The sequence below is a fragment of the Pseudomonas sp. BP8 genome (genome assembly GCF_017875955.1).
In the GTDB taxonomy this organism is placed as follows: domain Bacteria; phylum Pseudomonadota; class Gammaproteobacteria; order Pseudomonadales; family Pseudomonadaceae; genus Aquipseudomonas.
This window is the reverse complement of the sequence record NZ_JAGINK010000001.1, coordinates 4,634,387-4,747,244: the sequence shown is the minus strand read 5'-3', so window position 1 is coordinate 4,747,244 and position 112,858 is coordinate 4,634,387. Positions and strand designations below refer to the sequence as shown.

The window sequence follows — 112,858 nt, the reverse complement described above, 5'->3', positions numbered from 1 at the left end:
AGCCGAAACAGATGGTCGACTGGATGGTCTGTGACATCGTCGAGAAGCCTGCGCGGAGCGCTGCGTTGATCGAGACCTGGTTGGGCGAGGGCCTGTGCCGCGAAGCGGTGGTCAACCTCAAGCTCCCCATGAAGCAACGCTATGCCGAAGTGCGGCGTTTGCTCGAGCGTATCGAAGAGGGCTTCAAGGCGCGCAAGATCAAGGTGTCGATTGCCTGCAAGCAGCTCTACCACGACCGTGAAGAGGTCACCTGCCACCTGCGCCGGCTGGACCTGAAGCCACGCAACAACGGCTGATGATGAGCGGGGCTGCCAGGCAGCCCCGTACCGCTTAACGCGGGCCGAGCAACTTGCCGAGCATCTCTGGTCGCGGCGCGCCTTGCTGGCTTTGCAGGCGTCCTTGTTCGTCCAGGTAGAAGATGGCAGGTGTCGCTGCAAGGCCCAGCTCTTCCATCAGGGCCATGTTGCCGTCGAGCTTGTTCTGGACCTCTGCCGGGATCTTCTCCAGTGCCTTGAGGGTGCTGGCCTTGCCCGCTGTTTCATGTTGCTGCAGGGCTTTGGCCGGGTCCTTGGCCGCCAGCAATGTGGCTGATTTGCCCGGGCTGTCCTCGCGAATGATGCCGACCATGATGTGTCGCAATTGCACCTTGCCCGACTCGACCCAAGGCCGCGCCTGCTGCCAGAACAGGTTGCAATACGGGCAGTTGGGATCGCTGAACACATAGAGCGTGCGCGGTGCATCCGCCTTGCCGTCGGCAATCCACGCAGCCTTGTCCATTTTCGCCCAGACGGCCTTGCTCATGGGCGCGTAGACCAGTTTCTCCAGCGGCGCGGCGCTGAGGTCCTGACCCTCTTCGTCAAACAGGCTGCCAACCAGCACATGCTTGCCGTCGGCGGTCAGGTACAGGGCGATACCGTTGTTCTGGTATTCGGCGGCATAGCCGCGCAGGCCATTGGGGGCATCGAAGCTGCCCTTGATCACGGCGCCCTTGGCTTGCAGTTGCTGGATTGCCTTGGGCAATTCCTCGGCCTGCAGTACGGGGGCGGCGAGCAAGGCGAGGGTCAGCGGCAGGAGTGCATTCAAGCGCATTTCAGTTTCCTTGTACGGCGGAAGCGGGCGTGCTCGCCCGGTCGAAGGGTTCCAGGGCGTGGCGCAGGCTGGCGCGAGACAGCTCCCCCAGGTGGCTGCCGAGCAGACGTCCTTCGGCGTTGTAGAACAGGGTGGTGGGCAGTGCCATCGAGCCGACCCGCTGCGCCAGTTGGCCACCGCCGTCGAACAGCACGTGGGTCAGGCTCAGGCCGGTGGTGGCGAGAAAGGTGCTGACGTTCTCGGGGGTCTCGCCCTGATTGACGAACAGGAACGTGACGTGGGGATAGTCGTGCTGCGCTTGTTGCAGCACCGGCATCTCGCGCCGGCAGGGCGGGCACCAGGTCGCCCAGATGTTGATCACCAGCGGTTTGCCGCGATAATCGTGCAACGCCATGGGTGTTCCGGCGGCGGTGCGCAGGGTCAACTCAGGCAGCTCGGTGCCTTTGCTGTAGACATGGCTGCCGAGGTTGGCCAAGGTCCAGAACACGGCGCCACTGGCCAGTGCCCAACCCAATGGGCGGCGCAGGCCAGGCTGGCGCCAGCCTTGCCACAACGCGCCGAGCACGATGGCCAGCAAGCCGCCCCAGAGCAGGAAGCCGCCGTCGCGGATGTCGATGATCTGCAGCGGCTCCTCGCGGTACATCGGCCAGTAGGCCAGGACAAAGCCCAGGCGTGCACCAAGCAGCCCCAGCAGGAACAGGTTGAACAAGGCCGACTCCGGGCTCACGCCGCCGCGTCGGGCGACCCACCAGCCGACCACGCTGGCCACCCCCAGGGCAGCCAGCATCAGCAGGTGGTTGAGGGCCATGGTCAAAGGGCCGAGGGTTACGGTCAGCATCAGCCTTGGCTCCGGGTCTGTGTCCAGTGTTGCAGGAAAGTATCCGCATCGACCTCGCCGGTGATGCGCCGGGCGCGTCGCTCTTCACCCTCCGGGCCGACCCAGATCAGGCTGGGCGGGCCCGGCACTTGGTAGCGCTGCAGCAGTTCACGGCTGGCCGGCGAGTCAGCCGTGACGTCCAGGCGCAGCAGGTGCACATCGGCGAGGCTGGCTTGCACATCGGCGCGGGCGAACACCTGTTTTTCCATGACCTTGCACGATACGCACCAGTCGGCATAGTAGTCGACCAGTACCCATTGACCACGCGCCTTGGCCGTTTGCAGCTCGCGTTGCAGGTCTTCTGGGCGGTTGATCGTGGTGAACGCCTCCTCAGCATGGGTCGCGGCCGGTGCCTGGCTGGCGGTGAAGGGCTGCAAGGGTTGCCAGAGATTGCTGCCGCCCGCTGCGGCACCCACCAGCAGCAGGCCTCCCCACAGGGCAGCGAGCAGCGGCGCTGCGCGCAGGGCAGGCAGGCGCTGCAGGGCCGGCCAGGCGGCCCAGGCGAGGGCGATCAGCCAGCTGCCGCTCAGCGCCAGCAGCAGCGCCGCTGGCAGCAGGCCGCGCACGGTGTACAGGGCCATGGCCAGGAAGACGAAGCCGAACAGGCCCTTGACCAGGTTCATCCATGCGCCGGGGCGCGGCAGGTAGCGATTGCCCAGGGTGACCAGCAACAGCAGCGGTACGCCCATGCCCAGGCCGAGGCTGAACAGCACCAGCGCGCCGTGCAGTACATCACCGCTCTGCGCGATGTAGAGCAGGGCGCCCGCGAGCGGCGCGGTCATGCACGGGCCCATGAGCAGCCCGGACAGCGCGCCGAGCAGCGCAGCACCATACAGGTTGCCGCCGCGAGTGCCTTGCCCGGCGCGGTCGAGTCGATCACGCAGGGCGGCCGGCAATTGCAACTCGAAGGCCCCGAACATGGGCAGGGCGAGGAGGATGAACAACGCGGCCAGGCTGCCCAGCAGCCACGGTTGTTGCAGCCAGGCCTGGAGGCTGGCGCCGAGCAGCGCGGCGACCACGCCGAGTGCGGCGTACACCAGGGCCATGCTCAGCACGTAGACACCTGCCAGCAGCCAGCCGCGCCGGGCGCTGGCGCCGTTGCCCAGAACCAGGCCGGCGAGGATCGGCAGCATCGGCAGCGAGCAGGGGGTGAAGGCCAGCAACAGGCCGAGGCCGAAGAAGGCCAGCAGGCCCCAGGCCAGGTTGCCTTGCTGCAGGTCGCTGGCGAGGGCCTGATCACTGGCTTGTTCAGCGCCGACCACGGCGTCGCCGCCGAGCTCGAGGGTGGTGGTCTGCGGCGGGTAGCACAGGCCTGCATCGGCACAGCCTTGCCAGCCCAGGCGCAGTTGCCCGCTGGCGTTGGCCGGCAACAGCAACTCGAGCTCGCCGCGGTAGACGGCGCTGTCACCGAAGAATTCGTCGTGGTGGTTCAGCGCGGCCGGCAGGGTTGGCTGTTGCGCCGGCGTCAGGCCGTCGAACTTCAGCCGTTTCTGGTAGAGGTAGTAGCCGTCCTTGATTTGGAAGTGCACGCGCATTTCGCCTGACGGCAGGCGATCGTGGCTCAGCACGAAGGCCTCGCCGACGGGCAGGAAGTCAGGCTTGACCTCGAACGGGTTGGCCTGCAGCGGGCCGGCCAGGAAAAAGGTCAACAAGATCAGAAAAACGCGCATGTCTGGGCCTTGGCAATGCGGGAAAGTGGCCATGCTGGCCTTGACTGATTAACCGAGGGTTAACCCGGTCCTACACCGGCAGGACTGCACCGGCTTGCGTGGTACATAATCTTCACTTAATCACTGCATGTCGCAATGTTCACTCCCTAATGGAGACCCATCATGCACGTACTGCTCTGCGAGGACGACGACCTGATCGCCAGCGGCATCTGCGCCGGGCTTGCTGCCCAGGGCTTGACCGTTGACCGGGTCGCCAGCGCCTCGGCCGCCCGCGCGCTGCTGCAGGCCGCGCAGTTCGACGTGATGATCCTCGACCTTGGCCTGCCCGACGAAGATGGCCTGAAACTGCTGCGCCGCTTGCGCCAGCAAGGCGAAACCTTGCCGGTGCTGGTACTGACGGCGCGCGATGCGATTACCGACCGGGTGGCGGGGCTCGAGGCTGGCGCCGACGATTACCTGCTCAAGCCGTTCGACCTGCGCGAGCTGGCGGCCCGACTGCACACGCTGTTGCGGCGCATGGCCGGGCGTGCCGTCAACGTCATCGAGCACGGCCCTCTGCGCTACGATCCGAGCAGCTGCGAGGCGTTTCTGGCCGACCAGCCGGTAGACCTTTCCCGCCGCGAGCAGGCCTTGTTGCAAGCGCTGTTGCAGAACCCCGGGCGGGTGCTCTCCAGCGAACAGCTCAAGGATTGTGTCTACGGCTTCAGCGATGAAGTCGAGAGCAACGCGCTCAACGTGCACATCCACCACCTGCGGCGCAAACTCGGTAACAGCATTGTCGAGACCGTGCGCGGCTTGGGCTATCGCCTCGGCCCGGCCCAGGCGCCACAAGAGATCACCCCATGAGCCTGCGCGTGCGTCTGTCGCTGATTCTCGGCAGCGCCTTCATCGTCATCTGGGTGCTGGCGGCCGCCTGGATGCTGCGCGACCTGCGCCAGCAAATGATGTTTTCCCTCGATCAGCGCCTGGTCGCGTCGGCGCGCATGGTTGCCGGGCTGATCGACCAGTTGCCGCAACCGCTGGCAGCCAAGGGCGAAGAAGCGCATTTTTCCGCCGATCAACTCAGCGTGCCAGATGGCATGGCCTGCCAGGTCAGCTCGTTGCGCGGCGAGATCCTGGCCAGCAACCACAAGCATGACGGTGCCATGGATGACCAGCGCAGCGGGTTTGCTGACCAGACAATCGATGGCGCCAGCTGGCGCACCTTTACTTTCGATCACGGTGACGTGCGCATCACCACCGCAGACCGTCACATGGAGCGCGAGGCGCTCAACCAGTCGATCCTGCTGGCCGCCTCGGCCCCGGTGCTGATGGCCCTGCTCGGCAGCCTTGGTTTGTTGTGGATTGGCCTGGGCAAGGGCCTGGAGCCGCTCAACCGGATGCGTGACGCCTTGCGCAAGCGGCGCGCCGACAGCGTCGAGCCGTTGCAGGTGGCGGGCATGCCCAGCGAGCTGCAGCCTTTGCTCGAGACCCAGAACCAGCTGTTCCTGCGGATCGCCCAGACCCTCGAGCGCGAACGGCGCCTGACCGACGATGCGGCGCATGAATTGCGCAGCCCGTTGACGGCGATCAAGACCCACCTGCAGGTGGCACAGATGACCGACGGCGCCGTGCGTGAGCAGGCCCTGGTGCACGCCGAGCAGGGCACCGATCGCATGCACCGCACCCTTGAGCAGTTGCTGCTGCTGGCCCGGGTGGAAGGCAGCCTGTCGTTCGACGATGGCATCCAGTGCAGTGCCGAACAGGTCGCGCGCCAGGCGGTGCAGGATGCCGGCGGCGGCGATAACCGGCGGATTCTCGTGCGTTTGCCACAGGAAGCGGCTGAAATCTACTTGGGCTTGCCGGCGCCACTGGCAGTGGCAGCTTTGCGTAATCTGCTCGACAACGCCTTGCGTCATGGCGGTGATGCTGCGGTCGAATTGGAGCTGCAGATGGCCGATGGGCAGGTGGGGTTCATGGTGCGTGACCATGGGCCGGGGATCACTGAGGGCGACCTGCAGCATTTGACCGAGCGCTTCTGGCGTAATGGCCAGAGTGGCGGGTGTGGGTTGGGGTTGGCGATTGTTCAGGCGATTGTTCAGCGCTGCGCGGGGAGCTTGCGCTTTGACAGCCGCAGCGACGGCTTGCGGGTGTGGTTGCAGGTGCCGGCGCGGCTGGGTCGCTGAGGGTGTGGCGGGGCGTGCCCGGTCGGCTGGCAGGCACCGGCTTTGCCGGTGTTCGCGGGGCAAGCCCGCTCCTACAGGGATATGTGGCGCGCTTGCGGGCTTTGTTCTCTGCGCGAATTGCAACTGGCCATTCCCGGATCCGTGTAGGAGCGGGCTTGCCCCGCGAAGAGGCCGGGGCAGCCAACGCACAAATCCTGTGTAAGCGCTAAATCGCCGCCCCGCTGAAGCGTTTTCCAAGCGATGCCACCATATCGCTTGCGAGGGACTCCCCAGTGTCGACCGCTTCCAGCCTTGCCCAGATCCTGCCGGCCGCCGCGCCGCAACCCCTGTACCAATTTGCCGATTCGCCGCTGCTGGTGCGCCAGCAACAGCAGGAATCCAACGCCCGCAGTTACCCGCGGCGCATCCCGTTGGCGCTCAAGCGTGCCCGTGGCATCTATGTCGAGGATGTCGAAGGCCGTCAGTTCATCGACTGCCTGGCCGGCGCCGGCACGCTGGCCTTGGGGCATAACCACCCGGTGGTGGTCGAGGCGATCCAGCGGGTGCTGGCGGACGAACTGCCGCTGCACACCCTCGACCTGACCACACCGGTCAAGGACCGCTTCGTCCAGGACCTGTTCGCCATTCTGCCCGAAGGCCTGCGCCGCGAAGCGAAGGTGCAGTTCTGCGGACCCACCGGGACCGACGCTGTGGAGGCGGCGCTGAAACTGGTGCGCATCGCCACCGGGCGCAGCACGGTCCTGGCGTTCCACGGCGCCTACCATGGGATGTCCCAGGGGGCGTTGAGCCTGATGGGTAGCCACGGGCCGAAGCAGCCACTGGGCGCGCTGTTGGGCAATGGCGTGCAGTTCATGCCGTACCCCTACGACTACCGCTGCCCGTTCGGCCTGGGTGGCGAGGCGGGTGTGCGGGCCAACCTGCATTACCTGGAAAACCTCCTGCTCGATCCCGAAAGTGGCGTCCCCCTGCCGGCTGCGGTCATCCTCGAGGTGGTACAGGGCGAGGGTGGCGTGATCCCGGCCGATGTCGAGTGGCTACGCGGCGTGCGGCGGATCACCGAGCAGGCCGGGGTGGCGTTGATCGTCGACGAGATCCAGAGTGGTTTTGCCCGCACCGGCAAGATGTTTGCCTTTGAACACGCCGGTATCGTGCCCGACGTCGTCACCCTGTCCAAGGCCATCGGCGGCAGCCTGCCACTGGCGGTAGTGGTCTACCGGGACTGGCTGGACACGTGGAGCCCAGGCGCGCATGCCGGGACCTTCCGCGGCAACCAGATGGCCATGGCGGCAGGTTCGGCAGTCATCGATTACCTGGTCCAGCATCGCCTGGCCGAGCATGCCGAAGCGATGGGCAACCGGCTGCGCGGGCACCTGCTCGACCTGCAGCGCGATTATCCGCAGTTGGGCGATATCCGTGGGCGTGGCCTGATGCTCGGGGTCGAGTTGGTGGACCCACAGGCTGTGCGCGACGCACAAGACCATCCCGCGGCGAACCGCAGTCTGGCGCCGGTGGTGCAGCGTGAATGCCTCAAGCGTGGGCTGATTCTCGAACTGGGCGGCCGTCATGGCGCCGTGGTGCGCTTCTTGCCACCGTTGATCATCAGTGCCGAGCAGATCGACGAGGTCGCCCAGCGCTTTGCCGACGCGTTGCAGGCGGCGTTGGCGCATACCTGAGGGATCAGTTCAGGGCCGCAGCGCGGCCCTGGATGTGCGAAGGCTATTCGAAGCTGCGCCCCGCACGCCAATAGCCCATCAATGTCACGCTGTCCCGATCGAGCCCGCGCTCTTTGAGCAGATAGCGGCGGATTTCCATGACCGTGGCCGACTCCCCCGCGACCCACGCATAAAACTCGCTTGGGTCGCCACTGGCGCGTTCCCAGAGAATACTTTGCTCGATGTCGACGTCGTGCAGGTCCGGCTGTTTGCACACACGCATGCTCGGCAGTTGTGCCAGTTCGCGTACGGCATGGCGCATGGCGTGGCCGTGCTCGCAGCGCAGCAGGTCGCGCGGTAACCAGTGCACAGTGGTCGCTGCGCTGTGGAGCAGCTGCAGGCAGTCACTTTGCAGCGGCACCTCGACAAAGACTTCGGCGGGCAGCTCCGGTTGGCTCAGGGTGAGCCCTTCGAGAATTCCCGCGATTGCCGGCAGGGCCGTTTCGTCTCCGATCAACAGCACCTGTTTGACGCCCTGTGGTGGCTTCCATTCATAACCGCCAGGGTCACCGGCGTAATCCAGGTTGGGCGCGACCATCTGCAACCTGTCGCCAAGCCGGGCATGGGTCGCCCAGGCCGAGGCTGGGCCGTTGACCCCATGCAGGACAAAATCCACCGCCACTTCCCGCGCCTCGCGGTCCAGCTGGCGAATGGTGTATGTGCGCATGGGCGGGGTGTGCTCGGCGGGCAGGCCACGGCGTGCTTGCTGCCACTTGCCATCCTTGGGCAGGCTCGGCAGCTGGCCCGAGGGGCTGGGGAAAAACAGCTTGATCCGTTGGTCTGCGGCGAGGGTGTTCATGTGCCGAACATCCTCGCCGGTAAACACATAGCGGCGCAGTGATGGGCTCAACGGCTCGATGGCCTTGAGCTGGATATCGAAAATGCGATACGCACTGGCCGTGTTGCGGCGAATCAGGCTGGTCAGGAAGGAGGTCATTGGCGGTACCTCAGGCTAAAGAAGGTCCTGAAGAAACGACTGGGCAAGGCGGCGAATTACCGCGATGGACCGCGTGCGCCTTGGGGATATGGCCCTCGGTTCGCGCTTGAGCGACAATAGCTGCCCATCCGCGGAGTAGCCCATGACCGATTTCACCCCTGATGCCGTCCTCGATGCCACCGGCCTGAACTGTCCGGAGCCTGTGATGATGCTGCACCAGCACGTGCGCAAGCTGGCGGCCGGCGGCCTGCTGAAAGTCATCGCCACCGATCCGTCGACTCGCCGTGACATCCCCAAGTTCTGTGCTTTCCTTGGCCATGAACTGCTGGACCAACAGCAAGACGCTGGCACCTACCTGTACTGGATCCGCAAGAAGGCCGACTGAGCCGCGCTGGATCGCGCCCGACGTAGCGCCTACACTGCGCTCCCCTGAGAGGAGAGCGCCATGCTGATTGTTGCCGACGAGAATATCCCGCTGCTCGATGCCTTCTTTGCCGGATTTGGCGAGATCCGCCGCTACCCCGGCCGCAGCATCGATGCGCAGTGCGTCAAGGACGCCGACGTGCTGCTGGTGCGCTCGGTGACTCAAGTCGATCGGCAGTTGCTGCAGGGCAGTCGGGTGCGCTTCGTTGGCACCTGCACCATCGGCACCGACCACCTCGACCTGGACTACTTCGCCGAAGCGGGCATCCACTGGAGCAGTGCTCCGGGCTGCAATGCCCGCGGCGTGGTCGATTATGTACTGGGCAGCCTGCTGACCCTGGCCGAGCTGGATGGCGAGAACCTTGCCGAGCGGGTCTATGGAGTGGTCGGTGCCGGCCAAGTGGGTGAGCGTCTGGTGCGCGTGCTGCATGGCTTGGGCTGGAAGGTGCTGGTCTGTGATCCGCCGCGTCAGGCCGCTGAAGGCGGTGACTTTGTCAGCCTCGAGACGATCCTCGAACAGTGCGATGTGATCAGCTTGCACACGCCCCTGCAGCGCCAGGGCGAGCACGCCACCTGGCATCTGCTGGCTGGCGAGCAATTGGCAGGTCTGCGTCCGGGGGCCTGGCTGATCAACGCTAGCCGTGGTCCTGTGGTGGACAACCAGGCCCTGCGCGAATTGCTGTTGGCGCGTGAAGATGTGCATGCGGTACTGGATGTGTGGGAGGGCGAGCCTGCGGTTGACCTCGACCTGGCCGACCTGTGCACCTTGGCTACCCCGCACATCGCCGGCTACAGCCTCGACGGCAAGCAGCGTGGTACCGCGCAGATCTACCAGGCCTTCTGCCAATGGCGCGGTGAGGTGCAGCAGGTGCAACTGGCGGAGTTGCTGCCGGAGCCGGGCTTGGCTCAGCTTGAGTTGAATGCCGGCTGCGATCCGGCCTGGGCGCTGGCCACGGTATGTCGGGCGGTGTATGACCCACGCCGTGACGATGCAGACTTTCGGCGTAGCCTGAGTGCTGATCCGGTCGAGCAGCGTGCGACTTTCGACCTGCTGCGCAAGCATTATCCGCAGCGGCGGGAAATCGAGGGGCTGGCGGTGCGTGTGCGCGGTGACTCGGCGCAGTTGGTTCAGATGGTCAATGCATTGGGTTGTGAGTTGGTTTAGTGGTTGCTAGCCAGCACGAGGTTTGGGTCAGTAAAAGGTTCTTTACGGGATGATGGGTTGGGGCTTGTAGGTTGGGGGCTTATCCATTTGATGTGGTGGGTTTTCTGGCCCCTTCCGCCCTTACGGGGGGGCACTTTTTTTCTTGAAAAAGTAACCAAAAACCGCTTGCTCCATCATACGGCCCTTCGCTGCGCTACGGGTCCCCTCGCTCCGGTCTTGCTCCGGGAGGACCGCGCTGTACGGCCCATCCTGGGCCTCAGCGCTTTCCGGCCATCCATGGCCTCCACCTCCCTGCGCAAGACCTCCACTCGGCCTCCTGAAGTCGCTGGTAGATCAAGAGCAAGATCAAGATCAAAAGCCAGGGCAACGGCTGGCGAATCGCTGCGCTCTCGCTTTGTTTATTTACCAGCGGATTTGTGGGGTGGCTGGCAGGGCTGCGCCCTGCGATTTGCATTGGCAGTACCGGCCTCTTCGCGGGGCAAGCCCGCTCCTACAGGTATTGCGCAAATTTTGAATTCGGCGCTGTACCGGCCTTTCCGCGGGGCATGTCGGATCGCCGCACCGCCGCTGCTACAGGATTTGCATACCTGCCTGGCTCTACACCAATCAGGGCAACGGCAGGCGAATCGCTGCGCTCTCGCTTTGTTTATCTACCAGCGGATTTCTGGGGTGGCTGGCAGGGCTGCGCCCTGCGATTTGCGTTGCCAGTACCGGCCTCTTCGCGGGACAAGCCCGCTCCTACAGGGATTGCGCAAATTTTGAATTCGGCGCAAATCCTGTAGGAGCGGGCTTGTCCCGCGAAGAGGCCCGAATATCCACCACACCTGCCACTATCGAAGACAACGCCAGCCCAGACGCCACCCGTAACTTGGCGACTTCAGGAGGCCGAGTGGAGGTCTTGTGCAGGGAGGTGGAGGCCATGGATGGCCGGAAAGCGCTGAGGCCCAGGATGGGCCGTACAGCGCGGTCCTCCCGGAGCAAGACCGGAGCGAGGGAACCCGCAGCGCAGCGAAGGGCCGTATGATGGAGCAGGCGGTTTTTGGTTACTTTTTTCCAAGAAAAAAAGTGACCCGCCGTAAGGGCGGAAGGGGCCAGTGGCGCCACCCCATCAAATGGATAAGCCCACCATTTCTAAGCCAGCCAGCCAGCCAGCCAGCCAGCCAATCCAAGCCAAGCCAGCAGATCATCTCCCCCAACAATCCGTGAAGCCAATAAAAACCCGGCGCAAGCGCCGGGTTGAGTCAATTCGGTCAATCAGTCTTTTTTCGACCGATCGGCGCGGCTTTTTTCCAGTTCTTCGCACGCCTTCTTGATCATCTCATCGGTGATCGGCACCTCACGGCCCTGGCCATCGATGATCGAACCGCATTCAGCATTGTGCGCCGGGTTCGTGGTCTTGGGCGTTTCACTACGGTGTTGCAAGCTCATATCCTGTCTCCTCTTCAGGTTCAAGCCCAGGGTATCCCCTTGCCATGACTGGCCCATTACATCTGCACGGGCGTCATGACAAAGACAGTCCATCAGAAACGCCGGTAAAGCTCCAGTGGCGCTTTAGAACGTTAAGCTATAGCCACTGACGACAGCTTTCCATCAGCCATATCTGGTCTTTTCTGCGATCACGCCAACAAAGCCTGAGTTCCGCCAGCGCTGATGAATGGTAGGCTGCAGCCTCCCTCTGTGAAAATGATCCGAGTCATGCCCGAACCTGTTTCCCCTCGCCAGCGTCGCGCCTTGCGCCTGGGTTGGCACTTCCTGCGCCCCTACCGCAAACAGATGCTGCTGGCATTGCTCGCGCTGGTGCTCACGGCGGCGATTACCCTGTCGATGGGCCAAGGTATCCGTCTGTTGGTTGATCAAGGCTTCATGACCGGCTCGGCGCACCAGCTCAATCAAACCATCGGGCTGTTCATGCTGCTGGTGCTGGCACTGGCGGTGGGCACCTTCAGCCGCTTCTACCTGGTGTCGTGGATCGGAGAACGCTGTGTGGCCGATATCCGCCGGGCGGTGTTTGACCATCTGATTGGCCTGCACCCAGGCTTTTTCGAGGACAATCGCAGCTCCGAGATCCAGTCACGGCTCACTGCCGACACCACCTTGCTGCAGTCGGTGATCGGCTCGTCGTTGTCGATGTTCCTGCGTAACGCGCTGATGGTGATCGGCGGGGTGGTGCTGCTGTTCATCACCAACCCCAAGCTCACCAGTATCGTCGTCCTGGCGCTGCCGCTGGTGCTGGCGCCGATCCTGCTGTTTGGCCGCCGCGTGCGCAGCTTGTCCCGGCAAAGCCAGGACCGCGTGGCCGATGTCGGCAGCTATGTGGCCGAGACGCTTGGCCAGATCAAGACGGTGCAGGCCTACAATCACCAGCCGCTGGACCGCGAGCGCTTTGCCGAGACGGTCGAGGCCGCGTTCAGCATCGCTCGACAACGGATTGCCCAGCGAGCCTGGTTGATCACCCTGGTGATCGTGCTGGTGCTCGGGGCGGTGGGGGTGATGCTCTGGGTCGGGGGTATGGACGTGATCGCCGGGCGCATCTCCAGTGGTGAGTTGGCCGCTTTCGTCTTCTACAGCCTGATCGTCGGCAGCGCCTTTGGCACCCTCAGCGAAGTGATCGGCGAGTTGCAGCGCGCCGCCGGTGCGGCAGAGCGGGTGGCCGAACTGCTGGCGGCGCAGAGTTCGATCCTGCCGCCGGCTGAGCGTGTCGATCTGCCTGGGCTGCGCGCCAGTGGCCGTATCGAGTTGCGTGATGTGCGCTTTGCCTACCCATCGCGGCCCACGGTAGCGGCGCTGGATGGCTTGAGTCTGCTGGTTGAACCGGGCCAGACCCTGGCATTGGTGGGGCCGTCCGGGGCGGGCAAGTCGACCCTGTTCGACCTGCTGCTGCGGTTCTATGACCCGCAGCAGGGCAGCATTCTCCTCGATGGGCAGGCGCTCACTGCGCTGGATCCGGCCGTGTTACGCCGCCAGTTCGCGCTGGTCGCGCAAAATCCGGCGCTGTTCCGTGGCACGGTGGAGGCCAACATCCGCTACGGTCGCCCTGAGGCCAGCCTTGCCGAGGTCGAGGCGGCCGCTCGCGGTGCTCATGCGCATGCATTCATCGAGCAGTTGCCGCAGGGCTATCAGACGTTGTTGGGGGAGGGCGGTATTGGCCTTTCGGGCGGCCAACGGCAGCGTCTGGCGATTGCCCGGGCGTTGCTGGTGGATGCGCCGATCCTGCTCCTCGACGAGGCCACCAGCGCCCTCGATGCGCAGAGCGAGCACCTCATCCAGCAGGCCTTGCCGAGCCTCATGGCTGGCCGCACGACCGTGGTCATCGCCCACCGGCTGGCCACGGTTCAGCATGCTGATCGGATTGCCGTCATCGACAAAGGACGAATCGTCGCGGTGGGCAGTCATCGTCAGTTGATCGAGGAAAGCCCGTTGTATGCACGGCTTGCCGAGCTGCAGTTCACCTCGAACTGAAGGGCGTCCCGACATGCCCGTGTAACATTTCTGTAGCAATTGCCTGAGACTATCTGGCTCGGCTGTTACGTGTGCTTGATCTGGCTGCTATCGAACCGATGGCAGCTTTTTTTTGCCCCGCGAACGAGGACAAGGATGTCTGTCGCGGCGCTGTGGTACAGCGCCGTTTTCTTTCCCTCCTTGTTCCCGAGATCCGCGATGTTGCGTAAATCCCTCCGCGTGCAAATCCTTTCTCTGCTGGGTGGCAGCCTGGCGGCGATCCTGCTGATCGCGCTGGTGTGCTTCCAGTTCCTGTCTTCAAGCGTGCGTGGCTATGCCGAGCTGGTCGATGGCCCGCTGCGCGCCTCGCAGCTGATCGACGAGGCCAATCTGCAGTTCAAAGTGCAGGTGCAGGAGTGGAAGAACGTGCTGCTGCGCGGTCGTCAGCCTGCCGAACTGGACAAGTACTGGCAGCAGTTTCAGGCCCGTGAGCAGCAGGTGCAGCAATTGCTCGGGCAGTTGATCGAGGGCAGTGACGGCGAGCTCAGGGCTGCCCTGCAGCAACTGCGCGACAGTCACCGCCAGCTTGGCCAGGCGTATGTTCAAGGGCGCCAGGCGTTTGTTGCGGCGGGCGGCGATCCGCTGGCCGGTGACGTCGCCGTGAAGGGCGTCGATCGAGCGGCCAGCGAGCAGATGAGTGTGCTGGTCGAGCAGTTGCGCAGCACGGCCCACGCGCGCGCCGCCGAGATCAACCACACCGCGCAGCGTACCGTCTGGATTGGCCTGCTGGTGATGCTGGGCTCGGCGGTGTTGGTGGGCTTGTTGAGCCTGTGGCTGATCAACCGCAGCCTGATCGAACCGATCCGGCAACTGATCGAGTACGTGGCGCAGTTGAGCCAAGGGCGCTTTGCCGCGCGGGTCGATGCGCGTCGCGAGGATGAGCTGGGTCGCCTGGCGCGGGCGGCCAATACCCTGCGCGACTTTCTCGCCGAGACCATTGGCCGGCTCAAGGGCAATGCCGACGAACTGGAGGGTGCCAGCGGCCAGTTGCGTAGCCTGGCCGGGGACATGGCGCGGGGCACCCAGGATCAGTTTCAGCGCACTGATCAGGTGGCCACGGCCATGCACGAGATGTCGGCCACTGCCCAGGAGGTGGCGCGGCATGCCGCTGAAGCGGCGCGTGCAGCCGACGATGCCGATCACAGTGCCCAGGCAGGCGAGCAAGTGATGCAGGCGACCATCGCCACGATTGCCAACGTCAACCGCGAGATCGCCGGCACGGCCGCGGTGATCCGTGACCTTGAGCATGACAGCACGCGGATCGGCAAGGTCCTTGAAGTCATTCGTGGCATCGCCGAGCAGACCAACCTGCTGGCGCTCAATGCTGCCATTGAAGCCGCCCGCGCGGGTGAGGCGGGGCGAGGGTTTGCCGTGGTGGCCGATGAAGTGCGTAGCCTGGCCCAGCGCACCGCAGCGTCAATTGCCGAGATCCACCAGATCATCGAAGCGGTGCAATCCGGCGCGCTGGAGGCGGTCAAGGCCATCGAGAGTGGCCAGAGGCGCAGCGAGGAGGGCGGCGAGCAGGTGCAGCAGGCCGGGCAGATGCTGCAGCGGATTACCCTTGCCGTGGAGGCGATTCGCGACATGAACCGGCAGATCGCCACGGCAGCCGAGGAGCAGACCAGCGTTGCCGAAGATATCTCCCGCAACCTGATCGAGATCACCCGCATTGCCACGGCCAATCAGCAGGCGGTGGCGCATACCGAGCAGGCCGGGCAACGGTTGCATGGGTTGTCTGGGCAATTGGGTGAGGTCACCTCGCGGCTGTCCGCCTGATAGACCGCCGGGGCCGCTGCGCGGCCCATCGCGACGCAAGGCCGCTACCACAGAGGCCGCGAATCCCTTACGAAAAACATGATGGGGAAATCCGCCACTTGCCGGCAATTCAGGCCTCGGCTGTGGCGGATTGTCGCCATAACAACAGCCCCGCTTGGGGTGCGACCAAGCGTCCCACCTGTTAGACATTGGTCTAGCGCGAGCTGGCACGGACCCTGCTTAAGGGCCGGGCGGCGATCGTCTCTCGATCCATTGATACCCCAGGCAGCGGCTGACGGCAGAATCAGCCCCGCCACAACCATAATCCGGGCGTACAGAGGGGGAGCGGTCTGCCAGTCACTTCACCTCAATTGGATTGAACAATGAAAAAAATCCTGCTGACGCTTGCTTGCCTGAGCGTCATCGGCTGCTCCAAGCCTGCCGAACCGCAAAAGTCCGTCGATGTCCTGCTGATCGGCGGCGGCATCATGAGTGCGAGCCTGGGGACCTACCTCACCGAATTGCAACCCGAGTGGAAAGTCGACGTTTACGAGCGCATGGATCAGGTTGCCGAAGAAAGCTCCAACGCCTGGAACAACGCCGGCACCGGCCACTCGGCGTTCTGCGAGCTGAACTACACCAGCGAAGGCAAAGACGGCAACATCGACATCAGCAAGGCGGTTGGGGTCAACGAACAGTTCGAGATCTCCAAGCAGTTCTGGGCCTATCAGGTCGAGCAGGGCGTGCTCAGCAACCCGAAATCGTTCATCAACAACGTGCCGCACATGAGCTTTGTCTGGGGTGAGGACAACATTGCCTTCCTGCACAAGCGCGTCGCTGCCCTGCAGCACAGTTCGCTGTTCCGCGGCATGGAAATCTCCGAAGACCACGAGCAGATCCGCAAGTGGGTCCCGCTGGTGATGGAAGGCCGTTCGCCGGAGCAGAAGGTTGCCGCTACCCGCATGGCCATTGGTACCGACGTCAACTTTGGCGAGATTACCCGTCAGTTGTTCGCCTCGATGGCGCGCAACCCTAACGTCCAGATGCACCTGCGCCATGAAGTGCGCGACATCGTCCGCGCCGACGACGGTTCGTGGAATGTCGTGGTGGCAGACCTCGCCAACGGCGGCACGCAAACCAGCGTCAACGCCAAGTTCGTGTTCATCGGCGCCGGAGGTGGTGCGCTCAAGCTGCTGCAAAAATCCGGTATTCCGGAAGCTGAAGGCTATGCCGGCTTCCCGGTCGGTGGCCAGTTCCTGATGACTGACAACCCGGACATCGTCGCCCGCCACAAGGCCAAGCTGTACGGCAAGGCCTCGGTGGGCGCACCGCCGATGTCGGTGCCGCACCTCGACACCCGCGTGATCGATGGCAAGGAAGTACTGCTGTTCGGGCCGTTCGCGACCTTCTCCACCAAATACCTGAAAAATGGTTCGCTGCTGGACATGTTCGCTTCGCTGACCAGCCACAACATCAGCCCGATGCTGCATGCCGGGATCGACAACATCGACCTCAGCACTTACCTGATGGGTCAGTTGATGCTCAGCTTCGATGACCGCATGGCCAACCTGCGCGAGTACTTCCCGAACGCCAAGAACGAGGACTGGAAACTGCTCCAGGCCGGCCAGCGCGTACAGGTGATCAAGAAGGATCCGGAGCACGGTGGCATCTTGCAGTTCGGTACTGAAGTGGTTGCTTCCCAGGACGGCACCATCGCGGCGCTGCTGGGTGCATCCCCAGGCGCTTCGACCGCCGCGCCGATCATGCTGACGGTGCTGGAAAAGACCTTCAAGGACCGCGTCAAGAGCCCTGAGTGGCAGGCCAAGCTGAAAGAGATCGTGCCTACCTACGGGCAGAAGCTGAACAACAACCTGGAGCTGACCAACAAGACCCGCGAGTGGAGCAGTGCGCGCTTGCAGTTGCTGTTCGTGCCGGTACAGGCTGAGCAGGCGTTGGTGCAGGTGGGTGCTGGGGCGTAAGGCCCAGCCCTTTCAAGGTGTTTGCGTTACCTCCGGATTGATTATGGAGGCCAGTAATCTCGGGGGGGCGCTGCGCGCCCCTTTCGCGACACAAGGCCGCTCCCACAGGGTCGGACCGCGGCGCTTTGCAGGCGTACACAGTCCTGGTGGAAGCGGCACCCAATGCGGACACAACAAAAAGCCCGCGCAAGGCGGGCTTTTTGTGAGCAGGATGTGGTCGGAGAGACAGGATTCGAACCTGCGGCCTTCTCGTCCCGAACGAGACGCGCTACCTGGCTGCGCTACACTCCGATGAACAAAATCCTACTGCAAGCTATTTTCCGACGCAAGCCCTTGTTGTAAAAAGACTGTTTGCCAAAAAACAGCCCCAGATCAGAGCTCTTTCACGGTACGGATCTGGTCTTTATTGATGCGCGTACGCTTGCCATCGAGCTGCTCGAATTCGTAGAAGCCGGCGTCGTCGTCATAGGATGGGGTGTCCACCGCCTGGATCTCGCGGCCGTCATTCAGGGTGATGACGGTCGGCGAAGCACAGCCAGCGAGGGCGCCAAGGCCCAGTGCGAGCATAAAGGCGGGAAGGGTCCGTTGAATCATCATGTTTCTCCAGTTCAATGGTGCTTGATGACAGTAAGACGCGGGGCGTCCAAGCAAGTTCCTTGCACAGTGGAGCATAGCGCCAATGCCCTGCCATTGATCAAGCGCAACGCCTCGGCTCGTGGCGGCGGTGGCCTGTGATATAACAAGGGCCATCCCTTTCTTTCCCTGCGACGGACCCCCATGAAAGCCAAGGCAGATACTCCTTTCGTGCCGCTGAACATCGCCGTGCTCACGGTCAGCGATACCCGCACCTTTGAAACAGACACTTCAGGCCAATTGTTCGTCGACCGCCTGACGGGCGCCGGTCATTTGCTGGCGGAGCGCGTGCTGCTCAAGGACGATCTGTACAAGATTCGCGCTCAGGTTGCCACCTGGGTCGCCGATGACCAGGTGCAGGTCGTACTGGTTACTGGCGGCACCGGCTTCACCGGCCGTGACAGTACCCCCGAGGCGGTCGCCTGCCTGCTGGACAAACAGGTGGATGGCTTCGGTGAACTGTTCCGGCAGATCTCGGTGGCCGACATCGGCACCTCTACCGTACAGTCGCGTGCCCTCGCCGGGCTGGCCAATGGCACGCTGGTCTGCTGTCTGCCGGGCTCGACCAATGCCGTGCGCACCGGTTGGGACGGGATCCTTGCCGAACAACTCGATGCCCGCCATCGGCCGTGCAACTTCGTCGCTCACCTGAAGCAGGCGGCGGCCTGTGAAAGCCGTGGTTGAGGCGCTGCAGCCGCGCCCGCTGATGCCGGTGGAAGAGGCGCTCGAACGGCTATTGGCGCTGGCCGAGTCGGCGCCGATCCGCGCGACCGAAACCGTCGCCCTGGCCGATGCCGAAGGTCGCGTTCTGGCGCAGGACCTGGTGGCAGAGCTCGACCTGCCACCGTGGCCGAACAGTGCCATGGATGGCTATGCCTTGCGCCTCGCCGACGGGCATGGCGAACCGCTGCCAGTGAGCCAACGGATTTTTGCCGGCCATGCCCCGCAGCCCTTGCAGGCGGGCAGCTGTGCGCGAATTTTCACCGGCGCGCCGCTGCCCGAAGGCGCCGACTGCGTCGAAATGCAGGAAAACACCGAAGTACTGGACGATGGCCGGGTGCGCTTCCTCGAGCCGCTGCGGGCCCAGCAGAACGTTCGCCCGCAGGGTCAGGAAACCCGCATTGGCGAGCAGGTGATGAGTGCAGGCACGCGCCTCGGGCCGATTGAGCTGGGCCTGGCCGCCACCCTCGGGCATGCCCGACTTGAGGTGGTGCGCAAGGTGCGGGTAGCGGTGCTGTCTACCGGTGACGAACTGGTCGAGCCAGGCTTGCCATTAGGGCCTGGGCAGATCTACAACAGCAATCGTCGGCTGCTGGCGAGCTGGCTGCAGCGCCTGGGCTGTGAGGTGGTCGATGTGGGTATCATCGCCGATGACCTGCAGCAAACCCGCGACTGCCTGGCTGGTCTGGGCGATGTCGACCTGATTCTGTCTACCGGAGGCGTCTCGGTGGGCGAGGCTGACTACCTCGGCATCGCCCTGCGCGAAGCAGGTGAGCTGGCGCTGTGGAAGCTGGCGATCAAACCGGGCAAGCCCCTGACCTTCGGTCATTACCGCGGCGTGCCGGTGATCGGTCTGCCCGGCAACCCGGCCTCGACCTTGGTCACCTTTGGCCTGCTGACCCGGCCCTACTTGCTGCGTCGGCAAGGCGTGGCGAATGTCGCGCCGCTGCGCTTCAGCGTCCCGGCCGGCTTCGATTGGCCCAAGGCTGGTACGCGCCGTGAGTACCTGCGGGCGCGTCTCGAAGAGGGCCGGGCGCGCATCTACAAGAACCAGAGTTCTGGCGTGTTGCGCAGTGCCGCCTGGGCCGAAGGCCTGGTCGAGGTGCATGAAGGCAGCACTCCGCAACAAGGCGACAGCGTGTGGTTCATTCCTTTGAGCGAGCTACTTGGCTGAACGCCCGAACAGCACGCCCGGAGCAGGGCTGGTGCGCGGCGCTGCCTGGGTCAGGCGCATGTGCACGGTTTCCAGTTGCTGCGCGGCAACGCTCCAGTCATGCCGCTGACGAGCGAACTGGCGCCCGGTTTCGCCGAGCTGAGCCATGCGCCACGGCTGGTTGAGCAACTGGGTTATCTGCAGGGCGAGCTGGCCACTTTCATCGCTGCCCAAGTAATGCTCGCCATTGTTCAGCGCCAGCCCCGACACGCCCTTGCTGGTGGCAATTACCGGCAGGCCGGCGGCCATCGCCTCGAGAATTTTCACCTTGGAGCCGCCGCCATAGCGTAGCGGTGCGAAGAACAGCGCCGAGCGTCGCTGCAGTTCACGCAGGTCGGGGCGGTAGCCGATCCATTCGATGCGCGGGTCGTTCCAGTGCAGTTTCCAGCTTGCCGGCAGGGCATGCCCAGCGATCGCCAGGCGTACCGCCGGGTTGCTCATCCAGACCTGAGGCAGGATCTCTTCCAGCGCCCATTCGATAGCTTCAAGGTTTGCCCCGTATTCAAAGTTGCCGACAAACAGCAGGCGCTGGCTGTGCGGGGCGGCGCGCACGTCTTGGTAATAGTCGCAGTCGACGCCGTTGACCACGACGTTCACCGGCCTGCCGCTGATCTTGCCGATCACGTCGGCATCATGCGCGCTGACCGCCACGACCTCGCTGGGCTGGCTGAGTATCCGCTGCTCCCAGCGCCGGTAGCGCCAATGGTCAAAGGCATTGAGTGGCCTCAGCCAGAGCGGCAGGCGATCGTGGCAGGCGGCGCCAAGCTCCGACTCCAGGGTGTGTTCGCTGAGCATGAAGGGCAGGCCGCGGGCTTGCAGGGCTTTCTCGAAGGGCTGGAAGCTGTAGCTGTGCTCGATCTGAATGACGTCCCAGGGCTCATCCAGCAACTGCTCGAACTGGTGGCGCAGGCACGGTGCCAGGCCGTGAATGATCGCCCGCATGGGGTAGTCGATGATCGGTGAGGCCAGCAGGTTGAGCGGGCTGTGCAGTGCGCGCCTGGGTAGCACGATCAGGCGCTCGAGCAGCGGCTCGAGGGCTGCGCGGGCGGTGTCGCCGAGGGGAACCTTGGACTGCACCAGCAAGGTGATCCGGTGACCGTGCTGGGCCAGCTCGCGCAGCAGGTGATATTGCCGGGTCTTGCAGCCGCTGGTGGTGGGCCAGGGCAGGTACGGCAGTGTCCAAAGTATACGCATCTGCCCAATCCTCGCTGACGGCCGGGTAGTTGTCGAACGACTGACGAATCAATTGGTCAAATAAATGACTATTTTTTATGGCTAATCATGTTTGGCCAAATATTTGTCGATAATGCGCCTGGGCTGATCACCTTTCAACGGTAATCGGTTAATCGGTTCGATTTCTGCTGCAATTGCCGTCGGCGTGCAGCAATTTGTCGTTGGCCATGGTCGAGATTGAGATTGGAGTCTTTTACCGGAGGGGACGTGATGGGCGAGCGCAAGGCAATGTTGGTTCTGCATGGCAAGCAGGCCCTGAACGAGCAGGTCAGGGAAGCGGTAGTCGCGCTTCGCGAGCGCGGTTGGCAGTTGGATGTCCGTCTGACCTGGGAGGCGGGCGATGCCCAGCGCCTGGTCAGCGAGGCACTGCAGGCCGGCTACAGCCACATCGTCGCCGGTGGTGGCGATGGCACTCTGCGTGATATCGCCGAGGCCATGGGCTCGGTCCAGAGCGAAGCCAGCCTGGTACTGCTGCCCCTGGGCACGGCGAACGATTTCGCCAAGGCCGCCGGGGTGCCGTTGGAGCCGGCTGAGGCGCTGGCCTTGATCGACCAGCCCGCACGCGCGATCGACCTGGGCAAGGTCGGTGATCAGCTGTTCCTGAACATGGCCACGGGTGGCTTTGGCAGCCAGATCACCGCCAATACTTCGGAAGACCTGAAAAAGGTCATCGGTGCGGCGGCCTATCTGTTCACCGGTCTTTCGCGTTTCAGTGAATTGCAGGCGGCCTCGGTCGAGCTGCAGGGGCCGGATTTCCACTGGCAGGGCGACCTGCTGGCGCTGGGCATCGGCAACGGGCGCCAGGCCGGCGGTGGGCATGTGTTGTGTCCGGATGCGCTGGCCGATGATGGCCTGCTCGATATCGGTATCCTGCCGGCGCCACAAGAGATGGTCGGCGCGTTGCGTGACTTGCTCGGCGGCGAAGGCTTGTTCGTGCGGGCGCGTTTGCCCTGGGTGGAAATCAAGAGTTCGCAGGGGCTGGACATCAACCTCGATGGTGAGCCGCTGCAGGCTGACAGTCTGCGTTTTGAGGCGGTCCCGGCAGCACTGCGTCTGCATTTGCCGGCGGATTCGCCCCTGCTCAGTCGTCCAGGCTGATGATCTTTTCGCGCACCGCGAACAGTACCAGCCCGGCGACGTCGTAGATCTGCAAGCGTTTCATGACCTGCGAGCGGTGGGTTTCCACGGTCTTGATCGACAAGCCCAGGCCTGTGGCGATTTCCCGGGTGGACTTGCCGCGCACGATCAGGCGCAGGATCTCAAGCTGGCGTGCAGTGAGGTTATGCCGCTCGTTAACGGTCGGCGTGCCCTTGTTGGCCTGCTGCAGTGCCTGGTTGATCACGGTATGGGCGATCGCCGGGCTCAGGTAGCGCTCGTCGGCGCGCAGCGCGTCCAGGGCCTGCTCCAGTTCGGTAGCGGTGGTGTCCTTGAGCAGGTAGCCATGGGCACCGCTTTCAAGCGCGCGCATGATCAACGCCGGGTCGGTGTGCATCGACAGAATCAGCACCTTGCAGGTGTGACCACTGCCGCGCAGGTGGGTCAGTGCATCGAGGCCGCTGGTCGAGCGCATCGAGATGTCCAGCAGGACGATGTCTGGGGTCAGCCGTTGCACCAGTTCCAGCAGTTGGTCGCCGTCATCGGCTTCGCCAACCACCGTATAGCCATGGATGTCAGACACCAGCGCACGAACGCCTGCGCGGATAAGTGAATGGTCATCTACCAGCAATAATCTACAGGTCATGGGGCGGGGTGCGTCCTGGCGCGTTCATGGGTACGCGCTGGCCACGGAAACAGAGCCTCGATACGCGTGCCTTGGTCGGGTTGGCTGATCACGGACAAACGTCCTTGCAATGCCGCCGCCCGCTCATGCATGCCGGCCATGCCACGCTGGCCAGCCTCGGCTGGGCGGCTGACCGGTACGAATCCACGGCCGTCGTCCACGATCGATAAAGCCAGGCCTGCGGGCGTGCGTTGCAAATGAATGCGCAGGTTGCGCGCTTGGGCATGGCGAAGCATGTTGGTGACCGCTTCCTGGGTAATCCGAAAAGCAGCCATGCTGGTCGCCTCGCAGATGCCGTCCAGGCGCTGTTGGCACTCCAGGCTCCAGCGCACCTCGCTGTTGGCCAAGGTGCGCAGCAGATGCGCGCGCAGGCTGGCCTCCAGGCCCAGACTGGCCAGTTGCCGTGGATTGAGCAGAGCCGATACATCGCGCACATTGCTCAGGGTGTCGTCCAGCGTCGTGCGCAGGGTGGCGCAGTGCCCGTGCAGCTCGCCCGGCACCCGCCGTTGCAGCCAGTCGAGTTGCAGCTTGGCCGCCGTGAGCAGCTGCCCGATGTCATCGTGCAGCTCCCGGCTCAGGCGCTGGCGCTCGCTCTCCTGGACCTTGAGCATGCGGTCGGCCAGTTCGGCCGGGCGCAGGTTGATCGATTTTGCCCATAGCCGCAGATGCCAGCCGAGGCCGGCGGTGGCGGTCAGTTGCAGCAGGATCAGGCTGAGGGGCAGTGGCAGGTGTTGATAGTGCAGCACCAGGTTGGCGACCAGCGACAGTGTGCAGAGTAGTGCGGTGACCCAGCACAACACGGCAGTGCGCGAACAGCGGCGTCGGTAAATCTTCAAACGTGAAAGCATAAATAGGGAAGCCACTGGATGATTGCTGTTGGAGGCCGTGCACGTGCTTGTCCCGCGAGGCGCTGGCGTCCTGATTTTCAATTAACCGTCGAGCGCGTATTCAATTGATGGCTTTCAGCACTACCTGCCTGTGTTTGCGCGCATGGTATCACTTTGCATGTAATTGGTCGCGGCCCGTTAGTGTGGCAAACCTCCGGATTTACAGGGCGATAGCGCAACGGTGCTGGGTTGGTAGAGTGCTGTTGGCGGGTGCTGGCGATATGCCCGTACTGCAACTAAGCGTTAGCCGCTTTTGGATACATTGCGTAAAAACATCAGCAACTTTCAGCGGATTGCCGGCAAATTCGGTTACACGGCCTTACATCCGCTTACATAAGCTTAATAGAGAGCACGTAGCAGTGAATAACGCTGATCATTGGCGGCGGGTCGAGTGATCATTGTTTTGATCAGTCGCGATGGGATGGCTGCAGGCGTGGCATGGCGCACACGTTTGCGCGGGGGGTTGTTCAAGCACGTTTGTCAGTGCGTCAAGCAGTTGGGTTTGCTCGCTGGTGTCGAGGTTGAGGCGCCCGGTCTGAGGGTCGACCAGTTCCAGTTGCCAGGCCAGCAGATCAAGGCAGGCCTGTACGTGTGGCAATACGTCGGGCAACAGGTGCCCATGGCAGCAGACCGGGGCGAGCAGGTTACGCAGGGCGAACGTGTAATCAGCGACTTCAATCAGGCCCAAGCTGTCGGCACGCACGGCGAGGTTGGCCAGCGTGTCATCCAGGCAGCGGCAGGCATCAGCGTCGTTGACGATCAGGTGCAGGTGCTGCAGGCACTCATCGGCTGTGTTCAGCCAGACCTGCGCATTCAGCAGAAAGTCCTGCAGTACGCTGGGGGGCAGCGGAGTGCTGTCCATCATGGTCGTCCAGCAGGCTGGACAGCAGCAGTGAAGGGGCACACCGGGACAATCGCTAACAAAAGCCTGACTCCGTTCATGCAATGAGAATGGCGTCACATTAATGGCTAAAGGATATCGCGAACATCAGGTTGCGCCCGATTGCCATCTAGGGGAAACCCTGATAGGCGTGTGTCGGCTGCGGTGCGGGGGAGGAAGTGGCACGAGTTAATCATGATGGTAAAGTGATATCAATTGCCCGGCAGGCATTTTCCTCGCGGGGTCAAGCTGGGCCGAAGTCCGCCGATACAGGGCGGATGATCACATTTTTACCGACTCAAGCCTGGGGGCTTTGCAATGGCTGGCATTCTCGACACTGTAGACCAACGTACGCAACTGGTAGGTGAGAACCGGCTGGAAATTCTGATGTTCCGCCTGGCAGGTCGCCAGTTGTTCGCGATCAACGTGTTCAAGGTCCAGGAAGTCCTGCAACTGCCCAAACTGACCCTGATGCCGCAGCGCCATGCCTTCGTCTGTGGCGTGGTCAACTTGCGCGGCCAGACCCTGCCGGTGATAGATCTGTCCCAGGCAATCGGCATGCGCCCGCTGCAGCCAGGGCCAGACAGCACCATCATCGTCACCGAATACAACCGCTCGGTGCAGGCTTTCCTGGTGGGCGGTGTCGATCGGATCGTCAACATGAACTGGGAGGCGATCATGCCGCCGCCGACCAGCGCCGGGCGTCAGCACTACCTGACGGCGATTACCAAGGTCGAGGAGCAGTTGGTCGAGATCATCGACGTCGAGAAGGTGCTGGCAGAGATCGTGCCGTACAACGCCAAGGTTTCCGGCGACAAGCTGGCCGATCCGGTCCTGGCCCGTGCCCGTGGGCGCGAGGTGCTGCTGGTCGATGACTCCAGCGTGGCCCTGGCGCAGTTGCGTGACACCTTGTCCCAATTGGGGGTCAAGCTGCATGTGGCCAGTGATGGCCTGAAGGCCCTGCGCATGCTCAAGGCATGGGCTGATGCGGGCGAGGACCTCTGCGAGAAGTTGCTGATGATCTTCACCGATGCGGAAATGCCCGAGATGGACGGTTATCGGCTGACCACCGAGATTCGCGCTGATGCGCGCCTGCGCGGGCTTTACGTGGTGCTGCACACGTCGTTGTCGGGCAGTTTCAACGAATCGATGGTGAAGAAGGTCGGTTGCGACAATTTCCTTTCCAAGTTCCAGCCCGACCGCCTGGTGGATGTCGTGCGTCAACGTTTGCTGCTCGACCACGCACCGGTGTGATGACTGCACATGGCCTGCCGGGTATAAGCTAGGGGTTTTCGACTGGCAGCAGGCGGGCAGGGATGTTTTTAAGTGCGTTGTATCGGTATCCGGTGAAGTCGTGCCAGGCGCAGAGCCTGGAGGTTTGTACAGTCGACTCGCTGGGCTTGCGTGGGGATCGACGCTGGCTGGTGGTAGAGGCGTCGAATGGGCGCTTTCTCACCCAGCGCGCCTGGCCGCGCCTTACCCAGCTTCGGGCCAGCCTTGGTGAAACCGGGCAGTTGCTGCTGGAGACCCCAGGGCAGGCACCGCTGGAAGTGGCGGTGCCGGGTGCCGACGACGATCTGCGCGGCGTTACCATCTGGCGCGACACCCTGCGCGTGCCGGATGCCGGTGATGAGGCCGCGGCATGGCTCAGCGAGTTGCTTGGCAAGCCTGTACGGCTGGTGTATTGCCCTGAGCAACGGGCGCGTTACCTGCCCAGTGGCTACGGCGTGAACAGTGATCGGGCGGCGTTTCCGGACGGTTTTCCGTTATTGCTGATTGGTCAGGGTTCGCTGGACGAGCTCAATCGGCGGATCGGGCGGGACATGCAGATGCTGCGGTTTCGGCCCAACCTGGTGGTGCAGGGCGCTGAGCCGTTTGCCGAGGATGGCTGGAAGCGGATTCGCATTGGCGACCTGACGTTTCGGCTGCTCAAGCCAAGTGTACGCTGCATCCTGACGACACTTGACCCGCAGACCGGTGAGCGCAGTGCTGATCGGGAGCCTTTGGCTACCTTGAAGACCTTCCGCGAGCGTGAGGGGGATGTGCTGTTTGGGCAGAACCTGGCGGTGGATGGCAGTGGGGAGGTTGCGCTGGGGATGGGGGTTGAGGTGCTGGAATAGCGTTGGTAGGGCCGCCCGGTTCATAAAAAGGTTCTTCGTGGATTGTCGGGGACGTTGGGGCTTGTGGGTTGGGGGCTTATCCATTTGATGTGGTGGGTTTTCTGGCCCCTTCCGCCCTTACGGCGGGTCACTTTTTTTCTTGGAAAAAAGTAACCAAAAACCGCTTGCTCCATCATACGGCCCTTCGCTGCGCTACGGGTTCCCTCGCTCCGGTCTTGCTCCGGGAGGACCGCGCTGTACGGCCCATCCTGGGCCTCAGCGCTTTCCGGCCATCCATGGCCTCCACCTCCCTACGCAAGACCTGCGCTCGGCCTCCTGAAGTCGCTGGTAGATCAAAAGCAAGATCAAGATCAACAGCCAGGGCAACGGCTGGCGAATCGCTGCGCTCTCGCTTTGTTTACTTACCAGCGGATTTGTGGGGTGGCTGGCAGGGCTGCGCCCTGCGATTTGCATTGGCTGTACCGGCCTCTTCGCGGGACAAGTCCGCTCCTACAGGTACAGCGCCGAATTCAAAATCTGCGCCGACCCTGTAGGAGCGGGCTTGCCCCGCGAAGAGGCCCGAATATCCACCACACCTGCCACTATCGAAGACAACGCCAGCCCAGGCGCCACCCGTAACTTCGCGACGTCAGGAGGCCGAGTGGAGGTCTTGCGCAGGGAGGTGGAGGCCATGGATGGCCGGAAAGCGCTGAGGCCCAGGAGGGGCCGTACAGCGCGGTCCTCCCGGAGCAAGACCGGAGCGAGGGGGCCCGGAGCGCAGCGGAGGGCCGGATGCAGGAGCAGGCGGTTTTTGGGTACTTTTTTCCAAGACAAAAAGTGACCCGCCGTAAGGGCGGAAGGGGCCATAAGCGTCATCACATCAAATGGATAAGCCCACAATCCCTAAAGCCAACCCAACGGCTCACATGTCGTCAAAATACCGCTCATGCCAATCCACCAAAGGCTGCGGCGAGTTCAGCTTCTGCCCGTAGATCACCGAATACGACAGCACGTTCTGCACGTACTGGCGCGTCTCATCAAACGGAATCGACTCAACCCACACATCGAAACTCAGGTGCTTGGCGCCCTTGAGCCACTGCCGCACGCGCCCAGGCCCGGCGTTATACGCTGCCGAAGCCAACACCCGATTGCCGTTGAACTGCCCATGTACCTGGCTCAGGTACGCCGCACCCAGCTGGATGTTCTTGTCCGGATTGAGCACCTGCGCCGGTGAGGCCAATGGAATGCTGAATTTGCGCGCAGTCTCCTTGGCCGTCGCCGGCATCAACTGCATCAGGCCGCTGGCGCCGACCGGCGAGCGTGCATCTTCCATAAAAGCACTTTCTTGGCGGGTAATGGCAAACACCCAGCTCGAATGCAGCCCGCGCACCTTGGCCTCACGCACCAGGGTATCGCGGTGGGCCATGGGGAAGCGGATGTCCAGGTCATCCCAGTACTTCGCCTGGCTGATGGTACGAATCGCCGGGAAGTACCAGCGCAGGTCATAGGCCAGGCGCGCCTGGGCGACCATCTCGTCACGGTTGAAGTGGCGGCTGACGTGGTACCACTCACGCCGCCCCTCGACGATCTGCCCGCGTGCATGGAACTCCAGGGCACGGCGCACCCCTGGCGTGTTGCGGACCTTGTTCAGCAACTGCGGGCTGAGCAACAGCGGCTTGTTGTTCAGCTGGTACGGTGTCTGCGCCCGGTCGGCGGCCAGGAAGCCATAGAAGTCACGCTCGCGCGCCACGCCCTTGTACAGCAGCGGGATCTGCGGGTTGTTCGGCTGCGCCAGCTCGAGGCTGCGCGCTTGCCAGTAGCGCCAGCGGCTGCTGCTGGCGAGTTCCTCAGGCAAGCGTTTGGTCAGCGCGTAAGCGTCGTCCCAGCGGCCCAGGCGCAGCAGCAGGCGCAAGCGCCATTCAGTGACGGTATTGTCGCGCAGCTCGGGGTCGTAACGGGTCATCAGGTCGAGCGCGCGCGGGTCATAACGGCGTGCCAGGGTCAGGCCGATTTCGCGGGCGATGGCAACTTTTTCGTCGCGCGAGAAGTGCATGCGCTGGGCATAGTCGTCGAGCAGTGTCATCGCCTGCTCAGGGTTCTGCCGGGCCAGGCGACGCAGGCCAAGGCTGACCACATCGGACATCGCTTCGTTGACCGGGGTGAAGCGCGACGGCTGGTTGAGCTGTTCAGGCTTTTGCGCCACGTCGATCAGCAGTTTGCCCTGCGGGCCGAGGCTGGTCAGGCTCTGCACCAGGCTGTTGGCCAGGGCGTAGTTACGCGCCTGAGCGGCCAGCTTGGCCCGCTCCCAGCGCTTGGCTTCGGTCAGCTGGCCTTCAGCGGCCCACATGGCGAACAGCGCATCGCAGGCTGCGGGCTGCGACTTGCCGACGTTCCACAGCTTCTCGGCGCTGGCAAAGCCTTCGGCGCGCTTGCCGTGGCTCAGCAAGTACTGGCCGTTGAGGCAGTCCAGCTCGGTAAAGTTGAGCTTGGGGTCGTAATACTTGACGAAGGTGCTCCAGTCGCCGCGTTCGGCTTGCCAGCGCAACCAGCGCAGCTTCATCCAGTTGGCCTGGGGCAGGTCGCCGTGCTTGGCAAGGAAACCTTCGATTTCTTCGTTGCTGGCGTTTTTCAGGCGAGCCGTGAGCTCGTCGTACGCCAGGTAAGGGGTCAGCGGATAGTCACTGAGGGCCTGCGCGTAGCGCAGGTAGGGGCCCTTGTCGCCCTTGGCCAGGGCACGCTTGGCCTCGTCGTAGTACTGACGTTGCTGGCTGAGATCGAGGGCCTGTGCCGCACCTGCGGTGGCGACAGAGAGCAGCAGGCAGGAAGTAATCTGTAACAGGCGGCTGCGCATGATACGTCCGGGCAGTTAAACCATGGGAAAGTGACGGCGAGGCCAGCACTGTTGTAGGGGTTAGCTTAGCCGTTTGCCGGCTGTGGGTGAAAGCACTGCGGTTGTATCCCGCTGTTAAGTTTGACCGGATGTCGCAAAGCGTCGAGGCAGGCGTTGACTTGATGCCGGAAAGGGTCAAGTCAGGTAGAATACGCGCCCGGTTTTTGGAGATGAACATGACCCTGCTCAAATTAAGCGATGTGTCCCTCGCGTTCGGCGCCATGCCGCTGCTGGACAAGGTTTCCTGGCAGATCGCCCGAGGTGAGCGGGTGTGCATCATCGGCCGCAACGGCACTGGCAAGTCGAGCATGCTGCGCCTGATCAAGGGCGAGCAGAAGCCTGACGATGGTGCCATCTGGCGGGCCCCGGCGCTGAAGATCGGCGAATTGCCGCAGGAGTTGCCGGTGGCCGACGAACGCACCGTATTCGATGTGGTGGCGGCAGGTCTTGATGGTGTCGGCGAGCTTCTCGCGCAGTACCACCACCTCAGCCAGAACATCCACAACGACGAAGACCTGGACAAGCTGATGCACGTCCAGCACGAGCTTGAAGCCCGCGATGGCTGGCGTCTGCAGCAAGTGGTCGACAGCACCCTGAGCCGCCTGCAACTGCCGGCCGACAAGACCCTGGCCGAGCTTTCCGGTGGCTGGCGCCGTCGCGTCCTGCTGGCCCAGGCGCTGGTCTCCGAGCCAGATCTGCTGCTGCTCGACGAGCCGACCAACCACCTGGACATCGGCGCGATCGCCTGGCTGGAAGAAGCGCTCAACGGCTTCAACGGCGCCGTGCTGTTCATCACCCACGACCGGTCGTTCCTGCAGAACCTGGCCAACCGCATCCTGGAACTGGACCGCGGCGGCCTGATCGACTGGAATGGCGACTACGCCAGCTTCCTCGTGCACAAAGAGGCCGCATTGGCCGCAGAAGAGACTGCCAACGCGTTGTTCGACAAGCGCCTGGCTCAGGAAGAAGTGTGGATCCGCCAGGGCATCAAGGCCCGCCGCACCCGTAACGAAGGCCGTGTGCGTGCGTTGAAGGCACTGCGTGTGGAGCGTGGCGAGCGCCGCGAGCGTCAGGGCAAGGCCAACATCCTCATCGAATCGGCGGAAAAATCCGGCAAGCAGGTGATGGTGCTGGAGAACGTCAGTTTCCACCATCCAACTGGGCCGATGCTGGTCAAGGACTTCTCCATGGTCCTGCAGCGTCAGGACCGTATCGGTCTGCTGGGCGCCAACGGTACCGGCAAGACCACCTTGCTCAAGCTGATGCTCGGTGATCTGCAGCCGACCTCCGGCAAGGTCGAGAGCGGTACCAAGCTTGAAGTGGCCTACTTCGACCAGATGCGCCACCAGCTCGACCTGGAAAAGACCGTGATCGAGAACCTGGCCGAGGGCCGTGATTTCATCGAAATCGACGGTCAGAACCGCCACGTTCTGAGCTATCTGGGCGACTTCCTGTTCAGCCCGCAGCGTGCTCGCACGCCGGTCAAGGCGCTGTCCGGCGGCGAGCGGGCGCGTCTGCTGCTGGCCAAGCTGTTCAGCAAGCCGGCCAACCTGCTGGTACTCGACGAACCGACCAACGACCTCGACGTGGAAACCCTCGAGTTGCTCGAAGAGGTGCTGTGCAACTACAAGGGCACGGTACTGATGGTCAGCCACGACCGGGCCTTCCTCGACAACGTGGTCACTAGCACGCTGGTGTTCGAAGGCGAGGGCAAGGTACGTGAGTATGTCGGCGGCTATGAAGACTGGATTCGTCAGGGCGGCTCGCCGAAGCTGCTCGGCGTCACCGAGAGCAAGGGTGGCAAGTCTGAGCTGAACAGCGCCGTGGTCGAAAAGACCGCGCAAGAGCAGGCACCGGTGGCTGCTGCACCGGCGGCCGACGCCAACAAGAAGAAGCTCAGCTACAAGCTGCAGCGCGAGCTGGAAGCGTTGCCAGGTCAGATCGATGTGATCGAGAAGGCCATGGCCAAGCTGCAGGACGAGGTCGCTTCGGCGAGTTTCTATCAGCGGCCGATTGGCGAGACTTCGGCGGTGCTGGCCAAGCTCGAGGCGCTGCAGGCTGATCTGGATGTGCTGGTGGAGCGTTGGGCTGAGCTGGAGGGCTGAGCCCCCGCTAACCCTGTAGGAGATCGCTCAGAGAACTGAGCCCGCAAGCGCGCTACGTAACCTGTAGGAGCGGGCTTGCCCCGCGAAGAGGCCTGTCCCGCCACCATGGTGCATGGCACCGGCTTCGCCGGTTTCGCGGGTCAAGTCGCAGCGGCGCAGCGCCGCTCCTGCAGGGGAGCGGGCTCAGGTCATCACTCCTTCTCTTTTTTCAGCAAACGCACCGCCAGCACGTCGCACGGAGCACCGTGCAGCACATCGTTGGCGGTGGAGCCCAACAGCAGCGCCAGGCCATGGCGGCCGTGGCTGCCTACCACGATCAGGTCGCAGCGCTGGTCTTTGGCCAGTTGATGAATCTCCTGGCGCGGCTGGCCGTAGACCAGGTGCGAGTCGCCGCGGTTGATGTCCGGATACTTGTTGTACAGGCGCTCCATGCGCTCCTTGGCCTGGTCGAACTGCTGCTGTTGCAGCTGCGACAGGTCCATCGGCACGTCACCACCAAAGGCCATCGCCATCGGTTCGACGATATGCACGAGGGAAACCTTTGCGCCGCTGGCCAGAGCGATCGCCTTGGCGCGCTTGATCACCGGGTCGCATTCTTCGGTCAGGTCGACGGCAACCAGAAGATGTTCGTAGGACATGGGTGGTACTCCTGACAATCGCAATAAGTAGAAGTATGGTCGCTTTCGCGCCGATTACCGTACAACCTGGCTAACCAGCTCATTTGCAACGCTTTATGGGATCTACAGATATGACGGTATGGCTAGTGGTGTCAATCCTTGCGCTGATTCTCAGTCCGCTGGCCTGGCTGCGTCCATCGCGTAAACAGAGCGAACAGATGAGCCTGCGCCTGGCTGGTCGGCGCCTTGGCCTGGCCATGCAGCTTGCTCCGCAGCAGTGGCCGCACTGGTTGGAGAAGGAGCCACCAAGCCCTTGCCCGCAGTACCATCGCGCCCGGCGCAAGGGGCGTGACGACTGCTGGGCGTATTGGCAGGTGAGTCCGGGCGTTTGGCTGAACAAGTGGCGCGAGCCCTGCGAAGAGCCGCGCCTGATCGAGGCATTTGCCCGGCTGCCTGACAATGTCTACCTGATCGAGGCCGGCAACCAGATGATCGCCTTGTACTGGGGTGAGCGCGGCGATGAATCTGTGTTGCAGGATATTGCCCAAACCCTGGAAGCCCTGGCTTAACCACCCCCTATAACGACATCGCGGGGCAAGTCCGCTCCCACTATGCGTGGGAGTGGACTTGCCCCGCGATGCGTTCTGCTGCCGCAGAAAGGCCAGGCAGGCCGGGATACATTCAACTCGCCTCTCAATATAGCCGCCCTGGTTGAGTTTGCATCACGGCGATTGCAGATTTTTCCACCTTGGCGCGGTCTATCGCTGGCATGAATGTTCAGCGATCACTGTCATCAAGGTCGGTACCCCAACGTTACAAAATGACCGGAAAGTCGCGTTTTCAGCCTGCTAGCGAGCATTTGACAATGGCGATCTTTTCGGAGAATGTGTGCGTACCCAAATCAAACGGGCGTATGAATTGAGCGTTTGTATGTCAGACCGTTCATGCGAAACCCGACTCTCGCGCTGACGGGTGTGCCTGGAGAAGGCGCTGTGCAGACAGCGTTTGCGCCAGCGTCCGGCGTGTACAGTTCAGCTTCCATATCGTGGAGATCAGTTGATGATTTACGAAGGTAAAGCCATCACGGTTAAGGCTCTTGAAAGCGGCATCGTCGAACTGAAGTTCGACCTCAAGGGTGAGTCCGTCAACAAGTTCAACCGCCTGACCCTGGACGACCTGCGTCAGGCCGTGGCCGCCATCAAGGGCGATGCTTCGGTCAAGGGCGTGATCGTCAGCAGTGGCAAGGACGTGTTCATCGTCGGCGCCGACATCACCGAATTCGTCGACAACTTCAAGCTGCCCGAGGCCGAGCTGGTCGCCGGCAACCTCGAAGCCAATCGCATCTTCAATGACTTCGAAGACCTCGGCGTGCCAACCGTCGCCGCGATCAACGGCATTGCCCTGGGTGGCGGGTTGGAAATGTGCCTGGCCGCCGATTACCGGGTCATGTCCAACACGGCCAAGATTGGCCTGCCGGAAGTCAAGCTGGGCATCTACCCAGGCTTTGGCGGTACCGTGCGTCTGCCACGCCTGATCGGCTCGGACAACGCCATCGAGTGGATCGCCGCCGGCAAGGAAAACCGTGCCGAGGACGCCCTCAAGGTCGGCGCCGTCGACGCCGTGGTCGCGCCCGAACTGCTCCAGGCGGCCGCGCTCGACCTGATCAAGCGCGCCATCAGTGGCGAGCTCGACTACAAGGCCAAGCGCCAGCCGAAGCTGGAAAAGCTCAAGCTCAACGCCATCGAGCAGATGATGGCCTTCGAAACCGCCAAGGGTTTCGTTGCGGGCCAGGCTGGGCCGAACTACCCGGCGCCGGTCGAAGCCATCAAGACCATCCAGAAAGCCGCCAACTTCGGCCGTGACAAGGCCCTCGAAGTCGAGGCCGCGGGTTTTGCCAAGCTGGCCAAGACGTCTGTCGCGGAAAGCCTGATCGGGTTGTTCCTCAACGATCAGGAGCTCAAGCGCAAGGCCAAGGCACATGACCAGATCGCGCACGACGTGAAGCAGGCCGCCGTGCTTGGCGCCGGCATCATGGGTGGCGGCATCGCCTACCAGTCGGCGGTCAAAGGTACGCCGATCCTGATGAAGGACATCCGCGAGGATGCCATTCAGCTGGGTCTCAACGAAGCTTCCAAGCTGCTTGGCAACCGTGTCGAGAAAGGTCGTTTGACCCCGGCGAAGATGGCCGAAGCGCTCAATGCGATCCGCCCGACCTTGTCCTACGGCGATTTCGCCAACGTCGACATCGTCGTCGAAGCCGTGGTCGAGAACCCCAAGGTCAAGCAAGCCGTGCTGGCTGAAGTCGAAGGCCAGGTCAAGGAAGACGCGATCCTCGCCTCCAACACCTCGACCATCTCCATCAACCTGTTGGCCAAGGCGCTCAAGCGTCCGGAAAACTTCGTCGGCATGCACTTCTTCAACCCGGTGCACATGATGCCGCTGGTGGAAGTGATCCGCGGTGAGAAGTCCAGCGAAGTGGCGGTGGCGACCACCGTTGCCTACGCCAAGAAAATGGGCAAGAACCCGATCGTGGTCAACGATTGCCCGGGCTTTTTGGTCAACCGTGTGCTGTTCCCGTACTTCGGCGGTTTTGCCAAGCTGGTCAGCGCGGGTGTCGACTTCGTGCGTATCGACAAGGTCATGGAAAAGTTCGGCTGGCCGATGGGCCCGGCCTACCTGATGGACGTGGTCGGCATCGACACCGGCCACCATGGTCGCGATGTGATGGCTGAAGGCTTCCCGGACCGCATGAAGGACGATCGCCGCTCTGCGGTCGATGCCCTGTACGAGGCCAACCGCCTCGGCCAGAAGAACGGTAAGGGCTTCTACGCCTACGAAACCGACAAGCGCGGCAAGCCGAAGAAGGTTGCCGACGCAACGGTGCTCGAGGTGCTCAAGCCAATCGTCTTCGAACAGCGCGAGGTCAGCGATGAAGAGATCATCAACTGGATGATGATCCCATTGTGCCTGGAGACCGTCCGTTGCCTGGAAGACGGCATCGTCGAGACCGCTGCCGAGGCCGACATGGGTCTGGTCTACGGGATCGGCTTCCCTCCCTTCCGTGGGGGCGCGCTGCGCTACATCGACTCGATCGGGGTCGCTGAGTTCGTCGCCCTGGCTGACCAGTACGCCGACCTGGGGCCGCTGTACCACCCCACTGCGAAGCTGCGCGAAATGGCCAAGACCGGCCAGCGCTTCTTCAACTGAGCGCCCAACGAGCTAGAGCGAGAGATTTGATATGAGCCTGAATCCAAGAGACGTGGTGATTGTCGACTTCGGTCGTACCCCGATGGGTCGTTCCAAGGGTGGCATGCACCGCAACACCCGCGCCGAAGACATGTCCGCGCACCTGATCAGCAAACTGCTGGAACGCAACGACAAGGTCGACCCGAAAGAAGTCGAAGATGTCATCTGGGGCTGCGTCAACCAGACCCTGGAGCAGGGCTGGAACATCGCCCGCATGGCCTCGCTGATGACGCCGATCCCGCACACCTCGGCCGCGCAGACCGTCAGCCGCCTGTGTGGCTCGTCGATGAGCGCGCTGCACACTGCCGCCCAGGCGATCATGACCGGCAACGGTGATGTGTTCGTCATCGGCGGTGTCGAGCACATGGGCCACGTCAGCATGATGCACGGTGTCGACCCTAACCCGCACATGTCGCTGTATGCGGCAAAAGCTTCGGGTATGATGGGCCTGACCGCGGAAATGCTCGGCAAGATGCATGGCATCAGCCGTGAGCAGCAGGATGCGTTTGGCGTCCGTTCGCACCAGCTCGCCCACAAGGCGACGCTCGAGGGTAAGTTCAAGGACGAAATCATCCCGATGCAGGGTTATGACGAAAACGGTTTCCTCAAGGTCTTTGACTACGATGAAACCATCCGTCCTGATACTACCCTGGAAAGCCTGGCGGCGCTCAAGCCCGCCTTCAACCCCAAAGGTGGTACGGTAACCGCAGGCACGTCGTCGCAGATTACCGACGGTGCCTCGTGCATGATCGTCATGTCCGGCCAGCGCGCCATGGACCTGGGGATCCAGCCCCTGGCCGTACTGCGCTCCATGGCGGTTGCCGGCGTCGACCCAGCAATCATGGGCTACGGCCCGGTGCCGTCGACCCAGAAAGCCCTCAAGCGCGCCGGCCTGAGCATGGCCGATATCGACTTCATCGAGCTCAACGAAGCCTTCGCTGCACAGGCCCTGCCAGTGCTGAAAGATCTGAAAGTGCTCGACAAGATGAATGAGAAGGTTAACCTGCACGGCGGCGCCATTGCTTTGGGTCATCCGTTTGGTTGCTCCGGTGCACGTATTTCCGGCACCTTGCTCAACGTCATGAAGCAGAATGGCGGTACCCTGGGCGTCGCCACCATGTGTGTCGGCCTGGGCCAAGGCATTACCACTGTCTTCGAACGCGTCTGATCGCGGCGCAAGACAGCAGCCGGGGCCATGTGCCCCGGTTTTTGTTTTTTACAGGATTTGTTCAAGAGGGTGAGCGACATGCACATACAGCCAGGCGTATACCGGCATTACAAAGGGCCTGAGTATCGTGTGTTCGGCGCTGCGCAGCACTCCGAGACCGAAGAGTGGCTGGTCTTCTACCAATGCCTGTATGGTGAATACGGGCTGTGGGTACGACCGCTTTCGATGTTTCTCGAGTCGGTCGAGGTTGACGGCGAGCAGGTGCCACGCTTTGCTTTGGTCAAGGCCGAAGCAGGGCAGTTCGGGCAGCCTGGCGCAAGCACCGGTTAGACGACCGCGCTTGACCTCACCCTGTTGCCACTATATATAGCGGTGCCGCGTGCGGCACCTGACGCGTTTTTAATTTTCAGATTCAGGAATACTCCGATCCATGGGCAAATCGCTGGTCATTGTGGAATCCCCGGCCAAGGCCAAGACCATCAACAAGTACTTGGGCAGCCAGTACGTGGTGAAGTCGAGTATCGGCCACATCCGTGACCTCCCCACCAGCGGTTCGGCCAGCGCCAGTAAGGAGCCGGCGGCCAAGCGTGGCAAGGCTGCGGCGGCTGATGCGCCGGTTCTGACGCCGAAAGAAAAGGCCCGTCGCCAGTTGGTGGCGCGCATGGGCGTCGATCCGGATGCCGGCTGGAAGGCCAAGTACGAGATCTTGCCTGGCAAGGAAAAGGTCATCGAAGAACTGCGTCGCCTGGCCAAAGACGCCGACACCATCTATCTCGCGACCGACTTGGACCGCGAGGGGGAGGCGATCGCCTGGCACCTGCGCGAAGCCATCGGTGGCGACGACACCCGCTACAAGCGCGTGGTGTTCAACGAAATTACCAAAAAGGCCATCCAGGAGGCGTTCTCGCAGCCTGGCGAGCTGGACATCGATCGGGTCAACGCCCAGCAGGCGCGACGCTTCCTTGATCGGGTAGTGGGCTATATGGTCTCGCCACTGCTGTGGTCGAAGATCGCCCGCGGCCTGTCCGCCGGCCGTGTGCAGTCGGTTGCGGTGAAGCTGGTAGTCGAGCGTGAGCGCGAGATTCGTGCGTTCAACCCCGAAGAATACTGGGAAGTGCACGCTGACCTGGGCACTGCCAAGGACGCCAAGGTCCGCTTCGACGTGGCGCGCGAGAAGGGTGAAGCCTTCAAGCCGCTGAACGAAGCCCAGGCCATGGCAGCGCTGGACAAGCTCAAGGCCTCCAGCTACAGCGTGGCCAAGCGCGAAGACCGGCCCACCAGCAGCAAGCCGTCTGCGCCGTTCATCACTTCGACCCTGCAGCAGGCGGCGAGCAATCGCCTCGGCTACGGCGTGAAGAAGACCATGATGATGGCCCAGCGTCTGTACGAAGCCGGCTACATCACCTACATGCGTACCGACTCGACCAACCTTTCGGTCGATGCCGTGGAGATGGCGCGCAGCTACATCGAGCGTGAATTCGGCAAGCAGTACCTCCCAGAGGCGCCGATCGTTTACGGTAGCAAGGCTGGCGCACAAGAGGCCCACGAAGCCATTCGTCCCTCTGATGTCGCCACTCACCCTACCAAGCTGACGGGCATGGAGCGTGACGCCGAGCGCCTGTACGAGCTGATCTGGCGCCAGTTCCTCGCCTGCCAGATGCCACCTGCGCAATACCTCTCGACCAGCGTCACGGTCAATGCTGGCGACTTCGAGTTGCGTGCCAAGGGCCGTATCCTCAAGTTCGACGGTTACACCCGTGTACTGCCCCAGCAAAGCAAGCCCGGCGAAGACGACGTGCTGCCAGACATGGCGCAGGGCGAGGTGCTCAAGCTGATCAAGCTTGACCCGAGCCAGCACTTCACCAAGCCGCCAGCGCGCTTCACTGAAGCCAGTCTGGTCAAGGAAATGGAAAAACGCGGTATCGGTCGCCCGTCGACCTACGCAGCGATCATTTCCACCATCCAGGACCGCGGCTACGTGACCCTGCACAACCGCCGCTTCTACTCCGAGAAGATGGGTGACATCGTCACCGAGCGTCTCTCCGAGAGCTTCTCCAACCTGATGGACTACGGCTTCACCGCCGGCATGGAAGAGAATCTCGATGACGTGGCTCAGGGCGAGCGTGACTGGAAGAACGTTCTCGACGAGTTCTACGGTGATTTCAGCAAGAAGTTGCTGACCGCCGAGTCTTCGGAAAACGGCATGCGTGCCAACCAGCCGACCATGACCAATATTCCGTGCAAGGAATGCGGTCGGCCGATGATGATTCGGACCGCCTCTACCGGCGTGTTCCTCGGCTGTTCGGGTTACTCCCTGCCGCCAAAAGAGCGTTGCAAGGCAACGGTCAACCTGGTGCCGGGCGACGAGATTGCCGCGGACGACGAGGGCGAGTCGGAATCGCGCGTGCTGCTCGGCAAGCATCGCTGCCCGGTCTGCGCCACGGCGATGGACGCTTACCTGCTGGACGAGAAGCACAAGCTGCACATCTGCGGTAACAACCCGGATTGCGTGGGCTACGAGATCGAGCAAGGTAGCTACCGGATCAAGGGTTACGAAGGCCCGAGCCTGGAGTGCGACAAGTGCGGCAGCGAGATGCAGTTGAAGACCGGCCGTTTCGGCAAGTTCTTCGGTTGCACCAATCCTGAGTGCAAGAACACCCGCAAGCTGCTCAAGAGCGGTGAGGCAGCGCCGCCGAAGATGGACAAGGTGAACATGCCGGAGCTCAAGTGCGAAAAGGTCGACGACACCTATGTGTTGCGTGACGGCGCTTCGGGGTTGTTCCTGGCGGCCAGCCAGTTCCCGAAAAACCGTGAGACTCGCGCTCCGCTGGTGTTGGAGATCCTCCCGCACAAGCACGAGATCGATCCGAAGTATCACTTCCTGTGCGATGCGCCAGCCAAAGACCCAGAAGGTCGTCCGGCGGTGATTCGTTACAGCCGCAAGACCAAGGAGCAGTACGTGCAGTCCGAGGTCGACGGCAAGCCGACTGGCTGGAAGGCGTTCTACGACGGTAATGCGTGGAAGGTCGAAGACAAGCGCTGATCACCACCGTCGCCAATCGCGGGGCAAGCCCGCTTCCACGCGATCATCAAGAGTGGGTGGAGGCAGGCTTGCCCCGCGATGCTTTTAGGCTTGCGATAAAGGGCAGTGATACCTGAAACTGGCTTATCGCATCGCAGCCTCGGGAGGGCACTCGAAATGGCCCAGGAACTCTACACCCGCACCAACCAGAAACTGTTCTTCGCCGGCCTCGCGCTGGAGTCCATGGCCAAGGCCGAACAAAGCCGGGCAATGAATGCCCAAGGCCTGATCCAGGCTGAGCGTGAGTCGGCGCTCTTTCACCTGTATGGCGCGTTGCTGGGTTTGTGTCACGAGATCGCCGGTTTCTATCGTCTGCCCCAGGCAAACGCTGCGCGGGCGGAGCTGCTGCTCAACGATGAAGTGCTAATCAGCGTAGCGATTCCGGAGATGGCCGAGATGCTTGAACTGGCCCGACAATCGGAAACGTGGCTGGCGCAATTGCTTGCCGCTTATGCCGATTTGTTCCGACCACCTGTCGCCAAGAAAGCCCCTAAAACCGACGTTACCCAGCCGCTTATCCAGGCCATCAACCTTGACCAGGCCGAGCAGCCTGCGCTGTCGCGCGATGAGTTGGAGCGCTGGAGAAAAGATCTCAAGGACCTGGTGCGTCGCTTCCGTGACGCGTTGAGTGAGTGCTGATACGGCCCATGGCTGGTACAATGCTGGCCTTTCGTGGAGAACAGCCTTTTATGTCGACGTCCTTTCTTGAAATTGTAGAGTTGCCTGATGGCCGGATCGAGCTGCGTCGCGCCGAAGACGAAGGCTCTTTGGTAACGCTGGATTTCTCCGAGGACGCCAAGGCATTCCTGCAGGGTCAGCACGTGGAAGTGGCCAAGGCCATGTTGAGCGTTGGCGTGCAGATGGCCGGCAAGCTGGTCGAGGGGGACTTTGAGCGTGATGAAGGGCCGCGCGTTCTGCACTGAGTGCACCGCGCCCCTACACGATAGCGATGAACTCCAGGCAAAGCCTGAACATCAGCCGAGGCGGATGTTCAGGCTTTGTGCGTTTCCGGCGTCAGCCGCGCGGATCAGCTGCTGACGTGTGTTGACGTTGAGGTTGCCCAGCCAGCTGACCACGGTGTGGCTGTGGCCGAGGCGCAAGGCCTCGCAGGCCAGTTGCAGGGCGCTCTGATTGCCTCCAGGCTGCAACAGCAGGATGCGCTCGCGATTGAGCCCTGCATCGCGCAGCCAGGCCTGGGTCAGGCTGGAGGGTGGGGCGATCAGCGTCAGCCAGCGCGCATCCACTTTTTCGCTGAGTTCGCGCAGTACAGGCGCCAGCAGGCTCTGGCAGTGACCTGGCGCACCGCGCAAGGCCAGTTCGCTGAACCGCTCGGGCTGGCTGTTCTTGCGCGCTAGGGCGCTGGCTTTCAGGCCTGGCAGCACCGGTTCGGCCAGAAAGGCTTCGAACAGGGGCAACTGGGCGGATTGCGGTGCGTGGATGAACTGCTGCATGACGCCTCCTGGATCAGCGGCGAATGACGCCGACGCTCAAGCCCTCGATAACCAGATCCTGTTGTTTCAGGTCGACTTCGATAGGGGCGAATTCTGGGTTCTCGGCGAGCAGCCAGACCTTGCTGCCTTCGCGCTTGAAGCGCTTGACGGTGACTTCATCACCGATGCGGGCGACTACGATCTGACCGTTGCGTGCTTCGCGGCAGGTGTGAACCGCCAGCAGGTCGCCGTCAAAGATGCCGACGTCCTTCATGCTCATGCCGTGCACGCGCAACAGGTAGTCGGCGGGCGGATGGAAGAAGCCAGGGTTGATGTTGCAGGATTGCTCGATGTGCTGCTCGGCAAGGATCGGCGCACCGGCAGCAACCCGGCCGATGATCGGCAGGCCGCTTTCTTCGGTCTTGGTCTCGTGGCCGGGGATGCGGATACCGCGAGAAGCGCCTGGCGTCATCTCGATGGCACCCTTGCGGGCAAGGGCCTTGAGGTGCTCTTCAGCGGCATTGGGAGATTTGAACCCCAGCTCCTGAGCGATCTCCGCACGCGTTGGCGGAAAGCCGTTGTCGTCGAGGCAGCGTTTGATGAAAGCCAGAATCTCGGCTTGGCGTGGCGTCAGTTTCAGCATGGCGAGCGCTCTGTCTTTTTATACAGTGACTGGGATTATATACAGTAGAAAGTTGCCTGCAAGCTGAAAGCGTGAAGAAAAGCCGGAATACGCGCACGGCAGCTTTCGAGCTCGGCCTGCGGGGTTTTCCGGGGTTATGATGGAGCCCGCGCATCGTGGCGCTTGCAGCTTCTGGCCGAGGGCTTTTAAATGGCGACCGCCGGGTCACCGAGCCTTGACAGATGACAGCCTGAAACGTATGTTTCAAACAACTGTTTGTCAGGCCCTTCCCGGAGTAGTGAGTAGTCATGGCCCAATCGGAAACCGTTGAGCGCATTCTCGATGCTGCCGAGCAGCTGTTCGCGGAGAGGGGGTTCGCGGAAACCTCGTTGCGGCTTATCACCAGCAAGGCTGGGGTCAACCTGGCGGCGGTGAACTACCACTTCGGCTCCAAGAAGGCCCTGATCCAGGCCGTCTTCTCGCGTTTCCTCGGCCCGTTCTGCGCCAGCCTCGAGCGCGAACTGGAGCGTCGCCAGGCGCGTCCCGAGAATAAGCCAAGCCTTGAAGAGCTGCTGGAAATGCTCGTCGAGCAGGCCCTGGTGGTGCAGCCACGCAGCAACAACGACCTGTCGATCTTCATGCGCCTGCTGGGCCTGGCCTTCAGTCAGAGCCAAGGGCACCTGCGCCGCTACCTCGAAGACATGTACGGCAAGGTTTTCCGCCGCTACATGCTGCTGGTCAACGAAGCCGCGCCACGTATTCCGCCGATCGAACTGTTCTGGCGCGTGCACTTCATGCTCGGTGCTGCCGCGTTCAGCATGTCCGGGATCAAGGCGCTGCGGGCCATCGCCGAGACCGATTTCGGCATCAATACTTCAATTGAGCAGGTCATGCGCCTGATGGTGCCGTTCCTGGCGGCCGGCATGCGCGCCGACACTGGCGTCAGCGACCCGGCCATGGCCACGGCGCAGTTGCGCCCGCGCAGCAAATCCACCGGCGCTCCCGCCAAGGCCTGAGCCTGCGGTGCTGGGCTGGGTCGCTCGCTTGGGCTAAGCTAGCGGCCATGCCCGGCCTCGATTTCCTGCACACCTCCCTTGCTGTTCAATGCCTCTACGGGTTCTTCCGTGGGCGGTCGTGTGTGCGCCAGGTGCCGCTCGCGCACGTGCAGCCCCATGGTTCGGTGCGCATCGACGAGGCGGCCCAGATTATTCAATGAAAGACATCGCATGAAGGACTTTCCATGACTGCCAGCCTGCAAGGCTCCCTGATGGTCGACATCGCCGGTCACTGGCTGACCGCCGAGGATCGGCAGCTTCTGCGCCAGCCCGAAGTGGCTGGCCTGATCATCTTCGCCCGTAACATCGACAGCCCGCGTCAGGTGCGCGAGCTGTGCGCGTCGATTCGCGCGATCCGCCCTGAGCTGATCCTGGCTGTGGATCAGGAGGGCGGTCGGGTTCAGCGTCTGCGCCAGGGTTTTGTGCGCCTCCCTGCCATGCGCGCGATTGCCGATAACGACAATGCCGAGTACCTGGCTGAACAATGCGGTTGGCTGATGGCGACCGAGGTGCTGGCGGTGGGTCTGGACCTGAGCTTTGCGCCGGTGCTGGATCTTGACCATCAGCGTAGCGCGGTGGTTGGCAGTCGTGCCTTCGAAGGTCACCCCGAGCGGGCTACGCAACTGGCCGGGGCGTTTATCCGTGGCATGAACGCGGCGGGCATGGCCGCGTGTGGCAAACACTTCCCGGGGCATGGCTGGGCCGAGGCGGATTCGCATGTGGCGATCCCGACCGACGAGCGTAACCTGGAGCAGTTGCGCCAGGCTGACCTGGTGCCGTTTACCCGCCTGAGCGGCCAGTTGGCGGCGGTGATGCCGGCGCATGTGATCTATCCGCAGATCGACAATCAGCCGGCCGGCTTCTCGCGGCGCTGGTTGCAGGACATCTTGCGCGGTGAACTGGGCTTTGACGGGGTGATCTTCAGTGATGACCTGTCCATGGCTGGCGCGCATGTGGTCGGTGACGCGGCGAATCGGATCGAGGCGGCGTTGAGTGCTGGCTGTGACATGGGCCTGGTGTGTAATGACCGGGCAGCGGCGGAACTGGCGTTGACCGCGGCGCAGCGATTGAAGGTGAAGCCTTCGCCGCGGATCGCTGGCATGCGTGGGCGTGGTTTTGCGCGTACCGATTATCGTCAGCAGCCGCGCTGGCTGGAGGCGTTGCGGGCATTGAAGGACGCCCAACTGGTCGATTGATAGCGTGCCGGGGGCGCTTTGCGCCCCTTTCGCGACACAAGGCTCCCACAAAATACAGCGCCAGTCTTGAGGTGCGCGCGGCCTCTGTGGGAGATTCTGTCTGGCACAGAACCTAAAAGTTAGCGCGATCACTGTGGGAGCGGTCTTGTGTCGCGAAATGAGGGCGCAGCCCTCACCGGTATCACCTCCAGATACGAGCCGTTCGCCTACTGCAATCCGGTCACGACTACCTTGGGTTCATCCAACACATTGCGCCCAAGAAAACGTGCAGGCCTGGTAGGCAAAACCGGCGATTACTCGCATTGAGATTGTGTGTGGCTGTGAGTCAGCCGGTGAGGGCTTCGCCCTCATTTCGCGACACAAGGCCGCTCCCACAGAGATCGCGCCAGCTTGAGGTGTAGTGCAAGACAGTTGCTCCTACAGGTGTCGCGCATGCCTTGAATACAGCGCAGGCCCTGCGCAAGGGCTGCGCAGCAGCCCCAGCAGTTTTAGCGGCTGCGCTTGCCGGGCAACGGCGCAAACAGCGCTTCGATCTCTTCATCGCCCAGGCGCCACTGGCCACCCTGGCCGCCGTCGAGCAGCCCGGCTGCCAGCGCCGCCTTCTCCTGTTGCAGCAACTGGATCTTCTCTTCCACCGTACCCCGGGTAATCAGCTTGAAGACGAACACCGGCTTGTCCTGGCCGATGCGATAGGCGCGGTCGGTCGCCTGGTTCTCGCTGGCCGGGTTCCACCAGGGATCGTAGTGGATCACGGTGTCGGCGGCGGTCAGGTTCAGCCCGGTACCGCCAGCCTTGAGGCTGATCAGAAACACTTCGCTGTCGCCATTCTGGAACTGCGCCACCGGCGCGCGACGATCGCGGGTGTCACCGGTCAGCAGGCTGTAGCGAATGTCGCGCTTCTCCAGCTCTTGCTCGATCAGCGCCAGCATCGAGGTGAACTGGGAAAACAACAGCACCCGCCGGCCTTCGCTGAGCAGCTCTTCAAGCATCTGCATCAGGCTGCCGAGCTTGCCCTTGTCGGCCTGGTTGCCCTTGCTCTCGACGCTCTTGACCAAGCGCAGGTCGCAGCACACCTGGCGCAACTTGAGCAACGCATCGAGGATGACGATCTGGCTGCGCGCCGCGCCATTGCGGGCGAGTTCGTCGCGGACCTTCTTGTCCATCGCCACCCGCACCGCCTCGTAGGTGTCGCGCTGGGCGTCGCTGAGCTCGACCCAGTGCACCACTTCTGTCTTGGCCGGCAGCTCGGTTGCCACTTGCTCTTTGGTGCGGCGCAGCAGAAACGGGCGGATGCGGCTGGCCAGGTGCGCCATGCGCTCGTGGTCGCCATGGCGCTCGATGGGCGTGCGGTAGTCCTGATTGAAGCGCTTGATGTCGCCCAGCCAGCCGGGCATCAGGAAGTGGAACAGCGACCACAGTTCGCCGAGGTTGTTTTCCATCGGCGTGCCGGTCAGGCACAGGCGCTGGTTGGCCTGTAGCGCGCAGACGGCCAGCGCGGCCTTGCTGGTGTGGCTCTTGATGTTCTGCGCCTCGTCGAGCACCAGCACATGCCAGTGCTGCGCGCGCAGGTGCTCGAGGTCGCGGGGTACCAGGGCATAGGTGGTAATGACCAGGTCGTAATCGCTCAGCGCGGCAAAATGCTTGCTGCGCCCGGGACCGTGCAGGGCCAGCACGCGCAGGTCGGGTGCGAAGCGTTGGGCTTCGTCCAGCCAGTTGGGCACCAGGCTGGTTGGCATCACGGCGAGGGCAGGCTGCTCAAGACGGCCTAGTTGTTTTTCCAGGAGCAGGTGGGCCAGGGCCTGCAGGGTCTTGCCCAGGCCCATGTCATCACCAAGGATCCCGCCGGTACCCATTTCGTGCAGCGCCTGCAGCCAGTTCAGGCCTTGCTGCTGGTAAGGGCGCAAGGTGGCGTTGAGCGCCGTCGGCGGCTCGACCTGCAGGTCGCGGGCATCGCGCAGGCGCCGGCCGAGGCCGCGCACGTGGTCGCCGCCTTCCCACAGCAGCGGCAGCTGTTCGATGTCGTTCAGGCGGGCCGCGTCGGCCCGCTCCAGGCGCAGCGAAGGGCCGCCGGCGTCCTCGTGCAGGTAGAGCTCGCCAAGCGTACCCATCACTGCCTTGATCCGGCCGTAGGGCAGGGCGACGCGCAGGGCGGGGCTGTCCGGGCGGCCGCGATTGAGGTCGAGCAGCAAGTGCTCGTCATCGCTGCGTCGGGCCAGCTCGCTGGGGCGCAGCATCTCGGGGTTGCTGCGCAGCAGTTGCAGGACGATCGGTAGCAGGCTGTGGCGCTGGCCGTCGACGACGATGCCCAGTTCCAGGTCGAACCATTCATGCCCGGGTGCTTCGTCGATCGTGGCGTACCAGTCGTCCACTTCATGCAGGTTGAAGGCGAAGTCGCGGTGCACGTCGAGCTGCCAGCCGGCTTCACGCAGGCGTGGCAAGCCTTCGCGGGCGAAGCGCAGCCAGGCCTCGTCGTCGGGCAACTGGAACATGTCGCCGGCGCTGTCGGGCAGGGCCTTGCTCTGGCGGGTGGCCGGTTTGAAACCGTACTCGCGCAGGGTCTTGCGGATAGCTTGTTCGGCTTGTGGCTGGCGGCGGATGCGCTGGCTGGTGTCGTCGATCAGGCGGGTCAGCGGTTTCTCATCGGTACCGATCGCATACATGCCGTCGTAGTCGAAGGCTAGCGCGGCGCGGTGTTGCATCTGGCGCTGCATGCGCCCGGTCTTGGGCATGTAGGCGCTGAACTCGAGGCTGCCCAGAGTCAGCCGAGGTATCGGTTGGCACGCGTCCAGGGTTTCGCTGCGCACCGCAGTGGGCGTGGGGACTTGGCGGTTCAGTGCGTTCAGGCGGTGGCTCAAGGGTACGACCAGGTGCTCGGGAACAATCGGCGCGCGGGCGAGCTGGCTGGCGATGAACGGATCAAGGTCATGGCGCAACTTGCCGGTTTGACCGTTCTCCGGGTCAATGTAGTAAAGCGGATCAAGCGGCAGCGCGAGCAAGGCCGTGACCTGGTTGTGATACCAGGCGCCGCGGTAGCTGCCGTTGCTCAGCCGGACCCAGCGAAACTCGGCCTGGCGCTCCGGGCCGCTGTTCAGCGCGTGCGGCTGCTGGTCGAGGAGCAGGCGACCGGTGCCCAGGGCGTACTCGAACACCTCCGCGCCTTTCTTGCCTTCCAGGACCATCGCCGGGGTGGCGCTGCCGGTGCTTTGCGTGTTGATCAGGCGCAGTAATCGTGCGTCTTCTTCGGTCACGTAGCGTGGGGTGTAGTAGATCATTTCCTGCATCGAGGTGATGCGGCCCAGCTTCAGGTCGCCGTCACTCTGCTGGGTGCCTTTGTAGGCAGTCAGCAGCCAGTGCTCGTTGACGATGCTGATCTGGTAATAGATCGCCGGCCCCTTGCGTGCGGGTTTCTGTTGCTCCGCTGGGGTGCCAGGTGCCTCAAGCCCTTCGAGCCACTTGCTCAATGCATGGGGAAGCGCCAGCGAGGGGTCCTGGTGTTCCTTGCTCTCGTCGAGCAGGTCGAACAGCGCTGCGGCGCTGTGCTTGCAGTTGATCTCGACCGGGCAGCTGCAGCTGGCGATCACCCTCAGGTGGTCGTTGTTCAGGACCAGCCTGATTTTTTGGCGGTAGGGATTGCGAGCAGAGCCCGTGCAGCTCGACTCGACTGTATTGCCGCGGACCGAATGGATCGTTACCCGCCCTTGTTCGGCATAGTCGGAGCCTCGCCCCAGGGCGCCGGAGCCGAACTCTTCGGTCCAGTCGGCGTAGTCTCTGAGCAGTTGCCGCGCATCGTTATCGCTCACCTCACTGCTCCATCATCTCCGGATCCATCGACGGCAGCTTGCGCGCCCCCACTGGTGCGACCCTGAGCAGCAGCGCCAGGTGCCCGCCATCGAGGAAGGTCAGCTGGCCACGCTTCATGTTGCTGTTGGTCTGACTGAACTGTTCGCTGCGCAGCACGCTGCCATTGCCATCGAGCTGGTTGACCCAGAAGTTGGCCTGCACGGCGATGAAGCGGCCGTCGGCGATGCTCAGGTTGCCTTCAATCGGGAAGTGCCCGAACTGTTCTTCGCCAGCACCGACCGCGATCCGGCTGGACTCGCCGCCCACCTGCTGCTGCCAGGCCTTGTGCAGCAATACCGTGTAGCTCGGCGTCGCCTCCAGGCGCGTCGCTTCGTCGCCCAGCACCGGCGGGCGTTCGGCGTCCTTGGCCAGGCGCGGCGCTCCGGCGCTCCAGTCTTCAGGGGCGAACTGGCTGGTGACTGCCGGCACGTCGTTCTGCCGTACCAGAATCATTTCTACCTGATACAGGCCCTCGGCGAAGGCGGCTGGCGCGCACAGCGTCAGCAACAGGGTCAGGCAACGGATGGCACGCATGGAACTTCCTTCAGGCAGTCTGTGGGGTCAGGCGCTCGAACAGCGCCTCCAGGGTATTGAAGCGTTCTTCGGGGCGTTCCATCGGTACCAGGAAACGGAACTGGGTAGCACCCTCGAACTTGTAGCGTTTGGGCTGGCTCTGGATCAGCTTGATCAGGGTCAGCGGATCGACCGGGGTCTCGGCCTCGAACTCGATCTTGCCGCCGTTGGGGCCGCCATCGACTTTCTTGATGCCCAACTTCTCGGCCTGCAGCTTGAGCAGGGTCAGGCGGATCAGGTTCTTGGTCGGCTCTGGCAGCAGGCCGAAGCGGTCGATCATCTCCACCTGCAGGTCCTTCAGGCCATCCTCATCGGCGGCCGAAGCGATGCGCTTGTACAGGATCAGGCGCGCATGCACATCGGGCAGATAGTCCTCGGGGATCAGCGCCGGCAGGCGCAGGTTGATTTCCGGGCCACCGCCAAGCGGCTGCTCGAGGTTGGGCTGGTTGCCCTTGCGGATGGCCTTGACCGCGCGTTCGAGCATTTCCATGTAGAGGGTGAAACCGACCGCCTGGATCTGCCCGCTCTGGCCATCGCCAAGCAGCTCGCCGGCACCGCGGATTTCCAGGTCGTTGGTGGCGAGGACGAAGCCTGCGCCCAAATCCTGGGTGGCGGCGATGGCTTCCAGGCGCTTCTCGGCGTCGCTGCTGATCTTCTGCCGGGCCGGCGTGAGCAGGTAGGCGTAGGCCTGGTGGTGGCTACGCCCGACCCGGCCGCGCAGCTGGTGCAGCTGGGCCAGGCCGAACTTGTCGGCACGCTCGATGACGATGGTGTTGGCGCTGGGCACGTCGATCCCGGTTTCGATGATGGTCGAGGCGATCAACACGTTGAAGCGCTTGTGGTAGAAGTCGCTCATGACCTGCTCGAGCTCACGCTCGCGCATCTGTCCGTGGCCGATGCCGATCCGGGCTTCCGGCACCAGTTCGGCGAGGTCGGCGGCGCACTTCTCGATAGTTTTCACATCGTTGTGCAGGTAGTACACCTGGCCGCCACGCAGCAATTCACGCAACAGCGCTTCTTTGACCGTGCTGTTGTTCTGCTCCATGACGAAGGTGCGCACCGACAGCCGGCGCGCCGGCGGGGTGGCGATGATCGACAGGTCGCGCATGCCGGCCACGGCCATGTTCAGGGTGCGCGGGATCGGCGTGGCGGTCAGGGTAAGGATGTCGACTTCGCTGCGCAGGGCCTTGAGCTGCTCTTTCTGGCGCACGCCAAAGCGGTGTTCTTCGTCGATCACCACCAGGCCGAGGTCTTTGAAGCGGACGTCGTCCTGCAGCAGTTTGTGGGTGCCGATGAGGATGTCGATCTTGCCTTCGGCAAGGTCGGCGGCAGCCGTGGCGATGTCCTTGGCCGACTTGAAGCGGCTCATTACTTCAACCGTCACCGGCCAGTCGGCGAAACGGTCACGGAAACTGTTGTAGTGCTGCTGGGCGAGGAGTGTGGTCGGTACCAGCACGGCCACCTGGCGACCGCTGTGCACGGCAATAAAGGCCGCGCGCATGGCCACTTCGGTCTTGCCGAAACCGACGTCGCCGCAGACCAGGCGGTCCATCGGCTTGCCGGCGAGCATGTCGGCGCGTACCGCTTCGATGGCGCTTTGCTGGTCGGGGGTTTCCTCGAACGGGAAGCCGGCGCTGAAGGTGGCGTAGTCGGCCGCAGGATCGGCGAACGCATAGCCTTTGCGCGCGGCCCGCCGGGCATAGATGTCGAGCAGCTCGGCGGCCACGTCGCGAACCTGTTCGGCGGCCTTGCGCTTGGCTTTCTGCCAGGTCTCCGAGCCCAGCCGGTGCAGCGGTGCCAGCGCATCGTCGCTGCCGGTGTAACGGGCGATCAGGTGCAGGTTGGCCACGGGCACGTAGAGCTTGGCGTTCTCGGCGTATTCGAGGGTGAGGAACTCGGCGGCCTGGCCGTCGATCTCCAATGTGGCCAGGCCCAGGTAACGGCCGACGCCGTGATCGATGTGCACCACCGGGGCGCCTTCGCGCAATTCGGTGAGGTTCTTGATTACCGCGTCGTTGGCCGCCTCGCCACGCTTCTCGCGCCGCCGGCGCTGCATCACGCGCTGGCCGAACAACGGGCTCTCGGCCACCAGCGCGAGGGCCGGGTCGTCCAGCAGCAGGCCGTCGTCGAGCGGGGCGATGGTGATCGCCAGGCGTTCTTTGCCGGTAATGAAATCGGTCCAGCCGTCGACGGTCTGCGGGCGCAGCTTGAGGCGTTCGAGCAGCTCCAGCAGCACTTCACGGCGACCCGCCGATTCGGCGGTAAACAGCACGCGGCCGGGGAACTGGTCGAGGAACTCGGCCAGGGCCGCCAGTGGCTGGTTGGCCTTGGCTTCGATGGCCAGGTTCGGCAGTGGACGGGCCGGGAAACGCTCGCGGCCGGCGCCTGGCTCAACGTCTTCGGGGCTGACCACCACCCGTGGCCACTGCTTGAGTCGGGCGAAGCAGTCTTCCACCGGCATGAACAGTTCGGCGGGCGGCAGCAGCGGGCGGGTCAGGTCGCCGCGACGATCCTCGTAGCGTCCGCGCACATCGTTCCAGAAATGCTCGGCCGCCTGTTCGACGCCCGGCAGGGAGAACACCTGGGTGTCTGCCGGCAGGTAGTCAAACAGTGTCGAGGTCTCTTCGAAGAACAGTGGCAGGTAATACTCGATACCCGCCGGAATGATCCCGCTGGCCAGGTCCTGGAAGATCGCACTGCGGCGGAAATCGACGTCAAAGCGTTCCCGGAAGCGTGCCTTGAAACGGGTCACTTCTTCCTTCTGCATCGGGAATTCGCGGGCCGGCAGCAGGCGCACCGAGTCGACCTTGTCGATCGAGCGCTGGGTCTCCGGGTCGAAAGTGCGCAGGGTTTCGATTTCGTCGTCGAACAGGTCGATCCGGTACGGCAGCTTGCTGCCCATCGGGTAAAGGTCGATCAGGGCGCCACGCACGGCAAACTCACCGTGCTCGTAGACCGTGTCGACGCAGCGGTAGCCGCTGGCTTCGAGGCGGCTGCGCATCTGTTCGACATCGATGGTCTGGCCGACGTCCAAGACCAGGCTGCTGCCGAGCAGGAAGCGGGTCGGCGCCAGGCGGTGCAGGGCGGTGGTGATCGGTACCACGAGAATGCCGTGGTCCAGTTCCGGCAGCCGGTAGAGGCTGGCGATCCGCTGCGAGATGATGTCCTGGTGCGGCGAGAACAGGTCGTAGGGCAGGGTTTCCCAGTCGGGGAACGGCAGCACCGGCAGGTCTGGCGCAAAGAAGCGCAGCTCCTGCTCGAGACGATCGGCCGCCTGGCTGTCGGCGGTCAGCAACAGGGTGAACCGGCGGGCGCCGCTGGCAGCCTCGGCGATGGCCAGGCTGAGGGCGGCACCGGGCAGGTTGCCCCAGGTTTGTTTGCCGGCAGTGGCCGACATTTGCGGTAGGCGCAGAACTGACACGGGAGATTGCACTCCAAGCGTTGCGGCAAAGAGAGCGATTGTACCGAGGCCGGTGCCAGCTGTCAGGCTCGCAAGGGCCTGAACGGCGCTGTGCAACGCTCGCGACAGGCGCTCATTGCTCGTTACGCCGAGGGGCGTCATAATGTAGCCCCTTTTTTCTCCCCCTACATGTGGAAGGTTCCCGTGACTCAGAAGCCCGACCAGTGTCTTGGTGAGTGGATTGATCGTGAAGCACTTGCTGAAGCGATGATCCCGCTTATCGGTCAGCTCTACCGCAATAACAACGTGGTGAGCTCGATCTATGGCCGCAGCCTGATCAACCGTTCGGTTATCTCGATCCTCAAGGCCCACCGCTTTGCGCGTCATCGCCAGGCCGACGAAACCGAACTGTCCGTCCACGAGACATTCCCCCTGCTCAAGGCGATGAGCGAGCTGAAGCTGGGCGCCGCTTCGGTCGATCTGGGCAAGCTGGCCAACAAGTTCAAGCTCGAAGGCAACGGCCGCAGCGCCGAGCAGTTCGTCCGCGAAGAGCTGGCTGAAGTGGTTGGCCAGCAGAATGCTTCGGCGCGCAAGGGCACCGACGTCGTCCTGTACGGCTTTGGCCGCATCGGCCGCCTGCTGGCGCGCATCCTGATCGAGAAGACCGGTGGTGGCGACGGCCTGCGCCTGCGTGCCATCGTCGTGCGCAAAGGCGCCGAAAACGATCTGGTCAAGCGTGCCAGCCTGCTGCGTCGTGACTCGGTGCACGGCCCGTTCGATGGCACCATCACCATCGACGAAGCCAACAACACCCTCACCGCCAACGGCAACCTGATCCAGATCATCTACGCCAAGAGCCCGAGCGAAGTCGACTACACCCAGTACGGCATCGACAACGCCCTGATCGTCGACAACACCGGCGTATGGCGTGATGCCGAGGGCCTGGGCCAGCATCTGGCCTGCCCGGGCGCTGCCCGCGTAATCCTCACCGCACCTGGCAAGGGCGCGCTGAAGAACATCGTGCACGGCATCAACCACGGTGAAATCAGCGCTGATGACAAGATCATCTCCGCGGCGTCCTGCACCACCAACGCCATCGTGCCGGTGCTCAAGGCCGTCAACGACAAGTACGGCATCATCAACGGCCACGTCGAAACCGTTCACTCGTTCACCAACGACCAGAACCTGATCGACAACTTCCACAAGGGCAGCCGTCGTGGCCGCGCCGCGCCGCTGAACATGGTCATCACCGAGACCGGTGCAGCCACTGCCGCCGCCAAGGCGCTGCCAGTGCTCAAGGGCAAGCTGACCGGTAACGCGATTCGCGTGCCGACGCCGAACGTGTCCATGGCCATCCTCAACCTGAACCTCGAAAACGGCACCAGCCGCGAAGAGATCAACGAGTACCTGCGCCAGACCGCCATGCACTCCGAACTGCACAAGCAGATCGACTATGTGAGCTCGCAGGAAGTGGTCTCCACCGACTTCGTTGGCTCGCGCCACGCCGGTGTGGTTGACGCCGAAGCGACCATCTGCAACGAAAACCGCGTTGTACTGTACGTCTGGTACGACAACGAATTCGGTTACAGCTGCCAGGTGGTTCGTGTGATGGAAGACATGGCCGGTGTGAACCCGCCAGCGTTTCCACACTGATTCGCTTGTAAGGCTATGGAAAAACGGGAACCTTCGGGTTCCCGTTTTTTTTTGCTGTGTCGAGATTCAATGAATGCGCGCAATCCTACTGTTCACTCTCATGCTGCTTTCAGCCTGCGACCAACGCCCAACGCTGGAGCGCCTAGGCGGCCCGACCATGGGCAGCAGCTACAGCATCCAGTACGTGCGCATGCCGGGCGGCCCAGCCCCAGAACAAGTCCGCCAGGCTGTCGAAACCATCCTCCACGACATCGATCAGCACTATTCGACCTACCGCGCCGACTCCACCGTCAGCCAGTTCAACCAGCTCCCGGCCAAGCACTGCCTGGCCATGCCCGCCGACATGCTCCAGCTGGTTGCCTTCGGCCAGCAATTGGCGGAACAGAGCGCAGGTGCGTTCGACCTGACCGTAGAGCCGCTGCTCGACCTGTGGGGCTTCGGACCGCAGGCCCGCCACGAGCAAGTGCCCGAGCCCTTGGCCCTGGCCCAGGCGCGCCAGCGAGTCGGCTACCAGTATCTGCGTAGTGAGGCCGGCGCGCTGTGCAAGGATGCGCCCGTAGCGCTGGACTTCAACAGTATTGCGGCCGGCCACGCCGTCGACCTGATCGCGGCGCGCCTGACGGCTATGGGGATCGCCAACTTCCTTGCCGAAGCCACCGGCGAGCTCAAGGCAGTGGGGCGCAAACCCGATGGCAGTCAGTGGCGCATCGCGCTGGAGCTGCCCGGTGCGGACCGCCAGATCGCCCGCCAGGTGATCAGCGTCGATGGCCTGGCCGTGTCGACCTCGGGTGACTATCGCAACTATTTCGAGGACAATGGCCGGCGCTACTCACACGCCTTCGATGCCCGTCTCGGTCGGCCGATCGCGCATGACCTGGCCGCAGTCACCGTGCTGGATCACTCGGCACTGCTGGCCGACGGCTATTCGACCCTGCTGCTGATCCTCGGGCCGCAGCGGGGCTGGGAGTTTGCCATGGCCAACGGCATCGCCGCAGTGCTGGTGACCCGCGTCGAGGGTGGCTTCGTCTCCCAGGCTACGCCCGGATTCGAACAGGCATTGAAAGGCGAGTGAAAGCGCAAGGAGGGATGATCGCCGCCAGGGAATCGGTGAACGATATGTAGTGCAGGCTGGAATGGCCTACGACGCGACCAAGGGTTAATGTGCGCGGCGTTCACGCTTGATTAGACTGCACCCGAATTTTCTCATGGCGCCCCGGCGACATGATCGCGCCCCGCGGCCAACCGGCCGGCGGGCCAGTTCTGAAGGAGTACGCATGGCTGTCTACAACTACGACGTAGTGGTGTTGGGTTCCGGCCCGGCCGGAGAAGGTGCGGCAATGAATGCCGCCAAAGCAGGACGCAAGGTGGCGATGGTCGACAGCCGTCGCCAGGTTGGCGGCAACTGCACCCACCTGGGCACCATCCCGTCCAAGGCACTGCGTCACTCGGTGCGGCAGATCATGCAGTTCAACACCAACCCGATGTTCCGCGCCATCGGCGAGCCGCGCTGGTTCTCGTTCCCGGACGTGCTCAAGAGCGCCGAAAAGGTCATCTCCAAGCAGGTCGCTTCGCGCACCGGGTATTACGCCCGTAACCGTGTCGACCTGTTCTTCGGCACCGGCAGCTTTGCTGATGAGCAGACCGTCGAAGTGGTCTGCCCGAACGGCGTCGTCGAAAAACTGGTGGCCAAACACATCATCATCGCCACCGGCTCGCGCCCGTATCGCCCGGCCGACATCGACTTCCATCACCCGCGGGTCTACGACAGCGACACCATCCTCAGCCTGAGCCACACCCCGCGCAAGCTGATTGTCTACGGCGCCGGTGTGATCGGTTGCGAGTACGCATCGATCTTCAGTGGCCTGGGTGTGCTGGTCGAACTGGTCGACAACCGCGGTCAGCTGCTGAGCTTCCTTGACTCGGAAATCTCCCAGGCGCTGAGCTACCACTTCAGCAACAACAACATCACCGTACGCCACAACGAGGATTACGAGCGGGTCGAAGGCCTGGACAACGGCGTGATCCTGCACCTCAAGTCCGGCAAGAAGATCAAGGCAGACGCCTTGCTCTGGTGCAACGGCCGGACCGGCAACACCGACAAGTTGGGCCTGGAAAACATCGGCATCAAGGTCAACAGCCGTGGCCAGATCGAGGTTGACGAGGCCTACCGCACCAGCGTGCCGAACATTTATGGCGCTGGTGACGTGATCGGCTGGCCGAGCCTGGCCAGTGCCGCCCACGACCAGGGTCGCTCCGCTGCCGGCAGCATCATCGACAACGGCAGCTGGCGCTTCGTCAACGACGTGCCGACCGGGATCTACACCATTCCCGAGATCAGCTCGATCGGCAAGAACGAGCAGGAGCTGACCCAGGCCAAGGTGCCGTACGAAGTCGGCAAGGCCTTCTTCAAGAGCATGGCCCGCGCGCAGATCGCTGGCGAGCCGCAAGGCATGCTGAAGATCCTGTTCCACCGCGAAACCCTGCAGATCCTTGGCGTGCACTGCTTCGGCTACCAGGCTTCGGAGATTGTCCACATCGGTCAGGCGATCATGGATCAGCCGGGTGAGCGCAACACTCTGAAGTACTTCGTCAACACCACCTTCAACTACCCGACCATGGCCGAAGCCTATCGGGTAGCGGCCTACGACGGCCTGAACCGGCTTTTTTGAGCGGCTCCGGCCGGTGGCCTGAGCCGGTCGGGGAGTGTGATTTCAGTCCTTGCCAAGGGTGGTTTTGGCCAAACCGGGAAAGTCTGTAATCAGGCTGTCAGCGCCAAAGTCGGCGAGTCGGCGCATCAGCGCCGGCTCGTTGACCGTCCATACCGACACGTGCAGCCCCTGACGCTGGGCCTTGATCAGGCGCTCTGGGGTGCACAACGTCCAGTTCAGCGCGAGCATCTCGCAATTGTAGTTTTGCGCGACCTTCAGCGGGTCGAGCCAGGCGTATTCCGCCACCAGCCCACGCGACACGTCCGGAACCAGCTCCAGGGCGGCGCCGAGCACTTCCCGCGAGCTTGAGGTAATGGTCACCTTGTCCAGCAGGCCGTACTGCTGGGCCAGTTCGCGAATCGCCAGCACGGTGCTCGCGGCGCGGGTGCGTGAGGCGCTCTTGACCTCCAGTTGCCAGTGCTCGAAATCGCACTTCTCGAACAGCTCTTCAAGTCTCGGAATAGGGCAGGGCTGGACATGCCCCGGACCACCCTTGCGCGCATCGTAGGTGGCCAGGTCGGCGGCAACATGCTCGACCACCTTGCCGCGCCGGCCCGTGGTGCGCTTGAGGCTTGAGTCGTGGATCACCATCAGTTGGTTGTCGGCTGACAGGTGCAGGTCCAGTTCACAGCGGTTGACGCCATGTGACAGGCACTGGCGGAAGCTGGTCAGGGTGTTTTCGGGTGCTTCGCCCTTGGCGCCGCGATGGCCGTAGATCAGGGTCACGTTCGTTCCTTCAAATCAAGTGAGCAGGGTTCAGGAGGCGGGATCGTTCTGTTCCAGCGCCTGGCGTCGTTGCTGTTGCTGGCGCTGCAGGATATGGCGCGCAAGCAGTTGCCGTTGGGCGTCGGTCATGTCGGTGAATTCGGTGCCGATGTCGTATCCGCCGTCCGCCAGCGGATCGCAGTGAGTCACCCGGCCGCGCAGCAACAGGCCGTGAGCGCGTGGCATCAGCACCATCTTCACTTTGACACGGGTACCGGGGTCTATCTGCTGGGCTTGGATGAACTCGATGCCGCCCTCGGACAGAATCACCCGTTGGGGCTGGCCGATCTCGCCCAGCAAGGTTTGCGCGACCAGCGCGCTGAGCAGGTCGAGGCGCTTGTTCTGCGCTCGCAGAAATGCCGCGAGGGTGCGGTCCTTGTCGCTCAACTGGCGCAGCAGGTGCTGGGATTCGAAGTCGGACAGGTGCAGTTCGCTGAGCAGGCTGAACAGTGGCGAATCATCCTGCAACAGTTCTGGCTCAAGGGCCTCGGCCGCGCTCAAGGGGCTGATTTCCAGTGCGATCCTGTCTTCGATGCGGTAGTATTCGCGGCGATCTTCATCGTCTAGTGTCGTCATGGCGAACCCAAGGTTACGGCGGTGGTCCGAGTGTAAAGCCGCCGTAGGCGCCTCGCCACAAGGACGTTCCCTTTCATCCGAACAAGCCCCGACATGTTCAGACCTCTTTTCGCATTCATCGGTACGCGCTACACCCGTGCCAAGCGCCGCAACCATTTCGTCTCGTTCATTTCCCTGACCTCGATGATCGGCCTCGCCCTGGGCGTGGTAGTCATGATCGTGGTGCTCTCGGTCATGAACGGCTTTGACCACGAGATGCGTACCCGCGTGCTTGGCATGATCCCTCACGCCACGCTCGAGAGCGGCCAGCCGATCAACGATTGGCCGGCCCTTGCTCAACAAGTAAAGCAGAATCCGCAAGTGCTTGCGGTGGCCCCCTTCACCCAGATGCAGGGCTTGCTGACCCATGACGGCAAGGTCTCCAAGGTGCTCCTCAACGGCATCGATCCGGCCCGCGAACGGGAGGTGTCGATCATCGACAACTTCATGCGCCAAGGCAGCCTCGACAAGTTGGCGCCGGGTGAGTGGGGCATTCTCATTGGCGACAAGGCCGCGGCCAAGCTGGGCGTTGCCATCGGCGACAAGGTGACCTTCGTCGCCCCCGAGGTCAGCGTGACCCCGGCGGGGATGTTCCCGCGCATGAAGCGCTTTACCGTGGTCGGCACCTTCCACGTCGGCGCTGGCGAGATCGACGGCTTCCTGGGCCTGACCAACATTGCCGACCTGTCGCGCTTGCACCGCTGGAAGCCCGACCAGGTCCAGGGCCTGCGGCTCAAGTTCGACGACCTGTTCCAGGCGCCGCGGGTAGCCTGGAGCCTCGCCCAGCAGCTCGGTGAGCAGGAGTTCTATGCGCGTGACTGGACCCGCACCCACGGCAATCTGTACCAGGCGATCCGCATGGAGAAGGCGATGATTGGCCTGCTCCTGCTGCTGATCGTGGCGGTGGCGGCGTTCAACATCATTTCCACCCTGGTGATGGTGGTCAACGACAAGAAGGGCGATATCGCCATCCTGCGTACCCTCGGCGCCACGCCGCGGCAGATCATGGCCATCTTCATGGTCCAGGGCACCGTGATCGGTGTGGTCGGGACCTTGATCGGCGCCGTGGTCGGCATCATCGCCGCGCTCAATGTCAGCGCAGTGATTGCCGGCATCGAGAAGCTGATCGGGCACAAGTTCCTCAACGCCGATGTGTACTTCATCGATTACCTGCCGTCGCAGATCATGGCCGAAGACGTGTGGATGGTCTGCGGTGCGGCATTGGTCCTGAGTTTCTTCGCCACCCTGTACCCGGCCTGGCGTGCGGCCCGCACCCAGCCTGCAGAGGCGCTACGTTATGAGTGAGTCGCGCATGAGTGATAAAGCCGTTCTGAGTTGCCGCAACCTGGGCAAGTCCTACGACGAGGGCCCGGAGTCGGTGCAGGTGCTGGCCAACCTGCAGCTGGAGCTGCAGCCGGGTGAACGCGTGGCGATCGTCGGCAGCTCCGGGTCGGGCAAGAGCACCTTGCTCAACCTGCTGGGTGGCCTTGATACGCCGACCACCGGCAGTGTCTGGCTGGCCGGCGAACAGCTGTCGGCGCTCGGCGAACGTGCCCGTGGCCTGCTGCGCAACCGCGCTCTGGGCTTCGTCTACCAGTTTCACCACTTGCTGGCCGAGTTCACTGCCCTGGAAAACGTCTGCATGCCGCTGCTGATCGGCCGTACGCCGATTCCGGAGGCGCGTGAGCGTGCCGAGGCGCTGCTCAAGCGCGTGGGCCTGGGCCATCGCCTCAGCCACAAGCCGGCTGAGCTGTCGGGCGGTGAGCGTCAGCGCGTGGCCATCGCCCGCGCCCTGGTCAACCGTCCCGGCCTGGTCATGCTCGACGAGCCCACCGGCAACCTCGACCATCACACCGCCCAGGGTATCCAGGAGCTGATGCGCGAGCTGTCCAGCGCGTCGCAGACGGCCTTCCTGGTGGTCACGCACGACCTCAACCTGGCGCGCCAGATGGATCGCGTGCTGAAGCTCGAAGACGGCCACCTGGTGGCGATCTGAGCCGCTTGTACGGGGCGGCATAAACCGTCCCGCCACTATTTTCATTGGGTGTTTTCGTACATGTTCAGACCCTTGCCCTTGTTCATCGGTGCTCGCTACACCCGTGCCAAGCGCCGCAATCACTTCATCTCGTTCATCTCGATGACCTCGATGATCGGCTTGTCCCTGGGCGTGCTGGCAATGATCGTGGTGCTCTCGGTGATGAACGGCTTCCAGCGCGAAATGAGCTCGCGCATTCTCGGCCTGGTGCCGCACGCCAGCATCCTCGGCGTGCAGCCGCTGGACGACTGGCGCACGGTGGCCGATGCCGCGCTGAAGAACCCCGCCGTGATGGCCGCGGCGCCGGTGACGGAAATGGAAGGCATGCTCTCTTACAAGGGCGCGATGCAGCCGATTCAGGTCAGCGGTATCGATCCGGCCGAGGAAGGCAAGGTGTCGATCGTTGGCCAGCATATTGTCCAGGGCCGCCTGCAGGATCTGCTGCCTGGCGAGTATGGCGTGGTCATCGGTGAGCTGACCGCGCGCCGCTTCCGCCTCAATACCGGTGACAAGCTGACCCTGATCGTGCCCGAGATCAGCAAGGCGCCAGGCGGCATCACCCCGCGTATGCAGCGTCTGACCGTGGTGGGCACCTTCAAGGTAGGCGCCGAGCTGGATGGCTCGCAAGCCTATATCAACGTGGCCGATGCCGGCGAAATGCAACGCTGGGCGCCGGGCAGCGTGCAGGGCGTGCGCCTCAAGTTGCATGACCTGTATGCCGCGCCGCAGGTGTCCAAGGCGATTGCTGCACAGCTGGGCGATGCCTATCACGCCGATGACTGGTCGCACACCCAGGGCAGCCTGTTCAGTGCGATGAAGATGGAAAAGACCATGATCGGCCTGCTGCTGATGATGATCATTGCGGTGGCGGCGTTCAACATCATTGCCACCTTGGTGATGGTGGTGAACGACAAGGGCGCCGACATTGCCATCCTGCGTACCATTGGCGCCACGCCAGCGCAGATCATGGGTACGTTCATGGTTCAAGGCAGCCTGATCGGTATTGTCGGGACGCTGCTCGGTGGCGTGCTGGGCGTGATCGCTGCGATCAACGTCAGCCAGATTGTCGGTTGGCTGGAGCGGGTCAGTGGCCAGCACATCTTCACCTCGGATGTGTACTTCATCAGCAGCTTGCCGTCTGAGTTGCAGTGGGGCGATGTGCTGATGATCTGCTCGGCGGGCCTGGTGATGAGCTTCCTGGCGACCATCTATCCGGCGTACCGCGCGTCGCAGATCGAACCGGCGATGGCGTTGCGTTACGAGTGATGGGCAGATTTTGTGATTTCGGGTAAGTCGATCACAAACCGCGTCCAGCCACCCTCACATTCCGCTCGAATCCCGCCGCCATGCGCCTGGATAATCGAGCGGGTGATGGCCAGCCCCAACCCCGCATGCTCGCTGCTGCCTTCGCGGCGGGCCGGGTCGGCTCGATAGAAGCGGTCAAACAAGCGCTGTAAGGCCGGCGCCGCAATCGCCGGCCCGGTATTGGCCACGCTGATCTGCAGGCCAGCCTCCAGCGTTACCCTGATCGTGCCGCCGTGGGGCGTGAAGCGCAGTGCGTTGTCCAGCAGATTGGAAAGCGCTCGGCGCAGCATGTGCCGATCCCCTTCCAGTTGTCCCTCACCCTCACGCACCAGCGCCACCTCGGCGTCCTCGGCCAATGCGGCGTAGTACTCGAGCAGCGCATCAACCTCCGCGGCCAGGTCGAGCGGCTCGCGATTGGGCATGAGCAGGCCGTGATCCGCTTTGGCCAGGTAGAGCATGTCGTTGACCAGTTGCGCCATCCATTGCAGTTCCTCAAGGTTGCCGTGCAGTGCCTCGCGGTATTCGTCGAGGCTGCGTGGGCGGGTGAGGGTGACCTGAGTGTGGGTGAGCAAGTTGGACAGCGGCGTGCGCAGCTCATGAGCGATATCGGCGGAAAACGCCGAGAGGCGCTGAAAGGCATCGTCCAGGCGCTGCAGCATGGCGTTCATGCTGCTGGCCAGCTCTGCCAACTCCTCCGGCATCTGCGCCACGGGCAGGCGGGTGGTCAGCGAGCGGGCGTTGACGCTGGCCGCCACCGCGCCGATCTGGCGTAACGGGCGCAGCCCACGGCGTACGGCCCAGGCGCCGAGCAGGGCGGTGGCCAGCGCCGACAGGCCGACAGTGAGCCAGATCAGGCGCTGCATGCCCTGCAGGAAGTGCTGGTGGTGTGTGATGTCGAGAAACACGGTCAGTTGCGCGACCTGTGGCGCACGCTGATCAAGCGGCACCGACAGGCTGCGGTAATCGACGTTGTCTGCATGCAGCGTGGCCAGGCCGGGCTGGCGGGTTTCGTCGGGTAGCCCGGGGCGGCTTTCAAACCATGGCTCGGCCTGAGGGCCACGAATGCGCACGGCGAGATCGGCCTGGTGGCTGAGTTCACCGCGCAGCAGTGGCAGGCGGGTGGCCAAGGTGTCCGGCGAATCGACGCCGGCCAACTGCCTGCGTAGCTGCGACAGGCGGTTGCCCAACAGTTGCTGGTCAAGTTCGATGAAGTGCTGCTCACTGGCGCGGTTGAACAACAACCCGGCACTCAGCGATACCGCTGCGGTGCAGGCGGCGAACAACAGTGCCAGGCGACTGCCGAGCGACAGTCGACGCATCACGCTTCGCGCTCTTCGAGCACATAGCCCATGCCACGCACGGTATGGATCAACTTATGTTCATGGGCGTCGTCGATCTTCAGCCGCAGGCGGCGGATCGCCACTTCAATGACGTTGGTGTCGCTGTCGAAATTCATGTCCCACACCTGCGAGGCGATCAGCGATTTGGGCAAGACTTCGCCCTGGCGCCGCAGCAGCAGCTCGAGCAGGGCGAATTCCTTGGCGGTCAGATCGATGCGCTGAGCGCCACGTTCGACGCGGCGGCGGATCAGGTCCAGGCGCAGATCGGCCAAGGTCAGGCTGGTCTCCTGGCTCGGGCTGGTGCCGCGGCGCAACAGGGTGCGGACCCGGGCCAGCAACTCGGAAAAGGCGAACGGCTTGACCAGGTAATCGTCGGCGCCCAGTTCCAGGCCGTGCACCCGGTCTGCCACGGCATCGCGGGCGGTAAGAAACAGCACCGGGGTTTCCAGGCCGGCCTGGCGTACTGCCTGAAGAATCTGCCAACCATCCCGGCCCGGCAGCATCACATCGAGGATCAGCAATGCATGATCGCCGGTCAGTGCCAAGTGCAGACCGGTGTCGCCATCTGCCGCCAGCTCCGTGACAAAGCCTGCTTCGCTAAGCCCTTGGCACAGGTATTGGCCGGTCTTGATCTGGTCTTCGACGATCAGCAGCTTCATGAGGGTCCTTGTTCAGGCAGAGGTTCGACACGGCTGAAAATGATACGTGACAGTTTACCCGGCAGCCCAAGCTGACAAAGTTGTAATCTTGCCGTCAGCCAGCTGCCAGTCGGCACGCCCTAGAGTAGCCCCATCATTGCTGTAACCCCCGGAGTAGAGATGAGACACCTGTTCATCGCTGGCGCCCTCGCGCTGGCCAGCCTGCCGGCCCTGGCGGGCACTGATCAAGGTCATGGCTTCGCTTTCGGCGAGCCGGCCCCGGCCGCCAAGGCTACCCGTACCGTCGAGGTGGTCCTCAAGGACATCGCGTTCGAGCCGAGTAGCCTGCAGGTCAAGGCCGGCGAGACAGTGCGTTTCGTGCTGATCAACCAAGGCCAGCTGCCGCATGAGTTCAACCTCGGCGACAAGGCCATGCATGTTGCGCATCAGAAGGAGATGCTGGCCATGCAGGGCAAGATCTTCACCGCTGGCGATCAGCATGAGGGTATGGATCACAGTCAGATGGGCCATGGCGAACACGCCCATGACGCCGGTAACACCGTGCTGTTGCAGCCTGGCCAGCGTGGCGAGCTGACCTGGACCTTCCGCACCTCCGCGCCCATCGAATTCGCCTGCAACGTGCCTGGGCACTATCAGGCCGGCATGGTCGGGCCGTTGACCATCGAGTGAGTTCACGCCCAAGGCAGGCTGCAAAACCGGTAAACTAGGTGCATCCGTTTTTTCCAGGTTCTGACCATGCATCCTGCCGCCGAACACTCCCCGCTGGGTAAATCCAGCGAATACATCGCCACCTACACCCCTTCGCTGCTGTTCCCTATCCCGCGGCTGGCCAAGTGGGCCGAGCTTGGGGTCAGCGGTGATGCCCTGCCGTGGCAGGGCTTCGACTACTGGAACTGCTTCGAGCTGTCGTGGCTGCTGCCTTCGGGCAAGCCGGTGGTGGCTATTGGTGAGTTCGCCATCCCTGCCGCTTCGCCGAACATCATCGAGTCGAAGTCGTTCAAGCTGTACCTCAATTCGCTGAATCAGACCGTGTTTGCCAGCACCGCCGAGTTGCAGGCATGCGTGGAGAAGGACTTGTCGGCGGCGGCCGGCAAACCGGTGTCGGTGCGCGTGCGCAGCTTGGCCGAGGTTGAGGGTGAGGGCGTGGTTGCGTTGCCGGGGCAGTGCATCGACGGGCTGGATGTTGCGATCAGCAACTACGAGCAGCCGCAGCCGCAACTGCTCCAATGTGATGCCGAACGGGTGGTGGAAGAGGCGGTGCATAGCCATCTGCTCAAGTCCAACTGCCCGGTGACCGGCCAGCCGGATTGGGGCAGTGTGGTGGTCGAGTACAAGGGGCTGGCGCTGGATCATGCCAGCTTGCTGACCTACCTGGTGAGCTTCCGTCAGCATGCCGACTTCCATGAGCAGTGTGTCGAGCGGATTTACCTGGATCTCAAGCGCCTGCTCAAGCCGGAGCACCTGACGGTGTATGCGCGCTATGTGCGGCGGGGTGGGTTGGATATCAACCCGTATCGCAGTACTGGGGCAATTAGTCCGCGTAATTTGCGCCTGGTTCGGCAGTAATCCGAGATGGTTGGGGCTGCAAAGCAGCCCCGGGGGCGCTACTGATCCGGAATCAGATGCCCATGCTGTGCAGGCTGTTGGCAATGCTGCGCAGGGTGGCGGTTAGGTCCGGGTGCTCGACTTCAAAGCGTTCAACCGCCAGGTTGAAACCGTCGGCCAGGTTGTTGTCCGGTGTGGCTTCTTCAAGCTTGAGCTGTGCTTCGATCTGTCTGGCTTCCTCGTGCAGCGCGGCCAGCTCTTCTTCCGTCAGCGGCACGTTACGATCCAGTTGCTCGCGCAGGCTGTTCAAGCGTTCTTGCAATTCGCGGGCGGGCATTGGGTGGTCTCCCTCTATGACTTGACAAAGCATGGACCTGCGCCGGTGGGCAAAGGTTCGCGCCTGTCTCAAGCGTAATCCACTCGCCGAGGCTTTGCATGATCCGCGTCAACCAGCCTGTGTCAGGGTTTTTCGCCCTTGCGTCGGCGCTGGGCGATGTCGGCCAGGCAGGTGTCAAGTGCCTCCAGGTGGTCGATCACTGAATGTACGCCAAGGCTGAACAGCTCAAGCGTGGCCTTGCCACGGGCCAGTTCCTGATCTTGCGCAGTCATCGCTTGCCAGTGGCTGGAGGAGAGGTCGCAGGACGGGCTGCACGCCGCCAGACCAACCGTCCACAACCCGGCGTTGAGCCCGCAGGCAAGCAGCCGAGGATCGCCACTGACCACCACGCAGCCGTCCAGCTGCGGGCTCTGCAGCTGGATCAACGCTTGCCAGCAGGCATCCGGCGCAGGCCAGGGCGATGCGGCTCCGGGATGCCCTGGGAGCCAGGTCGGCAGGACGCTTGCCAGCTGCTGGCCCTGAGCGCCGTGCGGCTCATCTAGCCAGATACATGGGACCTGTCGGCGGCGCAGACCGTCCAGGGTCTCGAGCGCGCCTGGGGCGGGCGCCGGGCTGCCGTTTGCGGCCTGGACCAGGCAGCCGCGCAAACCGAAAAGCACTGCAGTGAAGGCGGGTGCGTCGTGCATGGTCACTTCCCTGAAATATTTCGCAGGCTATGCGCCAAACATGACCATCCGATGACGGTCGCAAAGACGTTGACAAAATAATGAGCAAAACTGTGCAAGGCTGTTTATCAGCCAGCGACGCTTTATACTGTCGCCTTATCTAGACAGTGCGCCAAGGCGGCTGTGACCGTGAAATCCGATGGAGAAACATCTATGCATAGGATCGGTGCCAGTGTGATCGAGCGAATCACTCAAGCCTGCGTCTGCGCCAGTCTGCTGGTAGCGCCCATGGCGGCCACCCATGCTGCAACCGAGGAAGATCCTTGGGAGTCGATCAACCGACCTATCTTCAGGTTCAACGATACCCTCGACACCTATGCCCTCAAACCGCTGGCCCAGGGTTACCAGGCAGTCACCCCGCAGTTTCTTGAAGACGGCATCCACAACGTCTTTCGTAACCTGGGCGACGTCACCAACCTGGCCAACAATGTCCTTCAACTCAAGCCGCATGCGGCCGGGGTGGATACAGCGCGGTTGATCGTCAACACCACCTTTGGCATTGGCGGCTTCTTCGATGTCGGGACCAAGATGGGCCTGCAGCGCAACGATGAAGACTTTGGCCAGACCTTGGGCTACTGGGGCGTGTCCAGCGGCCCGTACGTGGTCATTCCGTTGCTCGGCCCGAGCACTGTGCGTGACGGCTTGGCCAAGTACCCGGACAGCTACACCGAACCCTACCGCTACATCAATCACGTGCCGACGCGTAACTCGATCCTTCCGGTTGACCTGATCGATACCCGCGCCAGCCTGCTGTCGGCCGAGAAGCTGATCAGCGGTGACAAGTACGTGTTTATCCGCAACGCCTACCTGCAAAACCGTGAGTTCAAGGTCAAGGATGGCGAAGTCGAAGACGATTTCTGAGCGTTGAGGTCGTAAATAGGGTTCTTCACGGGTTGTCTGGGAGGATGGGCCGGGGCTTGTAGGGTGGGGGGCTTATCCATTTGATTGGGTGGCTTTTCTGTCCCCTTCCGCCCTTACGGCGGGTCGCTTGTTTTCTTGGAAAAAAGTAACCAAAAACCGCTTGCTCCTGCATCCGGCCCCTCCGCTGCGCTGCGGGGTTCCCTCGCTCCGGTCTTGCTCCGGGAGGACCGCGCTGTACGGCCCCTCCTGGGCCTCAGCGCTTTCCGGCCATCCATGGCCTCCACCTCCCTGCGCAAGACCTGCGCTCGGCCTCCTGAAGTCGCTGGTAGATCAAGAGCAAGAGCAAGATCAAGATCAACAGCCACTGCAACGGCAGGCGAATCGCTGCGCTCTCGCTTTGTTTGTTTACGAGCGGATTTGTGGTGTGGCTGGCAGGGTTGCGCCCTGCGATTTGCATTGGCAGTACCGGCCTCTTCGCGGGACAAATTGGATCGCCGCACCACCGCTCCTACAGGATTTGCATACCTCCTGGGCTCTACACAAATCAGGGCAACGGCAGGTGAATCGCTGCGCTCTCGCTTTGTTTGTTTACCAGCGGATTTGTGGGGTGGCTGGCAGGGCTGCGCCCTGCGATTTGCGTTGCCAGTACCGGCCTCTTCGCGGGACAAGCCCGCTCCTACAGGTATTGCGCAGATTTTGAATTCGGCGCTGTACCTGTAGGAGCGGGCTTGCCCCGCGAAGAGGCCCGAATATCCAACCCACCTGCCACTATCGAAGACAACGCCAGCCCAGACGCCGCCCGTAACTTCGCGACTTCAGGAGGCCGAGTGGAGGTCTTGCGCAGGGAGGTGGAGGCCATGGATGGCCGGAAAGCGCTGAGGCCCAGGATGGGCCGTACAGCGCGGTCCTCCCGGAGCAAGACCGGAGCGAGGGAACCCCGTAGCGCAGCGTAGGGGCCGGATGCAGGAGCAGGCGGTTTTTGGTTACTTTTTTCCAAGAAAAAAAGTGACCCGCCGTAAGGGCGGAAGGGGCCATCAGCTACACCACATCAAATGGATAAGCCCACAATTCCTATACCAGCCAGCCAGCCAGCCAGCCAAGCCAAGCCAAGCCAACAGATCATCGCCTCTCACAATCTGTCTGTGCAGAACCGTAAAAAGGCGAACCTCGGGTCGCCTTTTTAGTAACAGATCAATGCATCGCCAAGATGCGCAGGCCGAATTTCTGCTGTCCGCCGGCCTGGTCGGCGATCCACACCACCTCGGTACTGGCATGCAGGCCCTTGAGCGCAGGGTGGTCGGAGTCGAGCCGAACCTCAAGCTTGTCACCTACCTGATAGCGCTGCGGCGCCTTGACCTGCATGCCGCCGCTGGAGAGGTCCAGGCACACCGCCGCGACCACCTGGTCAGCATGCAGCAGGCTGACCTCGGCATCGATGCGCATGCGGATGAAATCGCGCTTTTCGCTGTGATTGCTGGGTGTCTGGTGCATGCTCGATCCTTTCATCGGGTTGCGTTGGACAGCTTTCTTATAACTCCCGGCAATTTGCCCTGTAAAGAGCACTGGCGCCGACTCGCGCATGCTTGAAACGCCTGGCGGATGGGAGTACCGTCTGCGCCTTACAGGGCACCTCTGCTGGTTGCCGGACAAGCGTTCTTGTCCTACAACTCAAAGAGTAGAGCAGCCAAAGAGTATTCCAGTAGTCTTCGTCGCGCTTTGCGACGATCCTACGCCAACCTAATCCGGCGCCGTTCGCCCACATGCAGAAAACCAGTGCAACGCTGCTGATCATCGATGACGACGACGTGGTCCGTGCGAGCCTCGCCGCCTATCTGGAAGACAGTGGCTTCAGCGTCCTTCAGGCCGGCAACGGCCAGCAGGGCCTTCAGGTCTTCGAAGAACACCAGCCCGATCTCGTCATCTGCGATCTGCGCATGCCGCAGATGGGCGGCCTCGAGCTGATCCGGCGGATCAGCGAGCTCGCCCCGCAGTTGCCGGTTATCGTGGTGTCTGGTGCCGGTGTCATGAGCGACGCGGTCGAGGCTCTGCGCCTGGGCGCCGCCGATTACCTGATCAAGCCGCTCGAAGACCTCGCCGTGCTCGAACACTCGGTCCGGCGTGCCCTCGATCGCTCGCGGCTGGTGCTCGAGAACCAGCGCTACCGCGACAAGCTCGAAGCGGCCAACCGTGAGCTGGAGGCCAGCCTGCACCTGTTGCAGGAAGACCAGACCGCCGGGCGCCAGGTGCAGATGAACATGCTCCCTGAAAGCCCCTGGGTTGCCGGTGATATCGCCTTCGAGCACCAGATCATCCCCTCGCTGTACCTGTCGGGCGACTTTGCCGACTACTTCAGGGTTGATGATCGGCGCATCGCGTTCTACCTGGCGGACGTGTCCGGCCATGGCGCTTCGTCGGCGTTTGTCACGGTATTGCTCAAGTTCATGACGACCCGGCTGCTGTTCGAGTTCAAGCGTGGCGGCAAGATGCGCGACTTCAAACCGTCGGAAGTGCTCAGCCACATCAACCGCGGCCTGATCAACTGCAAGCTGGGCAAGCATGTGACCATGGTCGGCGGGGTGATCGATGAAGACACCGGCCTGCTGACCTATGCCGTTGGCGGCCACCTGCCGCTGCCGGTGCTGTACACCCCCGAGCATACGCGCTACCTCCAAGGCCGCGGCCTGCCGGTAGGGCTGTTTGAAGAAGCCACCTACCAGGACCTGGTCGTCGAACTGCCTGCGCAGTTCAGCCTCAGCCTGATGTCGGACGGCATCTTGGACCTTTTGCCTGGGGATACGCTCAAAGATAAAGAAGCTGCCTTGCCGGAAATCGTCAAGGCCGCGGGGGGTAGCCTGGATGGGCTGCGCCAACGTTTCGGATTGGCTACGCTTGGGGAGATGCCGGATGATATCGCCCTATTGGTGTTGAGCAGGAACCTTCAATGAGTACCGGTAGAATCCAGTTCGCCGAACAGAGTGGTACCTTCGTCCTGAAGTTCGTCGGTGAAGTGCGCCTGACCCTGTGTTCAGCGTTGGATGCGACGATCGAGAAGATCTTCACCGCGCTGAACTTCTCGGCCATCGTCATCGACCTGACCGAGACCGAAAGCATCGACAGCACCACCCTCGGGTTGCTGGCGAAGCTGTCGATCCTGTCGCGGCAAAAGATTGGCCTGCTGCCGACCGTGGTCACCACCAACCCGGACATTTCCCGGTTGTTGCAGTCGATGGGCTTCGATCAGGTGTTCAACATCGTCGATCGCCCGGTGCCGTGCACCGAGTGCCTGACCGACCTGCCGTCCCAGGACCAGAGTGAAGAGGTGGTGCGCTCCAAGGTGCTTGAGGCGCACAAGATTCTCATGGGGCTGAACGACTCGAACCGTGAAGCTTTCCACGACCTGGTCAACGCGCTCGAGCGTTCCTGACTTTCGATCGCGTTGCTGCCTTCGCGGGGCAAGCCCGCTCCTACAGGCTCCGCATAACCTGTAGGAGCGGGCTTGCCCCGCGAAGGCGTCAGCACAGCCTCCGCAGCCCTCAACGTCTAATCCCTGACAAACTCATTCGCTGCCGATCCATCCGCATTCAGCTGATAGACCCGCTCCGGCTGCCCCTGCTCATTGAAAAACACCTGCCCCAACCCGGCACTGTTCCACAGCCGCTCACCCGCCTGGCTGCGAGTTGGCGTGCGCGGCACCACTTCCATCAATCGTCGCTTGGTAAACCAGTTGAGCGGCGAGCGCGGTGAGTAGAGCCAGCGGTTGAGTCGGTCGAGCACATCCAGCAGGCGCTTGGGGAACTGGTTCTTGATCCCGCTGCTGGTGATCTGCCACAGGTGCGGGCCGCGCTGACGGTGGCGGATCAGCACCTCGTAGACGAACGAATAGTGCACATCGCCCGACAGCACCACATAGTGCCCCGGTGTGCGCGAGTGGCGGAAGATGTTCAGGATCACCTGCGCCGCGCCGCGATGGGCCATCCAGTTTTCGGCATCCACCAGCAGCGGATAGCCCAGCCAGCTGAACACCCGTTGCACGGTTTCGATCAGCTTTACCCCGAAGATCGGCGCCGGCGATACGATAATCGCCGACGGATGATCGAGCAGGGCCTGTTGCAGCTCGCACAAGGCTTCCCAGTCGAGCAGCCCGGACGGCTTCTTCAGGCTGTTTTCGCTGCGCCAGCGACGGGTGCGGGTATCCAGTACCAGCAGCGGCGGGTTGCTCGGCAGGTTGAACTGCCAGCCCTGGAAGCGCAGCAGCTCGCCAATCAACGCGTCCTGGCTGTCCTTGTGCAGGTGCTGGCCAGCGAGTTGCTCAATGAACGCCTTGCACTGCTCGACCAGCACCTGGCAGCTGTCCGGGTCGTTGCCCCAGCCTTGGCACAGCAGGTAGCCGAGCAGCGCATTGCCAATGATGCGCCGGGAGAACGGATGGCCGTAGGCGGTTTCTTCCCACTGCGCGGAGAGGTTCCAGTCGTCAGTGATGTCGTGGTCGTCGAAGATCATCAGGCACGGCAGGTGCGCCATCACCCGCGCCACCTGGCCGAGGTTGGCGGCAAAGCCCTCGATCAGTGGCAGTTCTTCGCGGTAGCGCGTCTGGCGCTGGTCGGTCAGGCCTGCAGGCATGTCCATGCGCACCAGCGTCCACGGCGTCGGCGACCAGACCAGCAAATACATGGCCATCACTTCGGCGAAGGTCACCAGGTGATTGTCGGCGTTGCTGGAGGAGAAGATCGGTTTGCGCTTGCCGCCGAAAAAGCGCTCGCGCAGGGTCTCATTGCCCTCCTGAGCGGGCAGCAGGTCGGCCCGGTGATAATAGGAGGCCGGGTGGCGGTAGAGCTCAGCGCTGTCGTCGACCAGCGCGCCGTCGAGGCTTTCGTCGTACAGGCCCAGGCGCTCGATGAGGCTATGAATGGCGCGCAGCATGGGGCCTGCGACGTCATCGGCGTAGACCTGATCGCCGCTCATCAGCAGCAGGGCAGGGCGTGCCTCGGCGGTTTCACATGCTTGCAGCAGGCGGTCAGCGCAGAGCAGGCCGTCGGCTGCCGGGTGATGCGGCTTGCGGCACGAGCCATGCAGCAGTTGTTCGATGCGCTCATGCAAGACAAAGCTGGGCCGGTTGGCGCCCTGGTAGAGCAGGTGCGGCGCCCATTGCGCGATACCTTCGCCGTTGGCCAGGCGCAGGTCATAGTCGAGCGCGACGTTGTACGGCAGCGGCGCGTTGAAGTGGATGTCCAGCAGGTGCACGAACGCGTGCCTACCGACAGCAATTACCTGGCAATCGACAGTCGCTTCGATGCCAGGGCTGTCGAGGATGAAGTGAGGATCCAGTGGTTGTGAGCCAACCAGCCAGATTGCCAGGCGCTGAGGTTCCAGGCGACGCAGCACGGGGCCGGCCAGCACATGCGGGAGTAATTCAGGGGAGGGGGTCATCGACAACTCGAATGGGCAGCGGGGGGCAACATCCTATGGCGTCCACATCAGCGTCCTCGCAGGCAAGCTCACCCCGGTAGGCGTGGGCTTGCCCCGCGAATGCGTCGGCGGATTCAACCAATAATCCCGACCTGTGGAAAAAGGCCAAGGATGCTCAGCAATTCCCGCCTGTCAGGCAAATCGGATTTGTATCAGGCTTTTTCCGCGAGCAGCGCTTCCAGTTTCTCTTGGTCACGTGCGAACTGGCGAATGCCCTCGGCCAGCTTCTCGGTGCCCATGGCGTCTTCGTTCATGGCCCAGCGGAACTGGCTCTCGCTCAGTTGCTGTTTCGCCTCGCCGTTGTTGCCCGGGGCGAGCTTGCGCGGCAATTCGCCGTGGTCGTCGCTCAGCTGTTGCAGCAGCTCAGGGCTGATGGTCAGGCGATCACAGCCGGCCAGCTGTTCGATCTGGCCGATATTGCGGAAGCTTGCGCCCATCACCACGGTGTCGTAGCCGTTGGTCTTGTAGTAGTCGTAGATGCGCGAGACCGATTGCACGCCTGGGTCTTCGGCACCGACATAGTCCTTGCCGGTGCTTTTCTTGTACCAGTCGTAGATCCGTCCTACGAACGGCGAGATCAGGAACACCCCAACATCGGCACAAGCCTGGGCCTGGGCAAACGAGAACAGCAGGGTCAGGTTGGTCTGGATGCCTTCCTTCTCCAGCTTCTCGGCGGCACGAATGCCTTCCCAGGTGGAAGCCAGCTTGATCAGCACCCGGTCACGGCCGATGCCGGCGGCATCGTACAGCTCGATCAGCTGGCGGGCCTTGTTCAGTAGCGCCGGTTCATCGAACGACAGACGCGCATCCACCTCAGTGGAGATCCGCCCAGGAATCACCTTGAGAATCCCCGCGCCGACGGCCACCGCGAACTTGTCGCAGGCCAGGTCGACATTGCCCTTGGCGTCGGCCTTGACCTGCTTGAGCAGGTCCGCGTAGCCAGCGATGGCGGCGGCCTTGAGCAGCAGAGACGGGTTGGTGGTGGCATCGACCGGCTTGAGCCGGGTGATGGCGTCCAGGTCCCCGGTGTCGGCGACCACGGTGGTGAACTGTTTGAGTTGTTCCAGCTTGGAAGTCATGGGCGTGCTCTGTCCTGTGCAATGACTCGACATTACCCGAGCCCCGACGGCCGCTCAAGGGCTGTCGGGGTGCTCGGGCACACCCATCGCGAAATGGCGAAAGACCGTGTAAGCGCGGCTTGCCCGCGATGGGCTGCATGGCAGCCCCTGGAGCACTGGCCAAGCCAGGATCCAAGGGCCATCTGTAGGGTGATTGTTCGAGTGTAAACCCTGCTCAGGGTTCCATCGCAATCGCCCAGCCCTCCGCGCCGTTTTATGCCGGCGGGCGCGCCGCCACTCCCAGGCAACTGCAGGTACCTGTAGGAGCGGGCTTGCCCCGCGAACACCGGCAAAGCCGGTGCCATCCAGTACGGTGGTTGGGCCGGCCTCTTCGCGGGGCAAGCCCCAATGCAGGTCAGTTAAGACTAGGTCGCCTGTTTTGGGGCCGCTTTGCGGCCCTTTCGCGACACAAGGCCGCTCCCACAATGTCCCTGCCTGCCCTGTAAATAGCGGCATGCACGATCCGTGTGGGAGCGGCCTTGTGTCGCGAAAGGGCTGCAAAGCAGCCCCCGGCGTCTTAACTGACTGCCATTGGGGCAAGCCCGCTACAGTACAGTGGCAGCTGTCACCGCCCCTGCAACAACTCCGCCGCCTGATCCAGCACCGCCAACGGCGCGTCAGTCTTGTGAATATCCGCCGACAGCAACTGACGGAACCGCCGCGCCCCATTGAAACCCTGACCCAAACCCAGGATATGTCGCGTAATGTGATGCATCGCACCACCGCTTTCCATATGCGCCACGATATACGGCCGCAGCCGCTCCATCGCCTCACTGCGGCTGACCACCGGCGCAGCGCTCCCGAACAGTTGCTGATCGACTTCAGCCAGCACGTAAGGATTGTGATACGCCTCACGGCCCAGCATCACCCCGTCGAACGTTTCCAGGTGCGTGCGGCATTCGTCCAGCGTCTTGATCCCACCGTTGAGCACGATCTCCAGGTCCGGGAAGTCCGCTTTCAGCTGCGCAGCGACGTCATAACGCAGCGGCGGGATCTCACGGTTTTCCTTGGGCGAAAGCCCTTCAAGGATGGCGATCCGCGCATGCACGGTAAAGCTCCGGCAGCCAGCCTCACGCACCTGGCCTACGAAGTCGCACAGCTCGGCATAGCTGTCACGCCCGTTGATGCCAATGCGGTGCTTGACCGTAATCGGCGTCGCCACCGCATCGCGCATCGCCTTGACGCAATCGGCCACCAGCGCCGGGTGGGCCATCAGGCACGCGCCGATCATGTTGTTCTGCACCCGGTCGCTCGGGCAGCCGACGTTGAGGTTGACCTCGTCGTAGCCGGCTTCTTCAGCCAAGCGTGCGCAAGCGGCGAGGTCTGCCGGCACGCTGCCGCCGAGTTGCAGGGCCAGCGGGTGCTCGGAGACGTCGTGGCGCAGGAAACGCTGCGCGTCGTTGTGCAGCAGGGCGCCGGTGGTGACCATTTCGGTGTAGAGCAGGGTGTGCTTGGAGAGCAGGCGCAGGAAGTACCTGCAGTGCCTGTCTGTCCAGTCCATCATGGGGGCTACGGAGAAACGGCGGGACGGCTCTGGGGCGTTTGTTTGCAGTGGCATCAGGGTATCTGGCTGGGGTGAGGCGAGGGCACAGTTTATCAGGAACGCAGCGTTGGTATCACGTGGGGGCGGTCTGGGGTGCTCGGGCGTGATAAGGCCGCTCCCCGAATGCCTTGGTAGCGGCCCGCGCTGCAATGGTCTACGGCAGGGTTGCGTCCAGGTCAAACTTCACGATATTCAGTTCACCATCAATCTTGAAGTAGCCCTTGTTGCGGAACTCGTAGATGGTTTCGCTGGTTTTCAATTTCACGGAACCGCCTGCAACGCTGCGCACAGCGTGAGTGCTTCGCGTAACGAGAAACGGTGTGGCCGTTTTGGTTTTCTGCAGCGCGGCTTCATCGCTGGGTTGAACGTCCATCACGAAGTACCGGTAGATATAAGGAACGGTAGCGCCGCCTGAACCGTACAGAACCTCATAGATGGCGCCGCCCGCACCCACGGGTGTGATTGAAACGATCTGATCCGGGTCTGGTCGGGTGGGGACAGTTGCATAGATGTACAGCGCCTGTCCGAGGCAAATGGCTAACAGAGCCCAAAAGGCCCCCATAATCCCTTTGTGAATTTTCATAGTCGACAGGTGCCTGATCCGCTTCCGGTGAACAGAGACAGTAACGGACAAGCTCTATTCGGACTCCATATAAATGATTTCCATTTTCATTCTTGAGCGGTCTATCCCGCTTCGCTATACCGTTTTATTACGCAGGTCCTACACGGAAGAATCAGATTTTCCTTGTTCCCTGTAGTCCATTTCTGAATCATCCTTTTACCGCCTTTGCGCCATTGCGGTGGTCATTTCTGCGTCCTAGTCTCGCCCAGTCGCTGCCAAATCAGCGGCCGGGCCTGCAAGCCTGAAGATGAGTTTTCCACCTGAGAGTCCCCTGCGTTCAATGCGCCTAGGGTCTTCGTTCAATGGTGGCTACGTGCGGGAGGTCTTCGGATCTGCCGGTTTCTCATCTTCCGGTCTTGCAGACCTGTACGTAGCTGCCACCCATCAAATGCAAGTGGTGTCGTGGTGGTCCATTGAAATTCAAGATGAGATCACACCATGTTCAAGATCGTCCCCGATCCACCTCATTCCAAGCATTCTCCTCAATCCCTTGAGGACACATTGGTCCAAGCCTCGGAGTACACCCTCTGTGCCTTGACCGTCGCTCATCAGTCCATGCTGCTACTGGCCAAGTCGCCGGGCTCGATCATGCTGCTGTCGGTCATGCACGAGTTGGAGTCAGTGCGTGCGTTGGTGGCGTCGGCGTTGGCGCAGGTTCAGCTTCGGGATCAGCCTGAGATGCATACGCTGCATTGATGGGTTTTCATCTTGAGGTGTTTGTGCGGGCCCTGGGGGCTGCTACGCAGCCCATCGCAGGACAAGCCAGCTCCTACAGGGGGGCGTCGGTTTCAAGATCGGCGCTGCACCTGTGGGGCTGGCCTTGCTAAGAGGCTCGGCAATACAAAAACACGAGGATTGACCATGGACAACGAACCGCCAGTAGTCATTGGCAGACTTGGCTGGACCGTCGGCTCGGCATCCTGCCTGGACGGTGTTATCGAAGGTAAACGACTGTTTCGGGTAGAGGCGGGTAACTGCTGCGACCATGCTCTTGAGCAAGCATCAGTCCTGCTCGACAGCGCCCGCCGCGCGTCCTTCATTGGCGTCATGGAAAACGACCCGGTGCTGGTTTGGGCCTCCCACTTTCTTAGCGAAATGGCCAAGGCACTCATGGATGATGCGCACATGGGCATGCTCAATAAAGACTGAGTCGAGTTAGCCAGGCACGCCAACCTGAACCTAAGTACTGCAGGTTGGCGCTCAACTGATAACAAATCTACCCGGGTTATCAGCTCTGTGGACGATGCAGCGTGATCTGAAAAAGCCGGACGTCCTACACGGAAGAATCAGATTTTCCTTGTTCCCTGTAGTCCATTTCTGAATCATCCTTTTACCGCCTTTGCGCCATTGCGGTGGTCATTTCTGCGTCCTAGTCTCGCCCAGTCGCTGCCAAATCAGCGGCCGGGCCTGCAAGCCTGAGAGCGAAATTGATCCACTGCCAAGTCGTGAGCATTTCATCTGTGCTGACGAATGTGTTCTATGGCGGCTGCGTACGGGAGGTCTTCGGGCCTGCCGGTTTTCTCTTTTGCGCCGGTCTTGCAGACCCGTACGTGGCTGCCACCCCATCCATTGCAAGGGTGGGAGGGTGGTTGAATCCAATGCAAAAGAGGTTTCAACAATGCGTAAGCTCGTTCCTGATCCACCCCATTTCAATCTTCCGTCTCAATCCCTTGAAGACACTCTGGTCCAAGCCTCGGAGTACACCCTCTGCGCCTTGACCGTCGCTCATCAGTCCATGCTGCTACTGGCCAAGTCGCCGGGCTCGATCGTGCTGCTGTCGGTGATGCACGAATTGGAGTCGATTCGCGCGTTGGTCGCGTCGGCGTTGGCGCAGGTGCAACTGCGGGATCAGCCTGAGATGCATACGCTGCATTGATGGGTTTTAATTTTGACGGATGAGGTGTTTGTGCGGGCCCTGGGGGCTGCTGCGCAGCCCATCGCAGGACAAGCCAGCTCCTACAGGGGGGCGTCGGTTTCAAGATCGGCGCTGTACCTGTGGGGTTGGCCTTGCTAAGAGGCTCGGCAATACAAAAACACGAGGATTGACTATGGACAACGAACCGCCAGTAGTCATTGGCAGACTTGGCTGGACCGTCGGCTCGGCATCCTGCCTGGACGGTGTTATCGAAGGTAAACGACTGTTTCGGGTAGAGGCGGGTAACTGCTGCGACCATGCTCTTGAGCAAGCATCAGTCCTGCTCGACAGCGCCCGCCGCGCGTCCTTCATTGGCGTTATGGAAAACGACCCGGTGCTGGTTTGGGCCTCCCACTTTCTTAGCGAAATGGCCAAGGCACTCATGGATGATGCGCACATGGGCATGCTCAATAAAGACTGAGTCGAGTTAGCCAGGCACGCCAACCTGAACCTAAGTACTGCAGGTTGGCGCTCAACTGATAACAAATCTACCCGGGTTATCAGCTCTGTGGACGATGCAGCGTGATCTGAAAAAGCCGGACGTCCTACACGAAAGAATCAGATTTTCCCTGTTCCCTGTAGTCCATTTCTGAATCATCCTTTTACCGCCTTTGCGCCATTGCGGTGGTCTTCTCCGGCTCATAGTCTCGACCAGTCGCTGCCAAATCAGCGACCGGGCATGCAAACCCGAGCTAAAGAAGATTCCATTCAAGTGGTCGGCAGGTATTTATGCTGTCGTCGTCGCTTCATGGTGGCTACGTGCGGGAGGTCTTCGGACCTGCCGGGTTTTCTTCTTCTGCCCCGGTTTTGCAGCCTGTACGTAGCCGCCACCCATCCTCTGCAAAGGATGGCTCGGCGGTTTTTGCTAACGCAGGAGAAGTCGATAATGCTCAAGATCGTTCCAGATCCGCCTCATGCCATTCCCCCGCAATCCCTTGAGGACACTCTGGTCCAAGCCTCGGAGTACACCCTCTGCGCCTTGACTGTCGCTCATCAGTCCATGCTGCTACTGGCCAAGTCGCCGGGCTCGATCATGCTGCTGTCGGTGATGCACGAGTTGGAGTCGATTCGCGCGTTGGTCGCGTCGGCGTTGGCGCAGGTGCAACGGCGGGATCAGCCTGAAATGCATACGCTGCATTGATGGGTTTTCATTTTGAGGGATGAGGTGTTTGTGCGGGCCCTGGGGGCTGCTGCGCAGCCCATCGCAGGACAAGCCAGCTCCTACAGGGGGTGCGTCGGTTTCAAGATCGGCGCTGTACCTGTGGGGCTGGCCTTGCTAAGAGGCTCGGCAATACAAAAACACGAGGATTGACTATGGACAACGAACCGCCAGTAGTCATTGGCAGACTTGGCTGGACCGTCGGCTCGGCATCCTGCCTGGACGGTGTTATCGAAGGTAAACGACTGTTTCGGGTAGAGGCGGGTAACTGCTGCGACCATGCATTGGAGCAAGCATCAGTCCTGCTCGACAGCGCCCGCCGCGCGTCCTTCATTGGCGTTATGGAAAACGACCCGGTGCTGGTTTGGGCCTCCCACTTCCTCAGCGAAATGGCCAAGGCTCTCATGGACGATGCGCACATGGGCATGCTCAATAAGGACGAATGAGCTAGAACGAGCTGCTCAAGTCCGTCATTGCTCGGATCCAGGCGGATTGCAGGCACGCGACCCTCCGGGCATCTGAAGACGGGCCCTACTGATCGCTGCAGCCGACCCTCCGTCGGTTTCAGACTGTGCCTGGTCGTTCGCACGCATCCCCCCGCCGCCAGGAGTGCCATGCTGTCAGGATGCCCCTGACGCCAGTGCACGCAGATGCACGGCCATGGGCAAGGAGGTGCCCGGCGCCACGTGACCGTGACGTGGCCGGTGCGCCACAGCCGAAGACGCCGGACGTTCGTCTGCCCGCGTGCAGCGAGGTCCGTATGCCGAGGTCCGCTGTATGCCTGATGAGACGCTTGACCTGCCCGTGATCCAGCGTGTTCTGGAGCACCACCGCAACACGCCCGGCGCCCTGTTGCCGATTCTTCATGCGATCCAGGCCGGCGCCGGGTATATCCCCGATGCCGCCGTGCCCGAGATCGCCCATGCCCTCAACCTCAGCCAGGCCGAGGTGCGCGGGGTGATCAGTTTCTATCACGATTTTCGCAGTACGCCGCCGGCGCGGCATACCCTGCGCCTGTGCCGGGCCGAGTCCTGCCAGAGCCGCGGCGCCGAGGCGCTGGCCGCGCAGTTGCGTGAGCAATTGGGGCTAGATGACCACGGCACCAGCGCCGATGGCGCGGTCAGCCTGCGTCCGGTCTATTGCCTGGGCGCCTGTGCCTGTTCACCGGCGCTTGAACTCGATGGCCAGGTACACGCGCGGCTCACCCCCGAGCGCCTGCGGGCGCTGGTCGACGGTTGCCTGCAGGAGGTGAAGCCATGCTGAAGCTGTTCATCCCCTGCGATTCAGTCGCCCGCGCGGTGGGCGCCGATCAGTTGGCCCAGGCGCTGACCGCCGAGGCCGCGCAGCGGCAACTGCCGCTGCACATCCAGCGCACCAGCTCTCGCGGCCTGTACTGGCTGGAACCCTTGGTCGAGCTGGACACTGGCGAGGGCCGTCTGGGCTTCGGCCCGGTGAGCCTCGAAGACGTGCCGAGCCTGCTCGATGCGCTGACGGCAGATCCTGCCCAGCATCCGCTGGCGCTGGGCCAGGTCGAGCAGATCGCCTATCTCAAGTCGCAGCAGCGGCTGTTGTTTGCCCGCGCCGGCATCACCCGACCGCTGTCGCTGGATGACTACCGCAGCCATGGCGGTTTCGACGGCCTGGCCAAGGCGGCCTTGATGGACGCTGGCGAGGTGGTCGCCGCGGTGCTCGACTCCGGCCTGCGTGGGCGCGGTGGCGCGGCGTTTCCGGCCGGGATCAAGTGGCGGACCGTGCGTGACGCTCCAGCCGGCCAGAAGTACGTGGTATGCAACGCCGACGAGGGCGACTCCGGTACCTTTGCCGATCGCATGTTGATGGAGGGCGATCCGTTCCTGCTGATCGAAGGCATGATCATCGCCGGCCTCGCGGTAGGGGCGAGTAAAGGCTACATCTACGTGCGCTCGGAGTACCCCGATGCGGTGCGGGTGCTGAACGAGGCTGTGCTGCTGGCGCGCGAGGCGGGCTACCTGGATGTCACCGGCAGCGGCGTGGCGTTCGACCTCGAAGTACGGGTGGGCGCTGGCGCCTATATCTGTGGCGAGGAGACCGCGCTGCTCGAATCGCTCGAAGGCAAGCGCGGCATCGTCCGCGCCAAGCCGCCGCTGCCCGCGCTGCAAGGTTTGTTCGGCCAGCCGACCCTGGTGCACAACGTGCTGACCCTGGCCTCGGTGCCGATCATCCTGGCCAAGGGGGCGCCGTTCTATCGTGATTTCGGCATGGGCCGTTCGCTCGGCACCTTGCCGTTTCAGCTGGCCGGCAACGTGCGTTACGCCGGGCTGGTCGAGCGTGCCTTCGGCCTGACCTTGCGCGAGCTGGTCGAAGGCTACGGCGGCGGCACTGCCAGCGGTCGGCCGTTGAAGGCAGCGCAGGTCGGTGGGCCGTTGGGCGCGTGGGTCCCGCCGTCGCAGTTCGACACGCCGCTGGACTACGAGGCCTTTGCCGCCGTGGGCGCGATGATCGGCCACGGCGGTGTGGTGGTGGCCGACGACAGCCTGAACATGGCTGGCATGGCCCGTTTTGCCTTGCAGTTCTGCGCAGAGGAATCCTGTGGCAAATGCACGCCGTGCAGGATCGGTTCGACCCGTGGGGTGGAGGTGGTCGAGCGCTTGATCGCCAGCACCGACCCGGCCTACCGCGAAGACCAGGCCAATCTGCTGCGCGACCTCTGCGACACGATGCAATACGGCTCGCTGTGCGCCATGGGCGGGATGACCGCGTATCCGGTAGCCAGCGCCCTCAAGCACTTCCCTGCCGACTTCGGTCTGGCCAGCCCGGAGGCTGCCCAATGATCAACTACTTCGACCCTTCCAGTGATATCGACCTGGGCACCCCGGCCCGCGACAGTGCGCTGCAGGTCAGTGTCAACATCGACGGCCGTGCGATCAGCGTGCCGGCCGGCACTTCGGTCATGCGTGCGGCGGCACTGCTCGGCACCAATATCCCCAAACTCTGCGCCACCGACAGCCTTGAAGCGTTTGGCTCGTGCCGGATGTGCATGGTCGAGGTCGAGGGCATGCGCGGCTACCCGGCCTCGTGCACCACGCCGGTCAGCGAGGGCATGGTGGTGCGTACCCAGACTCCGCGTCTGGCCGACCTGCGCCGCAACGTCATGGAGCTGTACATCTCTGATCACCCGCTGGACTGCCTGACCTGTTCGGCCAACGGCAACTGCGAGTTGCAGACGGTCGCCGGCCAGGTGGGCCTGCGCGAGGTGCGTTATGGCTATGACGGTGCCAACCATCTGGCCGAGGCCAAGGACGTTTCCAACCCGTATTTCGACTACGAGCCGAGCAAGTGCATCGTCTGCAGCCGCTGCGTGCGCGCCTGCGAAGACATCCAGGGCACGTTTGCCCTGACCATCACCGGGCGTGGCTTCGAGTCACGTGTTGCCGCGGCGGGCGGCGACGACTTCCTCAGTTCTGAATGCGTGTCGTGCGGCGCCTGTGTACAGGCCTGCCCGACGGCGACCCTGACCGAGAAGAGCCTGGTGCAGATCGGCCAGCCCGAGCGCGCGGTGATCACCACCTGCGCCTACTGCGGCGTCGGCTGTTCGTTCCGCGCCGAGATGAAGGGCGAGCAGTTGGTGCGCATGGTGCCGGACAAGAACGGCGGCGCCAACCATGGCCATGCCTGCGTCAAGGGCCGTTTCGCCTGGGGCTACGCGACCCATCCGGATCGCATCACCACGCCGATGATCCGCAAGCACATCGATGACCCCTGGCAGGAGGTCAGCTGGGACGAGGCGGTCACCTACGCGGCCAGTGAGCTGCGGCGCATTCAGCTCAAGTACGGGCGTGATTCGATTGGCGGTATCACCTCAAGCCGCTGCACCAACGAAGAAGCCTACCTGGTGCAGAAACTGGTGCGTACGGCGTTCGGCAACAACAACGTCGACACCTGCGCGCGGGTCTGCCATTCGCCGACTGGTTATGGCCTCAAGCAAACCTTGGGCGAATCTGCCGGGACCCAGAGTTTCGATTCGGTGATGCAGGCTGACGTGATCCTGGTGATCGGCGCCAACCCGACCGACGCCCACCCGGTGTTTGGCTCGCAGCTCAAGCGGCGCTTGCGCGAGGGCGCGCGGCTGATCGTCATCGACCCCCGGCGCATCGACCTGGTCGACTCGCCGCATGCCCGCGCCGAGCTGCACCTGCAATTGCGCCCCGGCACCAACGTGGCCATGCTCAATGCCCTGGCGCATGTCATCGTCAGCGAAGGCCTGCTTGCTCAAGCCTTTGTCGATGCCCGCTGCGAAGGCGCGGATTTCGCCCGCTGGCGCGACTTCGTCAGCCTCGCGGAGAATGCCCCGGAGGTACTCGGTCCGGTGTGCGGCGTGCCCGCCGAGCAAATCCGCGCGGCCGCTCGGCTGTACGCCAGCGGTGGCAACGCGGCGATCTACTACGGCCTGGGTGTCACCGAGCACAGCCAGGGCAGCACTGCGGTGATGGGCATCGCCAACCTGGCCATGGCCACCGGCAACATTGGCCGCGAAGGGGTCGGGGTGAACCCGCTGCGTGGGCAGAACAACGTGCAGGGCTCGTGCGACATGGGCTCGTTCCCGCATGAGTTGCCCGGTTATCGGCACATCTCCAACGACAGCGTGCGTGCCGAGTTCGAGCAGGCCTGGGGCGTGACCTTGCAGCCTGACCCAGGCCTGCGCATCCCCAACATGTTCGAGGCGGCCCTGGATGGCAGCTTCAAGGCGCTCTACTGCCAGGGCGAGGACATCGCCCAGAGCGACCCCAATACCCAGCACATCACCGCGGCCCTGCGCGCCATGGAGTGCGTGGTGGTGCAGGATATCTTCCTCAACGAGACGGCCAAGTTCGCCCATGTGTTCTTGCCGGGCAGCTCGTTCCTTGAGAAGGACGGCACCTTTACCAACGCCGAGCGGCGCATCTCGCGGGTGCGCAAGGTCATGGCGCCGCTGGCGGGCAAGGCCGACTGGGAGGCTACCGTGGCCCTGGCCAATGCCTTGGGTTACCCGATGAACTACCGTCATCCGTCGCAGATCATGGATGAAATCGCCCGCCTGACGCCGAGCTTCCACCGCGTCAGCTACAGCGAACTCGACCGCCACGGCAGCCTGCAATGGCCCTGCAATGACGCCGCGCCCGACGGCACCCCGACCATGCACATCGACCAGTTTGTGCGGGGCAAGGGGCGCTTCATGTTGACCGGCTACGTGCCCACCGACGAGAAGGTCAACAGCCGCTATCCGCTGCTGCTGACCACCGGGCGGATCCTCAGTCAGTACAACGTCGGCGCCCAGACCCGGCGCACGGAAAACGTCGCCTGGCATGCCCAGGACCGCCTGGAGATTCACCCTAGTGATGCCGAAAGCCGCGGGATCGTCGACGGCGACTGGGTCGGGATCGGCAGCCGTGCCGGGCAGACCGTGCTGCGTGCCCAGGTCAGTGCGCGGGTGGCCCCAGGGGTGGTCTACACCACGTTCCACTTCCCTGAGTCGGGCGCCAACGTGATCACCACCGACAACTCCGACTGGGCCACCAACTGCCCTGAGTACAAGGTCACGGCGGTGGAAGTGGTGCGCGTGTCGCAGCCGTCGCAGTGGCAGCAGCGTTACCAGGCATTCAGCGATGAACAGCGCCGCTTGCTCAAGGAACGACGCAACAGCGAGCAGCCGGAGACCGCCGAGGTGCGCCGATGAGTACTGAAAGCCTGGTCAAGATGGCCAACCAGATTGCTCATTATTTCGACAGCGAGCCGGACCGCGCGCTAGCGGTGCAGGGCGTCAAACAGCATCTGCAGAGCTTCTGGGCCCCGGCCATGCGCCGGCAGCTGGTCGAGTGGATGCAGGCGCATCCGGACGGGGAGGTGGATGGCTTGGTGCGGGAGGCGTTGACGGGATCGGGGGTGGTGGGTTAGTGGTTCTTCATGCCTTGTCTGGTCTCTGCAGGGGCGGTGTTGGGGTGTTTCGCCTCACCCGCGCAGGACTGGTGCTGACACACAAAGGCCGTTTGAATGGTGACGCATGTGACTCACGCATTCGCTATAATCAGCACTCGACTAACGGTAGGAGGCATTCCCCGGTGAAAGGGATCAGCTTGGAGGCCAAGAAAGCTTATTGCGCCAAGACCCGTCGCTCCAATTACGTGGCCAGCTTGCGGCTTGAGGGCTATGACGTCACGCCTGGCTCGGCTGAACGTGAGCTGCCATCCCGAGAAGCGCTTCTGCGGGCGTACCGCAAAAAGGTCTGATTGTTGGATAAATATGGAGTCGGACAAGACGCTTACTGTTATCCAGGCACTTCTATCCTTAAGAATCTTCTGGGTATCGAGAACGACGAACAGCTTTTTGAAGCCAGAGCGCCCCTCACTCTGATCTGCTCGTTTCCGGTCAAAACAACGTCTCCTGTGCGGCCTCCAGCACAATCAGCTCCGCGCCTTCATTACGCACATTGCCCACCGCCTTGCTCACCGCAAACCACTCGAAGGCCTCCACCGGCAGGCACTGCTCGCGTGCCAGTTGCTCGGCGGCCTCGGCCGGCAGGGTCGGGTCAAGCCAGGCGCGGGCGTGCTCCGGCGCCAGCACCAAGGGGCGGCGATCGTGGATATCCACCATCCCCTGGTCGCTGGCCGCGGTAATGATCACAAAGCCATCGCCTTCGTTCGGCTCCAGCGCCGGTTTCACCTGGGCCAACGCCGCCATGAACATCGGTGCCTGGCTCTTCAGGCGAATGAAATACGGCTGCTTGCGCTTGGGCTCTTGCGGGTCCGTGACCCACTCGTACCAGCCATCGGCCATTACCAGTGCGCGTCCTTGCGGCCACAGCGCCTGGAAAAACTTGCCGGTGGTCACTGTCTCGACCCGCGCATTGATCGGTGCCGGGCGTTTGCCGGTCGCCCAGAATGGCGCCCAACCCCAATGGCAGGGGTCGATGCGCAGGCCGTTCTCGGCGTTGTGCAGGATCAGCACGCGGCTGCCGGGCGCGACGTTGTAGCGCCCGATCGGCAGGTTGTCGTAGCCGCTGATCACATCCTGTTCGGCGTCCAGCTCACGCAGGTAGTCGGCCAGGCCTTGGTACTGGACGAAGCGTCCGCACATTGCATGTCTCCCACTTGTCGAAATTCTCTACGCCGAAATTGACCGCATGGCCGGCGTCCGATTAACTGTATATACATACAGTTTAATTGCAAGGCTGGCTCATGACGTCGATTCTCGGTCCGATCGCTTCAGGGAGCAGTGCGCTCCCGCGTTATCTGTTCCGTGTACCGGCGGGCTTTCCGTCGCCTGCGGCCGACCACATGGAACAACCTATCTCGCTGGATGAGCTGTTCAATCTGCGCGCGCCGCACATGTATCTGGTCAGGATAGACGGCGACAGCATGCAGGGCGCGGGGATCTTCGACGGTGACCTGGTGCTGGTCGATCGCTCGCTCGAGGCCCAGCACGGGCATATCGTCATTGCCGCGGTGAATGGCGAGCCCTTGTGCAAGCGGCTGCACAAGGTAGGGCGGCAGGTTGCATTGCGCTCGGAGAACCCGCGGTTCGCACCACGTTACATCATGGAGGGAGACGAGTTATTGATCTGGGGGGTGGTGACCTTCAGCGTGCGCAGTCATGACCCCAAAGGGTAGGGCGGCGCAGCGGCTGCCTGCTGATCACCCTGTGGGAGCGGCCTTGTGTCGCGAATGGGGCGCACAGCGCCCCCGGCGACAGTTCAGGCACGCCTCAGGACTTGAACCGCCCCACCAGCCCATTCAGCTCCTGGGACAATTGCGCCAGCCGCCCGGAATCTTCCTGCGCAGAATTCGCCAGCCCTTCGACCAGGCGCGCCTCATCGTAGATCTGCTGGATATGCCGGTTGATCTCTTCAGCGACGCTGTGCTGCTCTTCCGCCGCCGCCGAGATCTGCAGGTTCTGGTCGCGGATCTCGTTGACCGACAACTGGATGCCTTCAAAGCTGTCGCGGGCATTCTCGATCGACGACACGCTGGCGCGCGACAGGTCTAAGCAGCTCTCCATCTTCTGCGACACCTCCTGGGTCTTGCTGCCCAAGGTGTTGAGCAGTTGATCGATCTCGCCGGTCGAGTCGGCGGTGCGCTTGGCCAGCGCCCGCACTTCATCGGCAACCACGGCAAAGCCTCGGCCTTGATCGCCCGCGCGTGCCGCCTCGATCGCCGCGTTCAGCGCCAGCAGGTTGGTCTGCTCGGCAATCGCGCGAATGGTGCCCAGGATCTGGTTGATGCTGCGGCTGCCCTGTTCCAGTTCAACCATGGCCTGGGACGACTCGCTCAGGCGACTGCCCAGGCGGTTGACGTTGTCGGTGGTCACTTCGATCTGCTGCTTGCCCTCGGCCACGCGGCGATGGCCGTTTTCTGCTGCGTCGGCTGCGCTGCTGCAGGAGCGGGCCACTTCGTTGGCAGTCGCAACCATCTCGTTGAACGCGGTCGACACCAGTTCGACCGCTTCACGCTGGCGCCCGGCCGCTTCGTTCATGTTGCTGGCCACTTCGCTGTTGACCCGCGAGGCATCCTGCAGATTGCTCGAGGCCGCGCCAATGCGCTGGATCAGTTGGCGGATCGCGGCGAGGAACTTGTTGAACCAACCTGCCAGCTCGGCGGTTTCATCCTTGCCCTGTACGTCAAGGTCGCGGCGCAGATCGCCTTCGCCCTCGGCGATCGACTGCAGGCCGGTGCTGACCTGGCCGATGGGTTTGACGATTACCTTGGAAAACGCTGCCGCAACCAGGCCGAAGACAATCGCCAGCAGGGTGACGATGATGGCGGTGAGGTAGGTCATGCGGGTGGCCGCGCCCATCACCTCGTTTTGCTCGATCAGGCCGATGAAGCGCCAGCCCAGGCCCGGCGAGGTCCACACGTTGGCCATGTAGCTGACCCCGTCGATCTCCACTTCGGTCGAGCCCTGCGCGGTGGCGGCCAGTTGCGCATAGGGCGCGCCGAGGTCCTTGAGCTGCTTGAAGCTGTGGCTGGCATCGCGCGGGTCGACCAGCACGGTGCCGTCTTCGACCAGCATCACGTAACCACTTTCGCCCAGCTTGATGCTCTTGATCAGTTCAGTGAGGTTTTTCAGCGACACGCTGACGACGAACACACCTCTGGCCTTGCCCGTTTCATCGAGCAGCGCGCGGGCGGTACCGACCAGGGCTACGTCATCCTTGTCGTAGTAGTAGGCCGCCGTGCGCACGGTCTTCTCCGGGCTGGCCATGGCGGCTTTGTACCACGGGCGCGAACGCGGGTCGTAGTTGGCCAGTTGCGGGTCGTCTGGCCATTTTGCATAGCTGCCGTCTTCAAGGCCAATCGACAGGATCGCCGCCGCTGGATGCGTCGCGCCATATCGAGCGAACGCATCAATCACCTGTTGCGCGGCGGCCGGCATGGGCTGACTGGCAGCATCGGTACTTAAGTAGTGTTTTAATGTTTTAACTGAGTTGTATACAGGATCGGCGGACATTTGATCGACGTTCTGCGAAGTGCCATCAAAGAACTGCCGCATATTGCCGTCTATCTGGCGGATTTCCCGGGTACTGCCATCCACAAACTGGTCGACGGCATCGGCGCGGATATTCAATACCGATATCACGCCAACCAGGCTTACCGGGATAAATGCCACGAGGACGAAGGCCAGTATCAATTTGTTTTTTATTTTCATCGTCACGCTCATCCCTGTCCGAAAGAGGCAAATGGCCGACCCGCTACGGCAATGGCAACTTGCTATCTATGTTGTTTCGGCGGGTCGGAGATAAATCTTTAATGGTTATTTCGTGTACAAAAAATTATTGGATTGTTGTTGATTCACAAGTCAGCTCTTGGCCGATGGTCGCTGGTGCATTGACCGGATAGCGTACGACCTGTTTACTGTATGCATATACAGTTAATCGATGTGCGGCCATGTCTCGAACCCCTGATCCCGTTTTCGCCCTGATCGACTGCAACAGCTTCTACGCCAGCTGCGAGCGGGTGTTTCGTCCCGACCTGTTGCGCACACCGATCGTCGTCCTCAGCAATAACGATGGCTGCGTCATCGCCCGCAGTGCCGAGGCCAAGCAGTGGGTGAAGATGGGCCAGCCGTATTTTCAGGTCAAAGACGTGCTGCGCCGCCACGGCGTGGTGGCGTTCTCGTCCAACTACGCTCTGTATGGCGACATGAGCCAGCGGGTGATGACCGTGATCGAGGGCATGGTGCCGGCGCTGGAGGTGTATTCGATTGATGAAGCGTTCGCCGACCTCAGCGGCATGCCGGGTGATCTCGACAGCCTGGGCCGTGACATTCGAGATCGGGTACTCAGGCACACTGGTATTCCGGTGGGGGTGGGCATTGCCGGCAACAAGACCCTGGCCAAGCTGGCCAACCACGCAGCCAAACGCTGGGCCGTGCAAACTGGCGGTGTTTGCGACCTGCGTGACGCCACCCGGCGCGAGTGGGTGCTGAAGAAATGCGCGGCGTCCGAGGTCTGGGGCATCGGCCCGCGCATGGCTGCGCACCTGCGCGGCCTGGATATCCGTACCGCCTGGGACTTGGCCCAGGCCGAACCGTGGAGCCTGCGCAAGCAGTTCAGCGTGGTCATCGAAAAGACCGTCCGCGAGCTGGCCGGCACGCCTTGCCTCGAGCTCGAAGCGGCAGAACCCCCACGCCAGGAAATCTGCTGCAGCCGTATGTTCGGTCAGCGCGTGACGCAACTGGCCCCCATCAAGGAGGCAGTCGCTACTTACGTCATGCGCGCCTGCGAGAAGCTGCGCGGGCAACAGTCGTTGGCGCGCAAGCTGCGCGTAAGCATTCGCACCGGCATGTTCAACCCGGAGGAGGCCAAGTACGCCAGTGGCGTGATGGTGCAGTTGCCATACCCCACCGATGACGTGCGGCTGTTGACGCGCATGGCGCTCGAGGCGGTGGAGCGGGTGTTTCGCGAGGGTTTCCGCTACAGCAAGGCCGAGGTACTTTTAATGGACCTGTGCCAGCGGGGCGAGTACACCGATGACTTGTTCGCCGCCGCGCAGCCGCTTAACGCCGAGCGAGTGATGCAGGTGATCGACGGCGTCAATGCCCGCTGGGGGAGCGGCACGCTGCGCTCGGGCGCAGTGCCGGTAGGGCCTGAGTGGGGGATGCGCCGGGAGTTGATGAGCAGCAGCTTTACCACGCAGGTTTCTGGGCTGTGGCAGGTCGGGTAGGTTGTTTCGAAGGGTTGTCAACCCTTGGGCGCAGGGAGCACATTCGAGGCTGCAAGTTTCAAATGCTCAGGCGCAAAGCCAGCGCCGAAAGAGTGACCAGCAACACCGGCAAGGTCAGCAGGATGCCGACCTTGAAGTAGTAACCCCAGGTGATGCGCACACCCTTGCGTGCCAGCACATGCAGCCAGAGCAGGGTCGCCAGGCTGCCAATGGGGGTGATCTTCGGCCCCAGGTCGCAGCCGATGACGTTGGCGTAGATCATCGCCTCACGGACCACCCCCTGGGCTTCGCTGGCATGGATCGACAGGGCGCCGATCAGCACGCTGGGCAGGTTGTTCATGACCGACGACAGCAGTGCCGCGATCAGCCCGGTGCCCAGGGTCGCAGCCCACAGGCCCTGCCCAGCCAGCCAGTCGAGCACGGCGGCCAGTGCGTCGGTCAGGCCGGCATTGCGCAAGCCGTAGACCACCAGGTACATGCCCAGCGAGAACAGCACAATCTGCCACGGCGCCTCGCGCAGCACGCGCCGGGTCGAGATCACGTGGCCGCGGGCGGCCACCGCGAACAGCACTGCAGCGCACACCGCCGCCACCACGCTGACCGGGATGCCCAAGGGTTCAAGGATGAACAGCCCGGCCAGCAAGCCGACCAGCACCACCCAGCCAACCCGGAAGGTCGCTCGGTCACGGATGGCCAAGGCCGGTTGCTTGAGTTCGTCCAGCGCATAGCGCGCCGGAATGTCCCGACGAAAGTACAGCAGGAGCACCAACAGGGTGGCGGCCACGGCAGCCAGGTTGACCGGCAGCATGACCCGCGCGTACTGATTGAAACCGATAGCGAAATAGTCTGCCGAAACGATGTTGACCAGGTTCGACACCACCAGCGGCAGGCTGGCGGTGTCGGCGATGAAACCGGCGGCCATGACAAAGGCCAGCGTCGCCGCAGGCGAGAAGCGCAAGGCCACCAGCATCGACATGACGATCGGGGTGAGGATCAACGCCGCGCCGTCATTGGCGAACAATGCCGACACCGCCGCACCCAGCAGCACGATGAAGGCGAACAGCCGGCGGCCATCACCGCGTGCCCAGCGCGCCACGTGCAGCGCGGCCCATTCGAAGAAACCGGCCTCGTCCAGCAGCAGGCTGACGATGATGATGGCGATGAAAGTCGCCGTGGCGTTCCAGATGATCGCCCACACGGCGGGGATGTCGTGCAGTGACACCGCGCCGACCAGCAAGGCGAGCAGGGCGCCAATACTGGCGCTCCAGCCGACCCCAAGGCCTTTGGGCTGCCAGATGACCAGCACCAGCGTGAAGACGAAGACAGCGGCGGCAATCAGCATGTTGGAGCTCGCGAGGAAGGGAGGATCGGGGCGGCGCGGCTGCGTGTGTCTCCGGGCTGCTTCCTGAGAGCTAGCAGATCCGTGGCAAAGTTCCCGGCAAAATCTGTAAATTTCGTAAATAAGATTTAAACCTATTTGCGAATCATTATATTCACCATCCCTATTGGCCCCCCAAGTATCGCTTGAGAGGCCGAAGGGTGTGGACTCTTCGGTTTTCTGGTCGGGGTTTTGGCGCTTTGTCCACGAATCAGGAGATGTCTCGATGCAATCCAGAACCTCACCCAACGGCCTTGCCCTGGCCTTCATTGCGTTGTCGTCACCGGCCCTGGTGGTGACCGCAGTGCAAGCGCAGGAGCAGCAAAACGCTGAGGTGCTGGAGGTCCCGCTCGACAGCCAGACGCTGGTGATTCAAGACACCCTGGTCACCGCCGAGCGCGAAGCACGCCAAGCGCTAGGTTCTTCGATCATTACTGCAGACGACATCAAGCGCCATCCACCCGCTAACGACCTGTCCGATATCATCCGCCGCGAGCCCGGCGTCAACCTGACCGGCAACAGCGCCAGCGGTGCACGCGGCAACAACCGCCAGATCGACCTGCGCGGCATGGGCCCGGAAAACACCCTGATCCTCATCGATGGCAAGCCATCCAACGCCCGTAACGCGGTGCGCTACGGCTGGAACGGCGACCGTGATACCCGCGGTGAAACCAACTGGGTGCCGGCCGAGGCGGTCGAACGCATCGAAATCCTGCGCGGCCCAGCAGCTGCACGCTATGGCTCGGGTGCAATGGGCGGGGTGGTCAATATCATCACCAAACGCCCGACCGACGAGCTCAAGGGCAACATCAACCTGTACACGCAGATGCCTGAAGACAGCGCCGAGGGCGTCAGCCGCCGGACCAACTTCAACCTCAGCGGCGGCCTCACCGAAAACCTTGGCTTCCGCCTCTTCGGGGGGCTGGCCAAGACCGATGCCGACGACCTCGACATCAACGCCGACCACGCCAACAGCGCCCTGGTGGCCGGCCGTGAGGGCGTGCGCAACAAGGACATCAACGGCCTGCTGAGCTGGAAGCTCAACGATGAGCATCGCCTGGAAATGAGCGCTGGCTACAGCCGCCAGGGCAACATCTACACCGGCGACACGATGAACAGCAACGGTGGCGGCAACCTTGACCTGATCTCCAGCCTGTATGGCCATGAGACCAACGTGATGCAGCGCAGCACCTACGACCTGACCCACCTGGGCGACTTCAGCTGGGGCAGCAGCAGGACCGTGCTGGCCTATGAGTACGTGCGCAACTGGCGCCTCAACGAAGGCCTGGCCGGCGGCCCGGAAGGCGCGATCAACGACAGCGGCGCGGCCATGTCGCGGCTGCGCAATACCCGCCTGAACAGTGAAGTGAACCTGCCGTTCGCCCTGGGCAGCACCGAGCACGTGCTGACCCTGGGCGGCGAGTACCTCTACGAAACCCTCAACGACCAGGGCTCGTTCCGGCCGCAGAGCTTCGACCCGAGCGGCACCGGCAACAGCGTGATCAATGGCTTTGATCGCAGCAACTCGAAGATGACCGCCAAGAGCTATGCATTGTTTGTCGAAGACAACATCATCGTCGGCGATACCACCATCACCCCAGGCTTGCGCCTGGACCACCACGAGGCGTTCGGCGACAACCTCAGCCCGAGCCTGAACCTGTCGCACAAGCTGACCGAGGCACTGACCGTCAAGGGCGGCATCGCCCGCGCCTACAAGACACCGAACCTGTACCAGTACAACTCCAACTACTTGCTGTACAGCCGCGGCAACGGCTGCAGCGTGGAGCAGACCAACGCCGGTGGCTGCTACCTGCAGGGCAACAGCGATCTTGAGCCGGAAATCAGCGTCAACAAGGAAATCGGCCTGCTGTACGACCGTGGCACCTGGCGTACCAGCGCGACCTACTTCCGCAACGATTACCAGAACAAGATCATCGGTGGCACCGATGTGCTGTATGCGATCAACAGCGGCAGCCGCGTGACCCAGTGGGAAAACGCCGGTGAGGCGCGAGTCGAAGGCATCGAAGGCAACTTCTTCATCGAGCTGACGCCGACTCTGGACTGGAACACCAACCTGACCTGGATGCTTGATAACGACAACCGCGAGACTGGCGAACCGCTGTCGGTGATCCCTGAGTACACCGTCAACACCACGCTCGATTGGCGCGCGACGGACAAGCTGTCGTTCCAGCTGGCCGGGACCTACTTCGGTAAACAGAAGTCGCCGAGCTACAACTACCGCACCCAGCAGGACTACGACGTCGAGGCGCAGCAGGACGTTGAAGCCTATGGCCTGGTGGATGTGAGCACCGGTTACAAGTTCAACGAGCACTATGACGTGCGGGTGGGCGTGAACAACGTGTTCGACAAGCAGATCCTGCGCGGCGGCAATGCCAGCAGCTCGGGCGCCAATACCTATAACCAGCCGGGGCGTGCGCTGTTTGCGTCGCTGAACATTTCCTTCTGATCATCGTTGTTGGGGCCGCGTTGCGGCCCATCGCGGGGCAAGCCCGCTCCTACAGTGCTGCGCTGGGCTGCAAGCAGCCCCATTTACTCCCCGAGGACCTACCATGAGCCAGACCCCTGCCTGGCTGCGCATCCTCTCGCGCAGCGCCGCAGCCCTGCTCGGCGGCTACGCCCTGAGCTACGCGGCCACCGCCTGCCTGGCGCGGATCCTGCCGCTGGCACCCGCCGACGCGATCATCGTTGCCACGCTGCCAGCATTCATCTTCTACACCCTGACGATTCTCTGGGCTTTCGCCAGCCGCGACGCCCTGCGCGCCTGGGCGCCGCTGGCGCTGGCCGCACCGCTGGCGCTGATCGGTTTCTGGCCGCAGGCGATGCGGTGGCTGGCATGAAAAACACCTTCACCCAATCGATGTCCTGGCTGCACACCTGGGCCGGGTTGATCTTTGGCTGGCTGCTGTTCGCCATCTTCGTCACCGGCACCCTGGCGGTGTTCGACAAAGAGCTCAACCATTGGATGCAGCCGGAAATCCCGGCTACCGGGGTGTCCCAGGCCGATGCTGCCCGGCGTGCCATCGCCTACCTGCAGGCCCATCAACCCACGGCCAGCAACTGGAGCATCAGCCTGCCCAGCGAGCGTGCGCCAGGCCTGGCGGTGTCTACCGGCGAGCGTCGGCATGGCGGCGGGGTGCAGCTTGATCCTCGCAGCGGCGAGCCGATCGCGGTGCGCGAGAGCGTCGGTGGCAATTTCTTCTTCCGCTTCCATTTCACCCTCGACCTGCCGCGCAACTGGGGCATCTTCGTGGTCGGTGCGCTGGCTTTGGTGATGCTTGCCGGGCTGGTCAGCGGCATTGTCATTCACAAGAAGATCTTCAAGGAGTTCTTCACCTTCCGCCCGGACAAGGGCCAGCGCTCCTGGCTGGACTTCCACAACGCCAGTGCGGTGTTGCTGCTGCCGTTTCACCTGATGATCACCTACACCGGGCTGGTGATCTTCATGATGATCTACATCCCGGCAGGGGTGGACGCGCTGTTCGACGGTGACAAGCGGGCCTACTTCCAGGCCCAGGGCAATGCTCGCATGGAGCAGCCGCGGCGCCTGGCCAAAGCCCCCGGCGAGTTGCACGACGTGGCACCGTTGCTGGCCCAGGCCGAGGCAAGTCTGGGGCCGCTGGGCGGGCTGAGCATCCGCAACCCCAATACCACGGCTGCGCGGATCGAGATTCGCCCGCTGCTGGGTAATCGCATCGCCCTGACCAAGGGCAACGTGATGGTGTTTGACGGAGTCAGCGGCAAGTTGCTCAGCGACGTGCCCGAGCTGCGTCCGGCACCGCTGACCCAGCGGGTCATGGCGGGCTTGCACTTCGCCCAGTTCGGCGGTTACCCGATGCGTTGGCTGTACTTCGTCTGCGGGCTGGTCAGCTGCGCGATGATTGCCAGCGGGCTGGTGCTGTTCTGCGTCAAGCGCGGGCGCAAGTACGCCACTGCCAGTGCCCAGATCAGTGCGCGTCGCTGGTACCGGGTGGCTGAGGTGTGCAACGTGGGCTTTATTGCCGGGCTGTTGCTGGCCTGCGCCGGGTTGCTGTGGGCCAGCCGCCTGCTGCCGGCGGAGCTGGCCCATCGCGAGGCGTGGGAGGTACGCGGGTTCTTCGGGCTTTGGCTGATCGCGCTGTTGCATGCCGGCGTGCGTCCGGCCAAGCAGGCCTGGGTCGAGCAGCTGGGCTTGGCGGCGCTGTTGTGTGGCGGCTTGGGGCTGCTCGGGATGCTGGCAGGCGGTGCCGACAGCATGCGCCTGGGCGTCGAGATCACCGGCCTGGTCGTGGCTATCGGCCTGGCCTTGGCGGCGTGGCGGATTGCTCATCGCCAGCCCGCGCCGGTGAAGACGCGGGCGGCGCGTAACAGGGAGGTCGAGGCATGCTGATCACGATCATTGGCGGCTTGCTGTTCGCCTACGCGGGGATGCTCGGTTTGTGCCAGGGGCTTGAGCGGCATTACAAGCAGGTATGGGCACGGCCGTGTCCGCGTGGGTTGCGCCTGAGCTTGCGCGGGCTGGGCTGGGCAGCGCTGCTGGCCAGCCTGGTCCTGTGCGCCAGGGCCTGGGGCTGGGCCATGGGGCCGGTGGCCTGGTTCGGGGCGATATCGCTGGCGGGGATGGTGCTGGTGATGCTGTTGCCCTACTGGCCTAAAGTGGCAGTGGGCTTGGTCATGAGCCTGCCAGTGTGGGGTGTGCTGCAACTCGTCATCTGATGTGCCGTGCTAGCGCAGCACGGCGCTGTGCTCCAGCCATTGTTCGAAACGCTCGAACGTGGCGACGGCTGCGTGCACTGTGCAGGCTTGCGCGGCGGCCGATGCCGGCGCTTGCTCAAGTCGCTGGAGAAAACTGCGCCAGTGCTGGCCGGTCATCGCCCCGTACACATCGAGAAAGCCGCCGCCGTTGTCGGCGTCGATACCCAGCCGCTCGGCCATCGCCCGCTTGAGGACCTGGCCGCCGAGGGTAGAACCTTCAATCACGTACATCACGCCCAGCGCACTGGCCTCGTTGTCGATCACCGGCAGTGCCTGGCACAGGGGCAGGGCGTCGATGTCGGCAGCTGTCAGCGTCAGTGCCTGAAGGTCGCTGACCAATGTCGGCGTCTTGGCGCGCTCGCTGCCCTGGTAGCCGCTCAACAGCGTTTCCAGCGGTGCATGAAAGCCATAGTACGCCTGCATCAAGCGGCGGTAAGCCGGCAGGTCGAAATCGGCGTGGAAAAAAGGCAAACGTGTTTCCAGTCCTTTGTGACAGGCCTGGGTGCCTTCACGCAGGGCGAGCAGTAGCGGGCTGGAAACAGTGCGGGGCGGCGCGGACATTGTTGGCTCTGGCTGTGAGGTGTCAGGTTTGGAGTGGCGATCCTAGCGCAGTGTTCCGCCTTCTGCCGCGACATTCTTCGGCAAAAGCGCCATGCTACAGCGCACCCTTGCACTGATTGATGAGGACATCGGTGAAAGCCGTTCGCCTGACCCTGGTCTGCCATGCCCTGACCGAGCCCCAGAAGAGTGGCCGGTTGCCCTGTCCGGATGATCCGATAATGACCCTGCTCGCGCAGCCCGAGCGGGCTGCGGATGACGTTCAGGTAGTGTCCGCGCCGGAGCGCAGGGCCCTGCAGACCGCCGCCGGCCTGGGCGCCAAGGCGCGGGTGGAAGAGGCACTGGCCGATTGTGACCTGGGGCGTTGGCAGGGGCTGGCGCTCAAGCAGCTTCAGGCCGAGCAACCCGAGGCACTGGCGCAATGGCTGCAAGACCCGTACAGCGCGCCGCACGGCGGTGAGTCGATCGCTGCGCTGTGTCAGCGGATCGGCACCTGGCTGGAAGGCTTCACGGCCCCGGGCCAGTGGCTGGCAGTGACCCATCCGATGGTCATGCGTGCGGTGCTGGTGCAGCTGCTCGGTAGCCCGTTGGCTGCGTTCCAGCGCATCGATGTGTTACCGCTGTCTCGCCTGGAACTGAGCTACACCGGGCAATGGCGTCTGCGGGTGAGCTGATCGGCCCAGGCCTCAGAACGCCAGCTTGTAACCGATCAGCAGCAACATGCCCGCCAGGCACGGACGCAGCACGCGATCAGAGATGCGCCCGGTGAGGTGGCTACCGAGGTAGATCCCCGGCAGCGAACCGAGCAGCAGGTAACCGAGCAGCGACCAGTCCATGTTGCCCATGCCCGCATGGCCCAGGCCGGCGACCAGGGTCAATGGCACGGCGTGGGCAATCTCGGTCCCGACCAGGCGGCGGGTCACCAGGAACGGATAGAGCAGGAACAGCGCCACCGTGCCCAGAGCGCCAGCACCGATCGAGGTCAGCGTGACCATCACGCCAAGGACCACGCCGGTCAGCACGGTGAGGATGTTCAGGGTGCGATCGCTGAGGTGGTAATGGTCGCCCGCATGACGGTTGGCAAAGGCCTGCAGGCGCGATTTGAACAGCAGGGCCAGTGCAGTGAGGATCAGCACCACGGCCAGGCCTTGCTTGATCACTGCATTGAGTGCCGAGGTGTCGGTGTGCAGGGTGCTGAGGAACCACAGGGTCAACGCGGCTGCGGGCACGCTGCCCAGGCTCAGCCAGCCGGTAATGGTCCAGTCGATGTTCTTGTTACGGCCGTGCACCCAGACCCCACTGGCCTTGGTGATGGCGGCGTAGAGCAGGTCGGTGCCCACCGCGGTGGCGGGATTGACGCCGAACCAGAGCAGGATCGGGGTCATCAGCGAACCGCCGCCGACGCCGGTCATGCCAACGATGAAACCTACAATCAGACCCGCGAGGGTGAAACCGAAAGAACCTACATCCATACGCTACTCGACTGCCCAACTTGCCCGTGATCGGATGGAAGCCAGCATATAGATTTTTTTATAGCCAAATAGACTTGTTCGTTATTAGGTTATAACTGGGCGTGGCTTGATTGCGTGGTGTGTCAGTGCCGGCCTCTTCGCGGGGCAAGCCCGCTCCTACAGGTCTGCGCTGCTCCTGTAGCAGCGGGCTTGCCCCGCGAAGAGGCCGGCACTGACACCCAGCCGTCAGATGCGGAAACTGCCCACCAACTGCTTCAACCGGCCGGCCTGCTGACTCAATGCGTCGCAATGCACCAGCGTCTGGTTGAGGTTGTGCACGCCTTGCTGGTTCAGCGTATTGATCTGGGTGATGTCCAGGTTGAGGCTTTCGACCACGGCCGTCTGCTCTTCGGTTGCGGTCGCGACCGACTGGTTCATGCCGTCGATCTCGCCGATACGCTGGGTCACGCTGGCCAGGCGCTCGCCGGCCTGGTTGGCGACTTGCACGGTCTGTTCGCTGGAGACCTGGCTGGCGTTCATGGTGTGCACCGCTTCGCGCGAGCCGACCTGCAGGCTGGTGATCATGCGGTGAATCTCTTCAGCCGACTCCTGGGTGCGGTGCGCCAGGTTGCGTACTTCGTCGGCAACCACGGCGAATCCACGCCCGGCCTCGCCAGCGCGGGCGGCTTCGATGGCGGCATTGAGTGCGAGCAGGTTGGTCTGCTGGGAAATGCCCTTGATCACATCGAGGATCTTGCCAATGTCATCGGTGCTGGCATTGAGGATTTCGATCTGCTCGCACGATTTGCTGATCTTCTGCGACAGCGCCGTCATGGCGTTGATCGCATCATCCACCACCTGGCGGCCGTCATTGGCCTGGTCGCTGGCGCCACTGGCGTGCTGCGAGGCGTCAGCGGCATTTCGGGCAATCTCCTGGGTGGCGGCGCCCAGCTGGTTGATCGCCGCCGCGACGCTGTTGGTGCGCATGCTTTGTTCTTCGGAGCCGCTGATCGAGGCGTTGGAGGCGCTGACGACTTTTTCCGAGAGGTCATGGACCAGACGGGTGGCCGAAGACACTTCGCTGATCGAGGCATGAATACGTTCGACAAAGCGGTTGAACGAGCCGGCCAGTTCGCCGAACTCGTCCTTGTTCTGTACGTCGAGGCGGCGGGTCAGGTCGCCTTCGCCTTCGGCGATGTCGCGCATCGCGCGGCCCATGGTGGTCAGCGGACGCATCAGCACGGGGATCAACAGGCCCAGCAGGCCCGCGATCGCCGCTACGGCAATCAGCATGGCAATCACCGCCGAGGTGCGGAACTGGGTGAGCGCGGCGTAGGCCTTGTCCTTGTCGATGGACAGGCCGATGTACCACTTCGCCGAGGGCAGGCCGGTTACTGGCGCAAACGAGATGAGCCGATCCTCGCCGTTGAGGGTCACGTCCTGCATGCCGGCTTCGACCCGCAGGTTGCTACCCGGGTAGATGTCCTTGAGGTTTTTCATCAGCTGGGTCTTGTCGGGGCTGACTATCACCTGGCCGTCACGGTCGGCAAGGAAGGCGTGACCGATGCCGCCAAAGTCCACCGAGTTGATGATCTCGACCAGTGTGTCGAGCGTCAGGTCGCCGCCCACTACGCCAATCAACTGGCCGTCCTTGCCTTTGACCGGGGTGGCGATGGTGACCACCATGCCGCCGACAGCGCCTTGATAGGGCGGGGTCAACACGGTTTGGCCGGCACTTGCGGCGGCGCTGTACCAAGGCCGTTGACGCGGGTCGTAGCCTGCTGGCATCTGGGCGTCTGGCCGTTGGGTGAACTGCCCGTTGGCCTGGCCCAGGTAGGTGAAGAGGAAGTTGCGCGTGTAGGAAGGCTGATCGACCAGCCCGGCGAGGGTGTCGCCGGCACCTTGCTGGCCAACATCCTGGGCAAGGTTTTCCAGCACCAGGATGCGGCCGCTCATCCAGTTCTGCACGCTGCTGGCGGTCAGGGCGCCTGACTGCTGAACAGAAGATTCGAGGTTCTGGCGGATGGTGTTGCGCTGCAGGTAATCGTTGTAAAGGGTGAACAGGGCGAATGCCAGGACTACGACACCGCAGGCGCTGAGCAGAATCTTGTGGCGGAACTTCAGGTTCATGTTTCGAGACCTTGAGCCAATTCTTGGGGGAGGGCGCCGTGCGCTCATGACGCGAGGGCGGACCTTTCAGTGTTGTTATCGGCGTGGGCGGAAAAAGATTTAAAGGCTTGCGCTGACTTCTTCAGGTGATTTCGACGGACGGTGAGGGCGCTGCCTCACGGCATTTCTGTCAGCAGCTCAACCAGGCTCCGCGCCCCTTGCCGCAACGGTTGCTGCTTGGCCCAAAACGCATGCACCGGCAGTTCGAGGGCGTTCTGCGTGTTGCGAAAATCCAGCCGCAGCAAGCGTCCAGCCGCCACCAGTGGCGCCACCCGCGACAGCGGAAAATCGCCCCAGCCCAGACCCGCTTCGACCATCTGCAAGGCCAAATCGAGGCTGTTGCTGCGCCAATGGGCGGCGCCGATCAGCGAGCGCGGATCGCTCAGCGGCAGCTCGCTGCTGCAGACCAGAATCTGGCGCACGTTGACCAGGTCCTCCAGGTAGCGGATGCGCCCTCCACGCAGCGCCGGGTGGCTGGGCGACAGGGTCGCTACCAGCGACTCCCGGGCGATGTTCTGGAAGCTGCGGCGTGGGTCCACCTGCAACCCGGCAAAGGCCAGGCACAGGCTGACCCGACCGCCGTCGAGCAACTGCAGGGCTTCTTCCTGCGGTGCGCTGAGCAGCTCGATATCCAGCAGCGGATAACGCTCGCCCAGGGCGGCAATCGCGCTCAGCAACGGCCGGTGATCGATGTCCGGTACCACGGCAATGGCCAGGCTGCTTTCCAGGCCTTGGGACAACTCCAGCGCATGCACCTGGAGCAGGCCGAGTTGCTCGGCAATCAGCCGCGCATGTGGCTCCAGCGCTTTGGCCTGCGCCGTTGGCCGGGCTTCGCGCGCGCCACGCTCGAACAACGGATAGCCCAGTTCGGCTTCGAGGTTGCCGATGGCCATGCTCACCGCCGAGGGTACGCGCTTGAGTGCGCGCGCGGCGGCCGAGAAAGAGCCACGGTCGAGCACGGTTAGAAACAACTGGATGGTGTCGCTGGAAAAATTCATGGGTCAGCCTCCTGTCAGTCAATCTGAAAGCTGCTGACTTTTCCTGTCAAGTTTTCTGAAGCACTCTGTGGCGCATTCAGCTACTGCATACCCGAGGTAACCCGGTGCAAGGACTTAAACGCAAACTGGTCTACGTGACCTTCTATGAACTGATCGGGCTGTGCATGTCGACCCTCGGCCTGGCGTATCTGTCCGATACCCAAGCGTCGCACACCGGCCCGCTGGCAGTGATGATCACCACCATCGCGATGATCTGGAACCTCATCTATAACAGCCTGTTCGAGTATTGGGAGAGCCGCCAGGCCAAGCGCGGGCGCAGCGTGGCGCGGCGGATCGGTCATGCGATCGGCTTCCAGCTGACCTTGGTGGTGTACCTGATTCCGCTGATTGCCTGGTGGCTGGACATGACGCTGGTGGAGGCGTTCTTGGTCGACCTGGCGTTTATCGTGCTGGTGCCGTGCTACACCTTTGCCTACAACTGGGCATTTGACCGGATATTCGGCTTGCCGACATCGGCCATGGCGACGGCTTGAGGGTGACTGGGCTGGCCTCTTCGCGGGGCAAGCCCGCTCCTACAGTGGTTGGGGTGACGTGGTGGGGGCGGGCCTGAGCCGCGAAGAGGCCGGCGCTGGCGTCATGCGATTGCTGCCCAGCAAACTGTCCTCGATCTGCCCCGACAGGTAATACACCCCGGACATCGCCCCACTCTGGCGATTCTCCATCAGCCCTTGCCATTCCTGGTTTAGTGCCACATTGAGAATCACCCGCAACTGCTCGACCATCTGCGGGTGTTCGCGATCGTGGGTGATCATCGCAATGCCGGTTGCCGCGACCGAGATCAGTGCGCCCGCCGCCTTGCCCACGGCCGCTGCAACCGCACTGGCAATCCCGCGTGGCGCCAGGGTGGCGCCGAGCTTCTCGCTGGCGCGGGTGGCCACCGACGATAAGCCCACCTGGGTCTGGCTGGCGTTCTTGTCGGCCTGTTGGTTGAGGTGTTGGCGCAAAGACAGCCAGGCCGGTTGCTGGTCCAGCGGCTTGGCACGGAGCAACTGATACAGCGTGGCGTTACGGGCATCAGGCGGCCCCAGGCTGATCGCTCGAACGCGGTTGAGACGCTGGCTGAACTGGTCGGGCGGGGCGTTGTAACGCTGGATGATTGCCGGCAGTTGCTGGCCGAACAGCTGCAGGTACAGCTCGCTGGCGCGATCGCGGATGGCTTCCGGGTTGATCTGCTTGGCCACTGGTTCTATCACCCGCTGGTGGTACTGCTCCTGCAGGTACAGGGCCAGGCGCTTTTCCGGCGGGTCGGCACCGTTGCCGCTGTTCATCTTGTACCAGGCCACTTTCAGGGTCAGCCATTGCTGGGTCCAGTACCCGGTGAACCAGGGGATGAAGTCGCTTTCGGTGCGTTGCTGGACTTGCTCCTTCCATACCCGCATGGAGCGTCGGGCGTAGTCGTTGGCCGAGCCGGTGGCGGCTACCGAGGCGTCGATCAGCTCCTGGTCAACGCGTTGCCAGGCCGCCTCGGTCAGCACCGCGGGTGGGGGTGGGGCAGGCGGGCGCTTGCTGGCGCAGCCGGTGAGGGCCAGCAGGAGGCAGAGCAGGACCAGCGATAGGCGCGGGTTCACGCGGGCTAGCCTCGCAGGGTTGAGGCTGGGTGGTTATCTGATTATAGGTGGCGGCGGGAATCGGGGAGGGGTCTGGCAATCGTTGCTGCCTGGGCCGGCCCCTTCGCGGGGCAAGCCCGCTCCTACAGGATGCGTAGCGCTACCGTACGTGTATGAGCGGGCTTGCCCCGCGAAGGGGCCGGCCCAGACACCCGCAATCAGGCTAGGGAGTCCTAATCGAGATCAAGCTTGGCTTCCAGCCGGTCCAGGTGCTCATGCATCAAAACCAGCGCCGCAGCGCTGTCGCCGCTTTCTACTGCATCAATGATCGCTGCGTGTTCTTCCCAGGCGCAGTGCTCGCAGCATGGCGATTCGTAACGGGCAATGATCAGCGACGTCATGGGAACCAGGCCGTTGAGAAAGCGTGCCAGCGGGGCATTGGCGGCCATCTGCGCAAGCTTCAGGTGGAACTCACCCCCCAGGCGAATCGCCGTGCAGCGCTCACCGCGCTCGTGGTGCTGACGTTCGCGCTCCACCAGCTGGCGCAACTGACGGATCTGTGTCGGCCGGGCGCGTTGCGTGGCCAGTGTAATCAGGGTGGTCTCGGCCAAACGCCGGGCACTGAGGACCTGGCGCGCTTGCTGCGGGTCCGGGGCAGCCAGGTGTGCGGTATGGCTCGGCCGCTGGACCACCACCTGCTGGTCTGACAGGCGGCCAAGCACGCGGCGGATCACCGTGCGGCTGACGCCAAAGGCATCGCCCAGGGCCTGCTCGGGCAAGGCGCTGCCCGGCGGCAGGCGTTGCTCTAGGATGGCGTCGAACAGCCGAGGGTAGATCTGCTCGGCCGACAGGCGAGTCTCGCCGGCACTGAGCAGGGCGGGGAGGGGCAGAGCGGCGTGGGCGCAGGCGTTCATAGGCTGTCCTCGAGTCATTGGCCGGGGTGTTCGTCCGGGATGTTCAGTTGGATGCCCATGCGCTGGCCTTCCTCAAGGATGTGCCGGCGCATCTGGGCGCTGGCTTCAGCGCTGTTCTTGTCGCGGATGGCGCGTACCACTGCGTCGCTTTCGCGCAGCCGTGCGGCCAGGTGCTCCGGTGAGTTGCGCAGCATGTCGGCGCTTTGCTTGAGGGCAGTGCCAGTCTGCTGCACCACGCTCTGGAAGATCGGGTTGGTGGTCAGGGCAAACAACGCCTGATGCAAGGCGATGTAGGCGGTTACGCCCGCTTCGCTGTCGCCGGCGTCAAGGGCCTCGCGCATGTCCATCAGGGTCAGGCGCAATTGGCCGATGTCGCCGCTGTTGGCCGATTGCGCGACCAGGCCGACGATGAACGGTTCGAGGGTGTAGCGCAGCTCCAGCACATCGGCCAGGCTGGGCGCGCCGACGCTGTCGCTGAGTGATTCGGTGGCAGCCGCCTCGGCGTCGAGTACCAGCACCCCCTTGCCGGGCAGCGAGCGCACCAGGCCGAGGGTTTCCAGGACGATGACCGCTTCACGCAGGCTAGGTCGGCTGATGCCCATCTGCTCGGCCAGTTCGCGCTGGCCGGGCAGCATGTCGCCGCTGCGCCACTGGCCGCGAGCCAGGGCTTGGCGGAGTTTTTCCACTACTGAAGTAACCACGGTCGATGAACTGATCATGGCGGGCTCCCTGATAAAAAAGACATCGAAGCTCCTGAAAGCAGGCCGGCGTCACTGCCGGCCTGCGGCGATCAGAATTCCTGTTGGTGGGCGTTGGGTTGCTTGCGCGGCAGGTGGGCGAAACCCGGTTTGCCGTCGAGCACATTGTTGGCCCGTTCGAGGTCGATGTCTTTTTCCCAGCGGGCGATGGCCACGGTGGCGACGCAGTTGCCGATCAGGTTGGTCAGCGCGCGGCCGATGCCCATGAACCAGTCCACTGCGAGCACCAGGACCAACCCTACCACCGGGATCGCGGGCACTGCGGTCAGGGTCGCCGCAAGGATGACCAGGGCCGAGCCCGGGATGCCATGCGCGCCTTTGGAGGTGACCAGCGACACCAGCAGGATGGTCATGAGATCGGTCATGGCCAGCGGCGTGCCGGTGGCGTTGGCGATGAACACGATGGCCAGGGTCAGGTAGATGGAGAAACCGTCGAGGTTGAACGAGTAGCCGGTCGGGATCACCAGGCCAACCGTCGAGCTGCCGATGCCCAGGTGCTCGAGCTTGCGCATGATCTGCGGCAGCACGGCATCGGAGGAGGCGGTCCCCATGACAATGGTCAGCTCTTCACGCAGGTACTTGATAAGCGGCAGCAGGCGCAGGCCCGACAGGCGCATCACGGTGCCCAGCACGATCAGCACGAAGCCGGCGCAGGTCAGGTAGAACAGCGCCACCAGGCCGCCCAGATGCTGCAGCGACTCCAGGCCATATTTGCTGGTGGTGAAGGCAATGGCGCCGAACACGCCAATGGGCGCCAGGCGCACGATCATGCCCATGATGCGGAAGATCACATGGCTCAGCTCGTTGATCAGTCGCGAGATACCCGAAGCTGCTTCACCTACCAGATTCAGGGCGCTGCCGAACAGTACCGAGAACAGCAGGACCTGAAGGATGTTGTTGTCGGCAAACGCGCCGACCACCGAGGTCGGGATCAGGCCCATGAGGAAGGTGGCGGTGCCATGGATCTGCTGACTACGTTCGGCCAAACCATTGGCGTCGGCGGCAGACAGCTGGTCAAGGTGGATATTGGCGCCGCTACCGATGCCGGAGGTGAAGGCGAACACCAGGCCGATGACCAGGGCGATGGTCGTCAGGACCTCGAAGTAGATCACCGACTTGAGGCCGATGCGGCCGACCTTCTTCAGGTCACCGGCACCCGAGATGCCGCTGACCACCACGCAGAATACGATCAAGCCGATCAGCATCTTGATCAGCTTGATGAAACCGTCACCGAGGGGTTTGAGTTGCAGGGATACTTCGGGGAAGCTCAGGCCGCAGGCTATGCCCAGGGCCAGGCCTAGCACCACTTGGAGGAAGATCGAACGCGAGCACCATTTAAGCATGGGAGGAGTCTCTGATCGGTGTCCTTGCTTCGATGGCGTCGGGGCCAAAGAGCGCAGAACTTAATTATTGTGGTCTTACCGGTTTGTTCAGTGCCGGATCATAAAAGCGCGAAAATTCTTACATTGCAAGGGATTTTGGCCTTACCGGTCTGACCAGTTGTGGGGCGTTTCCGGGCGGGTGCTCTAGGACGGTGCAAGGCGGCCAATCAACGCAATTGCTGCGCAGTCGTGGATGATGCATGGAGGCAAAGCCAACACGGACCTGTAGGAGCGGGCTTGCCCCGCGAACAAGGGCAAAGCCCTTGCCATACCCCTCGGTTGCACGGCCGCCCTCTTCGCGAATCAGGCCAGACCAGGGTATGTCTCGGGCATGCTGTGTTTGCCAGCGCACGCACAAATACAGTGCGCCGCGATTTAAACCAACTCCCTGATTTCCAAGGTTTATTGGCAATAGCAAAACGGGAGTCGTAAAATCCGCTTTTTTTGACTGAACAGTCATTAAAAAACGTCACACCGATCCGACACCCCGCCGGCTCGATCCTGAATGGAGTCACATCGTGCGCCTCAACCTGCCGGTTTCGCCGGTCGAACAACGCTTCCCGCCACAGCAGCGCCTCATCTCGGCCACCGACACGGCCAGCCTCATCACCTACTGCAATGCCGAATTTGCGGCAATCAGTGGCTACAGCCAGGCCGAACTGATCGGCAGCGCACATAACCTGGTCCGCCACCCGGACATGCCCGAAGCGGTGTTCGAGATCATGTGGGGCTACCTTAAAGCCGGCAAAAGCTGGATGGGCATCGTCAAGAACCGTTGCAAGAACGGCGACTTCTATTGGGTCAATGCGTATGTCACGCCGATCCTGGAAGACGGTCGGCTGGTGGGCTACGAGTCGGTGCGTGTGTGCCCGACCCGCGCCCAGGTCGAGCGTGCCGAGGTGCTGTATGCACGCCTGCGGGACGCTAAAGGCACCTTGCCGGTCGGTCGGCGGCTGGCCGTGCTGCTTCAGGCGCTGGCGGTGCCGGTCGTGGGCGGGGCGCTCGCGGTCGCGGTCAATCAGCTGTGGCCGGGCCTGGTCGGCCAAGGGCTTACCCTCGGCCTGTTCGTGGCCAGCGGGCTGTGGGCGCAGGGCGGTGTCGGCCGGCAACTGCGCAGCATCGTCAAGGGTGCTGGCGGAACCTTCGCCGACCCGGTCGCCGCCTTGACCTACAGCGATCTGCCAGGCGCAGCCGGGCAGCTTGAGCTGATCCTGATCAGCGAAGAGGCACGCTTGAAAACCGCGCTCACCCGCTTGAGCGATCTGGCCACACAGATGGCAGTGGCAGCCGACGATGCCGGACGCTTGTCGCGCGGTACCGAGGCCGCCTTGCGTGAACAGCAGGCAGAGACTGACCTCAGTGCCACGGCCATGACCGAGATGGCCGCGTCGATCGCCGAAGTTGCCACTCATGTACAACTGACCGCCGGTGAAGCGCGCACGGCACACCAGCTCGCTGAACAGGGCAGTCAGGTGGCCGATGCCAGCGGCGCGGCGATTCGCGATCTGGCCGCGACGGTCGGCCAGATCAACCAGGCGGTCACCGACCTGGCCGGACAGACCGACACCATCGCCGAGGCCGCCGGGATGATTCGCGCGATTGCCGAACAGACCAATCTGCTGGCGCTCAATGCCGCCATCGAGGCTGCGAGGGCGGGCGAGCAGGGCCGAGGGTTCGCGGTCGTGGCTGATGAAGTTCGCGCGCTGGCCAACAAGACCCGTCAGTCAACCTTGCACATCCAGGCCATCATCGACGAGCTGCGCGGCGGTGCCGATCAGGCGGTGGTGATCGCCAGTCGCGGCATCACTGGTGCCGAGCAGGGCGTGGCGCGGGTGCTTGAGGCGCAGACGGCGCTGCAGGGTATTCGCCAGGCAGTGCAGCGCATCAGCGACATGAGCCAGCAGATGGCGACGGCCTCGCAGCAGCAGTCGTCGGTGGCCGAGGACGTTTCGCGGCAGATCAATGGCGTGGCCGTGATTGCCCAGCAGAGTGCGGTCGGGGCCAATGCCGCGGCGTCGCGTGGAGCGGAGCTTGAGCAGGTGTGTGCGGGTTTGCGGGCGTTGGTGGAGCGGTTCAACCGCTGAGGCGTGCTGGGTCAGTGCGTCCCCGGGCAAATCCCAGGCATAAAAAACGGCACCTGTTCAGGTGCCGTTTTTTCATGGCCTTACGGGGCACAAGCGCCCGCTAGCCCTTTACTTATGCAGCTCTTGCGCCGCATACAGCGTGTTTTCCAGCAGGCAAGCGCGGGTCATCGGACCTACACCGCCCGGCACCGGGGTAATCCAGCCAGCGCGGGGCAGGGCGGTCTCGTAGACCACGTCGCCAACCAGCTTGCCATCTTCCTGGCGGTTGATGCCGACGTCGATGACGATCGCGCCCGGCTTGATCCACTCACCCTTGACCAGGCCCGGCTTGCCGGCGGCCACGACCACCAGGTCGGCACGGCCGACGTGTTCGGCCAGGTCCTTGGTGAAGCGGTGGGTGACGGTCACGGTGCAGCCGGCCAGCAGCAGTTCCATGGCCATCGGCCGGCCGACGATGTTCGACGCGCCAACCACTACTGCGTCCATGCCATACAGGTCCTGGCCGGTGCTTTCCAGCAGGGCCATGATGCCTTTCGGGGTGCACGGGCGCAGCAGCGGGATACGCTGGGCCAGGCGACCGACGTTGTACGGGTGGAAACCATCGACATCCTTGTCCGGGCGGATGCGCTCGAGCAGCAGCGATGCATCCAGGTGTGCTGGCAGCGGCAGCTGCAGCAGCACGCCGTCAACCGCCGGGTCATCATTGAGGCGGTCGATCAGGTCGGTCAGGGCTTGCTGCGTGGTGTCGCTGGGCAGGTCGAACGCTTGCGAAATGAAGCCGACCTCTTCGCAGTCCTTGCGCTTGTGCGAGACATAGACTTGGGAGGCGGGGTCGGTGCCGACCAGGATCACCGCCAGGCCCGGCGTACGCAGGCCTTGCTGGCGACGCTCCACGACACGTTGAGCGATCTGCTGGCGCAGGCTGGCGGCGATCGCCTTGCCATCGATAAGGTGTGCAGTCATAGACGCGTGATTAACCATCGAGAAAGGAACATATAGAGGAGCGCATTCTCGCACGACACGCGCCGAGGGCAAAGGCGGGTGGTCGGGCAAATGCCCTAACCCCTTCAATAATTTCAATTTTTTATAGAAAGGTGTTGACGCTTATGCGGCTCGTCTATAACATTCGGCGCACTTGTCGGGCACAGCCTAGCACTGGTTGGTGAAGTCGGGCAGAATGAGTGGTTTAACAGCTTGGCTGGTAATCATCGTTCGGTCAGGCGGAATGCTTATGCGCCCGTAGCTCAGCTGGATAGAGCATCCGCCTTCTAAGCGGATGGTCGCAGGTTCGAGTCCTGCCGGGTGCGCCATTAGGCAGCATAGGCACGCAAGTGAAGCAGTACCGCAATATGGTGGGCGTAGCTCAGTTGGTAGAGCGCCGGATTGTGATTCCGGTTGTCGTGGGTTCGATTCCCATCGTCCACCCCATATTTTTCAAAGGCGCCTCGACTGTTGGATGGCGCCTTTGTTTTAAGCGTTACATGCGGACGTGGTGAAATTGGTAGACACACTGGATTTAGGTTCCAGCGGCGCAAGCTGTAAGAGTTCGAGTCTCTTCGTCCGCACCATGTTTTTCAAGGTTTCAACGTAGCACCGCGTTATGGTGGGCGTAGCTCAGTTGGTAGAGCGCCGGATTGTGATTCCGGTTGTCGTGGGTTCGATTCCCATCGTCCACCCCATATATTTCGAAAGGCGCCTTGATCGTGAGATCGGGCGCCTTTTTTGTTGCGCGTTTTTTGGCTGGCGGTGGGCTTGGGCGCGGGTGGGCTTTTATCTGATATCTGACTTGCTTCTGCGTGTTGCCGAAAAGTCCTACAGCGTAGGGTTCGCTCAGGCGTGAGCGGGATCGTGCGGTATCAGGCGCACCTCCACTCGCTGGCCGAGCGCTCGGGCGGCGCTGGAGAGGGTGGCCAGAGTCATTCCCGGGTCATTATGATCCAGTGCGCGGTCAACTGCGGCGCGGCTGGTATGCATGCGCTCTGCCAGCGCCTTCTTGGTCATTTTCTGGGCTTTCATCGCTTCCGCGATCTGCCAGGCAATCACACGTTTCAGGGCGGCGGCCGAGACCTCTTCTGTCAGCCCTTGCTCAGCAAGAAACGTATCGAAATCAGAGCCGATATGTGGGTTCACTGGGTAATCCTCTCGAATATCGCTTTACGCTGTCTTGCGGTCGCAAGCTCGGCAATGGGGGTTTTCTGGCTCTTCTTGATGAATCCGTGAAGCAATATCATCGTGGTTCCGCTTACGGTAAAAAACACGCGCGCTATGGCGGTGGTGAGGTTGATGCGGATTTCCCAGGCCTTGCTCAAGCTTTCTCACAGCAGGCATTCCAATTGGCCATCCGAGCTGAACGACATTTATCTCAGTGCCAATAGTTCGCATGTGATCGCGGGTCAGTCCGTTCAGCCATTCCCTCACCGGTTCGTTGCCTCCTTCTGTGCGAAAAAAGCAGGCATCCAGTCGTGTAGATAGTTCGCTCGCGGGAGTGTACCAAAAATGGTTCTCCATTCAAGCGGGTCATAAGATGGTGGCGATAGGGGCGCTTTCCCATGGGTTAGTAGGAAAAGGCCGGCTGGTGCTGGCGCAGTTGGTCCCGATCCTCGGCGCAAGTCAAGAGTTGGGCGGGGCGCAAGGCTGGCGGCAGTGGTGCGGCTGCCCATTGCCGTGCGTGGGTATCCGCCAATAGCGCCATGCACGACGCCCCCTCTAGTGACAACCTAATAAAAGCTGATAGATTTCAGCCGGTTGAAATTCCGGCCGGCAGGCCGGCAGAGGAGTTACCGATGATTGCCAAAGAAGCTCGCCAGGCGCTGGCGCTGCAACGCTTCGCCGAGGCCAATCCGCAGACGCTCGAAGAAATCCGCGAGCTGGATGCCCGCGAGCAGGCTCAGCAGATTGAATGGGCCTTTGAGGATGCGGCGCAGGAGCAGGGTATCGAGCCTTGGGAGTTGGCCCTGCAACTTATTGCAGAGAGCCCTGAGCAGCTACAGGCGATGCGCCTGGAGGTGCACCGCGAGGTCGCTGAGGCGCTGGGCATGGCCTGGGAAGAGTACTGCGGGTTCAATGAGATCGATCCCGACCAGGGCTGACGATCGATTGACTGCAGTTGTTTGACAAGGTTTTTCCGCTGCGCGCTATGAGTAGTGGCGTGCAGCCCTTAACGGATGGGGCCTGGCGGCTATTCGCCCAGGTCCTTGAATGAATTCGATCGGCGTAGCGTCCCGTCGTCCCGAGTGGGGTGACTTCTGGTGCGTGAGTCACTAGAATGTTTGCCCTTGATTCTGGAGTCGGGCTATCGCCGGCTAACGTCTGTGCAACGAGGAATATCCATGCAAGTTTCGGTTGAAAACACTTCCGCTCTCGAGCGCCGCATGACCATCGCCGTCCCGGCCGAGCGCGTCGAGACCGAAGTCACCAAGCGTCTGCAGCAGACTGCCCGTCGCGCCAAGGTCCCAGGCTTCCGTCCTGGCAAGGTGCCAATGAGCGTCATCCGTCAGCGCTACGAAGCCGACGCCCGTCAGGAAGCCTTCGGCGACCTGATCCAGTCGTCCTTCTACGAAGCCGTTGTCGAGCAGAAGCTGAACCCGGCTGGCGCTCCGGCCGTTGAGCCTAAGTCCTTCGAAAAAGGCAAGGACCTGGAATTCGTCGCTATCTTCGAAGTGTTCCCAGAGTTCACCGTAGCCGGCTTCGACTCGATCAACGTCGAGCGCCTGAGCGCTGAAGTGGCTGACGCCGACCTGGACAACATGCTGGAAGTCCTGCGCAAGCAGAACACCCGCTTCGAGACCGTCGAGCGCGCTGCGCAGACCGACGACCAGGTCAACATCGACTTCGTTGGCAAGGTTGACGGCGAAGAGTTCGCCGGTGGTTCGGCCAAAGGCACCCAGCTGGTGCTGGGCTCCGGCCGCATGATCCCAGGTTTCGAAGATGGCCTGGTTGGCGCCAAGGCTGGCGAAGAGCGCGTTGTCAACGTGACCTTCCCAGAGGACTACCAGAACCTGGACCTGGCTGGCAAAGCCGCTGAGTTCACCATCACCGTCAACAGCGTTTCGGCACCTCAGCTGCCTGAGCTGAACGAAGAGTTCTTCGCTCAGTTCGGCATCAAGGAATCGACTCTGGAAGGCTTCCGCACCGAAGTTCGCAAGAACATGGAGCGCGAACTGCGCCAGGCGATCAAGACCAAGGTGAAAAACCAGGTCATGGACGGTCTGCTGGCCGCCAACCCGATCGAAGTGCCTAAGGCGCTGCTGGAAAACGAAGTCAACCGTCTGCGCGTTCAAGCCGTTCAGCAGTTCGGTGGCAACATCAAGCCAGAGCAACTGCCGGCCGAGCTGTTCGAAGAGCAAGCCAAGCGTCGCGTGGTACTGGGCCTGATCGTTGCTGAAGTGGTCAAGCAGTTCGACCTCAAGCCTGACGAAGGCAAGGTTCGCGAGATGATCGAAGAAATGGCTTCCGCCTACCAGGAACCAGAACAGGTCATCACTTGGTACTACAAGAACGACCAGCAACTGAACGAAGTGCGTTCGGTTGTGCTGGAAGAGCAAGTTGTAGATACTGTCCTGCAGAAAGCGACTGTGACCGACAAGTCGGTCTCGTACGAAGAGGCAGTAAAACCAGCACAGGCTCCTGCCGAAGCTGAGTAATCTGCAGCTTTCGTAGGAAACCCCCACAAGCCAGCCTTCGCGCTGGCTTGTGCGTATTTCAAGCCATGACTATTTGGGAGTGAGTGCAGGACATGTCCCGCAATTCTTATATTCAGCAGAGCTCTGACATCCAAGCCGCAGGCGGCCTGGTCCCGATGGTTATCGAGCAGTCCGCCCGTGGCGAACGCGCCTATGACATCTACTCGCGCCTTTTGAAGGAGCGAGTGATCTTCCTGGTAGGTCCTGTAGAAGACTACATGGCCAACCTGGTGGTGGCGCAGATGCTGTTCCTTGAGGCGGAAAACCCGGACAAGGATATCCATCTTTACATCAACTCACCGGGCGGTTCGGTGACTGCAGGCATGTCGATCTACGACACCATGCAGTTCATCAAGCCGGATGTCTCGACCATCTGCATCGGCCAGGCCTGCAGCATGGGCGCCTTCCTGTTGACCGCGGGTGCCAAGGGCAAGCGTCACTGCCTGCCGAACTCGCGCGTCATGATCCACCAGCCGCTCGGCGGCTTCCAGGGTCAGGCTACCGACATCCAGATCCACGCCCAGGAAATCCTCAGCATCAAGGGTCGTCTGAACGAGTTGCTGGCCTATCATACCGGCCAGGACCTCGAGACCATCCAGCGTGATACTGAGCGCGACAACTTCATGAGCGCCCAGCGCGCG

100 protein-coding genes, 5 tRNA genes and 2 pseudogenes (2 of these 107 cut by a window edge) are annotated in these 112,858 nt (G+C 62.7%); 64 read left to right on the top strand and 43 right to left on the bottom strand.

Features of this window, described 5'->3' with window-relative positions:
* Positions 1 to 296 carry the 3' end of a 23S rRNA (cytidine(2498)-2'-O)-methyltransferase RlmM gene (gene rlmM, locus J3B00_RS20825; RefSeq protein WP_209871243.1) on the top strand. 778 nt of this gene lie to the left of the window's left edge, so the window shows 296 of its 1,074 coding nt (coding positions 779-1,074); its start codon lies beyond the left edge, outside the window; the stop codon is at positions 294 to 296.
* A 34-nt stretch (positions 297 to 330) separates the two neighbouring features.
* Here the strand turns inward: rlmM and dsbG are convergent, their stop codons facing one another.
* Genes dsbG through dsbD form a run of 3 tightly spaced genes read right to left on the bottom strand, consistent with a single transcriptional unit; the run spans position 331 to position 3,636 of the window.
* Positions 331 to 1,089 (bottom strand): thiol:disulfide interchange protein DsbG, encoded by a 759-nt coding sequence (gene dsbG / locus J3B00_RS20820; protein WP_209871239.1) that lies wholly within the window; start codon positions 1,087 to 1,089, stop codon positions 331 to 333.
* Position 1,090: 1 nt separating this feature from the next.
* Positions 1,091 to 1,927 carry a TlpA disulfide reductase family protein gene (locus J3B00_RS20815; RefSeq protein ID WP_209871236.1) on the bottom strand — a complete coding sequence of 279 codons (837 nt, stop codon included), beginning with the start codon at positions 1,925 to 1,927 and terminating at the stop codon, positions 1,091 to 1,093.
* Entirely contained in the window at positions 1,927 to 3,636 is a 1,710-nt protein-coding gene (gene dsbD, locus J3B00_RS20810; RefSeq protein WP_209871233.1) for a protein-disulfide reductase DsbD, read from the bottom strand. Before dsbD ends, J3B00_RS20815 begins: the two co-directional genes overlap by 1 nt.
* A gap of 162 nt (positions 3,637 to 3,798) precedes the next feature.
* Here dsbD and J3B00_RS20805 point away from each other — a divergent pair, with 162 nt between their 5' ends.
* The 3 genes from J3B00_RS20805 (at position 3,799) to J3B00_RS20795 (ending at position 7,474) form a co-directional block, all read left to right on the top strand.
* Complete coding sequence (locus J3B00_RS20805) at positions 3,799 to 4,482, top strand: response regulator transcription factor (RefSeq protein WP_209871229.1); 684 nt, start codon at positions 3,799 to 3,801, stop codon at positions 4,480 to 4,482.
* A complete protein-coding gene (locus tag J3B00_RS20800; protein ID WP_209871227.1) occupies positions 4,479 to 5,801 on the top strand; it encodes an ATP-binding protein in 1,323 nt (440 codons plus the stop codon). Before J3B00_RS20805 ends, J3B00_RS20800 begins: the two co-directional genes overlap by 4 nt.
* A 272-nt stretch (positions 5,802 to 6,073) precedes the next feature.
* The gene (locus J3B00_RS20795) at positions 6,074 to 7,474 is read left to right on the top strand and encodes an aspartate aminotransferase family protein (protein WP_209871224.1); all 1,401 of its coding nucleotides are present in this window, start codon (positions 6,074 to 6,076) and stop codon (positions 7,472 to 7,474) included.
* A gap of 43 nt (positions 7,475 to 7,517) precedes the next feature.
* On the opposite strand, the gene J3B00_RS20790 is transcribed toward J3B00_RS20795, so the two are convergent.
* Positions 7,518 to 8,450, bottom strand: a complete 933-nt coding sequence (locus J3B00_RS20790) for a siderophore-interacting protein (protein WP_209871221.1) — start codon at positions 8,448 to 8,450, stop codon at positions 7,518 to 7,520.
* 142 nt (positions 8,451 to 8,592) lie between these two features.
* On the opposite strand from J3B00_RS20790, the gene tusA reads away from it, so the two are divergent.
* On the top strand, positions 8,593 to 8,835 hold the full coding sequence (gene tusA, locus J3B00_RS20785; RefSeq protein ID WP_209871218.1) for a sulfurtransferase TusA: 243 nt from the start codon (positions 8,593 to 8,595) through the stop codon (positions 8,833 to 8,835).
* Positions 8,836 to 8,895: 60 nt separating this feature from the next.
* Entirely contained in the window at positions 8,896 to 10,038 is a 1,143-nt protein-coding gene (gene pdxB, locus J3B00_RS20780) for a 4-phosphoerythronate dehydrogenase PdxB (protein WP_209871215.1), read from the top strand.
* A gap of 1,254 nt (positions 10,039 to 11,292) precedes the next feature.
* Here pdxB and J3B00_RS20775 read toward each other — a convergent pair.
* Complete coding sequence (locus J3B00_RS20775) at positions 11,293 to 11,466, bottom strand: PA1571 family protein (protein ID WP_209871212.1); 174 nt, start codon at positions 11,464 to 11,466, stop codon at positions 11,293 to 11,295.
* A 267-nt stretch (positions 11,467 to 11,733) separates the two neighbouring features.
* Between J3B00_RS20775 and J3B00_RS20770 the strand changes: the two genes are divergently transcribed.
* The 3 genes from J3B00_RS20770 (at position 11,734) to mqo (ending at position 17,270) form a co-directional block, all read left to right on the top strand.
* On the top strand, positions 11,734 to 13,497 hold the full coding sequence (locus J3B00_RS20770) for an ABC transporter transmembrane domain-containing protein (protein ID WP_209871209.1): 1,764 nt from the start codon (positions 11,734 to 11,736) through the stop codon (positions 13,495 to 13,497).
* 198 nt (positions 13,498 to 13,695) lie between these two features.
* Entirely contained in the window at positions 13,696 to 15,312 is a 1,617-nt protein-coding gene (locus J3B00_RS20765; protein WP_209871206.1) for a methyl-accepting chemotaxis protein, read from the top strand.
* A gap of 362 nt (positions 15,313 to 15,674) precedes the next feature.
* Positions 15,675 to 17,270: a malate dehydrogenase (quinone) gene (gene mqo, locus J3B00_RS20760; protein ID WP_209871203.1), complete on the top strand. Its 1,596-nt coding sequence runs from the start codon at positions 15,675 to 15,677 to the stop codon at positions 17,268 to 17,270.
* A gap of 214 nt (positions 17,271 to 17,484) precedes the next feature.
* On the opposite strand, the gene J3B00_RS20755 is transcribed toward mqo, so the two are convergent.
* Both J3B00_RS20755 and J3B00_RS20750 read right to left on the bottom strand, forming a co-directional pair.
* Positions 17,485 to 17,561: transfer RNA gene (locus J3B00_RS20755), tRNA-Pro, on the bottom strand.
* 81 nt (positions 17,562 to 17,642) lie between these two features.
* A complete protein-coding gene (locus J3B00_RS20750; RefSeq protein WP_209875066.1) occupies positions 17,643 to 17,864 on the bottom strand; it encodes a YgdI/YgdR family lipoprotein in 222 nt (73 codons plus the stop codon).
* A 183-nt stretch (positions 17,865 to 18,047) separates the two neighbouring features.
* Here J3B00_RS20750 and moaB point away from each other — a divergent pair, with 183 nt between their 5' ends.
* Positions 18,048 to 18,587 carry a molybdenum cofactor biosynthesis protein B gene (gene moaB, locus J3B00_RS20745; RefSeq protein WP_209871200.1) on the top strand — a complete coding sequence of 180 codons (540 nt, stop codon included), beginning with the start codon at positions 18,048 to 18,050 and terminating at the stop codon, positions 18,585 to 18,587.
* A gap of 22 nt (positions 18,588 to 18,609) precedes the next feature.
* A complete protein-coding gene (gene glp, locus J3B00_RS20740; RefSeq protein WP_209875063.1) occupies positions 18,610 to 19,797 on the top strand; it encodes a gephyrin-like molybdotransferase Glp in 1,188 nt (395 codons plus the stop codon).
* Here glp and J3B00_RS20735 read toward each other — a convergent pair.
* The gene (locus J3B00_RS20735) at positions 19,786 to 21,030 is read right to left on the bottom strand and encodes a glycosyltransferase family 4 protein (protein ID WP_209871197.1); all 1,245 of its coding nucleotides are present in this window, start codon (positions 21,028 to 21,030) and stop codon (positions 19,786 to 19,788) included. The genes glp and J3B00_RS20735 overlap by 12 nt on opposite strands.
* A gap of 249 nt (positions 21,031 to 21,279) precedes the next feature.
* On the opposite strand from J3B00_RS20735, the gene yegS reads away from it, so the two are divergent.
* Positions 21,280 to 22,167 (top strand): lipid kinase YegS, encoded by an 888-nt coding sequence (gene yegS / locus J3B00_RS20730; RefSeq protein ID WP_209871194.1) that lies wholly within the window; start codon positions 21,280 to 21,282, stop codon positions 22,165 to 22,167.
* Here yegS and J3B00_RS20725 read toward each other — a convergent pair.
* The 3 genes from J3B00_RS20725 to J3B00_RS20715 form a co-directional block, all read right to left on the bottom strand.
* Positions 22,151 to 22,810, bottom strand: a complete 660-nt coding sequence (locus J3B00_RS20725) for a response regulator transcription factor (protein WP_209871190.1) — start codon at positions 22,808 to 22,810, stop codon at positions 22,151 to 22,153. The genes yegS and J3B00_RS20725 overlap by 17 nt on opposite strands.
* A complete protein-coding gene (locus J3B00_RS20720; RefSeq protein WP_209871186.1) occupies positions 22,807 to 23,697 on the bottom strand; it encodes a histidine kinase in 891 nt (296 codons plus the stop codon). Before J3B00_RS20720 ends, J3B00_RS20725 begins: the two co-directional genes overlap by 4 nt.
* Positions 23,698 to 24,109: 412 nt before the next feature.
* Complete coding sequence (locus J3B00_RS20715) at positions 24,110 to 24,601, bottom strand: histidine kinase (RefSeq protein ID WP_348635969.1); 492 nt, start codon at positions 24,599 to 24,601, stop codon at positions 24,110 to 24,112.
* Between the two features lie 333 nt (positions 24,602 to 24,934).
* Here J3B00_RS20715 and J3B00_RS20710 point away from each other — a divergent pair, with 333 nt between their 5' ends.
* Both J3B00_RS20710 and J3B00_RS20705 read left to right on the top strand, forming a co-directional pair.
* Positions 24,935 to 25,870, top strand: a complete 936-nt coding sequence (locus J3B00_RS20710) for a chemotaxis protein CheV (RefSeq protein WP_209871183.1) — start codon at positions 24,935 to 24,937, stop codon at positions 25,868 to 25,870.
* A gap of 62 nt (positions 25,871 to 25,932) precedes the next feature.
* Positions 25,933 to 26,736, top strand: coding sequence for an MOSC domain-containing protein (locus tag J3B00_RS20705; RefSeq protein WP_209871180.1), 804 nt, complete (start codon positions 25,933 to 25,935; stop codon positions 26,734 to 26,736).
* 901 nt (positions 26,737 to 27,637) lie between these two features.
* Here the strand turns inward: J3B00_RS20705 and J3B00_RS20700 are convergent.
* Positions 27,638 to 29,566, bottom strand: a complete 1,929-nt coding sequence (locus tag J3B00_RS20700; RefSeq protein ID WP_209871177.1) for a transglycosylase SLT domain-containing protein — start codon at positions 29,564 to 29,566, stop codon at positions 27,638 to 27,640.
* A 215-nt stretch (positions 29,567 to 29,781) separates the two neighbouring features.
* Between J3B00_RS20700 and J3B00_RS20695 the strand changes: the two genes are divergently transcribed.
* Positions 29,782 to 31,710: an ATP-binding cassette domain-containing protein gene (locus J3B00_RS20695; protein WP_209871174.1), complete on the top strand. Its 1,929-nt coding sequence runs from the start codon at positions 29,782 to 29,784 to the stop codon at positions 31,708 to 31,710.
* Positions 31,711 to 31,901: 191 nt separating this feature from the next.
* Here J3B00_RS20695 and J3B00_RS20690 read toward each other — a convergent pair whose 3' ends face one another.
* Positions 31,902 to 32,348, bottom strand: a complete 447-nt coding sequence (locus J3B00_RS20690) for a universal stress protein (protein ID WP_209871171.1) — start codon at positions 32,346 to 32,348, stop codon at positions 31,902 to 31,904.
* 110 nt (positions 32,349 to 32,458) lie between these two features.
* Between J3B00_RS20690 and J3B00_RS20685 the strand changes: the two genes are divergently transcribed.
* The 7 genes from J3B00_RS20685 to J3B00_RS20655 all read left to right on the top strand — a co-directional run bounded on the left by J3B00_RS20685 (position 32,459) and on the right by J3B00_RS20655 (position 40,746).
* On the top strand, positions 32,459 to 32,896 hold the full coding sequence (locus tag J3B00_RS20685) for a hypothetical protein (protein WP_209871168.1): 438 nt from the start codon (positions 32,459 to 32,461) through the stop codon (positions 32,894 to 32,896).
* 490 nt (positions 32,897 to 33,386) lie between these two features.
* Complete coding sequence (gene fadB, locus J3B00_RS20680) at positions 33,387 to 35,534, top strand: fatty acid oxidation complex subunit alpha FadB (protein WP_209871165.1); 2,148 nt, start codon at positions 33,387 to 33,389, stop codon at positions 35,532 to 35,534.
* A 31-nt stretch (positions 35,535 to 35,565) separates the two neighbouring features.
* Positions 35,566 to 36,741, top strand: coding sequence for an acetyl-CoA C-acyltransferase FadA (fadA, locus tag J3B00_RS20675; RefSeq protein WP_209871162.1), 1,176 nt, complete (start codon positions 35,566 to 35,568; stop codon positions 36,739 to 36,741).
* 78 nt (positions 36,742 to 36,819) lie between these two features.
* Positions 36,820 to 37,071, top strand: coding sequence for a DUF1653 domain-containing protein (locus tag J3B00_RS20670; protein WP_209871159.1), 252 nt, complete (start codon positions 36,820 to 36,822; stop codon positions 37,069 to 37,071).
* A 100-nt stretch (positions 37,072 to 37,171) separates the two neighbouring features.
* Complete coding sequence (gene topA / locus J3B00_RS20665) at positions 37,172 to 39,784, top strand: type I DNA topoisomerase (RefSeq protein ID WP_209871156.1); 2,613 nt, start codon at positions 37,172 to 37,174, stop codon at positions 39,782 to 39,784.
* A 156-nt stretch (positions 39,785 to 39,940) separates the two neighbouring features.
* Positions 39,941 to 40,462: a DUF6586 family protein gene (locus J3B00_RS20660; protein ID WP_209871153.1), complete on the top strand. Its 522-nt coding sequence runs from the start codon at positions 39,941 to 39,943 to the stop codon at positions 40,460 to 40,462.
* A 50-nt stretch (positions 40,463 to 40,512) separates the two neighbouring features.
* Positions 40,513 to 40,746 (top strand): hypothetical protein, encoded by a 234-nt coding sequence (locus J3B00_RS20655; protein WP_011534820.1) that lies wholly within the window; start codon positions 40,513 to 40,515, stop codon positions 40,744 to 40,746.
* Positions 40,747 to 40,797: 51 nt separating this feature from the next.
* Here J3B00_RS20655 and sulA read toward each other — a convergent pair whose 3' ends face one another.
* Entirely contained in the window at positions 40,798 to 41,274 is a 477-nt protein-coding gene (gene sulA / locus J3B00_RS20650) for an SOS-induced cell division inhibitor SulA (protein ID WP_209871150.1), read from the bottom strand.
* Between the two features lie 13 nt (positions 41,275 to 41,287).
* Positions 41,288 to 41,896, bottom strand: coding sequence for a transcriptional repressor LexA (lexA, locus tag J3B00_RS20645; RefSeq protein ID WP_209871147.1), 609 nt, complete (start codon positions 41,894 to 41,896; stop codon positions 41,288 to 41,290).
* Positions 41,897 to 42,183: 287 nt separating this feature from the next.
* On the opposite strand from lexA, the gene J3B00_RS20640 reads away from it, so the two are divergent.
* The 3 genes from J3B00_RS20640 to nagZ are packed head-to-tail and all read left to right on the top strand — an operon-like array spanning position 42,184 to position 44,126.
* Positions 42,184 to 42,891, top strand: coding sequence for a TetR/AcrR family transcriptional regulator (locus J3B00_RS20640; protein ID WP_209871144.1), 708 nt, complete (start codon positions 42,184 to 42,186; stop codon positions 42,889 to 42,891).
* A 47-nt stretch (positions 42,892 to 42,938) separates the two neighbouring features.
* Entirely contained in the window at positions 42,939 to 43,091 is a 153-nt protein-coding gene (locus J3B00_RS20635) for a hypothetical protein (RefSeq protein WP_209871141.1), read from the top strand.
* 36 nt (positions 43,092 to 43,127) lie between these two features.
* Complete coding sequence (nagZ, locus tag J3B00_RS20630) at positions 43,128 to 44,126, top strand: beta-N-acetylhexosaminidase (RefSeq protein ID WP_209875056.1); 999 nt, start codon at positions 43,128 to 43,130, stop codon at positions 44,124 to 44,126.
* A gap of 488 nt (positions 44,127 to 44,614) precedes the next feature.
* Here nagZ and J3B00_RS20625 read toward each other — a convergent pair whose 3' ends face one another.
* From J3B00_RS20625 to mfd, 3 genes are read right to left on the bottom strand one after another with little or no spacing between them, the layout of a single operon-like run.
* On the bottom strand, positions 44,615 to 47,926 hold the full coding sequence (locus J3B00_RS20625; RefSeq protein WP_209871139.1) for a DEAD/DEAH box helicase: 3,312 nt from the start codon (positions 47,924 to 47,926) through the stop codon (positions 44,615 to 44,617).
* A 1-nt stretch (position 47,927) separates the two neighbouring features.
* The gene (locus J3B00_RS20620; protein WP_209871136.1) at positions 47,928 to 48,500 is read right to left on the bottom strand and encodes a CsiV family protein; all 573 of its coding nucleotides are present in this window, start codon (positions 48,498 to 48,500) and stop codon (positions 47,928 to 47,930) included.
* Positions 48,501 to 48,510: 10 nt separating this feature from the next.
* Positions 48,511 to 51,960 carry a transcription-repair coupling factor gene (gene mfd, locus J3B00_RS20615; protein ID WP_209871134.1) on the bottom strand — a complete coding sequence of 1,150 codons (3,450 nt, stop codon included), beginning with the start codon at positions 51,958 to 51,960 and terminating at the stop codon, positions 48,511 to 48,513.
* 168 nt (positions 51,961 to 52,128) lie between these two features.
* Between mfd and J3B00_RS20610 the strand changes: the two genes are divergently transcribed.
* The 3 genes from J3B00_RS20610 (at position 52,129) to sthA (ending at position 56,261) form a co-directional block, all read left to right on the top strand.
* Entirely contained in the window at positions 52,129 to 53,592 is a 1,464-nt protein-coding gene (locus tag J3B00_RS20610) for a glyceraldehyde-3-phosphate dehydrogenase (RefSeq protein ID WP_209871130.1), read from the top strand.
* Positions 53,593 to 53,665: 73 nt separating this feature from the next.
* The gene (locus tag J3B00_RS20605; protein ID WP_209871126.1) at positions 53,666 to 54,664 is read left to right on the top strand and encodes an FAD:protein FMN transferase; all 999 of its coding nucleotides are present in this window, start codon (positions 53,666 to 53,668) and stop codon (positions 54,662 to 54,664) included.
* Between the two features lie 202 nt (positions 54,665 to 54,866).
* Positions 54,867 to 56,261: a Si-specific NAD(P)(+) transhydrogenase gene (gene sthA / locus J3B00_RS20600; RefSeq protein ID WP_209871123.1), complete on the top strand. Its 1,395-nt coding sequence runs from the start codon at positions 54,867 to 54,869 to the stop codon at positions 56,259 to 56,261.
* 42 nt (positions 56,262 to 56,303) lie between these two features.
* Here the strand turns inward: sthA and J3B00_RS20595 are convergent, their stop codons facing one another.
* Together J3B00_RS20595 and J3B00_RS20590 are read right to left on the bottom strand one after the other, a co-directional pair.
* Positions 56,304 to 57,026, bottom strand: coding sequence for a glycerophosphodiester phosphodiesterase (locus J3B00_RS20595; protein ID WP_209871120.1), 723 nt, complete (start codon positions 57,024 to 57,026; stop codon positions 56,304 to 56,306).
* A 30-nt stretch (positions 57,027 to 57,056) separates the two neighbouring features.
* Positions 57,057 to 57,641, bottom strand: a complete 585-nt coding sequence (locus J3B00_RS20590) for a PilZ domain-containing protein (RefSeq protein ID WP_209871117.1) — start codon at positions 57,639 to 57,641, stop codon at positions 57,057 to 57,059.
* 93 nt (positions 57,642 to 57,734) lie between these two features.
* Here J3B00_RS20590 and J3B00_RS20585 point away from each other — a divergent pair, with 93 nt between their 5' ends.
* From J3B00_RS20585 to J3B00_RS20575, 3 genes are read left to right on the top strand one after another with little or no spacing between them, the layout of a single operon-like run.
* A complete protein-coding gene (locus J3B00_RS20585) occupies positions 57,735 to 58,985 on the top strand; it encodes a lipoprotein-releasing ABC transporter permease subunit (protein ID WP_209871114.1) in 1,251 nt (416 codons plus the stop codon).
* A gap of 7 nt (positions 58,986 to 58,992) precedes the next feature.
* Complete coding sequence (gene lolD, locus J3B00_RS20580) at positions 58,993 to 59,676, top strand: lipoprotein-releasing ABC transporter ATP-binding protein LolD (protein WP_209871112.1); 684 nt, start codon at positions 58,993 to 58,995, stop codon at positions 59,674 to 59,676.
* 60 nt (positions 59,677 to 59,736) lie between these two features.
* A complete protein-coding gene (locus tag J3B00_RS20575; RefSeq protein ID WP_209871110.1) occupies positions 59,737 to 60,981 on the top strand; it encodes a lipoprotein-releasing ABC transporter permease subunit in 1,245 nt (414 codons plus the stop codon).
* Here the strand turns inward: J3B00_RS20575 and J3B00_RS20570 are convergent.
* Both J3B00_RS20570 and J3B00_RS20565 read right to left on the bottom strand, forming a co-directional pair.
* On the bottom strand, positions 60,972 to 62,342 hold the full coding sequence (locus J3B00_RS20570; RefSeq protein ID WP_209871108.1) for a heavy metal sensor histidine kinase: 1,371 nt from the start codon (positions 62,340 to 62,342) through the stop codon (positions 60,972 to 60,974). The genes J3B00_RS20575 and J3B00_RS20570 overlap by 10 nt on opposite strands.
* Complete coding sequence (locus tag J3B00_RS20565; protein WP_209871106.1) at positions 62,339 to 63,019, bottom strand: heavy metal response regulator transcription factor; 681 nt, start codon at positions 63,017 to 63,019, stop codon at positions 62,339 to 62,341. Before J3B00_RS20565 ends, J3B00_RS20570 begins: the two co-directional genes overlap by 4 nt.
* 159 nt (positions 63,020 to 63,178) lie before the next feature.
* Here J3B00_RS20565 and J3B00_RS20560 point away from each other — a divergent pair, with 159 nt between their 5' ends.
* The gene (locus J3B00_RS20560) at positions 63,179 to 63,688 is read left to right on the top strand and encodes a cupredoxin family protein (protein ID WP_209871103.1); all 510 of its coding nucleotides are present in this window, start codon (positions 63,179 to 63,181) and stop codon (positions 63,686 to 63,688) included.
* Between the two features lie 66 nt (positions 63,689 to 63,754).
* The gene (gene queF, locus J3B00_RS20555; RefSeq protein ID WP_209871099.1) at positions 63,755 to 64,585 is read left to right on the top strand and encodes an NADPH-dependent 7-cyano-7-deazaguanine reductase QueF; all 831 of its coding nucleotides are present in this window, start codon (positions 63,755 to 63,757) and stop codon (positions 64,583 to 64,585) included.
* A gap of 52 nt (positions 64,586 to 64,637) precedes the next feature.
* On the opposite strand, the gene J3B00_RS20550 is transcribed toward queF, so the two are convergent.
* Both J3B00_RS20550 and J3B00_RS20545 read right to left on the bottom strand, forming a co-directional pair.
* A complete protein-coding gene (locus J3B00_RS20550) occupies positions 64,638 to 64,901 on the bottom strand; it encodes a DUF4404 family protein (RefSeq protein ID WP_209871096.1) in 264 nt (87 codons plus the stop codon).
* A 122-nt stretch (positions 64,902 to 65,023) separates the two neighbouring features.
* Positions 65,024 to 65,587 carry a phosphonoacetaldehyde phosphonohydrolase-related protein gene (locus J3B00_RS20545; RefSeq protein WP_209871092.1) on the bottom strand — a complete coding sequence of 188 codons (564 nt, stop codon included), beginning with the start codon at positions 65,585 to 65,587 and terminating at the stop codon, positions 65,024 to 65,026.
* Between the two features lie 192 nt (positions 65,588 to 65,779).
* On the opposite strand from J3B00_RS20545, the gene J3B00_RS20540 reads away from it, so the two are divergent.
* Positions 65,780 to 66,487: a VacJ family lipoprotein gene (locus J3B00_RS20540; protein WP_209871088.1), complete on the top strand. Its 708-nt coding sequence runs from the start codon at positions 65,780 to 65,782 to the stop codon at positions 66,485 to 66,487.
* Positions 66,488 to 67,678: 1,191 nt separating this feature from the next.
* On the opposite strand, the gene J3B00_RS20535 is transcribed toward J3B00_RS20540, so the two are convergent.
* On the bottom strand, positions 67,679 to 67,978 hold the full coding sequence (locus J3B00_RS20535; RefSeq protein ID WP_209871085.1) for a PilZ domain-containing protein: 300 nt from the start codon (positions 67,976 to 67,978) through the stop codon (positions 67,679 to 67,681).
* A 269-nt stretch (positions 67,979 to 68,247) separates the two neighbouring features.
* Between J3B00_RS20535 and rssB the strand changes: the two genes are divergently transcribed.
* Entirely contained in the window at positions 68,248 to 69,432 is a 1,185-nt protein-coding gene (rssB, locus tag J3B00_RS20530) for a two-component system response regulator RssB (protein ID WP_209871081.1), read from the top strand.
* Positions 69,429 to 69,911 carry an anti-sigma factor antagonist RssC gene (gene rssC, locus J3B00_RS20525; protein WP_209871078.1) on the top strand — a complete coding sequence of 161 codons (483 nt, stop codon included), beginning with the start codon at positions 69,429 to 69,431 and terminating at the stop codon, positions 69,909 to 69,911. Before rssB ends, rssC begins: the two co-directional genes overlap by 4 nt.
* Positions 69,912 to 70,027: 116 nt before the next feature.
* Here rssC and J3B00_RS20520 read toward each other — a convergent pair whose 3' ends face one another.
* The 4 genes from J3B00_RS20520 to J3B00_RS20505 all read right to left on the bottom strand — a co-directional run bounded on the left by J3B00_RS20520 (position 70,028) and on the right by J3B00_RS20505 (position 75,197).
* Positions 70,028 to 71,914, bottom strand: coding sequence for an alkaline phosphatase D family protein (locus tag J3B00_RS20520; protein ID WP_209871075.1), 1,887 nt, complete (start codon positions 71,912 to 71,914; stop codon positions 70,028 to 70,030).
* 191 nt (positions 71,915 to 72,105) lie between these two features.
* Entirely contained in the window at positions 72,106 to 73,032 is a 927-nt protein-coding gene (gene tal, locus J3B00_RS20515; protein WP_209871071.1) for a transaldolase, read from the bottom strand.
* 604 nt (positions 73,033 to 73,636) lie between these two features.
* A complete protein-coding gene (gene dusA / locus J3B00_RS20510; RefSeq protein ID WP_209875053.1) occupies positions 73,637 to 74,632 on the bottom strand; it encodes a tRNA dihydrouridine(20/20a) synthase DusA in 996 nt (331 codons plus the stop codon).
* A gap of 136 nt (positions 74,633 to 74,768) precedes the next feature.
* Positions 74,769 to 75,197, bottom strand: a complete 429-nt coding sequence (locus J3B00_RS20505; protein WP_209871068.1) for a hypothetical protein — start codon at positions 75,195 to 75,197, stop codon at positions 74,769 to 74,771.
* A 477-nt stretch (positions 75,198 to 75,674) separates the two neighbouring features.
* Between J3B00_RS20505 and J3B00_RS20500 the strand changes: the two genes are divergently transcribed.
* From J3B00_RS20500 to J3B00_RS26755, 12 genes and pseudogenes are all read left to right on the top strand, one after another.
* Positions 75,675 to 75,932, top strand: coding sequence for a hypothetical protein (locus J3B00_RS20500; protein ID WP_209871065.1), 258 nt, complete (start codon positions 75,675 to 75,677; stop codon positions 75,930 to 75,932).
* Between the two features lie 165 nt (positions 75,933 to 76,097).
* Positions 76,098 to 76,385 (top strand): DUF3077 domain-containing protein, encoded by a 288-nt coding sequence (locus tag J3B00_RS20495; RefSeq protein WP_209871059.1) that lies wholly within the window; start codon positions 76,098 to 76,100, stop codon positions 76,383 to 76,385.
* A gap of 469 nt (positions 76,386 to 76,854) precedes the next feature.
* On the top strand, positions 76,855 to 77,112 hold the full coding sequence (locus J3B00_RS20490; protein WP_209871062.1) for a hypothetical protein: 258 nt from the start codon (positions 76,855 to 76,857) through the stop codon (positions 77,110 to 77,112).
* Positions 77,113 to 77,284: 172 nt separating this feature from the next.
* A complete protein-coding gene (locus tag J3B00_RS20485) occupies positions 77,285 to 77,572 on the top strand; it encodes a DUF3077 domain-containing protein (protein ID WP_209871059.1) in 288 nt (95 codons plus the stop codon).
* A gap of 465 nt (positions 77,573 to 78,037) precedes the next feature.
* Complete coding sequence (locus tag J3B00_RS20480) at positions 78,038 to 78,292, top strand: hypothetical protein (RefSeq protein ID WP_209871057.1); 255 nt, start codon at positions 78,038 to 78,040, stop codon at positions 78,290 to 78,292.
* 173 nt (positions 78,293 to 78,465) lie between these two features.
* Positions 78,466 to 78,756 carry a DUF3077 domain-containing protein gene (locus tag J3B00_RS20475; RefSeq protein ID WP_209871055.1) on the top strand — a complete coding sequence of 97 codons (291 nt, stop codon included), beginning with the start codon at positions 78,466 to 78,468 and terminating at the stop codon, positions 78,754 to 78,756.
* 331 nt (positions 78,757 to 79,087) lie between these two features.
* Positions 79,088 to 79,573 (top strand): formate dehydrogenase subunit gamma, encoded by a 486-nt coding sequence (locus J3B00_RS20470; protein WP_209871053.1) that lies wholly within the window; start codon positions 79,088 to 79,090, stop codon positions 79,571 to 79,573.
* On the top strand, positions 79,567 to 81,120 hold the full coding sequence (locus J3B00_RS20465) for a formate dehydrogenase beta subunit (protein WP_209871051.1): 1,554 nt from the start codon (positions 79,567 to 79,569) through the stop codon (positions 81,118 to 81,120). Before J3B00_RS20470 ends, J3B00_RS20465 begins: the two co-directional genes overlap by 7 nt.
* A complete protein-coding gene (fdhF, locus tag J3B00_RS20460) occupies positions 81,117 to 84,002 on the top strand; it encodes a formate dehydrogenase subunit alpha (protein WP_209871046.1) in 2,886 nt (961 codons plus the stop codon). Before J3B00_RS20465 ends, fdhF begins: the two co-directional genes overlap by 4 nt.
* Entirely contained in the window at positions 83,999 to 84,220 is a 222-nt protein-coding gene (locus J3B00_RS20455) for a formate dehydrogenase subunit delta (protein WP_209871043.1), read from the top strand. Before fdhF ends, J3B00_RS20455 begins: the two co-directional genes overlap by 4 nt.
* A 164-nt stretch (positions 84,221 to 84,384) precedes the next feature.
* Complete coding sequence (locus J3B00_RS26760) at positions 84,385 to 84,552, top strand: YhfG family protein (protein ID WP_310195575.1); 168 nt, start codon at positions 84,385 to 84,387, stop codon at positions 84,550 to 84,552.
* Positions 84,553 to 84,657, top strand: a pseudogene (locus tag J3B00_RS26755) (cell filamentation protein Fic); the annotation flags it as partial. It abuts the gene before it with no gap.
* 34 nt (positions 84,658 to 84,691) lie between these two features.
* Here the strand turns inward: J3B00_RS26755 and J3B00_RS20450 are convergent.
* Positions 84,692 to 85,399, bottom strand: coding sequence for an SOS response-associated peptidase family protein (locus J3B00_RS20450; RefSeq protein ID WP_209871040.1), 708 nt, complete (start codon positions 85,397 to 85,399; stop codon positions 84,692 to 84,694).
* A 101-nt stretch (positions 85,400 to 85,500) separates the two neighbouring features.
* Here J3B00_RS20450 and umuD point away from each other — a divergent pair, with 101 nt between their 5' ends.
* Positions 85,501 to 85,932 carry a translesion error-prone DNA polymerase V autoproteolytic subunit gene (gene umuD, locus J3B00_RS20445; RefSeq protein ID WP_209871037.1) on the top strand — a complete coding sequence of 144 codons (432 nt, stop codon included), beginning with the start codon at positions 85,501 to 85,503 and terminating at the stop codon, positions 85,930 to 85,932.
* A 94-nt stretch (positions 85,933 to 86,026) separates the two neighbouring features.
* Here the strand turns inward: umuD and J3B00_RS20440 are convergent, their stop codons facing one another.
* The gene (locus tag J3B00_RS20440; protein ID WP_209871033.1) at positions 86,027 to 87,967 is read right to left on the bottom strand and encodes a methyl-accepting chemotaxis protein; all 1,941 of its coding nucleotides are present in this window, start codon (positions 87,965 to 87,967) and stop codon (positions 86,027 to 86,029) included.
* A 239-nt stretch (positions 87,968 to 88,206) separates the two neighbouring features.
* Between J3B00_RS20440 and J3B00_RS20435 the strand changes: the two genes are divergently transcribed.
* A complete protein-coding gene (locus J3B00_RS20435) occupies positions 88,207 to 89,484 on the top strand; it encodes a Y-family DNA polymerase (RefSeq protein ID WP_209871030.1) in 1,278 nt (425 codons plus the stop codon).
* Positions 89,485 to 89,542: 58 nt separating this feature from the next.
* Here J3B00_RS20435 and J3B00_RS20430 read toward each other — a convergent pair whose 3' ends face one another.
* Positions 89,543 to 90,826 carry an arsenic transporter gene (locus tag J3B00_RS20430; RefSeq protein ID WP_209871026.1) on the bottom strand — a complete coding sequence of 428 codons (1,284 nt, stop codon included), beginning with the start codon at positions 90,824 to 90,826 and terminating at the stop codon, positions 89,543 to 89,545.
* A 262-nt stretch (positions 90,827 to 91,088) separates the two neighbouring features.
* Between J3B00_RS20430 and J3B00_RS20425 the strand changes: the two genes are divergently transcribed.
* From J3B00_RS20425 to J3B00_RS20410, 4 genes are all read left to right on the top strand, one after another.
* Positions 91,089 to 93,329 (top strand): TonB-dependent siderophore receptor, encoded by a 2,241-nt coding sequence (locus J3B00_RS20425; protein ID WP_209871023.1) that lies wholly within the window; start codon positions 91,089 to 91,091, stop codon positions 93,327 to 93,329.
* A 103-nt stretch (positions 93,330 to 93,432) separates the two neighbouring features.
* The gene (locus tag J3B00_RS20420) at positions 93,433 to 93,720 is read left to right on the top strand and encodes an iron transporter (protein ID WP_209871019.1); all 288 of its coding nucleotides are present in this window, start codon (positions 93,433 to 93,435) and stop codon (positions 93,718 to 93,720) included.
* Positions 93,717 to 95,249: a PepSY-associated TM helix domain-containing protein gene (locus J3B00_RS20415; RefSeq protein ID WP_209871016.1), complete on the top strand. Its 1,533-nt coding sequence runs from the start codon at positions 93,717 to 93,719 to the stop codon at positions 95,247 to 95,249. Before J3B00_RS20420 ends, J3B00_RS20415 begins: the two co-directional genes overlap by 4 nt.
* Positions 95,243 to 95,575, top strand: coding sequence for a DUF3325 domain-containing protein (locus J3B00_RS20410; protein ID WP_209871013.1), 333 nt, complete (start codon positions 95,243 to 95,245; stop codon positions 95,573 to 95,575). The genes J3B00_RS20415 and J3B00_RS20410 overlap by 7 nt, the downstream gene beginning before the upstream one ends.
* 9 nt (positions 95,576 to 95,584) lie before the next feature.
* Here the strand turns inward: J3B00_RS20410 and J3B00_RS20405 are convergent, their stop codons facing one another.
* Positions 95,585 to 96,175, bottom strand: coding sequence for a biliverdin-producing heme oxygenase (locus tag J3B00_RS20405; RefSeq protein WP_209871010.1), 591 nt, complete (start codon positions 96,173 to 96,175; stop codon positions 95,585 to 95,587).
* A 131-nt stretch (positions 96,176 to 96,306) separates the two neighbouring features.
* On the opposite strand from J3B00_RS20405, the gene J3B00_RS20400 reads away from it, so the two are divergent.
* The gene (locus J3B00_RS20400) at positions 96,307 to 96,846 is read left to right on the top strand and encodes a histidine phosphatase family protein (RefSeq protein WP_209871007.1); all 540 of its coding nucleotides are present in this window, start codon (positions 96,307 to 96,309) and stop codon (positions 96,844 to 96,846) included.
* Positions 96,847 to 96,858: 12 nt separating this feature from the next.
* Here the strand turns inward: J3B00_RS20400 and J3B00_RS20395 are convergent, their stop codons facing one another.
* The 3 genes from J3B00_RS20395 to J3B00_RS20385 all read right to left on the bottom strand — a co-directional run bounded on the left by J3B00_RS20395 (position 96,859) and on the right by J3B00_RS20385 (position 100,790).
* Complete coding sequence (locus tag J3B00_RS20395; protein ID WP_209871003.1) at positions 96,859 to 97,644, bottom strand: sulfite exporter TauE/SafE family protein; 786 nt, start codon at positions 97,642 to 97,644, stop codon at positions 96,859 to 96,861.
* Between the two features lie 225 nt (positions 97,645 to 97,869).
* Positions 97,870 to 99,753 carry a methyl-accepting chemotaxis protein McpA gene (mcpA, locus tag J3B00_RS20390; protein WP_209871000.1) on the bottom strand — a complete coding sequence of 628 codons (1,884 nt, stop codon included), beginning with the start codon at positions 99,751 to 99,753 and terminating at the stop codon, positions 97,870 to 97,872.
* Positions 99,754 to 99,908: 155 nt separating this feature from the next.
* The gene (locus J3B00_RS20385; protein WP_209870996.1) at positions 99,909 to 100,790 is read right to left on the bottom strand and encodes a LysR family transcriptional regulator; all 882 of its coding nucleotides are present in this window, start codon (positions 100,788 to 100,790) and stop codon (positions 99,909 to 99,911) included.
* Between the two features lie 104 nt (positions 100,791 to 100,894).
* Here J3B00_RS20385 and J3B00_RS20380 point away from each other — a divergent pair, with 104 nt between their 5' ends.
* Positions 100,895 to 101,323 carry a PACE efflux transporter gene (locus J3B00_RS20380; RefSeq protein ID WP_209870992.1) on the top strand — a complete coding sequence of 143 codons (429 nt, stop codon included), beginning with the start codon at positions 100,895 to 100,897 and terminating at the stop codon, positions 101,321 to 101,323.
* 39 nt (positions 101,324 to 101,362) lie between these two features.
* Here J3B00_RS20380 and J3B00_RS20375 read toward each other — a convergent pair whose 3' ends face one another.
* From J3B00_RS20375 to J3B00_RS20360, 4 genes are all read right to left on the bottom strand, one after another.
* Complete coding sequence (locus J3B00_RS20375; protein ID WP_310195544.1) at positions 101,363 to 102,418, bottom strand: hypothetical protein; 1,056 nt, start codon at positions 102,416 to 102,418, stop codon at positions 101,363 to 101,365.
* Between the two features lie 212 nt (positions 102,419 to 102,630).
* On the bottom strand, positions 102,631 to 103,311 hold the full coding sequence (locus J3B00_RS20370; RefSeq protein ID WP_209870988.1) for a GntR family transcriptional regulator: 681 nt from the start codon (positions 103,309 to 103,311) through the stop codon (positions 102,631 to 102,633).
* Positions 103,312 to 103,325: 14 nt separating this feature from the next.
* The gene (locus J3B00_RS20365) at positions 103,326 to 104,030 is read right to left on the bottom strand and encodes an FCD domain-containing protein (RefSeq protein ID WP_209870986.1); all 705 of its coding nucleotides are present in this window, start codon (positions 104,028 to 104,030) and stop codon (positions 103,326 to 103,328) included.
* A 71-nt stretch (positions 104,031 to 104,101) separates the two neighbouring features.
* Positions 104,102 to 105,412 carry a C4-dicarboxylate transporter DctA gene (locus J3B00_RS20360; protein WP_209870982.1) on the bottom strand — a complete coding sequence of 437 codons (1,311 nt, stop codon included), beginning with the start codon at positions 105,410 to 105,412 and terminating at the stop codon, positions 104,102 to 104,104.
* Positions 105,413 to 105,969: 557 nt separating this feature from the next.
* Between J3B00_RS20360 and J3B00_RS20355 the strand changes: the two genes are divergently transcribed.
* Positions 105,970 to 107,535: a PAS domain-containing methyl-accepting chemotaxis protein gene (locus J3B00_RS20355; protein ID WP_209870979.1), complete on the top strand. Its 1,566-nt coding sequence runs from the start codon at positions 105,970 to 105,972 to the stop codon at positions 107,533 to 107,535.
* A gap of 108 nt (positions 107,536 to 107,643) precedes the next feature.
* Here J3B00_RS20355 and folD read toward each other — a convergent pair whose 3' ends face one another.
* Positions 107,644 to 108,498, bottom strand: a complete 855-nt coding sequence (gene folD, locus J3B00_RS20350; protein WP_209870975.1) for a bifunctional methylenetetrahydrofolate dehydrogenase/methenyltetrahydrofolate cyclohydrolase FolD — start codon at positions 108,496 to 108,498, stop codon at positions 107,644 to 107,646.
* Positions 108,499 to 108,768: 270 nt separating this feature from the next.
* Between folD and J3B00_RS20345 the strand changes: the two genes are divergently transcribed.
* From J3B00_RS20345 to J3B00_RS20330, 4 genes are all read left to right on the top strand, one after another.
* Positions 108,769 to 108,845: transfer RNA gene (locus tag J3B00_RS20345), tRNA-Arg, on the top strand.
* A gap of 42 nt (positions 108,846 to 108,887) precedes the next feature.
* Positions 108,888 to 108,963 (top strand) — tRNA-His (locus J3B00_RS20340).
* Between the two features lie 55 nt (positions 108,964 to 109,018).
* A tRNA-Leu gene (locus J3B00_RS20335) sits at positions 109,019 to 109,103 on the top strand.
* A gap of 35 nt (positions 109,104 to 109,138) precedes the next feature.
* Positions 109,139 to 109,214 (top strand) — tRNA-His (locus tag J3B00_RS20330).
* A gap of 151 nt (positions 109,215 to 109,365) precedes the next feature.
* Here the strand turns inward: J3B00_RS20330 and J3B00_RS20325 are convergent.
* Positions 109,366 to 109,665, bottom strand: a complete 300-nt coding sequence (locus tag J3B00_RS20325; protein WP_209870971.1) for an XRE family transcriptional regulator — start codon at positions 109,663 to 109,665, stop codon at positions 109,366 to 109,368.
* Positions 109,662 to 110,043 (bottom strand): annotated as a pseudogene (locus J3B00_RS20320) (type II toxin-antitoxin system RelE/ParE family toxin). Before J3B00_RS20320 ends, J3B00_RS20325 begins: the two are co-directional and overlap by 4 nt.
* A gap of 275 nt (positions 110,044 to 110,318) precedes the next feature.
* Here J3B00_RS20320 and J3B00_RS20315 point away from each other — a divergent pair.
* The 3 genes from J3B00_RS20315 to clpP all read left to right on the top strand — a co-directional run.
* Positions 110,319 to 110,624 (top strand): DUF6388 family protein, encoded by a 306-nt coding sequence (locus J3B00_RS20315; protein WP_209870968.1) that lies wholly within the window; start codon positions 110,319 to 110,321, stop codon positions 110,622 to 110,624.
* A 240-nt stretch (positions 110,625 to 110,864) separates the two neighbouring features.
* Positions 110,865 to 112,178 (top strand): trigger factor, encoded by a 1,314-nt coding sequence (gene tig / locus J3B00_RS20310; RefSeq protein WP_209870965.1) that lies wholly within the window; start codon positions 110,865 to 110,867, stop codon positions 112,176 to 112,178.
* Between the two features lie 92 nt (positions 112,179 to 112,270).
* Positions 112,271 to 112,858, top strand: the 5' portion of a protein-coding gene (clpP, locus tag J3B00_RS20305; protein ID WP_209870961.1) for an ATP-dependent Clp endopeptidase proteolytic subunit ClpP. It continues 54 nt past the right edge of the window; only the first 588 of its 642 coding nucleotides appear in the window; it begins with the start codon at positions 112,271 to 112,273; the stop codon falls past the right edge of the window.

Bases quoted from the DNA above. Each gene is read 5' to 3' on its own strand.
- dsbG (WP_209871239.1), bottom strand. From the start codon at position 1,089: ATGCGCTTGAATGCACTCCTGCCGCTGACCCTCGCCTTGCTCGCCGCC.
- J3B00_RS20815 (WP_209871236.1), bottom strand. From the start codon at position 1,927: ATGCTGACCGTAACCCTCGGCCCTTTGACCATGGCCCTCAACCACCTG.
- dsbD (WP_209871233.1), bottom strand. From the start codon at position 3,636: ATGCGCGTTTTTCTGATCTTGTTGACCTTTTTCCTGGCCGGCCCGCTG.
- J3B00_RS20805 (WP_209871229.1), top strand. From the start codon at position 3,799: ATGCACGTACTGCTCTGCGAGGACGACGACCTGATCGCCAGCGGCATC.
- J3B00_RS20800 (WP_209871227.1), top strand. From the start codon at position 4,479: ATGAGCCTGCGCGTGCGTCTGTCGCTGATTCTCGGCAGCGCCTTCATC.
- J3B00_RS20790 (WP_209871221.1), bottom strand. From the start codon at position 8,450: ATGACCTCCTTCCTGACCAGCCTGATTCGCCGCAACACGGCCAGTGCG.
- tusA (WP_209871218.1), top strand. From the start codon at position 8,593: ATGACCGATTTCACCCCTGATGCCGTCCTCGATGCCACCGGCCTGAAC.
- pdxB (WP_209871215.1), top strand. From the start codon at position 8,896: ATGCTGATTGTTGCCGACGAGAATATCCCGCTGCTCGATGCCTTCTTT.
- J3B00_RS20775 (WP_209871212.1), bottom strand. From the start codon at position 11,466: ATGAGCTTGCAACACCGTAGTGAAACGCCCAAGACCACGAACCCGGCG.
- J3B00_RS20770 (WP_209871209.1), top strand. From the start codon at position 11,734: ATGCCCGAACCTGTTTCCCCTCGCCAGCGTCGCGCCTTGCGCCTGGGT.
- J3B00_RS20765 (WP_209871206.1), top strand. From the start codon at position 13,696: ATGTTGCGTAAATCCCTCCGCGTGCAAATCCTTTCTCTGCTGGGTGGC.
- mqo (WP_209871203.1), top strand. From the start codon at position 15,675: ATGAAAAAAATCCTGCTGACGCTTGCTTGCCTGAGCGTCATCGGCTGC.
- J3B00_RS20750 (WP_209875066.1), bottom strand. From the start codon at position 17,864: ATGATTCAACGGACCCTTCCCGCCTTTATGCTCGCACTGGGCCTTGGC.
- moaB (WP_209871200.1), top strand. From the start codon at position 18,048: ATGAAAGCCAAGGCAGATACTCCTTTCGTGCCGCTGAACATCGCCGTG.
- glp (WP_209875063.1), top strand. From the start codon at position 18,610: ATGCCGGTGGAAGAGGCGCTCGAACGGCTATTGGCGCTGGCCGAGTCG.
- J3B00_RS20735 (WP_209871197.1), bottom strand. From the start codon at position 21,030: ATGCGTATACTTTGGACACTGCCGTACCTGCCCTGGCCCACCACCAGC.
- yegS (WP_209871194.1), top strand. From the start codon at position 21,280: ATGGGCGAGCGCAAGGCAATGTTGGTTCTGCATGGCAAGCAGGCCCTG.
- J3B00_RS20725 (WP_209871190.1), bottom strand. From the start codon at position 22,810: ATGACCTGTAGATTATTGCTGGTAGATGACCATTCACTTATCCGCGCA.
- J3B00_RS20720 (WP_209871186.1), bottom strand. From the start codon at position 23,697: ATGCTTTCACGTTTGAAGATTTACCGACGCCGCTGTTCGCGCACTGCC.
- J3B00_RS20715 (WP_348635969.1), bottom strand. From the start codon at position 24,601: ATGATGGACAGCACTCCGCTGCCCCCCAGCGTACTGCAGGACTTTCTG.
- J3B00_RS20710 (WP_209871183.1), top strand. From the start codon at position 24,935: ATGGCTGGCATTCTCGACACTGTAGACCAACGTACGCAACTGGTAGGT.
- J3B00_RS20705 (WP_209871180.1), top strand. From the start codon at position 25,933: ATGTTTTTAAGTGCGTTGTATCGGTATCCGGTGAAGTCGTGCCAGGCG.
- J3B00_RS20700 (WP_209871177.1), bottom strand. From the start codon at position 29,566: ATGCGCAGCCGCCTGTTACAGATTACTTCCTGCCTGCTGCTCTCTGTC.
- J3B00_RS20695 (WP_209871174.1), top strand. From the start codon at position 29,782: ATGACCCTGCTCAAATTAAGCGATGTGTCCCTCGCGTTCGGCGCCATG.
- J3B00_RS20690 (WP_209871171.1), bottom strand. From the start codon at position 32,348: ATGTCCTACGAACATCTTCTGGTTGCCGTCGACCTGACCGAAGAATGC.
- J3B00_RS20685 (WP_209871168.1), top strand. From the start codon at position 32,459: ATGACGGTATGGCTAGTGGTGTCAATCCTTGCGCTGATTCTCAGTCCG.
- fadB (WP_209871165.1), top strand. From the start codon at position 33,387: ATGATTTACGAAGGTAAAGCCATCACGGTTAAGGCTCTTGAAAGCGGC.
- fadA (WP_209871162.1), top strand. From the start codon at position 35,566: ATGAGCCTGAATCCAAGAGACGTGGTGATTGTCGACTTCGGTCGTACC.
- J3B00_RS20670 (WP_209871159.1), top strand. From the start codon at position 36,820: ATGCACATACAGCCAGGCGTATACCGGCATTACAAAGGGCCTGAGTAT.
- topA (WP_209871156.1), top strand. From the start codon at position 37,172: ATGGGCAAATCGCTGGTCATTGTGGAATCCCCGGCCAAGGCCAAGACC.
- J3B00_RS20660 (WP_209871153.1), top strand. From the start codon at position 39,941: ATGGCCCAGGAACTCTACACCCGCACCAACCAGAAACTGTTCTTCGCC.
- J3B00_RS20655 (WP_011534820.1), top strand. From the start codon at position 40,513: ATGTCGACGTCCTTTCTTGAAATTGTAGAGTTGCCTGATGGCCGGATC.
- sulA (WP_209871150.1), bottom strand. From the start codon at position 41,274: ATGCAGCAGTTCATCCACGCACCGCAATCCGCCCAGTTGCCCCTGTTC.
- lexA (WP_209871147.1), bottom strand. From the start codon at position 41,896: ATGCTGAAACTGACGCCACGCCAAGCCGAGATTCTGGCTTTCATCAAA.
- J3B00_RS20640 (WP_209871144.1), top strand. From the start codon at position 42,184: ATGGCCCAATCGGAAACCGTTGAGCGCATTCTCGATGCTGCCGAGCAG.
- J3B00_RS20635 (WP_209871141.1), top strand. From the start codon at position 42,939: ATGCCCGGCCTCGATTTCCTGCACACCTCCCTTGCTGTTCAATGCCTC.
- J3B00_RS20620 (WP_209871136.1), bottom strand. From the start codon at position 48,500: ATGCGTGCCATCCGTTGCCTGACCCTGTTGCTGACGCTGTGCGCGCCA.
- J3B00_RS20610 (WP_209871130.1), top strand. From the start codon at position 52,129: ATGTGGAAGGTTCCCGTGACTCAGAAGCCCGACCAGTGTCTTGGTGAG.
- J3B00_RS20605 (WP_209871126.1), top strand. From the start codon at position 53,666: ATGCGCGCAATCCTACTGTTCACTCTCATGCTGCTTTCAGCCTGCGAC.
- sthA (WP_209871123.1), top strand. From the start codon at position 54,867: ATGGCTGTCTACAACTACGACGTAGTGGTGTTGGGTTCCGGCCCGGCC.
- J3B00_RS20590 (WP_209871117.1), bottom strand. From the start codon at position 57,641: ATGACGACACTAGACGATGAAGATCGCCGCGAATACTACCGCATCGAA.
- J3B00_RS20585 (WP_209871114.1), top strand. From the start codon at position 57,735: ATGTTCAGACCTCTTTTCGCATTCATCGGTACGCGCTACACCCGTGCC.
- lolD (WP_209871112.1), top strand. From the start codon at position 58,993: ATGAGTGATAAAGCCGTTCTGAGTTGCCGCAACCTGGGCAAGTCCTAC.
- J3B00_RS20575 (WP_209871110.1), top strand. From the start codon at position 59,737: ATGTTCAGACCCTTGCCCTTGTTCATCGGTGCTCGCTACACCCGTGCC.
- J3B00_RS20565 (WP_209871106.1), bottom strand. From the start codon at position 63,019: ATGAAGCTGCTGATCGTCGAAGACCAGATCAAGACCGGCCAATACCTG.
- J3B00_RS20560 (WP_209871103.1), top strand. From the start codon at position 63,179: ATGAGACACCTGTTCATCGCTGGCGCCCTCGCGCTGGCCAGCCTGCCG.
- queF (WP_209871099.1), top strand. From the start codon at position 63,755: ATGCATCCTGCCGCCGAACACTCCCCGCTGGGTAAATCCAGCGAATAC.
- J3B00_RS20550 (WP_209871096.1), bottom strand. From the start codon at position 64,901: ATGCCCGCCCGCGAATTGCAAGAACGCTTGAACAGCCTGCGCGAGCAA.
- J3B00_RS20545 (WP_209871092.1), bottom strand. From the start codon at position 65,587: ATGCACGACGCACCCGCCTTCACTGCAGTGCTTTTCGGTTTGCGCGGC.
- J3B00_RS20540 (WP_209871088.1), top strand. From the start codon at position 65,780: ATGCATAGGATCGGTGCCAGTGTGATCGAGCGAATCACTCAAGCCTGC.
- J3B00_RS20535 (WP_209871085.1), bottom strand. From the start codon at position 67,978: ATGCACCAGACACCCAGCAATCACAGCGAAAAGCGCGATTTCATCCGC.
- rssB (WP_209871081.1), top strand. From the start codon at position 68,248: ATGCAGAAAACCAGTGCAACGCTGCTGATCATCGATGACGACGACGTG.
- rssC (WP_209871078.1), top strand. From the start codon at position 69,429: ATGAGTACCGGTAGAATCCAGTTCGCCGAACAGAGTGGTACCTTCGTC.
- J3B00_RS20520 (WP_209871075.1), bottom strand. From the start codon at position 71,914: ATGACCCCCTCCCCTGAATTACTCCCGCATGTGCTGGCCGGCCCCGTG.
- tal (WP_209871071.1), bottom strand. From the start codon at position 73,032: ATGACTTCCAAGCTGGAACAACTCAAACAGTTCACCACCGTGGTCGCC.
- J3B00_RS20505 (WP_209871068.1), bottom strand. From the start codon at position 75,197: ATGAAAATTCACAAAGGGATTATGGGGGCCTTTTGGGCTCTGTTAGCC.
- J3B00_RS20500 (WP_209871065.1), top strand. From the start codon at position 75,675: ATGTTCAAGATCGTCCCCGATCCACCTCATTCCAAGCATTCTCCTCAA.
- J3B00_RS20495 (WP_209871059.1), top strand. From the start codon at position 76,098: ATGGACAACGAACCGCCAGTAGTCATTGGCAGACTTGGCTGGACCGTC.
- J3B00_RS20490 (WP_209871062.1), top strand. From the start codon at position 76,855: ATGCGTAAGCTCGTTCCTGATCCACCCCATTTCAATCTTCCGTCTCAA.
- J3B00_RS20485 (WP_209871059.1), top strand. From the start codon at position 77,285: ATGGACAACGAACCGCCAGTAGTCATTGGCAGACTTGGCTGGACCGTC.
- J3B00_RS20480 (WP_209871057.1), top strand. From the start codon at position 78,038: ATGCTCAAGATCGTTCCAGATCCGCCTCATGCCATTCCCCCGCAATCC.
- J3B00_RS20475 (WP_209871055.1), top strand. From the start codon at position 78,466: ATGGACAACGAACCGCCAGTAGTCATTGGCAGACTTGGCTGGACCGTC.
- J3B00_RS20470 (WP_209871053.1), top strand. From the start codon at position 79,088: ATGCCTGATGAGACGCTTGACCTGCCCGTGATCCAGCGTGTTCTGGAG.
- J3B00_RS20465 (WP_209871051.1), top strand. From the start codon at position 79,567: ATGCTGAAGCTGTTCATCCCCTGCGATTCAGTCGCCCGCGCGGTGGGC.
- fdhF (WP_209871046.1), top strand. From the start codon at position 81,117: ATGATCAACTACTTCGACCCTTCCAGTGATATCGACCTGGGCACCCCG.
- J3B00_RS20455 (WP_209871043.1), top strand. From the start codon at position 83,999: ATGAGTACTGAAAGCCTGGTCAAGATGGCCAACCAGATTGCTCATTAT.
- J3B00_RS20450 (WP_209871040.1), bottom strand. From the start codon at position 85,399: ATGTGCGGACGCTTCGTCCAGTACCAAGGCCTGGCCGACTACCTGCGT.
- umuD (WP_209871037.1), top strand. From the start codon at position 85,501: ATGACGTCGATTCTCGGTCCGATCGCTTCAGGGAGCAGTGCGCTCCCG.
- J3B00_RS20440 (WP_209871033.1), bottom strand. From the start codon at position 87,967: ATGAAAATAAAAAACAAATTGATACTGGCCTTCGTCCTCGTGGCATTT.
- J3B00_RS20435 (WP_209871030.1), top strand. From the start codon at position 88,207: ATGTCTCGAACCCCTGATCCCGTTTTCGCCCTGATCGACTGCAACAGC.
- J3B00_RS20430 (WP_209871026.1), bottom strand. From the start codon at position 90,826: ATGCTGATTGCCGCCGCTGTCTTCGTCTTCACGCTGGTGCTGGTCATC.
- J3B00_RS20425 (WP_209871023.1), top strand. From the start codon at position 91,089: ATGCAATCCAGAACCTCACCCAACGGCCTTGCCCTGGCCTTCATTGCG.
- J3B00_RS20420 (WP_209871019.1), top strand. From the start codon at position 93,433: ATGAGCCAGACCCCTGCCTGGCTGCGCATCCTCTCGCGCAGCGCCGCA.
- J3B00_RS20415 (WP_209871016.1), top strand. From the start codon at position 93,717: ATGAAAAACACCTTCACCCAATCGATGTCCTGGCTGCACACCTGGGCC.
- J3B00_RS20410 (WP_209871013.1), top strand. From the start codon at position 95,243: ATGCTGATCACGATCATTGGCGGCTTGCTGTTCGCCTACGCGGGGATG.
- J3B00_RS20405 (WP_209871010.1), bottom strand. From the start codon at position 96,175: ATGTCCGCGCCGCCCCGCACTGTTTCCAGCCCGCTACTGCTCGCCCTG.
- J3B00_RS20395 (WP_209871003.1), bottom strand. From the start codon at position 97,644: ATGGATGTAGGTTCTTTCGGTTTCACCCTCGCGGGTCTGATTGTAGGT.
- mcpA (WP_209871000.1), bottom strand. From the start codon at position 99,753: ATGAACCTGAAGTTCCGCCACAAGATTCTGCTCAGCGCCTGCGGTGTC.
- J3B00_RS20385 (WP_209870996.1), bottom strand. From the start codon at position 100,790: ATGAATTTTTCCAGCGACACCATCCAGTTGTTTCTAACCGTGCTCGAC.
- J3B00_RS20370 (WP_209870988.1), bottom strand. From the start codon at position 103,311: ATGAACGCCTGCGCCCACGCCGCTCTGCCCCTCCCCGCCCTGCTCAGT.
- J3B00_RS20365 (WP_209870986.1), bottom strand. From the start codon at position 104,030: ATGATCAGTTCATCGACCGTGGTTACTTCAGTAGTGGAAAAACTCCGC.
- J3B00_RS20360 (WP_209870982.1), bottom strand. From the start codon at position 105,412: ATGCTTAAATGGTGCTCGCGTTCGATCTTCCTCCAAGTGGTGCTAGGC.
- folD (WP_209870975.1), bottom strand. From the start codon at position 108,498: ATGACTGCACACCTTATCGATGGCAAGGCGATCGCCGCCAGCCTGCGC.
- J3B00_RS20315 (WP_209870968.1), top strand. From the start codon at position 110,319: ATGATTGCCAAAGAAGCTCGCCAGGCGCTGGCGCTGCAACGCTTCGCC.
- tig (WP_209870965.1), top strand. From the start codon at position 110,865: ATGCAAGTTTCGGTTGAAAACACTTCCGCTCTCGAGCGCCGCATGACC.